The organism is Magnetococcus marinus MC-1, assembly GCF_000014865.1.
In the GTDB taxonomy this organism is placed as follows: Bacteria; Pseudomonadota; Magnetococcia; order Magnetococcales; family Magnetococcaceae; genus Magnetococcus; species Magnetococcus marinus.
In genome coordinates this window covers 1,715,374-1,830,716 of sequence record NC_008576.1, presented here as the reverse complement: position 1 = coordinate 1,830,716, position 115,343 = coordinate 1,715,374, and the positions used below count along the sequence as shown (strand labels likewise).

Below are 115,343 nucleotides of genomic sequence, written 5' to 3'. Positions count from 1 at the left end.
GCGGCAGTCTGAGCAGGGGCGGCACATACTCGGCCACCCCCATCATTTTTAAGAGTGCCGGTCGCACCACCAACAAAAACACCGCCAGCGCCGAGACAGGATTACCCGGCAGACCAAAAAAACGGGCTTGCCCCAGGGTACCGTAAGCCTGGGGTTTACCCGGTTTCATATTGACCTTCCAAAAGTCGATCTGCCCCAGCTCTTGCAGCACCGCCTTGACCAGATCATAATCCCCCACCGATACGCCGCCCGAGCTAATCACCGCATCGGCTTGGCTCGCGCCACGCTCCAGGGCCTCACGGATGGCCGCCCGGTCATCTCGGACCAAGCCCAAATCCACCACCTCCACCCCTAACGCCTGAAGCGCGGTAAGCAGGGTGGTCCGGTTGCTATCGTAGACCTGTCCCGGTCGTAGAGGGTTCCCCACACGAACCACCTCATTACCGGTGCTCAACACCGCCACGCGGGGCCGTTTGAACACCGCCACGCTGGTCTGTCCCATTGAGGTCAACAAACCGAGTTGGGCAGGGGTTAGGCGCACCCCCTTGTTTAAATAGAGAGCGCCCTTGGCAATATCCTCACCCGCAGGACGAATATTCTGGCCCAGAGCCTGCCCAGCGGGGATCGTTACCTGATCGCCAACCCGCTGCACCACCTCTTGCATGACCACACAATCCACCCCCGCCGGGATCGGGGCACCGGTCATAATGCGCACCGCTTGGCCCGCGCCGATGGCTTGGCTCAAGCGATCGCCTGCGGGCAGATCGGCACACACATGCAGTGTTACCGCATCTTGCGGGTGCAAATCGGCATGGCGAATACCGTAACCATCCATGGCGGAGTTATCATGGTTGGGCACGGCAAATTCAGCCACCGCCCCTTGCCCCAATACCCGCCCCAGCGCCTCATGCACCGGCACCATCTCGCTTTGCAGCATGGGGGTAACACTCTGTAAAACCCGGGCACGGGCCTCTTCAAAGGCAATCATTGGCTCTCCTTGTGGGCTTAGTGGCCTGCCCCAGCGGCCATTCTTAGGGCATGGGGAATAAGATCCGCAACCGCTTGCAAACTGTGCAGTGCGCCACGGGTGCTGCCGGGCAAGTTCACCACCAAGGTCTGCCCACGCAGCGCCGTTACCCCCCGGGTAAACACTGCATTGCGGGTCTGCTGCATACCCGCTGCACGTATGAGTTCCGCAAATCCAGGGAGTTCCCGATTGCACACCTGACGGGTGGCTTCTGGGGTAATATCCCGAGGGCTGGGACCGGTGCCCCCGGTGGTCAAAATCACATCCACCCCCTGCTCATCGGCCCATGTACAGAGACAAGCCGCCAGCACCGCCTGATCATCGGCCAACAGGGTGCGTTGCACCACCCGCCCCCCATAGCTCAACACCGCGCCCTCAAGGGCATCACCGCTTTTATCCGTTGCCAGGGTACGGCTATCCGACAGGGTAACGATCCCCACCCGCAATCCAGGCCAACTGGCCACCGCCGCCCCATGATCCCGATGCTCAGCATGGCCATGTTGCGGGCCGCCGCCGTGCTGATGGTCGCCGTGCTGATGGTCGCCGTGGTGGTGATGGTCTGCCTCAACCGCGCTTACGGCGTGGGTATGTTTGGCCCCTTGTTTAAGATCGGCCCATTGGCTGGCTGCGGCCTCGCAACCGGGGCAGCTCTCTACCCAGCGCGAACCACTGGGGGAGATCTCTTTTTTCCACAAGGTTGCACGTACCTTTAAATGGTCGATCACATAGCGGCAGGCTTCAAACGATTCGGCCCGGTGACGCCCAGCGGCAATCACCAGAACAATATTTTGTCCCACCTCCAGATAACCAACCCGGTGAATCACCCGAATCGCCTCGACAGGAAACTGGGCGTGGGCGGCTGCCACAATGCGCTCAAGCTCCCGTTCGGTCATACCTGGGTAGTGTTCCAGCTCCAGCGCGGTCACAGCGTCGGATGAGGTAAAATCGCGCACGGTACCCAAAAAAGTGACCACCCCACCAATTTTAGGATTGGCTTTGAGCAGGGCATCCACTTCATCCTGCGCCGAAAAATCCTCTGTCTGTATGCGTATGCTATCCATGGCCAAGATCTCGCTAGAGTATGCGGTCAACCTCACTACATTACCCATAATGGTGGGGTTTGCACCTGATCCGGATCAAGCGTAAAGGAAGTAAGCAGGCCGGGAAAGGCTTGTTCACCCCATCCCATAAGAAAAAGGGGCCCGGCATTGCCCCAGGCCCCTCTCGTTTCACCTATCCCAGCGTAGGGCTCAAAAGCCACTGTGGGCACAGATACCGCGAATACGGCGCATCCAGTTAAGCACCTCCACCGCCTCTGGCACACTAGACTCAGGCTGCTCCCCTCGGTGTATGGAGGAGAGCATGTGGTCTAAAGCCCGCTGCAACGGGGTGGGGGTTGAAGGGGGATCAATGCAGAGAGGCTCTTTATCCAACGTCACCGTCAGCGCCTCACCGTAATCATGGCGCTCCACCTTATGGCGATAGAGGCGCACCTCGGAGTTGGGGGAATCCTCCCACACCAACGCGCCCTTTTCCCCCATGATGCTCATGCTGCGGGCTTTTTCTGGATGGGTGAGGCTGGCCATCATATCCACCATCACCCCATTGGCCAGCATCACCGAGCAGTTGACCGTATCCCACTGTCCATGGATCATTAAATCGCTGCCGGAGCTAGAGAGGCGCAGCAGCTCCACTTGCGGAAAAAGCGCCTGCACCAGATAGATATCATGGTAGAGCAACTGCCCCAGTACATCGCTATCCTTGGCAAAGCGGCCAAAGTTGGCCCGCCAGGTACGCACCTGTCGAATACGCCCCAGTTCCCCCCCCCGCACCATCTGCCGAATGCGATCAAAAGCGGGGCAGTAGAGCTGAGTATGGTCCACAAACAGCACACGCTGCTCTTTTTTGGCCAGTTTGCGCATGGCATTGGCTTCGTCACGATGCTCACAAATGGGCTTTTCAACCCAAACATGGCGACCCGCCTGTAACGATTTAAAGACCAAATTGGCATGTTCCGTGACCTGCGTTGCCACCATCACCATATCTACTTTACGATGGCTAATCAAAGCGTCGGCACTTTCCGTGAGCATGTGCCCTAAACCCTGCTCCTGCAACTTGAGCTGGTGCTCCCGATTACGGTCATAAATGGCCGCAATCGAAAAGGCAGGATGGTTCCCTACCTCCTTATAAAGAACCTCACCCCAGGGACCAAAGCCGATAAGCCCAATACCAACTGTCATAATCGTGCCACTCCTTGCAAGCACTCATGGTCATCCACGCCTAATTTGTTAGGCACCCACCCTTTTACCCCACCCCTATAACAGCGTGATGGTGTTCCCATTACATTTGTGGGAAAAACTGCTTTCCTACTGGTACAGAACGGCTTGGAACCTGCATAGTATGCCTTTCCTGTCGCACGTTTTTTAACTTAACTGTCGCGCGATGGGCACCCTGCCACGGCAGGGCGTGATGATAATGACCCATTATTAGACGAAAAGCAGGTGCCATGTGAATAAAAATCCCAAAATTGCCATCATCGGCCTCGGTTATGTGGGTTTGCCCCTAGCTGTTGCCTTTGGGAAAAAATATCCCACAGTGGGCTTTGATATCCGCAGCCAACGCATTACCCAACTGCAACAGGGTCAAGACACCACCCTAGAGTGTAGCAGCGTCGAGCTAGCGCAAGCCAGCCAGCTTAGTTTTACCGCTGATTTACAAGAAATTGCCCACTGCAACACCTACATTGTCACCGTACCCACCCCCATTGACAACTACCGCCGCCCGGATCTGAGCCCGCTGATAAGTGCCTCAGAAACCGTCGGCAAGGTTCTTAAAGCGGGGGACGTGGTGATTTATGAATCCACGGTCTACCCCGGTGCCACCGAAGAGGTGTGCGTACCTATTTTGGCCAAGCACTCCGGTTTGGTCTTTAACGAGACCTTTTTCGCAGGCTATAGCCCTGAGCGCATCAACCCAGGGGATAAGGTGCATCGCCTGGAGACCATCACCAAAGTCACCTCTGGCTCAACAGCCGAGGCTGCTCAGTGGGTTGATCAACTCTATCAATCCATCATTCAGGCGGGCACCCACCTAACCTCTTGCATCCGGGTGGCCGAGGCCGCCAAGGTGATTGAAAACACCCAACGGGATGTCAACATTGGCTTGATTAACGAGTTGGCCCTGCTCTTTAACCGCTTGGAGATCGACACCTTAGAGGTGTTGCAGGCGGCAGGTACCAAGTGGAATTTTCTGCCCTTTAGGCCCGGCTTGGTGGGGGGGCACTGTATTGGGGTTGATCCCTACTATCTGACCCATAAAGCCCAAGAGATTGGCTACCACCCGGATATGATTCTTGCTGGCCGCCGCGTCAATGACAGCATGGGCACCTATGTCGCCAGTGAAGTGATTAAGCTGATGACCCGCAAACATTTGTGTGTCGCCAGTTCGACCATTTTAATCTTGGGCCTAACCTTTAAGGAGAACTGCCCCGATCTGCGCAACACTCGGGTGGTGGATATTGCTCAAGAGCTTCTGGAATATGGGGCCGAAGTGGCCATTTACGACCCCTGGGTGGATGCCCAAGAGGCGCACCATGAGTATGGCCTAAATTTGCTGACCGAGGTTCCCCATGCCCACTATGACGCGGTAATTTTGGCGGTACCCCATCGCCAATTTATCGAGGCGGGCATTGAGTGGGTCCAAGCCCTGCGCAAAGAGATTTCGGTTTTCTACGACCTAAAATCGCTGTTTGCCAAAGAGCAGAGCGACCAACGCCTGTAATACATTGACAAGCGGCCCCACGCATAACACGGGGGGCCGCTCTGGGTCCAACCTCGTTGTTAGGGGCTAGGGGTGGCGACCCACTTCATGTCCTTTAAGATCCAACGGCGCATCGTCCGGCAAAATCGCAGGATGGCCGGTTGCGGGGCGGGTAACACGTTGTCCTTCCATCTTTTTAGGTAGCGTAAACCAAAAACGGCAACCATGGGGATTGACCGACTCCACCCCCACATCCCCGCCCATCTTACGCACCATCTGCTTAACAATCGAGAGCCCCAACCCTGTGCCGCCCATATCCCGAGAACGCCCCTTATCCACCCGGTAAAAACGTTCAAATACGCGGCTATGGTGGCTGGCATCAATCCCTGCACCGGTATCGCTTACCTCAATCCGGTTAAACCCTTGCAACTCGCTACAGGTAATGGAGATCTGCTCCCCCGCCGGTATATACTTCACCGCGTTGGAAACCAGATTGCTAAGCACCTCCTCGACCGCCTCACGATCCCCCATACAGACCACTTCGGGCTTAATCATAGACCAGCAGGTAATATTTTTTTCCTGGGCCAGCGGGGTAATATGCTCCTGCACACTGTTGACAATGGAGCTTATATTCAGCGGTTCATTCTTAAAGATAAGCTCGTTGGACTCCAGACGGGCCAGATCCAGTAGTTTGGAGATAATTTGCGACAGCCGAATAGCATGCCGCTCAATGGCATTGACCAGCTGCACCCCATAGGCTTTATCATTAAGGGCACCATTGAGCAGTGTTTCCGCATTCGCCTGAAGAATGCTAATGGGGGTACGTAATTCGTGGGAGACATTGGCCACAAAATCCCGCCGAATCTGCTCCTGCCTACGCAGTATGGTATTATCATGAAACACAATAATATAGCCGCGCTCGCCCTCCATCGGCGTCCACTGCGCCTGCACAAAACGGCTTTCGTCACCAAAAGTCAGCGTGAGTTCCACACTACCCGGCAGATTGTTTTCCACCTGCAACACCTGACTAAGCTGCTGGTAACATTGTGAGCTCAGCACACTTTGCAGGGTCTCACCCACATGCTCTTCGCCCACCCCCAGCAGTGTCTCCGCCGGAGGGTTACTCAAGACTACCCGGCTGTGATCATCCACCACCAACAGGCCATCGGCCATCCCCTGAAGCACCCCTTGCAACAGACGTCGCTCCCGTGTAACCGACGAGACATTGCGCCGCAGCTCCATCGCCATACTTCGGAAAGAGGCCCCCAATAGACCCAACTCATCACCCGGCTGCATCTCTACCGGAGCGACCGAACTGCTCAGGGCTTCACTGGAAATGGCGTGAACCTGGGCCATCAATTTACGGAAACGGCGGGTACTAAAATGGGCCGCTAGGGAACTGACCCCCATAGCCGCCAACACCGCCAAAATGCCCGCCAAGACCAACATTAAGCGCAGACGCTCACGAATGGGAGCCAACTGCGACATCGGCTTGGCAACCCGCAACACACCCATCTGCCCATCTTTGAGATGATAAGTCCGGGCTACATAGAACATATCGGTCTTTAGGGTTGCCGAGTAGCGAATGGAAGCCCCGCTCCCCTCTTTATAGGCTTGCACAATTTCGGGACGTTTGGCGTGATTGTCAACACTCGGTAAAGCTGCCAGAGCCACCCGTCCATCCCCCAGCACGCGACCATCCACATCCACAATGGTGACACGCGACTGGGTAATCTCCCCCAAATGATCGGCCAGCGCATCCAACCCGGTCATGGTATAGTCGAGCCGTTGATCCATCAGGCTCGCCACCCCCAACCGCGCATAGCTCTCTAATTCACCGCGAATTTGCGCTTGCAACCAGTTGCCCAGCGCAAGTTCCAGCAGCATGCCCACCGAGGCACCCACCAGCAAAATCAGGATAAAGGAGAGCAGGAACAGCTTGCCACGAATACCTAAATTCACGACATATCTTCCCCATCCGGGCGATCACGAAAACGGTAACCTACCCCGCGGATGGTCTCCATATATTTACCCGCTGGGCCAAGTTTTTCCCGCAATCGTTTAACGTGGGCATCCACCGTGCGGGTCTGCACAAAGGCATTTACCCCCCATACATCGTTGAGCAGGGTATCCCGGTTTTGCACCCGCCCCTTGCGCGATAAAAAGGTGGTCAGTAACTTAAACTCCATCGCGGTCAAGCTGCTCTCTTCACCGTCAACCCACACCCGGTGCCCCTCTAGATCCACCTTTAAACGACCAAAGGTGACCAGGGCGGCACTCTCGGCCTGCTCTGGTTGTACCCGCCGTAAAATGGCGCGTATACGCAAGACCAACTCCCTAACCTTAAACGGTTTAACCACATAGTCATCGGCTCCGGCCTCAAAGCCCATCACTTTGTCAATCTCCTCCCCCCGCGCCGTGAGCATGATCACCGGCATGGTACGGGTACCATCCTCCTCACGCATACGTCGACACACCTCAATGCCCGACACACCGGGCAACATAAGATCCAGCAGCACCAGATCGGGCCAGCGTTCCACCGTTGCAATTCGCATCCCCTCTTCACCGGTTAGGGCGACACGAGCATTAAAGCCCTCTTGTTTCAAGCTATACTCCAGGGTATTAGCCAGATCCCGTTCGTCTTCGACAATGAGGATGTTGACAGACATAGCCGCTCCGTTAACAGACGATGGCTGACGCAGTAACAGATTGCGCCAATAGGTTATTGTGGATATTACGCAGGTTCCAAAGACAAGAACAAGTAGGGATTAAATCCCCTTTAATGATCCTATGGATATTGGACGCAGAGAAAAAAGAGTCGGTGGTACCCATGGGGAGAAGGGTTTGCTCAGCATGTTTAGACTGAGTGGAACAGTGCTGGTCTACGCCTGTAAGTCCCATACTCCATGCCTCTCATCCTCACCAGACCGAAGGTTGGCGAAGATCTCAAGAGATAAGCGATTCCAAAAGCCGCGCGGCGCTTACCCCGGGGGGTGCCGCATTTTAAAAACAGACCTTGAACGATCTTTGCGGACGTTTGACATAACACCAACCCGCCGCGCCCCTTGGTTGCAGCGCATTCTTACCCACTCCCCGCTCTGGTGCAAGCTTACAATCATGCTTTTGACCGTTTTTTTGGGTTTTAGCCCTTCCCCCCGCCCCGCACAGGCAAACCCATGTTGCCTAACAAGCCACCTTCACGCTAAACACCCCCACCCCAAGCAGGCTATCCTTGGCTCCACCGAGACGATGCCCCTACCCCCCTGCTCTACCTCAACCTACCGCGCCCCTCCAACACGGCAATGCTTACGCGACCCTCCCCACACACCGACACTGAACGCACATGACCCGCTACGCCTTTAGGGCTGCACCAACACCCTTTCACAGGGCCAACAGATCTCAAAGCGTACCCCTTCACCTGTGCCACTTTGGCAAAGCACTCGGCCCTGTAGCTGCCCTTGCACCAGGGTTTGTAAAAAATAGAGGCCCAAACCGTAGCGCCCCTCAGGATGGGCCGTGGTAAAAAAAGGCTCGAACATCTGCTGTTGCACGACCTCATCCATGCCGATCCCGTCATCCTGATAGTTGAGTAAAACCTCCCCCTCGACATAGCTTATGACAATCTTCACCTCCCCCCCGCCCGGCTGGGGAAAAGCATGGACCAGGGTATTATTAAGCAGGTCTGAAAAGATCTCCTGCACCAGATCTTTCCGACTCATCACCTGCAAGGCTTGCTCAACCTTAATCTGCAACACCACATGTTGCTGGTCAAACATTGGACGCAACGGATCGACAATCTCCAGCAAGGCACTTTCCATATCCAATGGCTCCAACTGCCAATCGGTCGAGATATGGGTAAAACGCCGCATAACCCGAATAAGTTTGGCCGCTTTCTCCATGCTATTGCTGATTAAATGGGCCAGTTTATCCAAGCTCTTGAGCTCTTCGACCAACGACTCTTCATCCACCTCTTCCTGCTCTAGCATCGCCAGAATACGGTTGGTGGTTTCACGATTTTGCGAAGCCGCCCCCACCGCAATGCCAATGGGTGTGTTGATCTCATGGGCCACCCCCGCCGCCAACCGACCAATAGAGGCCATCTTTTCACTACTGACCAACTGGTCACGGGTACGGTTAAGCTCATCCATCCGGCTTTGCAACTCCGAGGTACGCTCCGCCACCTTGGCATCCAACGAGTTCAGAGTGGCGTGCAGGCGATCTTCCATCGCCTTACGTTCAGTAATATCCCGGATAACCAGCGTAAAAAATCGCTTTCCGCCGGTTTTCCAACTGGCTAATGAAGCCTCTACGGGAAAAATCGTACCATCGGCTCGCTGGGCCTCCAAGGTTTGCACCTCGCGGGGCTTGAGCAAGGCATCCGCCTTTAACGACGCTTGCAAAATATGTTGGTAAAAGCTCTGTTGATGCTCTGGCACCAACATCTCCAGACTGCGCCCTTTTACCTGGGCATACTCATAACCAAAAATGGTGGTTGCACTGCGGTTCCAAAAACTAATACGACCATGACGGTCCACCGCTAGAATGGCATCCCCCGCCGATTCCGCCACCGAGCGAAACCGCTCTTCGGCCTTACGACGCTCCAACAGCTCCCGTCGTAACTCAGTCGTCCGCTGTGCCACCAAGGCCTCCTGCTGGGCATGGGCCAAACGCAACAGCATCACCTTGCGCGCTACCAACATCCCCACACCGATCAGCACCAGAGTCAACAGGTACATCCACAAGCGCAATTGATCAGCCCGTCGCAAATCCCCCTCAAATGCAGCATAGTAGCTCTCAGCCAAGCGATCCAATTGCCGCTCGGTGGGTTGCGCAACCGCGTCTTGGCTCCAACGGTTCACCTTCATTTGAAATTTATGGATCAACGCGCCATGCTCCATCAGGTTACGCACCTGCTGAACCAGTGTTCCCTGATGCTGTTCCAATAGAGTTAGGATGAGCTCTTGGGACTGCCCCAATGCCCACAAATCCTGCTCCGGACCCCGGTTGTTACTGACCAAGGTCAAACGCAGCAATAAGGTTAGCTGCCGGCTCATAACGCGCGCTTGGTTGGCATCGAAGCCAGTCAATTCCGGCTTATTGTGGTCAAGCTGCTCGGTAATCTCCATCAGAGCCTGCGGAAAATAGCGCAATGAGTTGCGCAAAACCGCTTGGTCCGATTTAAACCGCTCCACCAACCAAAGCTTCTCTTGCCAACTTTTTAGTAGCCCTTGATAGAGTGACACCATCTCATCGCTACGGCTTAACCCACTGCGTGCTTGAGCAGGATCTAGCGCTTTAAGAATTTGATTTATTTCTAAACTATATTGAACAAAGCTATCATAATGGGTGAGCATGCCGTGCTGCACCAAGCCAAGGGATTGATCCATCGCCGCATCCAAGCGATAGAGCTGTTGTAAATGGCCCTGCACCTGCCGATGCTGGGATTGGTCAATTTGGCGGGTAAAAGTCAACAGGGTCACAAGGGAGACAACCCCCATCGCCACAACAGCAATAAACACCCATATATTATTTGAGGTTAATCGCATCATGGGGCCTCCGGCTGGGTACCGGTTAGGCTATGCAAAAAAGCGACAATTTTTTCTATATGTTCTGCACTTAGCTGGCGGCCTAGCTGATAGTGGGCCATTAATTGCACCGCCTGCGACAGGCTCTTAACACGCCCATCGTGAAAATAGGGCGCGGTTAGGGCCACATTGCGCAGCGAAGGTACTTTAAAGGCAAAACGGTCCTCCTCCTGCGCGGTTACATTAAAGCGGCCATAATCACTCTTGGTGATTGGTATCTGGCGGTCTTTAAAATAGTTACCAAACAGGCCAAAGGTTTGGTACATATTACCGCCCACATTGACCCCCTGGTGACACGCCACACAGCCGTAAGATTTAAAGAGCTCATAACCCTCGACCACCTCCCGCTCCACCGCCTTTAGATCCCCTCTTAAATAGCGATCAAAGGGGGCGTTAGGGGTGGTCAAGCTACGCTCATAGGTGGCAATAGCAAGACTAATGCTCTCCTTGGTGATACCTAAATGGGGAAACAGCTCACTAAAACGACGGCGCATCTTTTTATCTCGATTAAGCCGCTCCAACACCCCCTCCCAACGTGCCCCCATCTCAATAGGGTTGGTCACAGGTCCCAACGCCTGACTCTCTAAAGAGTCGGCCCGGCCATCCCAAAACTGCGCCAAATTATAGCGCGCATTAAGCACCGTTGGGGCATTGATGCCCCCCTTTTGCTGCCGTATGCCTACAGAAACCGGCAGACCATCCATCCCCCCCGCATTAACGGGGTGGCAGCTCGCACAGCTTAACGTGCCGTCACCCGAAAGGCGGGTATCGTGGTAGAGCAGCTCCCCCAATGCCACCTGTTGCTTATTCAACTCAGCCTGGGTCAACGGTATGGGTTGAATAGGCTCATTAATCAACGGCACCCCCCATACGGGGGGCGAGAGCAACAGTGCCAAGCCTACCATCTTTACGGTCAACCAACGTCCCATGCAATCCCCATCATCTGAGTGCTCTTCAACCAACCCCACAGACCCCTAGGCGCAACCTGTACGCGCCTAACGAGCGATCCCCAACCCCCATTCGTCTGTAACCACACAAACACCACGGCCTAGGGGGCGCTCATCCAATCACACGAGCGCTCTGCCACGTAGCGCATAAAAGCGATTTTGTGCAGAGGGTAGCCTTCGAGCAGAGCTTTACTTAACAAGGCACAGCGATAGGCGATGGCCTGTTTACCCTGCTCGGCCATCACCAAAGCGGTCATGCCCACTTTTTCGGCCCACCATGCCCGTTGCGGCTCGACAAAATCCTTTAACACCCGGTCAACCAAGCGCTCCTGCTTGCGAATGCGGGTGTGGTTTAAAAAATCCATGAGGGCCTGCCCCTCCACAAACCAGCTATCGGTCACCCCTTTCACCGGGCGAAAATAGTTGGCATTCATCAGCAGATCTAGATCGATCTCCTCATCAAACAGCTGATCACTCGGGGTCTCTGCCGAGGTTAAAATCTCATCCATGCGGGCCGCGAGATCAAGGGGCACCGGCACCCATTTTTGGGCCCCCAATAGCTCCGCTACCTCCAGCAATTGGAGGGGGGGTGGGGTATTTTGCTGCAAACCAACCTCAATCGCATAACTCACCAAACGGTTTAAAAAGGCTTCTGAAACCTTACCCACCAAAGAGACCTGGGCATTTTCACGGATTAACCGATCCACCTCACTCTGGGGCATCGGCTCACTATGCCAGACATCGGCAACCCCTTTGCCTTGCTTAATCAACAGCGAAACCGCCCGGAACCATTTTTTCTCATACTGGGTGATCACCAAAAAGGCCTGCGCTCCTGCCCCATCCACGGTGGTGGCAATGCGCTGAGTGACGGGATTTCCCGCTGACCACTGCGCACACTGCACCCCTTTTCTACGAGCCTTGCGCGTCACCTCATCCACCTGCTTACGCTCATCCTTGGGTAGCCAATTGCGTACCACAATCAACCGACGTAAAGCCGTGGGGGTCAGGTTTTCGGCATTGCTGTGCAGCCACAACAGCACACTGCGGCGGGTATGCACATTGGGACTAAGCACCAACAGCGAGACCGCATCCCTTACCTCCGGCAGGGTGCTGTTGATAAAGGTACCAATCGCCATATCCTGCGACTCCATATCCATGGAGCGGGTGGTGTGAATCAGGGTTTCACACACACCAAACGGATTCCCCTCATGGTGCTCCAACAGCTCCTCGATCAACCCCTGCACGCTCTCTTCTGAGGGATCCATCTCTGCCACATAGGCCGCCAACAGTTGATCATGCACCTTAATCAACTCTGGCATGGGGTCGATGCCGGCGTCTTCCAACACATGCAGCAGGGACTCTAATACGCTGGGGGAGATCAGCTCTAAGGAGACCGCTTCAATCACCGCCTCTTGGAACTCCGCAACCACACTCACCGCCCAGTCATAACCCGCCTCTAAATAGGCCCGTATCTGTTGCAGTTGGGTACTTACTAAAATCAAATAAGCCATCGCCAAGCTCGGCGGGAGGCTGCCCCCATCGTCGCGCTCTTCGCTTAATTCATCCAGCATATCAAACAGCAGATAGGGGTGTTCATCCAGCATCTGGATAAGTTTATCGTCCAACGGTAGTTTTTTATTGGACTCCACCGCTTTGGCGATGCGCTTGGCTTGACGGTTCAGATATTGGACCACCTTCGGGTCATTATCTGGGATGGTTGAATCGTCATCCATCGCCTCAAACAAGGATAACCCCTCATCCAGTTCTTCCGGTTTGACCCGTGGCACCCACTCGCTGCTGCGTGGTTTCATCGACGCTGTTGAAGCAACCGTGTGCTCCGCATTGGAGGCGGGAGCCTGTTTGGCAATGTCCCAGTGGCTTCTATTTTCTACTTGAGCGACCATTTTTTTGGCAAGTTTATCCATGGTGCGCGCCAATACGCGAGCGTTTTTAATCGCGCCTTGCTCTTCTAAAAAGACAAAAAAGGCTTTTAACACAGGATTAACCGACAAAAAAAAGCCCTCCCCTGCCATCGCTTTATGGGGAATCGTCTCAATACAACACTGCTCGACACTGGCCGCGCTCCACTTGGCGGGCAGACGCTCATGGTAGGTGTACATAAGATCCACAAACAGCGAGATTACCAAGGAGCTATCAGGCTTAATGGCCTCATCCAAAGCGGCAAAAGCGTCGCTCTCATTAAAATCCCTCAGCCAACCTTGCATGGTGGCATGGAGTTCATCATAGGCTTCGTCTGAATAACTGCTCACCTGCACCATCCCAAATCAAAAGTGGATCTAAAAAAAAAGAGTCCCTCTGAGGGTGGACCCTTATTCGTCTATGAAAACTTAATTGACACGCTTTGTATAGCATAATTTAGCAGAGCAATCTGCCCTTTCAAGGCGCCCACAACCGCCAAATCGCTCATGTACCTGGGTAGGCGAGGTTAAGGCACGCGCAAACCGCTCCTGCGGCGGATCTTTGCGCCGCCCAAAAGCAAGCAGACCATGCTGATCAAGGAAAACGCGAGGGGGACACACCAAGGTAACCATCTCAGCAGGGTCTGTGCGGTGTCAGCCAATAGATCGACAATGCAGGAGAGGATCGAGCATGGTAGAAGCCCCTTGTAAGGTGGCCAAACCCATGTCGAAGCACAGGCAACCGATGGGTTCAAACCATAATAGGGCATGCGATCGGGGCTTTTAGTCGGCCATGAGGGGCACCAATCCATGGGGGCTTATAATGGCGCGTAGCCCCGGCCCATCCACCATCAAGCCACGCAGAGCCAACAGATCTCGGTGAAGCGCCAACAAAGGGGGCAATGGTTTAATGTGCTGGGCAGCCACCCTCTGGATATGGATCGGTTCCCGCACCGCCAGCAACGTACATCCCGCCACCGCCTGCTGCAAAACCAGATAGTGGGGGGGCGTGTTCTCTTGGGGTAAACCCAAGAGCCGCTCCAGATCCAACACACCTGCGGCCGGGCTGCTCTGCGCCCCCCGAATATGCAAGGACTCCATCGCAAATTTTTGCCCACCGGCACTAAACAGCACCATGTTCACATGGCGGGGCAGTGTGGCGGCTGCTTTAAACGATTGAGCTTCCATACTGATCCGCTCTTTCTAATGGGCGACACTGCGGGCTAAACGCACCTGTCTGGCCACTTTGCCAGCTGTGGATTTAGCCCGGATATTTCATGGTGTGCCGGTAGTGGGCAAACAGCGGCACCAAACTCAACACCATCACCGGCTGTTGCCGATAGTGCAGAATACCCGTCACAAAGGGGCGTATCTGCTCTGAAACCGTCTCTAACGGGGGTTGAATGCCGCTTATGGGCTGATCCAGCACATCCAACACCTGATCAACCCGCAACCCGCTGCGCAAACCATCCCCTTCGCCAATCAGCAGTGTGAGACGCGGCGGCGGCTCCCGCTGAATGCCCAACAGATGGTCCAAGTTAAGAACCGACTCAATATTGCCCCGAATATTGACCACGCCGGCCATGGAACGGGGGCAACCCGGTACATAAAAAATCTCAAGATCGGTAACGATTTCCCGAATTTGCTCACCCGGAAAGGCAAAGATCTGATCATGCAGGGCAAAAATCACCAATTTTACTTGGGGATCCTCCACATTTACAATCTCTGTGTGGTCATGCCCTTTGCTTTCCAATAGCTGTTCTAAATCGCTCATCCCGCACCACCCACCTGCTGCATTGAATCCTTAAGATTGAAAAGCAACCACCTGATTCCGCCCTTCACGTTTGGCTTGATAGAGCGCTTTATCCGCAGCCTCCCCAATTTCCAAAGCCGTCTCTAAGCGTGGGAAAGCGGCAACACCACAGCTAAAGCTGCATGTAAACTCAATTCCATTCGCAAAAAACTTAACCCGCGCAAAATCCTCCCGCAGCTGATCCAGAATGGCCTTAGCACGCTCCAGATCAATATCCGTCAGGACCACCGCAAACTCCTCACCACCGTAGCGTCCCACCACATCCGATTGACGTACCCGCTGCTGCAACAGCCTAGAGAGAGCCACCAACACTTGATCCCCCATGGCATGGCCATAGGTATCGTTCACTTTTTTGAAATAGTCTAAATCAATCATGGCAAAACAGGTGGTACTGTTCCGCCGTGAGGCGCTGGCAATTTCCGAATCCAAAAAATGCTTGGTGGTGGTGTGGTTATACAAGCCGGTCAAGCTGTCGCGGATCATCAGCGAACGTAAAGTGCGCATCCGCTCGGCCCGCATAGACACCTCGGCAATCAGAGTATCTGCCTGAATTGGCTTGTTTAAAAAACCATCTACTCCGACCTTCATCGCTTGGTACTGGCGGCCCGTATTGGTCTCGCTCGATAGAAACACAATGGGCAAACTTAAATAACCTGGGGTCTGCCGCAACAAAGTCGCCAACTCGGCCCCGCTACACTGGGGCAGATACATATCCATCAGCACCAGATCGGCATTAAAGCCCGTCAGCGCCTCCAGCACATGGGCCGGATCAGAGACGATTCGCGTCAACATGCCCGCCTCTTGCAACACCAAGGCGTGATAGTTGGCCGTATCGGGTTCATCATCCACCACCAAAATATGAAAGGGTTCCGGAGGGTGGGTCATGGTTAACCCATCCAGTACATCCAACAGCTCGGTGGAGCGAATCGGTTTGTGACAGTAGGCACGCCCCCCCGCCTGAACCGCCCGCATGCGTGACTCAAAATCATTGCGCGATGAGATAAACACAATGGGCACATGCCCATTCAGATAGGTTTTAAGGCTCTCCACCCGCTCCAAGCCGGCCTCTTTCCCCTCGGGAAACACCACATCCATCACCAATGCGCTGGGTAGCCGCTGACGCACCGCCTGCTCCAGATCATCCAGGGTGTGGAACGCGCTGGCATGGTAGCCAAAACAGGCCAATTGCGAAACCAATTGCGCCAGTAAAATCGGGTCATCATCACAAATATAGATCTCACTCTCACTGGCAATATTGGCGACATTGCTTGCATCGGGCGCCTGTTTGGGGAGCTCAAAACAGGGGGGGGTGCTATAAGCCAACGTGGTTGCATCCGCCATATTTACAATGTTCTCCAACTGTTGCGTGAGCAGCTCCAGTTGGGCAGACTCGGGTAGCTTCTTATGCTCCAGCGCGATCATCAACATCGCTTCGGCCGCTTTGGCCGAAAGATTGATCTCATACAGTTGAAACGATGCACTGGTGCCCTTGATGGAGTGAAACAGCAAGTGCAGCTCTTTGACCGCCGATAATCCTTCGCCACTGTGTACCCCTTGCAACAAAACACGCCCCCGTTCCAAACGTTCAGGCAGCCCGCGTAAAAAGGAGCTGCGCAAATGGGCCATTTTTTTGTGAAAGGCAAGCTGTTTATCATGCATTTTTTTCACCCCATGGGTAGACCGCTTAAGCGATTTAGGCCAACGCCCGCTGTAGTGCGGCGACAAGCTGTTGCTCTAAATCGGCATCTTTCATAACACAACCACTTAATCCCGGATTTTCTGCTATCAAGCGTGTCGAATCATCCCCACTTAACAGGATAAATGGCAATGTAACATTTTGTTCTTGCAATGTTTTATAGAGCTCAAGCCCGGTAATCAAGGGCATATTTTGGTCAGAAATCACCGCCATCAAATCCTCATGCTGGCTGATCAACTCCAGTGCCTCGACGCCATTTTCGGCCAACAGGCATACATACCCCGCCATCTCCAACACCGCCGAGGTCATCTCACCCGCCAAGGCATCATCATCCACCACCAAAACTTTCATGGGTTCTCCACTCTTGTTTGACCACAATTGGCACTATTATTCATCTGTTTAATCCAACAAATTATCCAAAATCTCAATTAAATTGCTCTGGTCAAAATCACCTTTGACAATATAGGCACTGGCCCCAACCTGAATACCCCGCCGCTTGTCCTGCTCCTTCTGCCGGGAGGTGATGATAATAATCGGTACCCCCTGATAATCGGCACTCTGACGCAGCTGCTCGGTCAAAGAGAAACCATCCATGCGTGGCATCTCCACATCGGTTAACACCGCATCAAAGCGTTGCGCCCGCGCTTTTTGCAGGCCATCCAAACCATCATCGGCCAAGGTGACACGGTAGCCATAGGCTTCCAGCACCTCTTTTTCAATCTCACGCGTATTAAGCGAGTCATCCACCACCAACACATGGCGATTATGCCGCTCCGGTGCCCCACTACGCTCAACCGCCACCAACCGTTCACCCCGCCCACTGCGCACCAGGTCCATCAATGCAGGGGCTTGCAGCACGCTGACCAATCGGTTTTTACCGGTCATCACCATGCCACTCACCAAAGCCAACCGCCGCATATGCTCCGGCATGGGCTTAACCACCATATCTCGCTCATCCAGCAACTGATCCACAATCAGACCCAGCTTCTCCTGACGCCCCCGCACAATCACCACCAGCACATCGGCTTGGCTGTTGGGCAAAGCCCGCGCCTCACGCCCCTCCACCGCAGGCAGGTTGAGCAGTTGCGCCAAACCAACCAAGGGTATAAACATATTGCGCAGGACAAACACCTTACGCTCGGCCATGGTCAAAATGGCACTCTGGGGAATACGTACCAGCTCATGAATATGCTGGGCACTAAAGGCAAACGGGTGCCCCGCCACCTCGCACAACAAAATCCGCATCAAGGCCAAAGAGAGTGGCAAGCGTATGGAAAATTTTGTGCCTTTACCCGCGCTGGCCTGCACGTTGATCTCACCATGCAGCCCCTCCACAATGGTCTTTCGCACCACATCCATACCCACACCGCGCCCGGAGAGATCGGTCACAATGGCGCTGGTACTAAAACCCGGCATAAAAATGAGATCCAAAATTTGCGCCGGCTCCAGCGATTCTGCTTGGTGCGGTTCCAGCAACCCCTTTTGCAGGGCCTTCTGACGGATTTTCTCCACCTGCAAGCCTTGCCCATCATCCTCAACCTCAATCACCACCGAACCGCTATCCTGACGCGCCTTGAGGGTGATGCGCCCATGGGCCGACTTGCCCGCTGCCAGCCGCTGCTCTGGCGATTCAATACCGTGGTCAATGGCGTTGCGCAGCATATGCACCAACGGGTCGCCCAGCTGGTCGATGATCTGTCGATCCAGCTCAACCTCACCCCCACTGACCACACACTGCACCTGTTTACCCAGATCCCGCCCCAGCTCTCGCACCATGCGCGCGGTAGGATCCAACACCATGGAGAGCGGCAACATACGCATGACCAGCGCCTTATCCTTGAGCGCCTGCATCAGCAACTCCTGGTTGGCCATATCATCGCGAAACGCCAGATAAAGCTGGTGTAACGCTTGACTGTGGGCAACCGTTTCGCCATGGCTTTGGGCCAGCTCGCGGGCTTGCAGATCCAGCAGACGGCTCTCGGCCAAACGCTGCCGCAAATAGGCTTGGCTAGAAACCATCTCCCCCATGAGTTTAATCAACTCATCCAACTTGGCGATGCGCACCCGCACGCTATCTGGACTCTTTAGAGGCGTGGAGGTCGTGGCATCGCTGACGGGGGGGGTGGTATCAGCCACAACCGCTGTTTCAGGGGGCGACAGCGCAACGGGAGGGGCTGCCGCCGATTCCGTTACTCCAGGCGCCGCTGTCTCTGCGGGAGCAACCGTAGCCGCCTTGCTCAGCGCCGCACAAAGTGCCGTATCGGGTGGGGGCAAAGGTTGTCCCGCCGCCACCAGATCCACCAGCACAGCCAGGGTATCCACACAACGATCCATCAAGCGGCCCATCTCGGCGGTGTGGCTCACCTGCCCTTCGCGCAGCACACCAAGCAGATCTTCTAATTTATGGGCGGTATCACTGATGGTGGTGAGTTTTAACATGCGGGACGACCCTTTAATGGTATGGGCCGAACGAAAAATTGCTGCGATGTTTTGCGCATCCCCCGGGTGGCTCTCCAGCCGTGCCAACCCCTCTTCCAAACTTTGCAAATGCTCCCGCGCCTCATCCACAAAGCGGGTTAAAAAACGGCTCATATCCAAGGCCATAAAAGGGTTCCTTTCAGGAATGAACCGCTAACTTTGCCAGCTTCTGCTGACAGAGAAAGCTAATCTGCTTAGGTGGAACCGCAAGGGCCAACAGCGCCAGCAGCGTACCCTCGACTGGACGCCTTTCATCCAGTTGTCGCAACACCAGACGGTACTCCCGTTGCGCTAAACTCGACTGTTGCTCGATTGCGTACAGCTCCGCCAAAAAATAGTGCGCCAACCAGTGACTGGGATCCAGATAGACCGCCTTCTGAAACCAAGCAATGGCCTGCTTTGTCTGCCCCTGCCAACGCGCGGTTTGTCCCAATAGCAGCAGGGCATCCAAAGACCACTCATCTTGCTGCAAGGCCCCTTTAAGGGCGAGCTCAGCCTGCACAAACTGACGCTGATTAAGCAAAACAGCCCCTTTTAGACGCAGCAGCTCCGCCTGGATCTGCCCCCCGCCCTGGGCGCAGGCCAGCTCTACCCCAGCGAGGGCTTCGCCATAGCGTTTTTCCTTGAGTAAGGCCACGAGCTGATCCATGCTGGGAACGGCTATCCGCTCAGGTTCCCCGTTACCCTCCGGTAACAAGGTTTCTTCCCTCAGCAAGAGTTCATCATCCAAGCTAAAAAGGGGGGGCAAGGGCTCATCTTCCTCTGCAATTTCTGTCAAACCACGCCAACTGAGCGCTTCATCCTGCGGCCTCCACGAGTGACTGGGAGAAGAGAGCGACAGCCCGTGCCATAACTCAACGGCCTCTTCGGCAGCTTGGCTTTTACCCTTACGGAAAAAGAAACACCCTCCCCACTGCTCCAGGGTCAACAAGCCAAAATCGTTGGGCAAGGTCTCCGCCGAGCCAGCTACCAAAGCACCGCCAAAATTTAACAGATCCCGTAATTTTGACTGAATTTCACGGCGATGCTGTTGATCAAAGTAGATGGAAACGTTTCTAAAAAAGATAATATCCTGCCCATGCAACATGCTAGGATAGTTCGCATCCATAAGATTAAGCAGGCTAAAGTTCACTTGTTGGGCAATGACCGGTTTTATTTGAAATTGCTGCTCAGGCAGTGGCTCAAAATAGCGCGCTTTAAGCTGTGGATCTAATAACCGAAACGAAAAACTGCCGTATTGCCCTTGCCGAGCTCGCTGCAAAACCGTTGTATCAATATCACAACCCTGTAACCGAAACAGGTGTGCCTGATCCGGCCCAAAGCGTTCCGTCAAGGCCATCGCAATGGAGTAAGGCTCTTCACCGCTGGAGCAGCCCACGCTTAAAATACGAATAGGCTCGGATCTCTGCTGGTTGAGCAACGGCGGCAAAAGATGCTCTATAAGAAGCTGTAAATGTTCAGATTCACGATAAAAATAGGTTTCATTAATGGTCAAACGATTGATCAATTCATAAAAAATTTCACGATCCTGCTCTAGCCGTAGCAGAAACGCTGGTACCGTACAACGGTGCGCCAAACAGCCTTGCTGAACGAGCTTAAACAGCAGGCTGTCATTGTCCAACTGTAGGCCGGTACGTTGTTTAATCAACGCCATAAGCGGATGCAATACAGCGTGATCCATTATAACGCCTCCGCAGAGCTCTGCTGGGCGTGTTTGAGCATGGCTGGCAGCATGTTATCCAGCGACACCACCTCCTGGGCAACACCGGCCTCAATCGCCAGTTTATTCATACCAAAAATGACAGAACTGGCCTCATCCTGGGCCAATGTTTTACCACCAGCCTGACAAACAGCCGCCAAACCCTGTACCCCATCGCGCCCCATGCCGGTGAGGATAACCCCAACCACCCGGCTGCCATAAACGGCGGCAGCTGACCTTAACAACGCATCACAACTGGGATGGTAAATGTCACCTTCCGCTGGCGTCAGCATGGCAATGCGTCCATCTGCCGTAACCGTCATGTGAAATTCCGAGGGGGCGATATAAACCACGCCGGGCAAGATCGGCTCACCATGCTTACCCAAACGCACAGGGACCGCACTAAGCTGCCCCAACCACTCCACCATGCCAGCGGCAAAACCATCGGAGATATGCTGGGCAATGAGCACGGTATAGGGAAAACCCTGGGGCAATGCGGCAATAAGCAACGCCAAAGCATTTGGCCCACCGGTGGATGAGGCAATAACATAAACCGGCTGCGGGACTTCACTCTCATGGTGCTCTGCCACGGGCAGCCACGTCGGGGCCGGGAGATCCTCTTGGGGCAGCAAGAGCTTATCCACGCTGCTCGGGAGCTGTTGCCCTATGCCAATATGGCGGATCACCGGCACACCCGCCAATAAACGCAGCTTTTCCGCCAGCTCTTCTCCATCATGCAGGGTTGGTTTACCCGTTACCTCCAAGGCACCGTGCCGCACCGCTTGATAGGCAATCTCAGCATCACTTACACTGCTCACCACCAAAATAGGCACCGCCCGGGTACGCATGATTTCACCAATCGCCTGAATGCCTGTCATGACCGGCATTTCCAGATCCATGGTAATAATATCGGGTAATAAAGTTGCATTCAGCTCTACAGCCTGCTGACCATTGCAAGCTTCAGCCACCACTTCGACACCTACCTCGTCTGCCAGCAGCGCCTTAATCAATGCCCGTATTGAGGGACTATCATCTACGACAAGTACGCGGACTGTTTCCATAGGTTATGAATGCCCCCTGGCAAAATAGCCATGCCATTTTAATGGCTATGTTGATCCTCATGTAAAATGAAACGACCGACTTGTGCTTTAAGTTCACTAGAAACATCGGTCATCTGGTTAGCGATCTGGGCGATATGCTCCACCGCATCTGCCGTGTTGCTACTGGCGGTCACTATTTCCCGCAAGGCCACCACCACCTGACTGCTGGCGGTCTTCTGCTGCTGGGTCGAAAGAGAGATCTGCTTGGCCGATTTGGTTGAACGGCTGGCAGCATCCACCAATTCATTGAGTCGTGTGGCGGTCTGAAAAGATTCACGCATGCCCTCAGTAATACCCAATGCACCCTTTTCTGAGGTAATCACCAAACGGCTGATGGAGTCCTGGATCTCACGGGTTTTTCGCTCAATTTCGCTGGTGGACTCGGTCACGCTATCGGCCAGACGGCGGATCTCAGCAGCCACCACGCCAAAGCGTTGCCCCGATTCACCGGCACTGGAGGCCTCCAGCGCGGCATTAAAGGCGATTAATTTGGTCTGATCGGCAATGTTATTGATAATTTCCATAACCTTGCTGATCTCTTTGGATTTACTTCCCAGATCAACAATTTCGGCCAAACTTTTCTCGTTATCGCTCTTAATATCCTCCATCTTGGTGACGATGGACTGCATCGCAAGGGAGCCCTCTTTACTACTTTCCCAGGTTTGGTTGGCAATAACCACCACCTTTTCAGAATACTCAGCGATTTGTGAGGATGACGCCGACAACTCTTCCATGGTGGAGGTAATTTCCGCGACCGAGGCCGACATACCGCTAGAGGTTGCCGCTTGGCGCTCCACGGAGGTGGCGATCTCACGGCTGGCATGGTTTACAGCCGATGCATTATGCTCAACTTTTGATACCAGATCATGCAGATAGCTGCGCATCTCTTCGGTGGCGCGGCCCAGCTCGGCAATCTCATTTTGGCCATCGCTGGGCAGTGAAACGGTGAGGTTGCCTTCGGCCAACAGGTTGACGCCCTGCACCAACGCCCGGATACGCCGCCCCAACGCCCGCGCCGTCAACAACGCCAGCAAGAGCCCCACCAGCAGCGCCAAACCCCCAATGATCCAGGCTTGATTGCGCGCTTTGGCAAAGGCGGCCACATGTGCCGAACGGTTCATCGCGATTTCGACCACCCCCAGTGGCGTGCCCGAGTAATCCTTCACCATGGTGCCATAAATGGCATAGGGGGTAGCATTGAAGGCTCGGCGGGTATAGACCCGTTTGCCTGCGTAGGCTTGTTTAAGCTCCTGCGGCTGCAACAGCGCCTCGGGCATGGTTGAGGCGAAGGTAATAAATTTTCCCTCTTTAAACAGATAAAGGGCGGCATCGGCCCCATGTTTTTGCTTAAATGCGGTGAAAAAAGCTGGGCCAAAGGACATGCCAAACTCTACCGAACCCAGATGTTTTTCCCCATGGAAAACTGGCACAATGCCCCGCGCCCCTAAACCGGCCACACCGCTCTCTAACCCTTGGCTAGCGCTCTTTTTTTCATTGGTATTTACCACCATATGACGAAATGATGAGAGGTCATCGCCAAATTTCTCTGGCTTATGCAGCCGCAAGAAGGAGAACGCTGGGGGGGTATGGAATTGAAACTGTTTTGCGCCAAAATCTCGGGCGATCACTTGATAAGCGGGTTCCAACTGCTGAGCCAACCAAGCGCGATCTCCCTGTTCAAATTTTTCCTGCACCAAAGGGATATGGGCAACCAAGGCGCTGAGCGCCTGAGCCAAGCGGGTTTCACTTTGGACTTGAGTAATGACAGATTCGGCACGTTCCCGCAGTTGAGCCTCTTCTGAACGCAAAATCACCCCTTCCAGGTTGTTTAGACCGGTCACGATCAGCCCAATCACCACAAAGGCGATGGCGAACCCCATGCCAATCATAATGTTGGCCCACAGTCGTAAATTGTTAAACATGGTCCGACCTTCTCTTTAGCACCTGAAAGTGTGAAATTGTACGGGCAAACCGTGCCCGAATATAGCAAAACGTTAAGGCATTTACTAGATAGCGCTACCACAATCCTACATGTGTTATACGCCCAGCCGTTCTTAAAAGCGATTGGGCATCGGTACAAAAGATGCCCTATCCTACAGGAGCTAAGCGTCGTACAGGGCTATTTCTTAAACATAAACTGGTCGTTACTACGTAAATTTAGTGAAAACAACCCGACCAAGCGTCTTCTCCCAGTTAAGCAGGATAACAGTGGTTTTGGTCGCTGTCCTGTGTAAAAGACATCTTTAAAGTAAGACGAGCATTTATCACCAATAATCACCCCTGCTCTTTTACATTTGATTTTGGGACTAGGGAGTGTTGGCTCGGACAACATGCGACCTCCTCACTCTTTTGCTTGATCACAATTTTGCTGGGTATGTATGACATTAAGATCAACATGCAACGCGCGACCTCCACGACCCGTTGCTCGCGACACCTCTTTATGCCAAGACAACCCTTTGAAACATCCATGGTTTATGAGAAGAGGTCCGACGTGGGAAAGTGGCGCCCGCAGCTCCTTCATCGAAGGTTCTGGGGCAATAGAGTGAGAAAGGTACGCCCATCCTGCAACAGGGTATAACGCTGGTCAACATGCTAACGATTGCTTATGTCCCACATTGGCACGCCACAAAGCAGAGATGGTGTGTGTAAAATAGATTAAATAAAAACGCGGTTTTTCTCTTCATATTTTGATTTTAAAGCAGCTACCCTGCTTAAGGCGGACGCTTTTGGCCCAACCTTGACAATAAAACAGGCGGGGCATTCGCCAACAGAATACCTTTTTCGCATCGTGGATATGCTGCGTGGATTGAAGCGGACTCTCCCCCTGTCCTTTAGGAGATGAGCCGTTACAGATGCGCTTGGTTTTGCGGGCCATAACCCGCACTCACCCATTATCTGCCGATTTCACGTAACAACTTACCGCTGACAAAGGGCTTACACCCCCCCCTTTTTCATAAAAAAAGGGGCCAGCCTGAAAGGCCAACCCCTTGTTTTTATTTGGTAGCGAGAGGGAGACTTGAACTCCCGACCCCAGGATTATGAATCCTGTGCTCTAACCAGCTGAGCTACCTCGCCATCGTTGAGAAGATGCTATTTTACAAATGGGTGGCGGGAAGTCAACGTTTTTGTGTAAAAAAAAACGCCATACCGCTATGTGAATGTTTTTTAAGCATTATGCGAATTCACGATTTGGGCTGCGTGGCTCGCCAACCCTCTTTTAAATCCGTACCACCATACCAAATTTTAATCAAAGGAGAGGTCATTCCTAGATCAGCCAAGCGCGAGGCCACACCCTTTGCCTCGGCCTCGTCCTTGTAAGGCCCCATCACCACTTTATAAAGCTTTTGAGTGGATTCTATCTTAACCACCCGCAAAGGTCGCACATAGAGCTGTTCCGCCTTATCCATAATACTAATGGCATCGCCCAATTGCATCGACTCACCAACGGGAATAATTAAGCCCTGCCAGTTTTTTTCAATCGTTACCCGAAAACCACCCGCCATGAGCTTTACCTCACTCTCCTTGGCCGCTTCCAGGTCGTCATAAGGTCCCGCTTGTACTTGATTAAGCGTAACCATCTCCACCGCTTCGAGCACTGTGGATTCATAACCACGGCTTTGCAAGCGCTCAAGCAACTGCCCAGCACCAAATTCATAGACAAAGCTGCCCACCTGCACAATATATTGGCTACCCGCCACCGGCACCAACGGTTTCGGTGGCGTCTTGGGCATGCTATTAACCATGCTTGGCGGAGGCATCCGTGGCTCAACGGGTTTTGACTCAACCACTGGCGGTTTAGCCTCCACAGGCTTATCAGCCCGCTTAGGACGCTCCCCCATACCCTCAAGTTCCACCAGCATACGTTCAGGTAGTGCCATGGCACGCGCCACAACCGGGTTTGGACCTTTCCACACGGCATCTGGCCCATCATCCTGGCGAGCATGCATGCCATTCCATAAGAAGGCCACCGCCGTCACCGCTAAGATGGCTGCCACAAACCAAGGTAGAACCCGGCCTAGCATGTTAGAAAGATTGTCCATCGGTAGAGTGATACCCATTTCGCTTACCGGTTTCGTTGATACAGCAGCCGCAGACCCGTCAAGGTCAACATATCATCCACATCATCAATGCAACGACTATCCCGGGCAATTAACTTAGCCAATCCGCCCGTGGCGGTAACATGGATATTGGCAAAGCCCGACTCGACTCTCATGCGCTCAATAATACCATCGACCAGCCCAACATAACCCCAATAAAGACCCGAACGCATGGCCTCTTCAGTGGTTTTACCGATCACCCGCTCTGGATGAAACAGCTCAATGCGGGGTAACTTGGCCGTCTTTTCAAACAGCGCATCCAACGATGAATTTAATCCCGGCGCAATGGCCCCGCCCAGATAAATACCCTGTTCGCCAATTAAATCAAAGGTGGTGGCCGTGCCAAAATCCACCACAATGGCCGCATGAGCAACCTTGTCAAACACCGCCACCGCATTGACCAGCCGGTCCGCACCAACCCCGCTAGGGCTCTCCTCGGACAAGGGCAAACCATATTTCATACTTGCCCCCACCACCAACGTCTCCAACCCTAAATAGCGCCGCACTGCGCGCACCAAGGCTGAACCGATGGGAGGCACCACACTGGCCAAGATCACCCCGTTAATGCCGTGTGCATCCACCTGCTTTAATTGAAGCAGGTTCGCAAGAAGTATTCCATACTCATCACCGGTACGCTCTATGCGGCTGGCAATGCGCCACGAGTGGGCCAGTTGATCCCCTTCATACAGCCCTAAGACAATATTGGTATTACCAACATCCATCACCAATAGCATGGCGTCCTCCCCAACCGGGCATGATCCCCACCCACATGAGCAAAACCCTATAATAGATTGACATCACCCGCCACCACCGTGGTTAGGGCACCCGTATCATCCCGCGTCACCAGCAGGCAACCGTTTTGATCCATGCTCTCTGCAACGCCCGTAAAGGATTCCGCGTAAAAATTCACCCTCACCCGTCGGCCCTGGATATCACCATACTGCAACCATGACTCCCGCAGGGGGGCAAAACCTCCCTGCAAAAACTGCCGATACCAATAACCTAAGCGGTCTAAAAAGCGTGCCAGCAATTGACTGCGGTCAAAACTTCTACCACTGCTCTCCCGCAGCGTGGTGGCGATGCACTGTAAATCAGCCGGCATATCCCCCACGCGACCATTAACATTAACACCAACCCCCACCACGATATAGCGCACCCGCTCGGGTTCGGCCATCATCTCGGTCAGGATGCCCGCCACCTTACGCCCACCAATCAAAATATCGTTGGGCCATTTCAGATAGAGATCCTCAATGTGGAGATCATCCCGCAGGGTTTGTGCCAAAGCTAGCCCCGCTAGAAGGGTAATTTGCGCGGCATCGTTGGGCGCAATGGCCGGTTTAAGCACCACAGAAAAATAGAGATTTTCACCCGCTGGCGAAACCCACACCCGCTGCATACGACCCCGCCCACCGCTCTGGGCATCGGCACAGCAGAGGGTTCCTTCTGGGGCGCCATCCCGCGCCAACTGTGACGCACGGGCATTGGTGGAGTCCGTCTCAGCAAAAAAATAGGCCTGTTTAGGGTGCAGCAGGGAGAGCGCCGTTAAATAGGGCTGCATGCGCTCCAGCGATGGAAAATCTGGCTCACCCAACAACCGATAACCCCGACGATGCAGCGCCTCAATGCGATATCCTCTCTGCCGCAAACCTTGAATATGCTTCCACACCGCAGCCCGTGAGATACCCAGCCCCGCACCGATGGCCGCACCACTACAGGGAATTTCGCCATGGGCCACCAATAAAGCCACCAGTTTTTCATCCAACGACGAAAGGGCTCCCTTAGCCATTTTTTCCACCATGTGCTCAGCCCCCAACCCCTAAAAACCCAAGCGGCGCATTACTCTACCATCCCCTCACGCAACAGGTCCAACCTTTCCACCCTTGCACAAAAAAGCCCCACAGGTCAAACCGGTGGGGCTTGGTAAACGACCTACGCGGCCCGTTTAGAAACGCACCAAAAGCGAGACATCCTTATTGCCCGCACTGTGGGTCAGAGCACCGGATGAGATCATATCCACCCCGGTTTCGGCAATGTCACGCACGGTCTCTAGGGTTACATTACCACTGGCCTCTAGCATGGTACGCCCAGCATTTATCTTAACCGCTTCGCGCATCTGTTCCAGGGTCATATTGTCCAGCAGTAGAATATGGGCACCGGCTTCCAACGCCTCGACCACCTGATCCAAGGTTTCACACTCGACCTCAATACGGTGCAAATGGGTCAAGGAGGAGTGCATGGCTGCCACCGCTTCACGAATGCTGCCTGCCATGGCAATATGGTTCTCCTTGATCAACACACCATCATCCAACCCCATGCGATGGTTGTGCCCACCCCCTACCCTAACCGCGTATTTTTGCAGCAACCGCATACCCGGAACCGTTTTACGGGTATCCACAATGCGGCATCCCGTGCCCGCCACCTTCTCCACAAACTGCGAGGTAAGGCTGGCCACTGCCGAGAGATTCTGAAAAAAGTTCAGTGCCACTCGCTCCCCGGTTAAAATGCCTCGGGCCGGACCACGCAGAGTAAAAATGGTATTACCTGCCATCACCCCCGCACCATCCGAGGCCTCCGGCAGAATACCAATGCGGGAGTCAACCTGCTTAAACACCTCAGAGACCACCGGTAGACCACAAACCACCAGCTCTTCACGGGCAATAAGCACCGCCTCGGCCTCTTTACCCGCTGGGATTAAAGTGTTGGTGGTAATGTCACCACGGCCAATATCCTCGGCCAAGGCACTGCGTACAATATCGGACCAGATAGGGGTCATATTTCCAAACTCTTAAGACCTGGGTTGGTTGATAAAAGCCACGCACCAATTGTGACACAAGCCCTAGCCCCTGGGCAATTGCTTTAAACAGCACGCCCTATGCCATGGCCTGAATGCGTGTTAGAGCCTCCTGCACGGCACGCTTTTTTTCCATCAGTTCATTGGCTTTATCCCGCTCTTTGGCAACCACTTCGGGATTGGCCTTGGCAATAAAATTTTCGTTGCTCAGTTTTCTTGTGACTTGCTGCCAATCGGCATCCAGCTTATCCAAGCTTTTTTGCAAACGGGCGCTCTCGGCGGCCACATCAATGAGGCCCTTCATGGGGATATACAGCTGCATATCCTCCAACACCCCCGTGGCGCAGCCTTGCGGAGCCTCATCCTGCAACACCGCCCACCCCTCCAATTTGGCCAGGGCGGTAACGGTACTCACATGGCGCCGCAGACGGGCCACCGCACTGTCGTCACCACGCACCAAGACCTGGATCTTTTTGCTGGGAGGGATATCCATTTCACTACGGATACCACGAATGGTGCTGGTAAAGCGCTGCACCCAGTCAATTTCGCTCTCAATTTGGTCTAAAATACGGCCTTCATCGGCCTCGGGCCAAGGGGCCAGCATAATGCTACCTGCGGGCTTGCCCGCCAGAGGGGCCAGCTTTTGCCACAACTCTTCGGTAATAAAGGGCATCAACGGATGGAGCAGCCGCAAGGAGGCCTCCAACACCCCAACCATGGTGTGCCGTACCGCCGCTTTGGCCGCCTCTGCGGCGTTCTCATCATAGAGCGTGGTTTTCACCATCTCTAAGTACCAGTCGCAATAACTGCCCCACAAAAATTGATAGAGCGTATTGGCCGCATCGCTAAAGCGATAATTTTCAATATCCTGTGTAACATCCCGGGCGGTGCGCTGAAATTTGCTCACAATCCACTGATCGGTCACCGATAGGGGCAGATCCACCCGTTCCAGCCCGCAATCCTGGCCCTCTGCATTCATGAGCACAAAGCGCGAGGCATTCCATAACTTATTGCAAAAATTACGGTAGCCCTCCATCCGTCCCAGGTCAAACTTGATATCCCGCCCCTGGGTCGCCAACGATGCCAAGGTAAAGCGCAAGGCATCCGTACCTGCGGCGGCGATGCCATCGGGGAACTCTTTACGGGTCTGTTTTTCAATCTTTTTGGCCAGATGGGGCTGCATCATATCCCGCGTACGCTTGGCCACCAGATCCTCCAAGCTAATACCGTCGATCAGATCCAACGGGTCCAAGACATTACCCTTGGATTTGCTCATTTTATGCCCCTCGCCATCGCGCACCAGACCATGCACATAGACGGTATGAAAGGGCACTTCATCGGTAAATTTCAGCCCCATCATAATCATGCGGGCTACCCAAAAAAAGATAATGTCAAAACCTGTAACCAGCACGTTTGTGGGGTGAAAAGAGGCCAATTCTTGGCTTTTTTCTGGCCAACCCAGGGTCGAAAAGGTCCATAGTGCCGATGAGAACCAGGTATCCAGCACATCATTATCTTGGGTTAGCGCCACCGGCTTACCGTAGTGCTGGCTGGCTTTTTGGGACGCTTCCTCTTGGGTGCGGCAGACAAACACCTGACCATCGGGACCATACCAAGCGGGAATGCGGTGGCCCCACCATATCTGGCGACTGATGCACCAATCTTGAATATTCCGCATCCATTCAAAATAGGTTTTGGACCAGTTTTCCGGTACAAATTTAATGCGCCCCTCTTCCACCACCTTAATCGCCTCAGCGGCCAAGGGGGCGGTGGTCACAAACCATTGATCGGTCAACAACGGCTCAATGACTGCCTTGGTACGGTCACCACGGGGCACCATGAGTTTGTGGTCGACTATTTTTTCCAGCAAACCTGCCTCTTGCAGATCCTCCACAATGCGTTTACGCGCCTCGTAGCGATCCATTCCCCGGTAGCGGGCTGGGGCATCCTCATTGATGCAGGCATCCACGGTAAAGATGCTCATTTGGGGCAGATTGTGCCGTTTGCCTACCTCATAGTCATTAAAATCGTGGGCTGGTGTGATCTTGACACAGCCAGAACCAAACTCAGGATCAACATAGTCATCCCCGATCACAGGAATGGTGCGACCCGTCAAGGGCAACACCACCTGCTTGCCGATCAGATGCTGGTAGCGCGCGTCTTCGGGATGCACCGCCACGGCGCTATCCCCCAGCATGGTTTCTGGTCGAGTGGTTGCCACCACCAAAAAGCCATCGCCCTCGACCATGGGGTAGCGCATGTGCCACATGTGGCCCTGCTCTTCCTCGCTGATTACTTCCAGATCCGAAACCGCCGTGTGCAACACCGGGTCCCAGTTGACCAAGCGCTTACCACGGTAGATTAAATCTTCTTCATAGAGGCGAACAAACACCTCTTTGACCGCCTCGGAGAGTCCGTCATCCATGGTAAAGCGTTCACGGCTCCAATCGCAGGAAGCCCCCATTCGGCGGAGCTGTTTGGTAATGGTGTTACCACTGCTGGCTTTCCACTCCCAAACCCGTTCAATAAAGGCATCGCGGCCAAGATCGTGGCGGCTTTTACCCTCGGCTTCGAGTTGCCGTTCCACCACCATTTGGGTGGCGATGCCGGCATGATCGGTCCCACACTGCCACAGGGTATTATGCCCCTGCATGCGGTTGTAGCGGATCAGGGCATCCATGATGGTATCTTGAAAAGCGTGCCCCATATGCAGGCTGCCGGTCACATTGGGGGGGGGGATCATGATGCAGTAGGCGTTGGCCGCACTTAGACCACTGGGTTTAAAACACCCCTGCTCTTCCCAGGTTTGATACCAGCGCTGTTCCACACCGGTGGGGTCATAGGATTTTGGCAACGATGTTTCCTGCATGGGATCTTCTCTTCTCTGGCAAGGGCATAGGCCCTGTAGGTGATACCTAGTTCGACAACAAAGGGCGCTGTGGCATCAGCGCCCTTTGCCTTAATTTACCGGTGGTTTGGACTATTGACCGCGACGCACGCGCTCCACCTCTTCCCGGATAATTTTCTCCAGAAGTTCCGGAAGCTGCTCGCGAATCATCTGCTCGGCAATCTCCCGGGCAAGCGCCAAAATAGCCTCGGCGTTGACTGAATCCGGCACCGTCCCTTTTTCATCCGCTTGCTCAGCCTCTTCTTCGGCGGCTTGCTCAGCCTCTTCTTCGGCGGCTTGCTCAGCCTCTTCTTCGGCGGCTTGCTCAGCCTCTTCTTCGGCGGCTTCCTCAGCCTCTTCTTCGGCGGCTTCCTCAGCCTCTTCTTCGGCGGCTTCCTCAGCCTCTTCTTCGGCGGCTTCCTCAGCCTCTTCTTCGGCGACTTCCTCGGCCTCTTCTTCGGCGACTTCCTCGGCCTCTTCTTCGGCGACTTCCTCGGCCTCTTCTTCGGCGACTTCCTCGGCCTCTTCTTCGGCGACTTCCTCGGCCTCTTCTTCGGCGACTTCCTCGGCCTCTTCTTCGGCGACTTCCTCGGCCTCTTCTTCGACGACTTCCTCAGCCTCTTCTTCGGCGACTTCCTCGGCCTCTTCTTCGGCGACTTCCTCGGCCTCTTCTTCGGCGACTTCCTCGGCATCTTCTTCGGCGACTTCCTCGGCCTCTTCTTCGGCGACTTCCTCGGCATCTTCTTCGGCGACTTCCTCTGCCTCCTCTTCGGCGGCTTGCTCAGCCTCTTCTTCGGCGGCTTCCTCGGCCTCTTCTTCGGCGACTTCCTCGGCCTCTTCTTCGGCGACTTGCTCAGCCTCTTCTTCGGCGACTTGCTCAGCCTCTTCTTCGGCGACTTCCTCGGCCTCTTCTTCGGCGGCTTGCTCAGCCTCTTCTTCGGCGGCTTGCTCAGCCTCTTCTTCGGCGGCTTCCTCAGCCTCTTCTTCGGCGGCTTCCTCAGCCTCTTCTTCGGCGGCTTCCTCAGCCTCTTCTTCGGCGACTTCCTCAGCCTCTTCTTCGGCGATTTCCTCAGCCTCTTCTTCGGCGATTTCCTCAGCCTCTTCTTCGGCGATTTCCTCAGCCTCTTCTTCGGCGGCTTGCTCAGCCTCTTCTTCGGCGACTTCCTCAGCCTCTTCTTCGGCGGCTTGCTCAGCCTCTTCTTCGGCGGCTTGCTCAGCCTCTTCTTCGGCGACTTCCTCGGCGACTTCCTCGGCCTCTTCTTCGGCCTCTTCTTCGGCCTCTTCTTCGGCCTCTTCTTCGGCCTCTTCTTCGGCGACTTCCTCGCCCTCTTCTTCGGCGACTTCCTCGGCCTCTTCTTCGGCGACTTCCTCGGCCTCTTCTTCGGCGACTTCCTCGGCCTCTTCTTCGGCGACTTCCTCAGCCTCTTCTTCGGCGACTTCCTCAGCCTCTTCTTCGGCGACTTCCTCAGCCTCTTCTTCGGCGACTTCCTCGGCCTCTTCTTCGGCGACTTCCTCGGCCTCTTCTTCGGCGACTTCCTCGGCCTCTTCTTCGGCGACTTCCTCGGCCTCTTCTTCGGCGACTTCCTCGGCCTCTTCTTCGGCGACTTCCTCGGCCTCTTCTTCGGCGACTTCCTCGGCCTCTTTTTCGGCGACTTCCTCGGCCTCTTCTTCGGCGACTTCCTCGGCCTCTTCTTCGGCCTCTTCCTCAGCCTCTTCTTCGGCGACTTCCTCAGCCTCTTCCTCGACGGCTTGCTCAGCCTCTTCTTCGGCGACTTCCTCGGCCTCTTCTTCGGCGACTTCCTCGGCCTCTTCTTCGGCGACTTCCTCGGCCTCTTCTTCGGCGACTTCTTCGGCGGCTTCCTCGACGGCTTCCTCGACAACAGCAACGGTCTCCATACCCGAGAGATCGACAATCTCATCCTCAGACGCTACCGCCCCATCTCCCGCTTCTTCAGCCTGGTCGGGGGCAAACGGATCGGCCATATAAAGCCTATTTTGTTCGCTGGTATCGTCTTCATCGGCCCACTCAAAACGGGGAGTAGGCTCCCCACCCACCGCCATACTCGGGTAAGGCTTGGCACGCAGAGCCTCCAAGCCGTGTTGATCATCCTCTGCCTCGTCAAGAATCTCTTCCAGAGAAGCGAGGATCTCCTCCATCGATGGACCTTTTCCTTCAGACACCGCGCCACCCTTTCTTACCAAAGCAAACCCAACCGACCCGCACCTGTGATCCGTTTTTTAAACCACACTCACCCCAGCGCTGCCAAGACTTTCTGGGCATGCTCTTTAACCTGCACTTTTTTGTAAACGTGACTTACCACCCCGTCACCATCCACCACAAAGGTCGAACGCACAATACCCATGTAGGTTTTGCCATAGTTTTTCTTCTCTTGCCACACCCCAAACGCCTCGCACCCCTTTACCTCAACATCGGCCAGCAGGGTGAAGCTTAGATCATACTTACTAATGAAATTGGTGTGGGATTTGACCGAATCCTTAGAGATGCCAATAATAGTATATCCCTTAGCGGCGAATTCACCCTTGAGAGCCTCAAAATCCTGTGCCTCGGTGGTGCAGCCAGGGGTGTTATCTTTGGGGTAAAAATAGATCACGGCCCCCTTTTCCCCCAGCAATTCTTTTAACGACCGCTCTTCGCCGCTTTGATCAGGTAGGCTTAGACTCGGTATGCTCGCTCCAATTTCCAACACCATTCACTCTCCTAAACCCAGTTCTCGCCGTCTGACCAACAGAAAATGTTAAGGATAACCCAAGCATGCCTCTCCCCCTTAACAAAAAAACCATTTGGCCCGTGAAAATAAGATCTCGCTCTACCAGCCCAACTGCAAACGGATCGCGTCCAACAAAACCACCATAAGATTACCCTCTGGCACCTCATTCTTGGCCACAACCGGCTGCCGCATGACCTCTTGCCCCTCTAACTTAACCACCAAAGAACCCAGCGCTTGACCCTGCCGCACCGGAGCAACCAGCGGCTCATTAAACACAATGCCGGCCTCCAAGGCACCCCGCTGACGCTTAGGCACGGTAATACGCATGGGGTTATAGATCACCCCATCCACCTCTTTCTGGCTGCCCTTCCATACCCGCAGGGTGCGTACTGTGGCGCCAGCTTCAAACAGGTTAACCGTTTCAAACGAGCGATTACCATAGTGCAGCAAACGCATAGACTCCTCTTCCCGTACCTCGGTACTGCTGGATCCCATCACCACCGAGCAGAGCCGCTGGCCATCTTTTTCCCGCACGGCGATCAAACAATAGCCCGCCTCGCTGGTATGACCCGTCTTCAGGCCAGTAATGTATTTATCCTTCCACAGCAAATGGTTGCGGTTTACTTGGCGGATACCATTAAAGGTATACTCCTTCTGCTGCACATAGTGGGCATACTCGGGGAAATGCTTCATCAAGGCCGCTGTTAAGATAAAAAAATCCCGTGCGCTACTCTGATGACCCGGCGCGGGCAAGCCCGATGCATTGGCAAAGTGAGAGGCCTCCATACCCAATGCGGCGGCTTTGGCGTTCATCATATCAGCAAAACCCTTTTCAGAGCCCCCCAGATACTCCGCTACCACCACACAGGCATCATTACCGCTCTGCACGGCGATGCCACGAATAAGATCCTCAACCCGGATCTTATCCCCCACTTTGACGAAGGTTTTAGAGCCTTCCCGCTGCCAAGCGTTGCGGCTGACCGGCATGGAGGTCTCCAAGGTAATATCCCCTTTTTGCAGCGCTTCATAGAGCAAATAGAGGGTCATTACCTTGGTCAAAGAGGCCGGTGGCAACGGCATATCACTGTTTTGATCAAACAGGATGGCACCACTGTCAATATCCCCCATGATCGCCGCTTTGGCGCGCACGTGAAAAGGTAGCCCTTCGGCCCAGGCCTGACTTCCAGCCAGAATAGTGACCATTAGAGCCAACATCGTGTTACGCAACAACTTAAAAGACATAGTTTTCATCCATTCCATCTGATGAAAGATCGGTTTTTACTCTAGCCATCTGACCCCACCCTAGGGGTCAATAAGACGACTACTCGGAAAGCCCAAAGCCACCAATTTTTTTAACAACTCATCCAGCGACCCATCCGCATTCAACGGACCCAGCCTGACACGATACAACGGCGGCTGCTGATTGGGAACCGGTTCTATGCGGGCGGCCCCAAGATGATCAATGCGCTTAACAACCCGATGGGCATTTCCTTGATTAGAAAACGCCCCAACTTGCACCAGTACCTGACGGGTAGGCAGTGCCTGGGTGCGCCGTCTATTTTCAGCCACCGAGATGGGGGGCTCCTCATTGCGTTGCACTATGGGTGCCTTCACCTCTCGTGTAGCGGGATGGGCGGCCTCTGTCGGTACCTGCATATCCTGCGGCTCATGCTGTAGCTTGGGCTCGCCACTCAAGGCTTGAATGCGTACCTTAGTGGTACCCTGCACCGCAAAACCCAAACGCCGCGCCGCTTCGTAGGACATGTCAATCAACCGATCCCCGACAAAGGGCCCCCGATCATTAATGCGCACAATAACCCGCCGCCCATTGCTTAAGTTGGTCACTTGCGCAATCGAGGGCAACGGCAAGGTTTTATGTGCCGCCGTCATGGCATGCATATCAAAAATTTCACCGTTGGCAGTGGGTTTACCATGAAATTGCGAACCATACCAAGAGGCGACCCCCACCGCATCATAACCCCTAGCCGTGGGCACGGGGCGGTAGGTAATGCCCTCAATACTATAGGGCTCCCCAACCTTAACGTGAGGAACAGGTAACGAAGGTTGGCTTACGGGGGGGGGCGGGGGCGGCGTCACACTACAACCCGCCAGCACCAACAAAAACACCCCCACTAACAGCGTTCTTAACATCCGGCTAAACTCCCTCATTCGTGGGCTGGCCGCGCTTGGGCTCACAGCACAAATCCTTCCGCCAACTCACCCACCACTTTGGCAAAGCGGGTGGAGCGGTTCCAATCCAATATCACCCGAAAATTATTAAAAACCCCATAATAACGCAGGCCATCCTGCTCCTCTAGGGCGATCAAGGCCATTGCTCGTTCCGCTGGCGGTGGCTCACCACGGGTGCGCACACCAAGCGCATACCAGCTTGACCAAGGTTGCATCTCTTTGACCTTTGCTGACTTGATGGCACTTAGATCGGTGATGCCGTACACCGGGATAAGGTAAGGCCCCCCTAATTCCCAGCCATGTTTACCCAGATAATGGGCAATGGATGCGGTGGCGTCCATGGGGTTATTAAATACATCCAAGCGACCATCGCCATCACCATCCACTGCATAATAACGTAGGGAACTGGGGATCATCTGCACATGCCCCATGGCACCAGCATAAGAGCCTTTCAACAGCATCGGGTCCCAGCCCTGTTGCCGACAGAGGATAAGAAAATGGCGCAGCTCTTGGCGAAAGAAGGTTTGTCGGCGGGGATAGTCCACGGCCAAGGTAAACAGGGTGCGCAACACCGGATGCTCCCCTTGGTTACGACCAAAACGGCTCTCCATCCCCCACAACGCTAGGACAAAGGGGGCATCCACCCCATAACGTGCCCCTGCGGCTTCCAGCATAGCGCGGTGCTGCTGCCACGCTTCCCGCCCCTTTTTGTAGAGCCAAGGCGAGGTAACGTGCTCTCGATAAAGATAAAAGGGTTTGGCTTCAGCTTGATGATTCATGGCCCGGATCACCCGGGGATACTTCTTCAGATTTTGAAACACCCCTCGCAACCAAGGGGCGTCTAGCCCATCGGCCCCGGCCCACTGTGCCAGCCAGGGATAACGCAGCAAGGGATCCTCGGCTACCTGCCCTGCATGGGCGGAGGTTAGGATGCCCGGCAGCAACAGCGTAGCCGCTGTACCCCGTAGCATTTCGCGTCGATTGAGTATACCAAACATGCCTGCCCCACAGAGTCCACCGGTTGACCCACTCGCCCATCATGCCGGTAGGCACGTTAGGTTTCAACGGCTGGCATCAAACCACCCCCGCCTTTTTTTGCCTTCCATTTACCTATCTGCCGCTCTCTGCCTATACTCAGGGAACCTGTCGCCCTACGCGAGGTCCTAAAGCGTCATGAATCTTATACTAACGCCCATTGGGCGATTTTTACATCGGATACGCCATTTACTGCCCCACTATCAGCGCTACCGACGCGCCTTTGTATGGGGCTTTCTGCTGCTTATTGCCACCAATGCCAGTGCCGCGCTGATCCCCTATTTAATGAAGCTTGCCATCGACACCCTTCAGCGCGGCGAGGGGATGACGGATGTCAAAACCTATGCCCTGTTGCTGGCTCTGCTGGCGGTGCTCACGGCGCTGTTGCGGATACGCGCCCGCACCCATGTGTTTCGCATTGGCCGTGAAGTCGAGCGGGATATGCGCAACCTCTACCATGCTCAGTTGCAAGATCTAGAGGCCCCCCTCTTCGACCATGCCCGTACCGGTGATCTGGTCTCCCGGGGCATCGGCGATATTACGGCCCTGCGCATGTTTATGGGTCCGGGTTTTCTACAGCTTACCAACGCCTCGCTGGTCTATATTTTGGTGCTGCCTGCCATGCTTTGGCTCAACCCCTGGTTGACCCTTATGGCGCTACTCCCCCTGCCCTTTGTGGTCATAGCCGCCCGTCAATTGACCAAGCGACTCTACCGTTATAGCCGTATGGTTGCAGACCGCTTTGGTGGGTTAACCGCCTTTGTGCAAGAGTCGGTGGCGGGCATGGGGGTTATTCGCACCTATGCCCGTGAGGATGCTTGGAACCAACGCTTTTACGAAGAGACCGATAAACTTTATGCCACCCAACAGGATCACGCCAGACTGCAAGGCATGTTTCAACCGCTCATGCTCTTTAGCGGCGGTTTGGGTGCCTGGATAATCTTAGCCGTGGGTGGTCCTGGCGTGGTACAGGGCAACTTGACGGTGGGGGATTTTGTGGCCTTTACCGGCTATCTGACCCTGATGATTCAACCCACCGTAGCGCTGGGGTGGATCCTTACCGTCATGCAGCGGGGCTTGGCCGCCATCGACCGCCTGAGCGAGGTGCTGGATATCACCCCCAGCAACGCCGATCACCCCCAGCAGGCACTGCACCCAGAGCCCACCACCCCCTATGCCATTGAGATCCGCCATCTCAATTTTTTCTACCAGCAGGATCGACGCATTGCCCCCCGCAGTAAAGAGGCCGCACCCTCCCACGCGGTGACCACCGCTGCGGGGGATGGCACAGAACCCGCCGCCGTACAGACCCTGCATGATATTACCCTAACGGTCCCCCATGGTCACTTTGTGGGCTTGGCCGGGCGCATTGGCAGTGGTAAATCCACCCTACTGCGCTGCTTGAGCCGCACCTATCCCATTCCACAAGGCAGCCTGTTTTTGGATGGTGTGGATCTGGCCCATGTACCCGAAGCCCAACTGCGCCAACACCTTACCATGACCCCGCAGGAGAGCCTGCTGTTCTCCCGGCCACTGCTGGAAAACCTGCTCTATGGTCAGCCCGACGAAGATGAAGCGTGCGCCTGGGAAGCTGCCCGCAATGCTGCTTTTGATGAAGAGGTCGAGGGCATGCCCCAAGGTATGGAGACCTTAATCGGTGAACGGGGCATCACCCTTTCGGGCGGCCAGCGCCAGCGGGCCGCACTGGCCCGCGCCTTGGTGGTTAACCCGCGCATTTTACTGCTGGATGATATTTTTAGTTCGGTGGATGCCCGTACTGAAGCACACATTCTTAATGCCCTGCTGGACCGCCCCGACCGTCCCACCATGGTCATGGTGTGTCAGCGGGTAGCCGCCCTGCACCGGGCCGACACCATCTACCTGATGGATCAAGGGCGCATCTGCGAAACAGGCAACCACCAGTCGCTTATGCAGAGCAGCAGCCTCTATCAAGCGTTGCATACGGAGATGCAACGCAAAGAGCAGTTGGAAGAGATGGAGCAACCCGAGGTGCAACCATGAGTCCCCCGCCCATCGAAGCCGTTACCGAAGAGACCCGTTATGGTGCCTTTTTGGATCTGCATCTGTTACGGCGTTTTTTCCGTTACGCCAAACCCCATACACGCTGGGTCTTGTTGGCCCTCGCCATTTTGCCCTTGAACACCCTTATTCAGTTAGGGCAACCCCTACTGTTAAGGCAAGCGGTGGATGAACACCTCATCCCCGGCACGCTGGATGGCTTTGCTGGATTGCTGGTTGCATTGGGCGTTTTGTTGTTGCTACAAGCCTTGGCGGGCTATGGCATGTCGGTGGTTAATGCCACCCTGGGGCAGCGGGTGGTGCGAGATCTGCGGCGCGACCTGTTTGGCCATTTATTACGCTTGGATGCCAGCTATTTTAATAAACACGCCTCGGGTCGTACCACCAATCGCGTTACCAATGATGTGGAGGCGGTTAGCCAGATGGTCTCCGCGGGTTTAATCCACCTTATTGGCGATGTGGTGCTGCTGACGGGCATTCTCATCAGCATGGCGCTGTTAGCCCCAACCCTTTCTCTCACGCTGGTTGTGGCACTGCCCCTGATTGTGGGGGGAACCCTGCTGGCCGCCAAAAAAAGCCGCCTCGCGCAACGGGAAAACCGCTTGATGCTGGCCCGCATGGCCAGCCGCCTGACAGAAGAGATTGAAGGACAGCAAGAGGTACGACTGTTTCATCGGCAGCAGCGCAACCATGCGGAATTTGAGCAGCAAAATCAGGTTTATTTTACCTCATCACTGGTGAGCAACACTTGGGAAGCCTTCCAATTTAGCTTTATTGATGCACTCTCTACCGTGGTTATCGCAGCGCTATTTTGGATTGGCGCCAGCATGAGCAGCGCCGACGGCGTGACCATTGGCACCCTGGTGGCTTTTATTGATTATGTGCGCCGGGTTTTTCAACCGGTACGGGATCTATCGGGGAAATTTACCACCATGCAGGCAGCCATGACCGCGTTGGAACGTATTTTTGGCCTTTTGGACAGCAAACCACAGATCACGGACGCCCAAGTTAACCATGCCTTCACCCTGCCCGCCCGCCCCCGCTTGGTGATGCAGGAGGTCGGCTTTGCCTATGGCGAGCAGCCCATATTAAAAAATCTCTCGCTGACCGTGGAACCCGGTGAACAGGTCGCAGTGGTTGGCCCCACCGGGGCCGGTAAAAGCACCCTCATTAAACTGCTCAACCGTACCTACGAACCCCAACAGGGGATCATTCAACTGGGCGGTCAAGATCTGCAAAATATTCCCATGGCTACTCTGCGTCGTACGGTGGGGGTGGTCCCTCAAGAGACCTTTTTATTTAGCGGTACCATTGCTGAGAACATTCACTTGCGCGACCCTTCTATCCCACAAGCGGCGGTGGAGGAGGCCGCCCACAAAACCGGCGCCATGGCTTTTATCGCCGACCTGCCTGAAGGCCTGAATACCCGATTGACCGAACGGGGGGGCAATCTTTCTAGTGGGCAGCGGCAGTTGTTGGGCATTACCCGTGCGTTTGTGTTTAACCCTGCCTTGCTGATCTTGGATGAAGCCACCAGCTCGGTGGATACCATCAGCGAACGCTTGATCCAAAACGCCTTACAGGAGCTGATGGTCGGGCGTACCGCCATTGTGATTGCACACCGGCTGAACACCATTATTGGAGCAGATCGTGTCATTGTGATGCATGGGGGAGAGATCATCCAGGGGGGCTCACACCAAACACTGGTCACTCAGCCTGGGCTCTATCGTAAGTTGTGTGAACTGCAATTTGGTTTAGACGGCAGCCTACCGACGCTCCAGCAGGGTTAATGCAGACGCTGACGCAGGGTTTGAAGAATGGGGGCGTAGGCATCGGCCAGCCGCTGATAACGGCTCCAGGCCCGTTCTGCGTCCTCAGCCCGAATCGCCTCGTGCATGCTCAGCGCCAGACCGGCCAATGAGGGAAACAGCACGTTGACCATACTCCCTTTAAGAATATGCGACAGCTCGCGGGCCTGTTCAAAGTGCCCCTGCTGAATCGCTCGCGCCAGCGGTGATAAAAGTTCTGGTACCTGCTCTAAAATGACCAGAGCCACCTCGGCAAAGGCCTCTTCAGGCAAGCCCATTTGACGCATAGCATCGTCCACATCAATCTGGGCAGGCTGTATGGGGGTTAATGGCGTGATACGCTCCTGGGGGCGTATCGCCACACCCCAAGGGTGTTGGGGCAGGTGAATACGCAGAACCGCTAGCATGGCATGCAGATCCACCGGTTTGTGCAGCACATCATCCAGCTCAGCCTGATCGCAGGTGCTTTGGGCTTGATCTTGCGCCTCAGCCGTTAAGGCGATCACCGGCACCCGCTGGTAATGGTTGCTCTGTTCAGCGGCACGGATGCGCCGAGTTGCCTCACCACCATCCACACCTGGCATGCGACAGTCCATAAAAATAAGATCATAGCGCTGTTGGCTGGCCATGAGCACCCCCTGCTCGCCCCCCTCTGCGGTATCAATTTGCACACCCTCACCACAGATATTGGCCAGTAGGCCACGGGCCACCTTTAAGTTGGATGGCTGATCGTCAACAATCAGGATGTGCAGTTGCTGGGGCATCAACAAAGACCTGTAAAAGAGGGCAAATAGATGCCTTTAGAGCATCCTTTTTTGTTACTTTTACAAATATAAGATACGCAAGGGATGCGGGTCCACCGCTCACGTCGGGTTGACCCGGTTTTTTTTACCAGCCAAGGTGCGGCTTTAAGGCAGCGTGGGGGCTAAAATTTTAATCAATCGCTCAATTTCGGCCTCTGTTAGTACTGTATCCATCGACAGCACCTTCAACGGCTTATCGTAGTTGGATGAAGCATGATTGTCCGAAAACCCTTTACCGTGGGCGTGGGCAGGCGCACACTCTGCACCTTGCATTGAGCGGGTGTTTTGTTTTAGATCCATGGTTGAACTCCAACGCAAAGCGCGTCATTGTGGGCGGACTGGTCTTCTTAGCGAGACACTTAACGGCCCCAATACGCGCGGCTGCACGGCTCTTTTGCTCTCCGAGCCAGAGACCACCCTGGCAGCCCCGTGCAGGGTTTAAATTGCAAGCTACGGGCCAGCGCTCGCGCGGTGCGGTACCCTTGCGGATATTTTTTTAACCGTTTGTTTTATCTTGTTCCATACCCTCTGCAATACCATTCCAGGAGCGGGTCTAACGATGGGTTTTTGGCACCCAACCCCCTACACACGTCAACGCTGGCTGCGCTTTAAACAGCATCGCCGGGGCTATTGGTCCCTGTGGATTTTTAGCCTGTTGTTTGCGCTAAGCCTGGGTGCGGAGTTGATCTCCAACGACAAACCGCTGTTGCTCTTCTATGAGGGGCGCTACTACACGCCGGTCTTTGTCACCTATGCCGAGACCAGCTTCGGCGGGGATTTTGAGACCGAGGCAGACTATAAAGACCCTTTTATTCTGGAAAAATTGACCGCACCGGGCAATTGGGTGCTCTTTCCCCCCAATCCCCACAGTTACCAATCCATCAATCTACAGCTTAGCCACCCTGCCCCATCACCGCCAGACGCGGTCAACCGACTGGGCACCGATGACCGGGCGCGGGATGTGCTGGCCCGTCTGATCTATGGGTTTCGTGTTTCGGTACTGTTTGCCTTGGCACTCACCCTGGTGGGGGTGGTGCTGGGGATTTTGGCTGGGGCGATCCAGGGCTATTTTGTGGGGAAGGTTGACCTAATTGCCCAGCGCTTTATCGAAATCTGGGGGGGCATGCCAGAGCTCTATTTGCTGATCATTTTTGCTAGTATTTTTGATCCCAGCATTTTGCTGCTGCTGCTGCTGCTCTCTCTGTTTGGTTGGATGGGTCTCTCGGACTATGTGCGTGCCGAATTTTTGCGGGGACGCGGCATGACCTATGTTAAAGCAGCCCGCGCCATGGGGGCCAGCAACCGCACCATCATGTTTCGCCATCTGCTGCCCAACGCCATGACCCCGGTGATCACGTTTCTGCCCTTTCGCATTACGGCGGCCATTCTCTCCCTTACCAGCCTCGATTTTTTGGGTCTGGGTGTGCCCCCCACCACCCCTAGCTTGGGGGAGCTGTTACGTCAAGGCAAGGGCAATATTGAGGCGTGGTGGCTCTCCCTGACCACCTTTTTGGTGCTGGTGGTCATGTTGATGCTGCTCAATTTTATTGGCGAAGCGTTGCGCGACGCCATGGACCCACGCAAGGAGTGATGCCCATGGCTACGCCAACACCACTGCTGGAAGTCAAAGGTTTGCAGATTGATTTTCCCAACCATGGCACCACGGCGGTCAAGGGGGTGGATTTTTATTGCCACCGTAGTGAGGTGGTGGCGCTGGTGGGGGAATCGGGCAGTGGCAAAACCCTCTCCGCCCTCTCCGCCTTGGGTCTATTGCCCCCAGGGGCACGCCGCCACGTTGAGCATATTCGCTTTGATAACCAAGATCTAACCCACTGGGGCGAGTCGCAACTGCGCACCATTCGGGGCCGCGACATCGGTATGGTGTTTCAGGAGCCCATGACCTCCCTTAATCCGGTCCAGACGGTTGAGGCACAGCTCACCGAGCCCTTGCGCATTCATGGCAGACCTACCGCCAAGGCGCAACTAAGCCGCGCCCTGGCGTTGCTGGAGCTGTGCGGCCTGCCCGAACCCAGGCGTATCATGGCGGGCTACCCCCACCAGCTCTCTGGCGGGCAGCGCCAGCGGGTGATGATCGCTATGGCGCTTATGTGTGACCCAAAATTGTTGGTGGCCGACGAACCGACCACCGCCCTGGATGTCACCATTCAAGCCCAAATTCTGGATCTATTGCGACAACTGCAACGAGATCTGGGCATGGCGCTCTTGATGATCTCCCACGATCTGCCGATGGTAGAACGCATGGCCCAGCGCATTTATGTGATGCGCCATGGGCAGGTGGTGGAGAGCGGCCCCACCGCCCCCCTGTTTGCGAACCCTCAGCACCCTTACACCCGCATGCTCATTGATAGCCTACCCAATCAGGCGGCCCCATGCCTACCCCAGCCCCGCATAGCCCCGCTTTACACCGCCAACCGGGTGCAGTGCCATTTTCCCATCAAAAAGGGGCTGTTTAAACGCACCGTCGGCTACGTTAAGGCGGTGGATGGCATTGATTTGGCCTTGCGTCCCGGAGAGACCATCGGCGTGGTTGGGGAGTCAGGCAGTGGCAAGACCACTTTGGGGGAGACCCTGTTGCGCCTTAACCGTGGCCAAGGTGAGCTTATCTTTGCTCAGCACCCCCTTAAGGATAACCAGCTTGGCCCTTTCCGTCGCCAGGTGCAGGTGGTGTTTCAGGACCCCTACGCCTCGCTCTCCCCGCGCATGACCATTGGCGAAACGCTGGTGGAGGGGCTGGCCCTGCACGCCCCCCAATTAAGCAAGCAGACCCACCTACAACAGGCCCAAGAGGCGTTGCAGGAGGTGGGTTTAGAGGCCGCCGTCATGTCGCGCTATCCCCATCAATTTTCTGGGGGGCAACGGCAACGCATCGCCATTGCCAGGGCCATGGTACTCAAGCCCAAAGTGCTGATTTTGGATGAACCCACCAGCGCCCTGGATCTTTCTGTACAGGCGCAAATATTGGCGCTGCTCCAGCGCTTGCAACAACAGTATCAGTTGGCCTATCTCTTTATCTCCCACGATCTGCGGGTGGTAAGAATGTTGGCCCACGAGGTGATGGTAATGCACCACGGGGTGTGTGTGGAACGGGGGCCCACCGAACGCCTGTTTAACCACCCTGAGCACCCCTATACCCAGGAGCTGCTCAGGGCGGCCCTGGAGATGACACGGGCCGGGGCCGCCGCATGATGGCCTTCGATCCCCTGCCCTGCGCCCAAGCTTGCCCCTAGAGGCAACCTTTTACGGCAGAGCGGGGACAAAGGGTGAGGGACGTTTTTTAACAGGACAACCCACTGAGGCGGTTTATATGAACGCCCACAGTGCGATGATGCGTGGAGTCGGATATGGATATGCTGCTGGTTAATCCCAAGCATGGCGGCGGTCATGAGGGCATCTTTCCCTGGGGGGTGCTCAGTGTGGGCAGCTACCTAAAGCAGGCGGGCTATGATGTGCAGATTATTGACGCCTCCATCCATGGTATTGAGGCGACCCTACAACAGATCGAGCAGCATCTTCACGGGGGGCTCAATCTGATTGGCCTGGCCAGCATGTCCCTAGATGCCCCCTTTATTAAAAGGGCCACCGACCGCATTAAGACCCTGGCCCCCCACTGCACGGTGGTGGTGGGCGGCCCCCACGCGGCACTCTGCCCCGAAAGTACGGTGCGCTATAAACACATTGATTATGTGGTGCCCAATGAAGGGGAGATCACCGCCCAACGGCTGATTGAGGCACTGCGCCATGCAGGGCGCATTGACCCGGCTCAAATCCCGGGGCTCGCCTGGATTGACGAGCAGGACCACTACCGCTGCAACCCAACGGAGTATGTGGGTTTTTACGATATTGATTATGAGCTGCTGGACCCCAAGGTTAAAGCCACCTATGGGCAGGAGGTGCAGGTGCTCTCTGGGCGGGGTTGCTCCTTTAAGTGTACCTTTTGCTACAACGTGGTATCGGGGCAGAAGTGGAAAGGACGCTCAGCCAAAGATATTCTCGATGAGATTCAAAGAATTATTGAACGTTACCAAACACGCCGCATTTTTTTTCGCGATGAGCTGTTTTTTCACAGCAAGGGGCGTGTCTTAGAATTTTTGGATCTTTATACCTCCCGCAACTGTAACTTTGAATGGATTGCCAGCGTCCGGGCCACCGACTTTCGCGATACCTTTGTGGACGAAGCCCTCATGTCCCGCATGGAGCAGTGCGGCTGCCGCTTTTTGCGCATTGGGGCCGAGTCGGGCTCTGATGAGATCCTCAAGGATATTAAAAAGGGCATTAAGGTGGAAAATGTACGGCGCACCACTGAAATTATCGCCAAACATCCCAAGGTCAAGCTGTTAGCTGGCTTTATGATTGGCCTGCCCACCGAACAGCGTAAAGATTATTACGCCACCCTAGATCTTATTGCCTGGATGAGCCGACAGGGAGAGAACATTCAGGCCAAAGGCCCCTATGCCTACCGCATCTATCCCGGTGGGGAACTGTTCGATGAAATCGTGCATGAAAATCCCCAATTTGCCCTACCCGTTAACTTTGAGGGGTGGGTTGAGCGCTATGATGTCAAGCGGGGCATCTCTGCTGGAGAGTATGACAAAGACGCGCCGCAACCCTGGTTAAGGGATCAAGATCGCTTTTTGGTGCAGAACGCCTTTCGCTTACGCCAACTCGCTTTTGAAAAGCTGGACCCCCAGATTACCGGCCTGCGCCGTTTGCTGTTGCTGGGGTTGATCTTGCTGTTTCGCCTGCGCTTTCGGTTGGGCTGGTACCGTGCCCTGTGGGATCTACAGTTGGCTGAATGGATCTACCGTTTTGACTTTAACCATCTGCTCACCAACTCTAGCCTGTTCCGTGGCTTAGAGCGGCTACCCCTCTACCACCAATTTAAACGCACCGCACTGTTTGGCTGGTTAAAGCGTCAACGCCACGCCTAAGCGCCATGGTGCAGGCGATGCGGTCGTCGTTAGCCCCTTGCTGGACATTGGCAACCCACGGTTGGGAGCATTTTTGGCATGACCAAGCTGGAAAAACAACTGCACCTTTGGGTCAGCCAAGGGTTATTGCAACCCCAACAAGCACACGCGATTAGCCTTTTTGAAGAGGCGCATGGTCAAACCCATAGCAGCCCTATCTTGCAAGGGTTTATGGGGCTCGGGGCGCTGGCGGTGGGCATTGGCACCCTCTCCATCGTCGCTGCCAACTGGTGGCAGATTGCCGATGGCATTAAACTCGCTGTCGATCTCTTGCTGCTGCTAGGGTTGGCTCTGGGGGTTTTTGCGCAGCGCCTGCGCGGCGGTTTGCTCTACGAGGTGCTGCTGTTGCTGTTTGCCCTGCTCTGCATGGCCAGCATTGGTTTAATTGCGCAAATTTTTCACAGTGATGGGTCATTAGATGAGGCCCTGCTGCTGTGGGGTGGCCTGACCCTTGGTGTGACCCTGCTCTCGCAAAGAAGCCTATTACCCTGGCTGTGGCTTACCCTAACCGGCGGTGCGGGCTTGGTTAAACTGCTCAGCTCCGTTGCCCCCTTTATGCATTGGAATTTTGAGCAGCAACTGCTACTGAGCATGCTACTGCTCCCCGCTGTTACCAGCCTGTTTATCCTACTCTTGCGTCAGCGCTGGCCCGGCATGACCGCAGCCCTGCATTTTTGGTTGCTGTTAAGCTGGATCACAGGGGTTATCTGGGTGGATCTACTCGCCACCATGGGGGAACGCCCCACCTTCCAGGCCGCTCCACCCCTTATCTACGGTGGTGTGACTCTGCTGCCCGCGCTGTTGCTGCTGTTGTTCTACCAGCCGCTCAGCGGCTTGCGCAAAAGCTTGCTGCTGATCCTGGGCGTGGGATACCTGCTGCTCTACCCCCTCTGCTTGGTTTGGCTACCCTGGGAACCCATGGGGGCGATCTGCACCCTGCTACTGGGCAGCACGGCGGCCCTTTATGCCGGCTTGCATGAGTCGTGGCGCACCCTGTTTAACCTGCTCTTATGGCTTATTGGCGTACGCCTGCTGCTGGTCTATTTTGTGGCTTTTGGGGGGCTGGCCCAGACCGGGGTGGGGTTAATCCTAGGTGGCCTGTTGCTGCTGGGGTTAATCGGCGCATGGCACCGCTTGGCCGCCCCTCTGAAACGCTGGATTGGGGGGCTTGAAGGGTGAAAATTTTAAATTTTAGAGTGGGCATCGCCCTTGCCCTACCGATTTTAGTGCTCATTGGCATGGTGTTGCAACAAGGGGCCTACTTCTCCCAAAGCCCTGTTGTCACCCTACCCATTGAGGGTTTTGACCCCCGCGATCTGCTTGCTGGGCACTATTTGACCTACCGCATTCGCTATCCGGTCAAAAATCTGTGTCAATCCCCTCCCGGCCAAGCTCAACCGCGCCGTGGTGCGCCCCCCCTAACCGCGCCCAAACCGGCAGCAGCTGTGCAGGGGTTTGTCTGCCTGGATCCCCCGGGCTTTAGCTTTCAGCAACCTACCCCCAACCAGTGCGGTGTCTGGCTAACGGGTCTCTGTGAACGGGGGCAACTCATCGCTGGGGTTGAGAAATTTTACATCCCCCAGGAGATGGCCCCTGACCTAGAGCAGGCGGTGCGCACCCAGCGGGGGGAGATTACCCTACGCATTCACCCCCATGGCCGTGCCCAGGTTAAGATGCTCTTTATTGACGGGCAACCTTGGGACCATTGGATCAAAGCATCCCACTAGCGACCCATAGCCCATGCCGTGGGAATGGTCTATCATAGCGCATCGCCCCTTTTGCTCCCGTTTAGGATGACCATGAAAAGCATTGCTCAACGTATTGCCTTAAGCCTCGATGTTCGTGAAAATCAGGTTGTAGCGGCCATCAACCTACTGGATGAGGGGGCCACGGTGCCCTTTATTGCCCGCTACCGCAAAGAGGTAACGGGTGGCTTGAGTGATATCCACTTGCGGGATCTGTTGGGCCTGCTCACCCAGCTCCGAGAGCTTGAAGCCCGCCGCGAGGTGGTCTTAAAGTCGATCCAGGAGCAGGAGAAGCTTACCCCGCAGTTGGAGCGCGCCATTCAAGAGGCCGAGAGCAAAACCGTGCTGGAAGATCTCTATCTACCCTATCGCCCCAAGCGCCGCACCAAAGCACAGATTGCCCGTGAAGCAGGCTTAGCACCGCTGGCCGAAACACTGTTCAAGCAGCCCGAGCACCACCCTGCCCGGTTGGCGGCCAACTACCTTAACCCTGAACAGGGCATTACCGATGTAGAGGCTGCTCTGGAGGGTGCCCAACAAATTTTGATTGAGCAATTCACCGAAGAGGCCTCCCTGGTTGGACAAGCCCGCGAAAGTCTATGGGAGAGTGGGCTGCTGCACGCCAAAGTGGTAAAGGGCAAGGAGCTAGAGGGGGAGAAATTTGCGGACTATTTTGAGTTTGAACAACCGGTTAACCGGCTTCCTTCGCACCGCATTTTGGCCCTGCTACGGGGCAAAGAGGCGGGCATATTACGCCTAAGTCTAAGCCATCGTCAGGATGCCCAGGCGCAAAAGGGGGCCATGCCCTTTGGTGCTTTATTGATCTGCCGCCATTTTAAGCTGGAAAATCATAACCGTCCGGCGGACCTTTGGCGGCAGAGCTGTGGGGTGGAAGCGTGGAAAAAACGCCTGAAACCCAGCCTGGATAGCGACCTGCTGAAACGCCTGACGGAGCTGGCTCAGGCAGAGGCGGTACGGGTTTTTGCGGCCAATCTCAAGGATTTGCTGCTCTCGGCACCGGCGGGTATGGTGCCGGTTATGGGGTTGGATCCGGGTCTGCGCACCGGGGTTAAAGTGGCGGTGGTGGATGCCACTGGTCAGGTACAGACCACCGCCACGATCTACCCCCACCAACCCCGCAATGACTGGGAGGGGTCTATTAAGGCCCTTAGCCTGCTCATTAAAAAGTACAAAGTGCCACTGATTGCCATTGGTAATGGCACCGCCTCCCGCGAGACCGACCGACTGGTGGCGGAGTTAAACCGACGCCACCCCGATTTAAAAGTCACGGCGGTGGTGGTGAGCGAAGCGGGGGCCTCGGTCTATTCGGCCTCGGCCTATGCCTCCCAGGAGCTCCCGGAGATGGATGTCTCCTTACGTGGTGCGGTCTCGATTGCGCGGCGCTTGCAAGATCCCTTGGCGGAGTTGGTTAAGATTGATCCCAAATCCATTGGCGTGGGACAATATCAGCATGATGTGGATCCCAAACAGTTGGATCAAGCCCTGGATGGAGTGGTGGAAGATGCGGTGAACAGTGTGGGGGTGGATGTCAATACCGCCTCGATCCCCTTGCTCCAGCGGGTTTCGGGGCTCAACAGCACGCTGGCCCAAAACATTGTGGCCTTTCGTGATAAAAACGGCCCTTTTGCCAACCGTAAAGGACTTAACAAGGTGCCCCGTTTTGGGGCCAAAACCTTTGAGCTGGCCGCAGGCTTTTTACGCATCCAAAATGGCGACACCCCCTTGGATGGCTCGGCGGTACACCCCGAGGCCTACCCTTTGGTGGAGCGCATTGTACGGCAGACCCGCACCACCCTGCCCCAGCTCATGGGCCATCCAGAGGTGCTCAAGCAGTTAACCCCCAAGGATTTTGTGGATACTCAATTTGGGGAACCCACCATTCGGGATATTCTCAAAGAGTTGGAAAAGCCGGGGCGCGACCCCCGCCCTAGTTTTAAAACCGCCACCTTCCAAGAGGGGGTGGAGGATATTAAGGATCTTCAACCGGGCATGGTGCTGGAAGGGGTGGTGAGTAACGTCACCAATTTTGGGGCCTTTGTGGATATTGGTGTGCATCAGGATGGTTTGGTGCATATCTCGGCCATGTCCAACCAATTTGTCAAAGATCCCCACCAAGTGACCCGCGCCGGGGCGGTGGTGCAGGTCAAGGTGATGGAGATTGACCTTAATCGACGGCGCATCGCCCTAAGCATGCGGTTAGAGGATCAACCCGGCGCGGAGGCCAGCCAAGCCACGGCCCAGAGCGCCACCCCACACAAGGGCGGCGCTCCCACTAAACGCCCCACTGCCCCACCGCAGGCGCCCCCCGATAACGCCATGGCAGCCGCTTTTGCCAAGTTAAAACAAGGAGGCTAACGCCACGCTATGGAGATCCCCTATCAACAGCTTAGCCCGGAGGCGCTTCAGGGCATTATTGAAGCCTATGTCACCCTAGAGGGTACCGAATATGGGGAGCAAGAGGTTGAACTGACCCACAAGGTCGCCCAGGTTATGCAGCAGTTGCGGCGCGGTGAGGTGGTCATACGCTACGACAGCGAACAACAAAGCTGTGGCTTATTTGCTCAAGAGTAACAGCTGCAAGGGGGGGCATCTCTTTTGGCACGCTTGACGGTCTGGCAGGTTATGCGACTAGCCAATTGGAGCCTGCCTCGTCGCGCCAAGCGTCTGAATGAGGGGGATTAGCCCCGCGTTCAAAGCCGCTCATGGTGAGACGGCTCTGCTGTTGGCGTAGCTGGCTCACCCGCTTGGCCGCGCATTTCATCAATAATGGCTTGCACTTGTTCGCGGCTAAGGCAACGATAGCGAATCAACTTACCCCTTTGTTTGACCAGCGGTTCAATCCATTTAATGCGGCGTAAGGCGGTGGTTTCGTTCACCCCAAGCCAGTTGCCGATCAAATAGTAGGTCACTCTGGCCCGATAGTAGAGCATGAGCGCCAACAGATGGTTCTCCAGATCGGGCAGCGCATGGGGCCGACCGGTGACCTTTTTATTTTTCATGCTGCGGTTCCACGCAGGGCGCAGCGCTTCAACCTCCTTCTGCATCACCTCCACCGAGCAACCCAGTAGCGTTTCAAATAATAGAGGATGCTCCATAAGTCTTTGGTAACTGAAATCTTTGCTCGAACGCACCGACGACATATACCCTCTCCATTAATCCCCATTGAACAGCGAGCTGTTTTCCCAGCCTGAGTTAAGCCGTGTGGCTGGCCAAGGCTTGACCGGTCGGGAGACACCAACCTTGTTTATTGGGCCACCAGAACAACGCCCATATCTTTGCCCAGTCGACCCGTATCATTCTATAATTTTCATAAGCTTGATGCAATGTATCAGCTTATCCTAATTTTAGGATAAAAGGTTTACAACATCCCCATAGCGATGTTTTTACTGCCCATTCCAACCAAGTGTCACACGCTCATGAATACCCTCTTATTGACTTCTCCGAATAATCGTCATAACCCTCTATTCTGTCGGGCCTCATGGCACAGATTCCCCCCAAGCATGCCTTTTATACCCACCTACCCACCGTAATTATTCTCCATCTATGGGGAAAATCTCTTGATGGGCTCACGCCGCCCCGGTATCATCTATAAGTGTCATTATGGACAGCAAGATAACAAGACCCCACCGCCATCCCACCGCCCTATACGGTCGCGGGGGTAAAGTCGCGAGGGGCGCTTTTTGCGTGGCATCGCCCACGGCACAGGCCCAGATAGGACCATCCGACCTACTGGTTTTTCATCAGCCTACGCATTGTTGCTATGGGGGTCACCTGTCTACCCAAACACAACACGGGCTTGCATGCATGGCGGGTTATTTGTTAAATCAAACCCTATGCATAGGGTTTTGGGGTGCCGCACCATACGTTTGTGCATCGCACTGCTAAACATACGCATTTTTTCGTTTCGACCCCCTCGGCACCGGGTGGGTCGCTAACACTCTGCCAACCGGGAGGTTCCCATGTTTGAAGATCAGTTGCAGGCGGTAAACGAGTTGATCACCACCAACAGCGAGTTTAAAGTCTTGCACGACAGACATTATGAACTGGACGAAAAAGTCTCGGAGCTGAGCACAGGCCCCATTGATGATTTCACCTTGGAAAAGATGAAAAAAGAGAAGTTGCTGATTAAAGACCAAATGGCCGCGATTTTAGCCAACCACACCAAATAGTGGCGAAGATAAAAAAAGGGGAGCGCAGAGCGCTCCCCTTTTTTTATCTTCTCAAACCCGCCCCGCTATGATAGAGCTCAATTGTCTATCCAAACACAAATTTATTCCATTGGCCTATTGGCAGGCTCTATCACATGAAGGGATGACACCCTCGCTTGCGTGTATAGAACCCCTATAGCCCAGGAAATATCGTACCAATCCACCTTGTAGGTGACGGAGGCGCAACCCGATGTCTGAAGGCAAATCTTCCGGTTTTAATCCCGAATCCTGGGTCGAGGCCTCCGTGCTGCCGCTGCTGGCCAAAGAGGATCACCCTTTAGCCAAAACCTTTTTGGTCCAGGTACTCAACGAGCTACTGGTCAGCCATGCGCTCAACCGGGCCGCTTGGTGCGATGTGACCGCCATGGCCCATCTATTTGGGCTGTTTCAAGCCCATCTATTGGCCAAATCCGACGCTGTTAAGCTGCACGTCAGCCACCAGCAGCACGATACCTGTAGCATTGAGGAGGTCACCTGCATCCAAGAGGGCACGCGCATCTATATTCACCTGCACGACACCCCCTTTATGTTGGATACGGTCCGCAACTACCTCAAACAGAGCAAGCTGACCATCTATGCCCAAGCCCATACCACGGTACATGTTAAACGTAGCCGCACCGGTGAACCCGTGGCCCTGGCCCAGACCGATACCAAAGGCTACCTGCGGGAGATGGTCATTCTCATCCTCAGCGAGACGGTGGATGACAAACACCTGGAGCAGATTCGTGACGAACTTCAGGCGGTTTTAACCTCGGTCAAACGCTCGGTGGATGATTTTGCAGCCATGCAGCAACAGGTGCTTGCCCAAGCGCTGCTGCTAGATGGCGAAAAACTCACCGAAGAGGCCAGTTTTTTCCGCTGGATGGCCGATGAAAACTTTGTCTTTATGGGCACCCGTTCCATCATCGCCAGCGGTGAGCAGCTGGTTGTGGATCAAGCGGTGCCTTCGTTTGGGGTCCTGCGCGGCCACGACTCCACCGCGCTATTGGATCGCATCATGCCCGGCATGCGTCAGGAGATTGAAAAGATTTTAAATCTGTTGGTCAAACGGCATGGACAGGATCCCCACCCCAAACTGGCCATTGAGTATTGTGAACATGGCCGCTCCATCATCTACGCCGCTGAAGGGGTGGATTTTGTGGTGCTGCTGCGCCCTGCAAACCCGAACCAAGCCACGCTTGTATTAACCTTAATCTTGGGGCGTTTCTCCCGTACCGGTTTGGCAAGCCGTGCTTCTAATGTGCCTATTTTATCCCGACGCCTTGAGAAAACCCTTCAACTGTCTGGCTTTACCGAAGGCAGCTATCTCCACCATGAATTCCGCAGCCTGTATGACCGCATGCCCTTACGGGAGCTGCTCTACTCCAACAGTCCGGTCATTACCGAGCAGATCAAAGAGATTTTGCTAATGGAGGGGGATAATGATGTGCGCGTATTGGCCCGCTTGGGCCACTATGGCAACTATGTCGCGGTACTCACCACCCTGGCCCGCAGCCGTTACCACCCACGGCTACAAACACAGATTGCCGAGCTCTACTCCAAGCAGCTAGATTTTCCCATCTCTTCGATCAACAGCACCGATAATGGTACGGTCCATACCGTGGTCTGTTACGCCAACCATGAGCCAGACAAACCCTTTGGCTTTAACCGCACCGCCATAGAGGCCCAGGTGCGCCGCCTTGTCATGACCTGGGAGGACCATCTGCGGGAGGAGCTCTTAACCAAATATGCCCCACGCCTCGCTTTTCAGCTCTGTACCCGCTACAGCTCGACCTTTAACATTCTCTACAAGGAAGCCACCCCCGCCGATCAGGCAGTGCTGGATATTGAAATGTTGGAAAAATTGGTGGAGGGGAGCTCCTTTACCAGCCGCATTGCCCACTATCCCAAGGGTCAAGTCTATATCAAGCTCTATGCCCACAAACCGGCCATGCTCACCAAGATTGTACAAACTTTTGACAATTTTGGCATTAGCTGTCTGCATGAGTTCTCTACCGAGGTCATGCTGGAAGCCAACAAACCATTGACCATCCAACGATTTGAGGTGGGGGGTAGCAGCGCCCAGATTAGTGCCTTGCTTAACCGGGCAGAGCTCTTTTGTGAGGCACTGAATGCGGTGCAAGAAGATGCCATTCTTGATGATAAACTCAACAAGTTGGTACTTATCCAGGGCTTTCACCCCAAAGAAGTGATGTTGATGGAGGCCCTGCGCCAATATTTATTGCAGATCCGCCCGGAGCTCTCCACCAAAAAGCTCAACCGGGTACTGCTGGAGCATCACCCCCTGACCAAGCGCATTCTTAACCTCTTTATCGCCCGTTTTGATCCCGTTGGGGAGCGTGGCCGTAAAAAGCGTATCAAAGAGATTTTAGATGGCCTTGAAGAGGGCTTGCAAGGGGTTGCCAACCTACAGGATGACCAGGTTATCCGCGCCTTGACCAATGTTGTGACCAGCGCCCTACGTACCAATTTTTATCAGCAACGGGGCTGCCATGGCATCAGCTTTAAGGTGGATTGCAGCGCCATCGATCAAATGCCCTCACCCCGCCCCTGGCGCGAGATTTTTGTGCTCAGCCCGCATATGGAGGGGGTCCATCTACGGGGCGGACGGGTTGCTCGGGGTGGACTGCGATTCTCGGATCGGTTAGAGGATTTCCGTACCGAGATTTTGGGTTTGATGAAGACTCAGATGGTCAAAAACAGCATCATTGTGCCCATCGGTGCCAAGGGCGGTTTTATTGTGCCCCGCATTGCCGATATCCCCGCCAACCAGCGTAAGGAGTGGGTAGAAAACCAGTACAAAACCTTGATCCGGGGTTTGCTGGATATTACCGACAACCGTGTCGAGGGTGAGCTGGTCTACCCGGAGCAGGTGGTGCGTTATGATGAGGCCGACCCCTATCTGGTGGTCGCCGCCGATAAAGGTACCGCTACTTTTTCGGATATTGCCAACGGTGTGGCCGAGCAGGAGTATCATTTTTGGTTGGGGGATGCCTTTGCCTCTGGTGGTTCTTATGGGTATGACCATAAGAAAGTGGGCATCACAGCCCGTGGCGCATGGACCTGCATTCGTCAACACTTTGCTGAATTGGGTCACGATATCGACAGCCAACCCTTTACCGTGGTGGGCATCGGCGATATGAGCGGAGATGTGTTTGGCAATGGCCTGCTGGCCAGCCGCCAGATCAAGATGGTCGGGGCCTTTAACCACCTGCACATCTTTCTGGATCCCGATCCTGACCCGGCCAGCAGTTTTGAGGAGCGGCAACGGCTGTTTAACCTGGGGCGCTCCGGTTGGAACGACTACAATGGGGCGCTCATCTCCACAGGTGGGGGGATTTTTAACCGCTCGGCCAAGGCCATTCCCCTCAATGATACCCTGCGTAACCTGCTGGACACCAAATCCGAGACCCTCTCCGGGGAACAGGTGATCCAAAAACTGCTGCTCGCCAAAGTTGATCTTATCTACAATGGCGGCATTGGTACCTATGTTAAATCCCGCTATGAGACCCACCTTGATGTCTCGGACAAAGCCAACGATTCGGTACGGGTAGATGCCCACCAGATGCGTTGCCGCATCATCGGCGAGGGGGGCAACCTGGGCGTTACCCAAAAGGGTCGTTTAGAGTTTGCCATGAATAAGGGGCGCATCAACACCGATGCGGTGGATAACTCCGGTGGTGTTGACCTGAGTGACCATGAAGTTAACCTGAAAATTTTGTTTGCCCACCTAGAGCAGATTGGTGAACTGCCCTCCCGTCAGGCGCGTAATGAGCTGTTGGCCCACTTGACCGAGCAGGTGGCTGAGAAGGTGCTTGAAGACAACCATTTGCAGCATATGGCCATGAGCCGCGATGAGCTGCTGAGCGGGCAAAGCCCCGAGATCTATCTTGAAGGGCTGGATATTTTGGAGGAGGTCGCCGGGCTGGACGCCGACGAAGAGGATGTGCCCCAACGCGAGCAGCTGGTGGAGTATTTGGAGAACCACCCCATGCCACGCCCTTTATTGGCCATTATGCTGGGTTATACCAAGCTTTTTGCCTATCGTGAGCTGCTCAAAAGTGATGTGGTGGATCTGTTTTTCTTTGAGCGCTATCTGGTGGACTATTTCCCGGATCTGGTGGCTAGGGATTATGCCCAAGAGCTCACCAAGCACTTTTTGAAGCGGGAGGTGATCGCTACCAGCGTCACCAATCGGGTGGTGAACCAAACCGGGGTGGGGCCGCTGCTCGCCACCTATAACAAGGTGCGTCGCAGTCGGTTGGATGTGCCGCCTCTGCCTATTTTGTTCAAAGCCTATGTGATTGCTGAAAACATGGTGGATGCACCTGCCTTTCGTGCCCAAGTACACGGGTTGGGCGGCAGATTATCGGCATCGGTTAAGTACCAGGTTTTAGCCGATATGGAGGGGGTGTTGCTGCATCTGGCCGCATGGATGTTAACCCACCTGTCCAGCGACCGTATTACGGTGGATGTCATCAACCTGTATGGCAAAGTGATTGGGGCTTTTCAGGGACGCTTGTGGGACTCCCTACCCGAACTGCTCGCAGGGGAGCAGGTCAATGAATTGATCAAACGCCGCAAACAGTTGGTCAAGATGGGGCTGCCCGAGTCTTTGGCGACAGACACGGTTCTGCTCCCCTACATGAAGGATGCCATGACCATTTTGCACATCAAAGAGGCCCTGCATGTGCCCTTTGAACCGGTTGGGCACCTCTACATCCGGGTGGATGATTTCTTTGGCATTTCATGGATTGAAGAAAATCTTCAGCAGATTCGCCACCGGGATATTTGGGGCCGCATGAACCTGGAGAATGTGCGCAAAGAACTGTGGGAAACCCGTACCCGCTTGGTCAAAAAGATTATCTCTTTTAAACGCCAAAATGAGTCGGTTGGGGATGCCTTTCAGAGTTATATCAATGAGGTAAGCGGGGCAAATAAAGAGTATATGGCGCTCTTTAGCGAGTTAAAGGCCCAGAGCAAGCACGATCTACTCCCCCTTTCGGTGTTGGTGCGCAAACTGCGGGAGATGCTGCTCCACGAACAGGAAGAGGAGTATTAAACCCAACTCTTGAGAGGCCCAAACCAACGCGGGCACCCATATGCCCTCGTTGGTTGTGCCTCGCCATTTGGCGACGCCTCCCTTTCAAGGGGTCATCCCCGCGCCTTGGGCAGCCAAGCCGCCCAGTAAGGGCTCATTCATGCCCAAACAGCACGAAAACAACAGCCCTTGACCACCCCACGGGCTCAGGGGTAGACCACATTACCCTTGTTGGGCCTGCTGTGCCAGATAGGCGTTATAGCGGTTAAGGGCATCCATCCCCATCTCCTTAAAGGAGGCAGTCGCCGCCCCACGGCTGAGCAAGGCATACACCGTATTAATAAAATGGGGATAGTGTTGCACAGGCAACCGCTCATGATAGCTGCGATCATGCAGGATCCGTATGGGGTTAACCACAGTGGTTTCAGGGCGCACATTATATTCGGGAGAGAGAATCAAGGTATGGATTTTACCCAGATATTTGGCATAACTAAGCTGAAAGTAGGTTTGATCCACACTACCATAAAGCCCATATTTTAGTTCCCGAAACCCCTGTTCCCAATCCTCCATGATTGGTACGGCCCCCCGGCTATAGACGATCATGCCGGTATTCATCTCCATAACGGGGGCCACCGCCGATACATTGACGAAGTGCAAAACCTGGTGGGCAATGGCCAGATCGACTTTATCCAAGACACCGAACAGCGAATCCAGACAAGGATCCACCACATAGGTATCGGTGTCCATAAAGAGGGTTCGATCAAATGGCGAACGGTTTACCCCACGAATTTTAAATAGATAGCCAGAGATATTATAGACACAAGCGGGATCTTTGCCATAACAGGTACTCTCTAGCGACTCGTAGGGCATATGGATCACATCATCAAACATCGCGGCCAGCGGAAAATCCCGAAAACCGGGTTGTTGGTGGTCTGTAATAAAAACAATGGGCAACTCAGGGTAGAGCATGCGGATACGCTGCGCGGCAAACAGCACCTCCCCCATATAATGTTTACCATAGGCACAGAACAACACACCCCTGGTCTGGTTTGCCAAATTTGTTTGTGATGTCATGCCGTTAGGCTCCTGAAATTTAGGGTATACCATTCACGAAACCATGGCTGCGCTTGATCGTTGCTCATACGCGCGAAAAGTGTTCAAGCCTTGGCGTTTGGTTAAACAACGCCTGTCGCCTCTTTGCCCATCGCCTTGTTAGAACCGCCATGGGCACGGCTCGTACTGGCTAAGCCTTGTTCGGCCTCGCAGACGCTTTATTCTCTTCATGAGCCACGCGCCTTGGCGCAAGCAAGTCTCACCGATCTTCTTTGACCACCTGCCAAAGAATTTCCATCTCTTTAATAACGTTCACATACTGTTCTGAGGCCTGCTGCACCTGCTGGGCGCTCAAGACCCCTGAACGCAGCTTTGCATCCCACTCTGGGCTGTAATAGTTAACCACACGAATGATTTCAAAATCCACATCCAGGATATGCGCCAAGGGGGTGTTACCATACCCTTGTGCCTGCCACGCATTAATCTGTTTTTTAGAAAACAGTGCCAGCCCTTCGGGCAAAATGGGACGCACATGGGTTGGATCCCCTAAATAGTCTTTATGCCAGGGGTGGGGAACCCGAATCACAATTTGAGCTTGGTGACGGCAGACCCGATAGAGCTCACGGATAATATTAAAAAACAGCTCGGAATCTCTCCCCAAATGTTCCAACACGTGGGATAGAGTGACCGCTGTAACGCTGTTATCCGGCCAGGGCCAGGGTGTTTTTTCCAGATCATGGCGCACATCGGGTGAACCATGTAAATCCACGTTAATGTAACCGGCCAACTTGCGTTCACCACAGCCCAAATTTAATTGAATCGGTTGTTCAAGCACACCCTTTTCCTCCATCATGGTGGCGCCCTGCCCACCCTTTAAAGACCGAACCCTAACGCCCTGCTTAAACACCGTTTACCAAGGTTACGCGCACCCACGCTAGAGCGACAAAATGGGCCGACCTTTGAACAGCAAAAACCCGCTTGCAGGATCGTCCTTTCACCCAAACCATGCTTAGGCGGCATGCCCATAACACCGCTTAGATGTGAATGGGCTTTTGGGTCGCCACCAGCCACGCTTCATGCAGGGCTTCACCAAATGAGGGGTGGGGCATGACCAACCGCTCCAGCAACTGGCCACGATCCTGAGTGAGCATGGCGGCCATGGCGAGCTGTAGGTGTTCCGCACCCGCGCCGCCCACCACATGTGCCCCAAGTAACTGACCGGTTGTTTGATCCATCACCAATTTAATCAAGCCTTCGGTCTGCTCTTGGGCACGGGCGCGGCCACTGGCCATAAAAGGAAATTGACCACATTTGACCGCATACCCGGCAACCTTGGCCTGCTGTTCCGTCAAGCCCACCATGGCCAACTCAGGATCGGTGTAGACCACCGAGGGTATGGGTCCCATAGGCGATAGAGGCCGACCCGCCAAATAATCGGCCACCCTTAATCCTTCGGCGGTGGCGCGGTGGGCCAGTTGCGGTCCGGCAATCAGGTCCCCCACCGCATAGAGCCCCGCCAGTGAGGTGGCATAATGCGCATCGACCCACAGCCGTCCTTGCTCGTCCTGTTGTAACTCCAAATTTTGAATGCCTGCCACACAAAGTTGGGCCTGCCGCCCCACTGCCACCAACACCTGATCACCGTCCAGCATCAGGGTCTCCCCCTTACTGTTAAGGCAGGTCACCGCAGCGCGGCTACCACTGCGTACCACGGTCTCAACCCGATGATCGGTTAAAAAGGTGATCCCCTGTTGGCGCAAACTGCGCTTGGCGGTACGGGCCACGGTGGCATCCCAACCGGGCAAAATTTCTGGCTGGGCCTCGATCACCGATACCTGGGCGCCTAAGCGCACCCAGATCGAGGCCAACTCCAACCCCACCGCCCCGGAACCAATCACAATAAGATGTTCGGGCACCCGGGTCAAAGCGATGGCTTGTTCCGAGGTGATCACCACCTGACCATCCACCGGCATGCTGGCAGGGCGGCGCGGCTGACCCCCGGTCGCTAAGAGAATGGCTTTCGCCTGTAGGGTTTCACCACTGGCGGCGAGGGTAATCTGCCCAGGGCCGCTCACGATGGCCTCGTCATGCAACAAGGTGACACCATATTTTTTAAACAGCCCCAAAATACCGCTGCGCAACTGGCTGACGACCCGCTCTTTACGGCCCTGCATGCGGGCTAGGTTAACCTGCATGGTGGTTATCTCAATACCGTGCAGATCCGCTTGGTCACGTATTTGGGTGTAGAGATGGGTCGAAGCCAACAGCGCTTTGGTGGGGATGCAACCGGCATTAAGACAGGTACCACCGGGATGGGGGCTTTTTTCTATACACAATACCGATAAGCCTAGCTGGGCTGCTCGAATGGCCGCAGGATACCCCCCCGGACCGGCACCAATGACAATGAGATCCCAGATTGTTGCCATCATCTCTTCCACTCCCACCCTTGACGGGTCGCAACGACCCTCTGCACATACCTCTTTTAGGCCCCATTCATCGGTTCTCTACATTGACCACTTCGCGCCAATAATGCAATATAGTAGAGATCTGTTGGTTAGGGTTCAACAAGCGCCAGCGAAAAAGCCTTATCTATTTTTTGAACAATTCCGATGAACCACAGTAGAACAACCCAATTTTTCGAAAATGTCCGTTGCAATTTCTGCCATTGCATCGTAAATTTTCGATAAGCGGCTCCCCTCTTAGAAAAATGTAAAGGTGTCACCATGAGCGTTCAAGGCGCAGGACAAATTCTGGATAACGCTGTTAGTCGTGGCGAACAAAAGTTGCACGCATCCTCCAAACAGGCTTCTTCTGAAGTGCAGAGTGAGCGGATTCGCACCTCAGGTCAAGAGACCGGGCAGCAACTGGCCAAAACGACTCAAGCCGAATCAGCCTCTTACCGGATTACCATATCGGAGCAGGGACGTGACTTGCAACGGGGTAAGATGTTGCATCCCACGCCGCGATTGATCGGTTAAGCAGGCAGCGATCAACACTTATCGTGGACTTTTCCCATGGTCGCCACCCCTTATTGGGTGGCGCTCTGGTATCAAACAGCTTGGGCAGACGTTGGCCTACCCCGTGGCCAGCATGGTACCCAACTTTGTCCGCATATCCGCTATGTTGTACCCTTGACAGCGCTCTGCCTCTATCGCTTATTTTAGCGGTGAATGATCTCCTTTTTGACAGTGCCGCGAAAAGGTTAACGCAATTTTAGAAAGGTTTCCCCTTTCTTTACTGGAATAAACGCATGCAACGAAATGGGTTTTGGAATTCCTGGCTCAACCGATCACTTCGGTGGATGATCCTATTCGGTGGGGTGCTGGGCATCTGGGGCGAATTACACGCCTCCATGGATCTCCAGCCGGCGGAGATCAGCGCCTTGGTAGAAGAGGCCAGGATTGATCTTGCCAATCAACGCATTTCTAGCCCCACGGGCAACAACGCCTTATACAAATTGCGTCGTGTTTTGGCTTTTCAATCCGACCATCATGAAGCCCTGGAGCTTCTGCGTGGCTGTGCCCTCACTTATGCTGAAATGGCCAAATCGTACATGGCCCAGGGGGATCCAGACGGGGCGGCGCGTTATCTCTTTTACGCCCAGACACTGTTCCCCGAAGATCGCTCTATTCGTGCCCTGGGGGCGGGTCTGTCCCCCTCTTATCAAGAGATGCTCAACCAGTTCCGGCACAGTTGGATTGCCGAAACCCTCTCCAATGCGGACCTTAATCTGGCCGAAGACCGGCTGACCCGTCCGGCTGAGCGAAATGCGCTATACCGTTACCGCCAAGTGTTGGAGGCAGACCCGGAAAACAATCGGGCACTTAAAGGCTTGCGTCAGGTTGCTGATCGCTTAACCCTGCTTAGCCAAGAACAAGGGATCGATAATCGGTCCGCAGCCACACTGGAGCAACTGGCCCGTTGGATTGAGCATACGCACCCCAACATCCCGCCATCCAGTTTCACGCAACCGCGTACCTCAGATAGCCAGCCCCGCCCGCGCATGGCCGCAGCCCCGGTGCCATCGGAGGTAATTTCTACCACAACGCCTGTTGAAGTGGCCGAACCTGAGGCATCCTTGGCTGGTCAGCTACCAGCCCCCCAACCCCTCAAAAAAAGCCCCGTGGCGCAAGCGCCTAGCATGACAGACGCTGTCACACCTCAGCCACTCCTTGCCGAGGCAGAGGAACCGTCACCAAGCGAGGGCCAAGATCGCGAGATGGTCAGCGCCCCGTTGAAGGTAGATAAAGATTTCATAACCAGTTTGCTCAACCGTGCCGAAGCGGCCATGCAGAGAGAGCGCATGACGGTACCGTATCCTTTAAGCGCCCTCTATTTTTACCGCCAAGTTCTTCAAGTCGATCCCCAACAGCCTGTTGCTAAACAGGGACTTGAGCGCATAGTGGCGCATCTTGTCAAATTGGCTAAAGAGAGCACGGATCAGCACACAGCAGAGATCTATCTGCGCCGCGCTGCGGCCATTTTACCGCAAAATGCAGTGGTGCAGCAGGCGCTTAACCCTGAACCATCCGCACAAAATCGCCATGACTCCAGCCGCGCTACGGTGGGGGAAAAAAACAAAGCCCATCAATGGATACCCAAACTACTTGAAGAGGCTGAAAGCCTGTTGGCAGAGGACCGTCTAACTCGCCCTCAGGGTAGAAATGCCCTGTTCCGTTTCCGCCAAGTATTGGAGTTGGAACCGCAAAATCCAGCCGCGCAGGAGGGCATTCAGAAGGTTGCCGCGCGCCTGCTTAAATTGGCTGAAGCAGAGGTATTGACCAATCCCCAACGGGCCTTGGAGCATTTACGTAATGCCCACCAGTTGGACCCCAACAATCCAGCCATTGTGGCCTTTTACCAACGCATCGCACAGCTCCCTGAACTGTCGGGAGAGGCTCCCTTAGAGGGCATGCCTACCCCAGCCGCACAGGTAGAGGCCGCCCCGCTATCCACATCAACCGCTTTGATGGCGGAACCGCTGGATGAGATTGGACGCCTGCTTAATGATGGGCGAGAAGCGCTGGTCAATGATCGTTTGACCATGCCACCCCGGCGTAATGCCCAATACTATTTTGCGCGCCTTTTGCAGTTGGATCCCACCAACCCAGACGGGGTAGATGGTTTGCGTGGTGTGGCGGATCGCTTGGTAGAATTAGCCTCCAGCCCCAGCACCAACACCGTAACCCGTGGATTGATGTTGGATAAGGCAAAATCCATCTACACCGTCATTGGTGAAAAAGAGGTGGTTCACAAAGGGATGTCGCCGCTCCCCCCTGCCAAGCAAGCGCTTTCGCCAGCACCGGTAAACACGCAACGTGTCGCACCATCCTCCCCCACGCCAGAGCCACACGTTCTGGTAGAGCCTGCGCGCCCTGCGCCAGAGCCCGTGACGACCCCTGCCAAGGCGCTGGAGAGTTGGACAGAGAAAAACACCAATATGCGTTTTATTCGCATTCCTGGTGGATGCTTTAATATGGGCAGTAATCAAGGGGATGATGATGAAAAACCGATTCACCGGGCCTGTGTCGATGGCTTTTGGCTGGGCCAGTTTGAGATAACCCAGGCCCAATGGAAATTGGTCATGGGCAGCATGAGCAACCCATCCAAACAAAAAGTGAGCAATGAAAACCCGGTGAACAATATCTCCTGGTTTGACACCCGTGAATTTATTGAAAGGCTTAGCCAACTGTCGGGTGAGAAGTTCCGTCTTCCCTCGGAGACCGAGTGGGAGTATGCCTGTCGCAGCGGCGGCAAGGATGAGCAGTGGTCAGGTAGCAGTGTACCCCATAGTGTCGCTTGGGTTAGTCGCCCGGGGGAAAAGCTCACCGGCACCCAACCTGTGGGGCGTAAGGCACCCAATGGTTTTGGGTTGTTTGATATGTCAGGTAATGTTTATGAGTGGGTCAATGATTGGTATGACCCCAACTTTTATGCCAATGCCCCCGAGCGTAATCCGGTGAGTCAGAACAGTGATACGGAACTCCGCATTTTACGCGGCGGTGCTTGGCTAACCGGTGCTAAGCAGTCTCGCTGTGCCGACCGCGAGTGGCTGACACCTGACCAATGGTTTGACGTAACAGGCTTTCGTTTGGTGCGGGAACCCTAGGTTGGGCACACTTTTACGGTTCTATTTGCGGGCAACGGTGCCCGGCCTGTCGGCCTTAAACCTTTGCAAGGGTGCTGGCAGACAACGTTTGCGGGAGAAAGTTGGCATGGCTTCACCTGCCTATGCGGGCGACCCAACGTTTGGGGTTGCGGCCCAAATTTCTTATTTTGTTATGCCCTAGAGGGGAAATCCCCCAAGCACCGAGGGAACCCTTAGGTGCCAAGGGCAATCATAGAGTATACTGAGTTTGAAGGGCATCTGCCCTTATCAACGTTTGAAACACAGATGAGCATATCGCCCGTCGAGATGGATTAAATCGCCATGAAACTTAGTCATCTACTGATGATTTTAGCCGCCGTCTTTATGATCTCTCCCCTGCTGCAAAATATGCAGGGGGGGGCTATTCTGCATCTTGCGTTTATGGGCTTCCTTTTTTGGGTGGGATGGAAGTTGATCAAAAACAACCCCTTCAACCCCAAGGACGGGCAGGAAGATCGCAACAATCCCTTCCGTATGGGAGCGGATGAAGAAGATGCCCGCAATGACCGTGAACAAGCCACCCCCTATCTTAATTGGCATCGTGAAGATCCCACCACCGCCGAGCATGGCAACATCAACCAAGGCGTTGGAGAAGAGGGAAGACCCCGAGACCTACGCGCCCAGCTTATGGCACAGTTGCAAATGGACCGCCTAAAAGGGCAGCAATCCACCATATGGCACGTAACGCCCGATTTTATTCGCCGTATGGGTACCCAGGTTGGACGCTTTAAAGAGGTACCCATTCCAGAGTGGATCGAGACTTCCGACGGTAAAATGGCACAATTTACCGGTGTCACCGAGATACGTTTACCTAAGGAGTGCGCCTGTTTGGAGCTCACCGACCGTAAAGAGTTGATCATCCCCCCCGGCTTGGTCTACACGGTCAACTAGGTGGGTTAGTCGACGCTTTTTTATCCCTACGGGCCTCGACAAACATGGTCCAGGGGTAACCTGCACCGCCTGCACGCTAGACAGACCACCGGCACATGAACCTGCCGAGCAAAGCGGCCTCACAGGAGTGTTTTACACCCCTTTGGGGCCCTTTTTTTTGGAGAAAAACAGCGCGGGCAGATCTGTAGGCTAGGCGCATTTGGTTAAATGGGCTATGATGAATTCTTTAAGCTCTTATACTCTGAGATATGATTTGTCTAGCCTATGAGCAGCCCCAAACAGACCCCCATGATCGCCCAGTATCTGAGCATCAAGGCCGCCCATCCGGAGACCTTGCTGTTTTTTCGTATGGGGGATTTTTACGAGCTGTTTTTTGACGATGCCAAACAAGCAGCTGAGGCATTGAACATTGCGCTTACCTCTCGCGGCAAGTCAGAGGGAGAGCCTATCCCCATGGCAGGAATCCCTGTCCATGCGCGCCAAACCTATTTAAACAAGCTGATTGAAGCCGGTTTTAAAGTTGCCATTTGTGAGCAGATGGAGCCACCGGGCGCCTCTAAAGGGCCGGTACGCCGCGAGGTGGTGCGCACTGTCACCCCTGGCACCCTAACCGAAGAGAGCCTGCTTAGCCCCCGCGAAAACAACTATCTGGTCAGTTATCTCCCCGCAGCCAAGCGTCACCCCCACGCTTTGGCTGCCCTGGATCTTTCCACCGGTGAGTTTTTTGCTCTGACCTTGGAAAGAGAAGATCAAGTCGCCGCTGAGCTGTCCCGCCTAGAGCCCGCCGAACTGCTGATCCCCGACAACTGGGAGCCAGAGCCATGGCTCAAGGGGTGGAAACGCTGTCTGTCGCGTCGAGGTTCCTGGTCTTTTGATGGCAAAGAGGGGGCCCGGGTCCTTTTAGAACATTTTCAGGTCACCAGTTTAGAAAGTTTTGGCGTGGCAGATAGTCCCCCCTGTTTAGGGGTGTGTGGTGCCCTCCTCCACTATTGCCGCGAAACCCAAAAAGAGGCGCTTTCCCATATCACTGGCTTGTCCCGCCTGCATCAGCAAGAGGGCATGGTGCTGGATGAAACCTGCCGTCGTAACCTAGAGCTTAACTATAACCTTAAGGATGGCAGCCGCAAAAGCAGCCTGCTTGGGGTGATGGATCGCTGTATTACCCCCATGGGTAGCCGTCTGCTGGCGCAGTGGATCAACCGTCCATTGCAATCTCTGGACGCCATTGCCACCCGTCAAGAGAGCGTCTCCTGGTTGCGGGAAAATTTGGTTGCTTACCAGGATCTGCGTGAACGGCTGCGCATGGTCCACGATCTGGAACGCTTTTTAAGCCGTATTGCGCTACGCCGGGCCAGCCCTCGGGATCTGGGAGGACTCCGCCAAACGCTGCAATGTCTGCCCCAGCTCTACGCCATCCTTACCCCAGCTGACGGGCACAGCCTCGCGGTACCCAGCCTACTACGCATCTTGGCCGACCATTTTAATGGCCACGAGGCGCTTACCAAGCAGCTTGAGCAGCAGTTGGCCGATGAGCTACCGTTAAACCTTAAAGAGGGAGAGACCATTCGTCTGGGGTTTGATCAAACCTTAGACACCCTGCGCAGCCTCAGCCGCGATGGCAAAAGCTATCTTACCAAGCTGGAGGTAGAAGAGCGGGAGAAAACCGGCATCCCCTCGCTTAAAATCAAATACCATCGCAGCTTCGGTTACAGCATGGAGGTGACAAAAACCCATTTGGACAAGGTTCCCCCGCGCTATATCCAGCGTCAGACCATGACCAATGGTGTTCGTTATGTCACCGAAGAGCTTAAAGAGTATGAAGAGCAGCTGCTTACCGCCGAAGAGCGCATGTTAGAGCGAGAGCAGCTTCTGTTTGAAGCACTGGCCGAACAGGTTGCTCGCCAAGCCGAAACACTGCAAGCCAGCGCCCGTGCCATTGCCACCCTGGATGTCTTAGCCAATTTTGCGCACATTGCCGAGGAGCGCAACTATTGTCGCCCGCTGTTGCATGAGGGGGCGGTGATTGAAATTAACCAGGGCCGGCATCCGGTGGTTGAACAGTTTTCCGACACCCCTTTTGTTGCCAACGATATACGCTTGGATAACCGCCAGCGTACCGGCTTGATTACCGGTCCCAATATGGCGGGTAAATCCACCCTCATGCGTCAGGTTGCGCTCATTGTCCTGCTGGCCCACACCGGGGCGTGTGTACCGGCGGGTTCGGCTAAAATTGGGCGGGTGGATCGCATCTTCACCCGTGTTGGGGCGTCGGACGATCTGGCGGGGGGGCGCTCCACCTTTATGGTGGAGATGACCGAAACCGCCCACATTTTACACCATGCCAGCGAGCGATCTTTGGTGATATTGGATGAAATTGGCCGAGGCACATCCACCTACGATGGGCTCTCCATCGCCTGGGCGGTTGCGGAACACATCCACACCCAGTGCCAAGCCAGAACCCTATTTGCCACCCACTATCATGAGCTTACTCAGTTGGAGTCGCAATTGGATGGGGTGTTTAATCTCACGGTGGAGGTTAAGGAGTGGAAAGATCAAATTCTCTTTTTGCACACCATTGTGCGGGGAGCGGCGGATCGTAGTTATGGTATTCATGTCGCCCAGTTGGCGGGACTACCCCGTGCCGTCACCCGCCGTGCGCGGGAGGTCTTGGCGGATTTAGAGGAACATGCCGTGCACCATCCAGATTCCATGGGGCAAGGCCACGCCCCTGCCTCCCAGCCCTATCAGCTCACGCTTTTTGAGGATGCCCCACCCTCGCCAGCCTTATTGGAACTCAAGCGTGTCGATCCCGACGAATTGACGCCCAAAGAGGCGTTGGAAGCCCTTTATAGGCTCAAGGAGTTATTGTAATCATGCAACCAAACCGCCGCCGTTTTACGTTCGTTTGGGCTCTGTTGGCCATGTTGTTGGCTGGCTGCTCCACCACCCCCACGCCACCCATTGCCGCGCAGCCGGAGATCGCCCCCCCCGCCAACCGGGTGGTGCTGAACTGGTACACCCGAGACGAGGCCAACCTGCAACGCCCGGCGCATGTCCAGGTATGGCTACAAGAGAGAGAGCCCGCTGGGGAGGATATGTTCCCCTGGCAAGCCTCGTGGCAGCAGGCCATCGAGCAACATCGCGCGGCGGAACCTCTTACGGTAAACGATCAAGTGGTCCAATATCGACTTACCAGCCTGCTTAATCATGATGGCACGCTGTTGACCATGATTTTAAGAGTCTCCGACAGTGGCAAAACGGTGTGGGTGGGCAATATGCCCGCCAACCTGCAACAGGCCCCACAAACCACCCAACAGGCGTTAAATTGGATCCAGCTATTCTTAAGTGAACAGGCCCACCCCATTACCCGCTTTGCTTGGCGCGACACCCCCTTTATAGGAGAAGCCCACCTGGAGCAGGCTGCGTTTACCCCCAATGGCCTGGATAAGGGTCGCCCACAATCTTTGGAAGAAGAGGCCAATCGACGCTTAGGCAAACGCCCCAGTACCCCAAGCACGGCGGCCACGGGGGAAACCGTTGAGCCAGAGACCGCGCCAATCCGCACCCCAGCTGTGGAAGTGAAGCGACGCTGGGCGATTCAGGTGGAATCTGACCGTAGCCCCAGCCAGGCAGAGAGCAGTCGGGCAGCATTAATGGCGGTGGGGTTGCCCGCCTATGTGACCCCCACCGCCGATGGGGATTGGTTTTTGGTGCGAGTTGGTCCTTTTTATGATGAAGGCGCAGCCCAGCAAGCCTATGATACCTTGCAACAGGATGCGTTTTGGCAAAAGCGTCAGCTCTATCCGGTTGTGGATGGTCGCACCCGCTTTGAGTATAATCGCCAAGCCCTTTGGCAGTAGGAGCCTTTGAGATGCCCCTTTACCCCTTTGCGGGCCGCTGGCCCAGCGTTGACCCAAGCGCCTTTGTGCATCCCGATGCGGTGATTATTGGGGATGTGGCGATCGGCCCTGAGAGCTCGATCTGGCCGGGGGTTGTGATCCGTGGTGATGTCAACCACATTCGCATTGGTGCCCGCACCAATATTCAGGATGGCTCTGTTTTGCACGTGACCCGTGGCAAGCCCGACAAACCCGCCGGTTTGCCACTCATTTTAGGGGATGATATTACCATCGGCCACCGGGTCACGCTGCACGCCTGCACCCTGAAAAGCGGCTGCATGGTGGGCATGGGGGCCACGGTCATGGATGGGGTGGTGATTGAGAGCGGTGCCATGGTGGCAGCGGGGGCCATGGTCACGCCGGGCAAACAGATTGCCACCGGTGAGCTATGGATGGGGTCGCCGGCAAAACTGGCACGTCCCATACGGGCGACAGAGGCTCAGGAGATCACCGCCACCACCCAAAACTATATCAAACTGGGGCAGCACTACCTACAGGAGTTAGCCGCGCTGAACCACGGTTGAGCCCAGCGCAACACGCCCCCCACCCTTTATAAACATTTTATGCTTTTTGGTCATGGAGAGAGAGATGATTGGCGGATTTTCCCTTTTTAGTCTGGTTTTATTAATGGTCATTGTGCTGTTGATTTTCATGGGGGTAAAGACCGTGCCCCAAGGGTATCACTATACGGTGGAACGGTTTGGTAAGTTTACCAAAATTTTACGTCCGGGGCTTAATTTTATCACACCGTTTTTGGATGCCGTAACCCACAAGATCAACATGCGTGAGCAGGTGTTGGATATTGATGCACAGAGTGTCATCTCCAGCGACAATGCGGTGGTACAGGCTGATGGTGTGGTCTTTTATCAAATTGTGGATGCCGCCCGTTCCAGCTACGAGATCAGCGATCTCCACTTGGCCATGCGCAACCTTTGCATGACCAATATTCGTTCGGTGTTGGGGGCCATGTCTTTGGACCAGATGCTCTCGAACCGGGATGAGATCAACAGTAAACTGCTTGGGGTGATTGACCAAGCCACCGATCCCTGGGGGGTCAAAGTGACCCGTGTGGAGATTAAGGATCTTGAACCACCCATGGATTTGGTGGAGGCCATGAGTATGCAGATGAAGGCTGAACGGACCAAGCGTGCCCAGATTTTGGAGGCAGAAGGCTACCGTCAAGCGGCCATTTTGCAAGCAGAAGGGGAGAAACAGGGGGCGATTTTAAAAGCCGAGGGCGACCGCGAAGCAGCCTTTCGCCAAGCCGAGGCCCGTGAGCGCTTGGCCGAGGCCGAGGCCAACGCCACCCGCATGGTTTCGGATGCGGTAAAGGATGGCAATGTGCAGGCACTGAACTATTTTGTCGCCACCAAATATACCGATGCTTTGCAGAACATGGCCAGTGCGCAAAACAGCAAGGTCATTATGATGCCATTGGAGGCCTCTTCTATTCTGGGTTCTTTGGCGGGCATTAGCGAGTTGGCTCGACTTACCAAGGGAGAGTAAAGCATGACACTGTTTGCTGATATTGCCCCCCATTGGGCGTGGGCGATTGTGGGGTTGGTGCTGATTGGGCTGGAGATGTTTGTCTGGAGCACTTTTTTGCTGTGGATGGGTCTTTCGGCTTTTGTAGTGGGGGCCATTTTTTACGTTGCTCCAGATTTTCCTTGGGCGTGGTCGGTGGTGCTCTATGGGGTTTTATCCCTGGTCGCCATCTATTTGGGGCGCAAACTGTTTAAGCCTGCCCAAGCGGATGACCCAGACGCCTTAAATGAGCGTGGTCAGCGCATGGTGGGGCAGAGCTATGTGGTGGCTGAAGCGATTGTGCATGGCCGTGGCAAGGTGCGGGTGGGGGATTCCCTCTGGCTGGCCCAGGGGGCGGATTGTCCAGCGGGTACGGTGGTCACGGTGACGTCGGTTAAAAGCACCACCCTTATGGTAACGTTAGCGGAGTAGCAGCAATGCCTGGGGGGGATAGGGGGATAAGGTTTGGAATAGACCAACCTCCCCGTGGTTGTCTTTACAAAGGGGAGACCAGGGGTTTTAGCATAGCCAACAGGTCACCGCGTCTAAACGTGGCGGAAAGTTGCTGCAATGAAACCTCCCGATCCCCATAACAGAAGACCAACGCCCTATGAATTTCCTCCACAGCGCTTTGGTAATAGCTCCCCCGGTTTTCATTAAAATCGACTACCAGCTGCTCCAGCGTGAGGTGGTTGACCTCTTTTAAGCCCTTTCCTTGATTTTTCAACAGCTGCTCGCCCATAAGCATCGCAATGTAGTAGGAGCCGTAGGCAATCCAACCAGGAAGTTCTATGGTCAACAACTCGGATACACCGGTGCGCCCGGTGCGCCGTTTTGCCTGTTCCACAAAACGAAATATGAGCACCGCCAAGAGCGCCTGGGCAGGGTTTAATTCATGAAAAATCATGGAATAGAGTTTACCGAAATGTTCTTTTTTTAAAAATTTTGCCTGATGTGGCCGCCTTCTCCAGATCGCCAGTACCGACTCAGCCAACTGCTGACTGGTAATATTTTTTGCTCCACCACGCACCCCCTCTTCGCGCTGAGGTTTATAGCTGTAACCCAAGGCGTCCAACCCCAAGGCTAACTGTTTTTGGGCGGTATCATTGGAACGTAGATCTCTTAAATCAACCGGGTTTTGGCTGTTGGTCGCATAGGTAATCTCTTGAACAAACGCATTATCCTCTTGAGCCAATTCATAAATTTTTACCATAACAAAAACATCGCGTAGATTTTCGTATAGGTCTGGCCGCGTCATTAGGGTTTGTTGTAATGTCTTGCAGGTTTGCCCACCATTAATAATATGCATATTCTCTAAACGAACCTGAAGGCTCTCCCGCTGCAATGCATTATACTTAAACCCATTGCATATAATGGTTATACCATTATTAAAAAAATAGAAATCCTTCTGTTTATCGCCTGCAAGCACTGTGTGAGAAATGGCTTGATTGACCCGATTGGCCGACAGTCCAAGGTAGCGGCGAATATTTCGTTCCAAGAGCAGGTCGCCATGTCGATCGAACAACTCAGCAATTTGGGTAACGGCTACTTTGCCGATCAGCACGCGGCGAAAATCATAATTTTCAACAATCGCCGCGCCCGTCAGTTGCAGCGTTTCATCCACCGACTGTTTACGGCGCAACACCTGAACAATATTCTCATGATTGAAATGCACCCACGAAACTTGGTTTTCGGGGAAACCCGCATGATCCATCCGTTGTTGGGTCTCTGCATTCCACTTTTTGCCATTGTTGCACAACACAACCCGCACATTGGGCACATAGCCATCTCGGATCAAAGAGCGCACCTCTTCAATACGGCTGGTTAGGCGCGGATTTAGGGCAATAGGCACCCCAGGATCAAAGAGCATGGATAAAGTACCCAGCAATTTTTGAATTTCTGCCCCAGGAAATCCCTTTTCGCCCGTTAGTGTCGTTCTATATTTTGCTTAAAAGAGCGTAATCTGAAATTCGTTTTCTTCAATCTCTCCTACGGCCAGCCCGTCTACCCCCATATCTTGACCACCATCGGTAAACATTTCGGCGGCCTTTTCTATAGAGACATCAAGACAGGTGGCAATGGACAACAGCACAAAGGCCGATGCCTTTAGCTTTAGCTCATCCTGACTGGCTGGTAGCAGATGGGCGTAGGTTTCGACAATTCCCAAAACCCGTTGATCAACGATGCCCGCATTGATGTCCACACATTCCTCCACACAACGACACGATGGTAAAGCATGGGTACTGGGGTCATCATGCTAAGGCCAAACGCCCAAGCGAATTACCTAACCGACCAACCCTAAAGTAACTTTAACCCATCTCTTAGAGCGCTTCATTATTTTTTTATGCGGCGTATTCGGCCACCAGTTCCAGCAGCTCTTCGCCGTAGAGCTCCATTTTATGGGTGCCAATGCCCGGTAGTTGGTGTAACTGGCTGCGACTGCGGGGGCGGCTCTCCACCACCGCTTCCAGGGTGGCATTGCCAAAAATAATATAGGGAGGAACCCCCTGAGCACTGGCTGTCTCGCGCCGCCACCGTACCAGGGCATCCCATAGCTGCTGGTCGTTATGGGTGGTAAAGGCGGTCTCATAACGGCGCTTGAAGACCTTTTTAACCTTACGGCTCTTGGTCCGCAAACGCACCTCCACCTCACCCCGCAACACCGGACGACACGACTGCGCCAGCTTTAGGGTGCGATACTCCCCAACCACTCGCAAATATCCTTTAAAAATAAGCTGCTTATAAATATCCATCCACTCATTTTTGGCATGCTTTTTTCCAATACCAAAGGTACTGATGCGGTGGTGTCCATTACGCTCAATGCGCTCGTCTGCCTCCCCCACCAAGATCTGACTCAAATAGCTCATGGCGTAATCTTGACCGGTGCGAAACACACACGAGAGCGCCATCTGCGCCGCCTCTCTGCCGTCCCAGGTTTTTACCGGGTCCAGGCAGATGTCGCAGTTGCCGCAGCGCGTCTCCCGCGCCTCACCAAAATAGTTGAGCAGCGTCTTACGGCGGCACTCCGTGGTCTCGCAAAAGGCCAGCAGACTATCAAGCTTTTGCCGCTCAATCTCTTTGAAGGCGGGTTCTGCCTCGGACTGATCCATAAACCAGTGCAGCTTCGCCACATCCTCATAACCAAACACCATAAAGGCGTTGGCGGGCAGGCCATCCCGCCCGGCCCGGCCCGTCTCCTGATAGTAGGACTCAATGCTCTTGGGCAGGTCCAAGTGTGCCACAAAACGCACATCCGGCTTGTCGATCCCCATACCAAAGGCGATGGTGGCGCAGATGATCAAATTATCTTCTAACAAAAAGCGCTGCTGGTTCCGCTCCCGCTGCTCATGGGGCAAGCCCGCATGGTAGGGCACGGCGGTAAAACCCTCCCCATTCAACCACGCCGCCACCTCCTCGGTGCGCTTGCGCGATAGGCAGTAGATAATGCCACTGTCCCCCTTATGCTCCTGCTCTAAAAAACGCTTAATCTGCTGTTTGCCATTCTCTTTGGGCAGTACCCGGTAACGAATATTGGGGCGGTCAAAACTGGCCACAAACAGCCGCGCACTTTGCAAATTGAGCCGTTTGATAATCTCTTGGCGGGTCCGTTCATCGGCGGTGGCGGTCAGGGCAATGCGGGGCACACGGGGAAAGCGCTCTGCCAGTTGTGAGAGCCCTAAATAGTGGGGACGAAAATCGTGCCCCCATTGGGAGACACAGTGGGCTTCATCAATGGCAAACAGCGCGATGGGCAGTTGATCCAGCATGGCGAGGGTGCCCGGCAATAACAACCGCTCGGGGGCCATATAGAGCAGATCCAATTCACCCTGGTAGATCTGCCGAAAAATCTCGGTGGCCTCGGGGGCCTCCACCGTACTGTTGAGACAGGCCGCCCTTACCCCAGCCTGTTTGAGCGCCGCCACCTGATCCTGCATCAAAGCAATCAGCGGCGAAACCACCACGCCAATGCCCTGGCGCAACATGGCGGGGATCTGAAAGGTAAGGGATTTTCCTCCCCCGGTGGGCATAAGCACCAGGGCATCACCGCCCCCCGTAACCAGATCAATCACCTCACGCTGAAAACCGCGAAATTCGGGATAACCAAAGATCTCTTGCAGCAGCGTCAAAGCGGGGTCGGAGCTGGTGGCGTAAGGGGACATAGAGGCTTGCAGGTGCCTTACAAAAGGGGGTCTCGCTCCCTGCTACAGACCCAATAACACGGCTCGGCATCCTGCCAAGCAATGGACCAACCCCCAGACGGCAGAGATTGGTAAAACACGAAGGGCCAAACCTTATCTTTAAGCCGGTAGGTCCAGCCGCCACGACAGCGTGTCGCGACGGGGCCGCCCTTTGGCGGCCCCGTCACACGACCCACTATTTTTCAGCCACCACCAAGCACGAGACATCCGCCACCTGCCGGAACAGCCCCAACACCGTGGCAAGCAGGCGTAGCCGGTTATGCCGCACTGCGTCATCTTCGTCCATCACCATCACCTCATCAAAAAAGGTGTCAATCACGCCGCGCAGCGCCGCCAACTCCCCCAGCGCTTCGGCATAACGCCCATTGCTGCTGTGGGTTTTAACCCGATCTTCCACCGCCGCCACCGCCGCCGCCAACCCCTGCTCCGCAGAGGCTTTGAGCACCGCTTCATCTACGCCCAGCGTTAAATCCAGGGCACTATCTTCAACCTTAGAGAGGATATTGGCCATGCGCTTGTTGGCCGCCACCAACGCTTCATAGGCGGCATCCTGCTTAAAAGCAACCAGCGCCTTAACCCGACTAACCGCATCCCACAGATCATCCAGGTTCAGCCCCTGCACCGCATCAATAAGGTCATAATCCACCCCTTCCGCCTTTAAATGGGCTTGCAGACGCCCATAGAAAAACGCCAGCACCCCCTGCACCGTCTGCGCTTCGCCCATCTCCAGGCCAATCTCACCATATTGACGGTAAGCCTCTTCACAGAGCTGACGCAGCGGCAGCCGCAGGCCTTGCTCTTGCAGCAACAGACGAATCACCCCCAACGCCGCCCGCCGTAGGCCAAAAGGATCTTTAGTACCGGTGGGGGTAATGCCCATGCCAAAACAGCCTACCAAGGTATCCAGCTTGTCCGCCAACGAGACGATGCGCCCGCACAGGCTCTGGGGTAAGGCATCCCCTGCCCCGGCAGGCATATAGTGCTCACGAATGGCCAACGCCACCACCTCATCCTGCGCGCGCTCGCGGGGGAGATAGTAGCCACCCATAATGCCCTGCAACTCAGGGAACTCCCCCACCATGCCCGTCACCAGATCGCACTTACTGTACAATCCCGCCTTCTCGGCCAAAGCCGCCTGTTGCGGGGCCACCCGTGCGGCGATGGCGCTGGCTAGATGCGCCATGCGTTGGGATTTTTGAAACAGCGAACCCAGCTTGGCCTGCCACACCACCGCTTGGAGATCGGGTAGGCGATCGGTCAGCCGTATCTTGCGATCTTCTGCCCAGAAAAAGGCTGCATCTTCAAGCCGCGCCTTGAGCACCCGCTGATAGCCCCGCACCAACACCGTTTGATCCTCGGTCTCCATGTTGGCGATCACCACAAAATGGGGTTTCAAGCCACCCTGGGCATCCAACACCGGGAAATATTTTTGGTGATAGCGCATGGAGGTGGTCAACACCTCGGGGGGAATCTCCAGATAGCGCTCATCAAAGCGCCCCAGCAGCGCCACCGGCCACTCGGTCAACGAGGCATTTTCTGCAACCAGCCCCTCATCGCTTGCCACCACACCACCCACACTGGCCGCCTGGGCCAACACACCCGCCCGGATGGTCGCCATGCGATCTTCGGACTTGAGCATCACCTTGCCATCGGCCATGGCCTGCTGGTAGCTGGCATAATCCTGCACCACCACCGCACCCTTGCCCATAAAACGGTGGCCGCTGACGGCATCGGTATAACGCACATTCTCGGCCAGCTCCACCGCCACCTGTTGACCGTTTAACAGGGCGGTCACACTCTGCACAGGGCGCACAAAGCGGCTCTCACCATCACTCCAGCGCATGGTTTTTGGCCACGGCAAGGCTTTAAACACCTGCTGCATAATCCCCGGCAGCACCTCGCTAGCCCCCTTGCCCGCTTGCTTGAGGGTATAGCTCAGATAGGTTCCCTTTGGGGTCTCAACCCGGCTTAGTTGATCCACATCCACCCCACAGCCCCGGGCAAAGCCCTGCGCCGCCTTGGTGGGGTTGCCGTCGCTATCAAAGGCGGCTTGTAGGGCGGGACCACGCCGCTCTTCCTGCACATCAGCCTGTTTGTCGTGTAGACCATGCACCACCACCAGCAGCCGCCGGGGGGTGCCTTGGCTCTCTACTTGGGCAAAACCCAAACCAGCCTCTTGCAAGGCGGTGCGGGTCAACTCGCCCATGGCGGTAATGGCCCCCGGTAACATACGGGCCGGGATCTCTTCGGTGCCGATTTCCCACATAAACTCTGCCATGATCAGCCCTCCTGCCCCTTCAAAAGCGGGAAGCCAAGCTTCTCACGCTGCAACACATAGCCCTCGGCCACATTTTTAGCCAGATTGCGCACCCGCCCAATATAACGCGCCCGCTCCGTCACACTAATGGCACCCCGCGCATCCAACAGGTTAAAATAGTGGGAGCTTTTAATGACATGATCATAGGCTGGCACCGGCAACTCTTCCTGCACCAAGCGCAGCGCTTCTTGCTCATGGGTGGTAAACAGGGTAAACAGCATCTGCGTATCGGCCTGGGTAAAGTTATAGGTGCTGTAATCTACTTCGTTTTGCTGGTAGACATCCCCATAACTGAGCTTGCCGTTATAGTCCAGTTGATAGACATTCTCCACCCCCTGAATATACATGCAGAGCCGCTCTAAGCCGTAGGTCAACTCCCCCGCCACCGGTTTCAGGTCAATGCCACCGACCTGTTGAAAATAGGTGAACTGGGTCACTTCCATACCATCCAACCACACCTCCCAGCCCAGCCCCCAGGCACCTAAGGTGGGGCTCTCCCAGTCATCCTCAACAAAGCGGATATCGTGTTGGCGGGCATCAATACCAATGCGCGTGAGCGAGTCCAGATAGAGCTGCTGAATGTTAGGCGGGGATGGCTTTAAAATCACCTGAAACTGGAAATAGTGTTGCAAACGGTTGGGGTTCTCGCCATAACGGCCATCGGTGGGCCGCCGCGAAGGCTGCACATAGGCGGTATTCCACGGCTCTGGCCCCAACACCCGTAAAAAGGTGGCTGGGTGAAAAGTGCCCGCCCCCATCTCCATGTCGTAGGGCTGATGCAATACACAGCCTTGGTTGGCCCAATAGTTTTGTAGCGAGAGGATGAGGTCCTGGAAAGTCACGGACGCCTCCGATGGCAGGTGAATGCGGTCGTCAATCATACATCTTGGACGAAAACCCCGGATTCTAGCACACTTCGCCCCATTCACAAAGGATGCATCACCCTTTACGCGCCGCCCAGTTGGCCACCCCAAACAGTAGCAGCAGAGCTGCCCAAAAGAGCCCTTCCCAATCCCCCCAGCGGCGGTAAAAGCTCCCCCCCGCCGGTGCGTGAGGGATTGGATGCACAGCCACCCCAGGCTGCTCCACTGGCAACTGCCCCACGGCCCGCCCATAGGCGTCAAAGGAGGCGCTAATGCCTGTATTGGCCACCCGCACCAAGGGTAGACGGTTTTCGATGGTGCGCAGCCGCGCCATTTGCAGATGCTGGGGTTTGGCCGTCTCCCCAAACCAGGCATCGTTGGTGGCATTCACCAGCAATGCTGCCCCTTGGTTGGCCAGTTGGCGCACCTCAGCCGGAAAGATCACCTCATAGCAGAGCAGCGGCCCCAGCACCCCCGCCGGACTGGGCAATACCAGCGGACCGGCACCCTGGGCGAAATCCTGTTTCCCCGGGGTTATTTTATCCATCCAGGCAGGCAACCAAGCCCGCAACGGCAGATACTCGCCAAACGGCACCAGATGGTGTTTATGGTAAGTCGCCACCCATCTGCCCTGCCCATCCATCAAACCCAAGCCATTATAATAGCGGTAAACCCCTGGCTGTTGACGCACCGCATGGGGCACCCCAAACAGCAAGGGCACCGCCATACTGCGCACCACCCCGGCGATCCGCGCCTGCCGGGCGGGCTCTGCCTGTAAAAAATAGGCAAGCGCCGTCTCTGGCCACACCAGCAGATCCAATTTTTCCCCGCTGGCGTCCAGACTCAACCCCAGATAGCGGTCCAGATGTTCGTCATGCAGCGGTTTTTGCCACTTTTCCAACTGGGGCACCCCGCCCTGCACCAAGGCCACCCGGTAAGTGGTTTGCGGCACGGGTTGAAGAAGCTTAAATTGCCCATAGAGATGCCCGCCGCACAGCAGCAGCGCCACCCCCATAAGCCAGCCGATACGCAGTCGCGCCGAGAGCGTCGGATCAAACAGCAGCCGCACCACAGCCGCCGTCAGCAGCAGCAAAAACGAGAGCAGATAGATCCCGCCCAGATCTGCCACCTGAATCAGGCTCTGCCAAGGCATCCAGGCCATGCCACTCTGCCCCCACGGAAAACCGCTGAACAGATGGCCCCGCAACCACTCACTACAGACCCACAGCGTTGCCGCCAGGGGCGGCACCAGCAGCGGTCTGGGTCGCAGCAACGCCAACCCTCCGGCCACCAACATGGGGTAGAGCGCCACCACCGCCGCCAGCCCCACCACCCCCAGCACCCCCACAACCCATGGGGCATCGTTGTTACGGGAGAGCGCCGGCACCAACCAGGTAAAATTCAGGGCAAAATGGCACACACCAAACAGATAACCCAGCCACAAGGCGCGTTTAAACGTACTGCGTTGCAGCAAGGCCAGCCACAAGGCGAATCCTGCAATGGTGGCCCAATACCAACCTTGGGGCTGAAAACCAAGACGGCTAAGCGCCGCAGCCGCCATCACCAACAGCGCGTCGACTTGGCCAAAGCGGGCCAAACAGATCGCCCACAGCAGGCGCACAGATCTATGCAATATGCGGGTAATTGACATTAAAGGTAGGGGTTGGGTAGACCCAACTGGGCGAGGATAGCGATCTCCCGCGCCTCTTGCTGCTGGGCTTCGTCCTCGGAACGCTCATGGTCGTAGCCCAGCAGATGCAGGGTGCCATGCACCAAAAGATGGGTGAGATGCTGGTCAAAGGGTTTGTCTTGTTCAGCGGCCTCACGCTGGACCGTTTGATACGCGAGGATAAGATCCCCCAACAGCCGTGGCTCCCCCGCCATAATCGGCATGGGCATCGCGTCGTCGGCCTCCTCCTCCATGGCAAAGGAGAGAATATTGGTGGGTTTATCCTTACCCCGATATTGAGCATTTAGGGCTTGCACCGCCTCATCATCGCTAAGCAGTACACTGACCTCCAGCGGCGCCAACGCCCAACCAAAGGCGGGGGAAGCGGGCCACTGCGACTCTAAGCGCAGGGTGGCTTGCACCACCCGCTCAATGGACTCATCCGTTTTTGGCCATGCTGGATACGACGATTGCACCAAGACTTGGCACATTAGAGGCCCCCTCTCGCGATGGTTTGCGAATCTCTGGATAAGCGATGCGACGGTGGTAGAAGCCCAGCGTCAACACCCGCAAGAAGGCCTCTTCAATCAACGACAGCTCACGCATGGTCAACTTGCAATCATCCAACTGACCATCACGAATTTTATTATTAATAATGCGCCGCACCATCGCCTGAATTTGCGCCGGGGCGGGGTCTTTTAAGGAGCGCGTCGCGGCCTCCACCGAGTCAGCCAGCATCAAGATGCCCGCCTCACGGGTCTGGGGGATGGGACCCGGATAGCGATAGTCAGCCGCATCCACCACCTCACCCCGGCGGGCCGACTCATTGAGGGCCTTATTGTAGAAAAACTGCAACAGCGAGGTACCCTGGTGGGTCAAGATGGCCTCTTCAATGGGCTCACCCAGCTTATACTGGCGAGCCATGGCAATGCCCGCCTTAACATGAGACATGATGATCTTGGCCGACATGCTGGGGGAGAGCTGATCGTGCCGGTTAGCCCCAGACTGGTTTTCGACAAAGTAGGCGGGTTTGGCCATTTTACCAATGTCGTGATAGAGCGCCATCACCCGCGCCAACAGCGGGTTGGCACCAATCTTTTCTGCGGCCTCTTCGGCCAAGTTGCCCATCATGACCGAGTGGTGATAGGTACCCGGTGAACGCATGGAGAGCTCTCGCAACAGGGGATGATCCCCCGCCGCCAATTCCATCAAGCGGGAATCGGTGGTGATATTAAACAGCGACTCCATCAGCGGGATTAACGCCAGCGCAAACAGTCCCGCCAGTAAACCGCTCATCAAGCCCATGGACATCGAGTAGACCCAATCTATGCCGGGGGTGTTGCCATTGAGCAGCTCCACCGCAGGGATCACTGCAATCTGCACCAAACCGATAGCCAGACCACTACGCAGCACATCAAAGCGCCGCCGGCAGGTGCGCAGAGAGAGCCCCCCCATCAACGAACCAATCATGTAGAAAATAAACAGCGGCAATCCACCACCGGCCAATTGAGAGGTCAAAAACGACAGCGCCGTACCCACCACCATGGTGCCACCGGGCAACGACACCCGTGCCCCGATGATCAAGGAGGCCATGGCCGAGCCCATCGCCACCGGCGGTAGATAGATGACACTTTGCGCGGGCCATTGGAACACCCCCGCCATACCTTGCCCCAGGGCCAGCGTAACCGCGCTCAATGAGGCACTGATAACCAACAGTGTGCCCAAGATCTCCACCGTTAGGCGATCACGGGGAAAAGCCGCCGCCGTGCGCAGCAAAAAGAGCCGACCAATATAGAGGAACAAGGCCACCGTGATGCTTAAACCCAGTACCCGCAGCCATTTAGCATCACTCATATCCCCTTTGTTCAGGGCAGAGAGTTTAAGCTGGGTGTTTTCACTTACCACCTCCCCTTCCAGCACCACCATCTGCCCACGCCGCACCCGCAGATAGACCTGATCCACATCCTCTTCCGCTTGGATCTGACGCAGACGGGTTTCGGCACTGTTATAGGTCAGGTTGGGGTGCAAATACTCCAGTACTTGATCCACCACCCATAAGCGCAGGTCGGGATTAAGATCCCCCATCTGCCGACGGGCACTATCGCGTAGCAATACCGTTAACTGCTCCAGGGTGACAACCCGGTCGGGAATGGTCAGACGAAACTCTTTGGGGTTATCCAGGGGATTAAGATTGATGGGGCGACGTTGAATGCGGGTTTGGGTGGCTGAATCCGCCACCACCCAATGGTGGGCGTGGGTTTTAAGCCAGTTTTGAATGCGTGCCAGCAGATGCTCAAAGCCTGGATTAAGCCCCTTGGGCTCTAAAAAAAGCGCCATGGGCGAGGGTTTGGTCGCCTGGACCAAGGCATGCGCGGCGGCCTCTTGGGCACCGTCCAGCTTCGCGCCTTCCGGCAAAGGTACCGCTTGCAGCGGGGTCTCTTGAGCCTGTTTGCGGGCGGCATCCAGGGCCTGCATCAGACCGCTCACTTCAAACAAGGCTTTTAAAATCGACGACGGCAGGGTGTAGCGCTCGCCCCACGCCTGTTCCAACGTTTTCTGTTCCGGCCACTGACCCGACTTAGCCAGGGTGTGCATCGCCTCATGCAGTTCGACCAACCGGTCGGAGATGCCGCTGCTCAACGAGGCAACCATATGAGGGTCCCAATCGAACACCGGCGGTACCGCTGCCACCGCCTTTTCGCGGCGCAACTCGGTCGCTGCACGATCCTCCACCAGCACATCCCGCTCGGCCTTAATGTTGCGGGTGGCCACCTCGCCAACCTCCAACACATGGGGCATGCGCAGCGCCAGCGGTGAGTAAATCAGGGTGAGCAGCCCAACCAGCAGGGCAAAGCCCCCCCAGCTCCAGCCGTGACTCTCTCTTATTTGGATCACCAGACGCTTGTAAAGCGGCTTTTGATCAAGCGGCTCCGTACGCAGGCTGAGCGAGATGTTCAAACGATCATCAGGTGCCAGATCTGTAGCGTGTGGTTTATGCGTCTCTTCAGCCATAAGGCTCTATAGTCCCTACCCCCAGTTCGAAAAATCACTTTCGGAAAGGGGGATCAACAGCCGTTTAATGCGGGTTTTTTCAACCCGCCATCGAAAGGGGCGTACGCCAAACTGTTTACTCCCATTCCCGCTTATGGGCAAGCGAATTCTCTGCTCAGGGGGCGACAGTGGCTTGGTCTCTCACCAATTTCCCATGTTTTGGGGGCGTGGAGTGGCGCTGTCATAGGCTCGGACAATGCGCTCCACCAGGGTGTGCCGCACCACATCATCCGCAGTAAACCGAGAAAAATGAATGCCCTCTACCCCACCGAGTACTTTGAGTGCTTGCACAAAGCCAGAGTTCTGCCCACGGGGTAAATCAATTTGTGTTTCGTCACCGGCGACCACCATGCGGCCATTTTCTCCTAGGCGGGTCAAAAACATCTTCATCTGTTCATGGGTGGTATTTTGCGCCTCATCCAAAATAATAAAAGCGTCCCCCAGAGTCCGACCACGCATATAGGCCAAGGGGGCAATTTCCAACTCTCCCGCAGCCACCATCTTTTCCACCCGCTCAGCGCCCACCATCGCATATAACGCATCATACAACGGGCGCAGGTAGGGGTCGATCTTGGCTTGCAGATCCCCCGGCAAAAAGCCTAGGTTTTCACCGGCCTCCACCGCCGGGCGGGTTAAGATAATGCGCTTAACCAGCTTCTCTTGCCACGCTTCAACCGCTGCCGCGACCGCCAAAAAGGTTTTACCGGTACCCGCCGGCCCCACGGCAAAGGTCATCTCGTGGCGCCGCATCGCCTCCACATAAAGCGCCTGCCGCGTGGTGCGAGGATAGACGCTTATACGCGGGGTTTTTATGGCCAGATCCCCACTATAAAGCGGCTCCACCGGCTCATCATGGCGCACCGCCCGCAGACCATCAGAAACCCGGCTTAGGGGAACCTCCTCCCCCGCCAACAGCTTTTCATACAGCGCATTAAGCAGCCCCGTGGCCTTTTTTAGATCCCGCTTGCGCCCTTTGAGCAGCAGCTCATTACCCCGGGGTAAAATGGCAATCTCCAGCTCTTTTTCAAGCAGCCGCAAATGAGAATCACCATCCCCAAACAGCGCCATCGCGTGCCCATTATCGGGAAAGGTCAGACGATCCTCACAGATAGTTTTGGACATGAACACCTCGCAGAGTGCCTTAGAGCGTTGCTACGGCTGAACAAAGCCTGCACCCCTCAATAAAATTAAACCAAACGCCCTCGCAGGCTATTAGGTAGCCCCTCAACAATCTCCACATCCACAAACTGACCGATCAGCGCCACAGGCCCCGCAAAGTTCACCGTGCGCAGTGTGCCCGAGCGTCCCGACAGCTCCCCATCCCGCTTTTTCGACACCCCTTCCACCAGTACCGACTCGCGACGCCCAACACGCGCCTTATTGCGCTGTAACTGCTGGGTATTTAACAGCTGTTGCAGACGCTCTAGGCGGCGGCTTTTTTCCGCCTCATCCACCTGCTCGGGCATATCCGCCGCCGGTGTACCGGGGCGGGACGAGTATTTAAACGAATAGGCGTGGTCAAAACCCAACCGGCTAATAAGATCCAGAGTGGCTTGAAAATCCTGTTCCGTCTCTCCCGGAAAACCGACAATAAAATCCGATGCCAGCGCTACATCCGGGCAAACGGCCCGCACCTTCTCAACCCAGGTGCAATACTCCTCGACCGTGTGACCACGCTGCATGGCCGCCAAAATGGCATCGGAGCCACTCTGGATCGGTAAATGGAGATAGGGCGCCAGCTGCTCGATCTCCCCAAACACCTCCACCAAATCCTCATTCATATCCACCGGGTGTGAGGTAACAAAGCGAATGCGTTCAATACCTTCGATCAGCGCCACCCGTCGAATCAGCAGAGCCAGATCATAGCTTACACCCTCTTCATCCACCCCGGCATAGGCATTGACATTCTGTCCCAACAGCAGCACCTCGCGCACCCCTTGTTGGGCCAGTGCCTCGGTCTCGGCCAAGATCGCCGCCACGGGGCGGCTCCACTCCCGACCACGGGTATAGGGCACCACACAAAAGGCGCAAAATTTATCGCACCCCTCCTGCACCGTCACCTGCCCCACCACCCCTTGCGCACGCACCTGGGGCAGATTGTCAAACTTATCCACCGAGGGAATATCCTCTGCTATCACCCGGGTTTCGCCATCCAAGGCACGTTGGATCATCTGTGGCAATTTGTGGTAATTTTGCGGACCAAATACCATGCGCACATAGGGGGCGCGGCTGAAAATGGTGCGCCCTTCGGCCTGTCCCACGCAGCCACCCACCGCCAGAATCACCCCACGTTCCGCCAAGGGACGCAGTCGCCCCAGCTCAGAAAAAAGCTTATCCTCTGCCTTTTCCCGAATATGACAGGTATTAAGAATGATTAAATCCGCTTTTTCAGGATCATCGGTGCTTTGAAAAGCATGGCTTTCGCCCAGCAAATCCGCCATGCGGGTCGAATCGTAGCTGTTCATCTGGCAGCCAAAGGTTTTGATATAGAGATGCTTCAACGGTTATCCTCAACAATGTTCGGCACCCCACTCATGGGTGCTAGGCACGCTGCAACAGGGCTTGCCGCAACGGTTCAGCCACCACAGCAGGCACAAAGGGGGTAATATCTCCCCCCATAATGGCGACCTCCTTAACCATGCTGGATGAGAGAAAAGTATTGATATCGTCCGCCATTAAAAACACCGTCTCAATATCAGGTGCCAGTTTGCGGTTCATGGTACCCATCTGAAATTCATAATCAAAATCGGTCACAACCCGCAATCCCCGCACGATGGCACACGCCCCCACCTGACGGGCCGAGCGCACCAACAGGCCATCCATAGGCAGTACCGTCACATTATGAAGATCGGCCAAGCTCTGTTCCAACAGCCTCACCCGCTCTTCCACCGCAAACAGCGGCTGTTTGCGCATATTCACCGCCACCCCCACCACCAGCCGATCAAACAGCTTACTGGCACGGCGAATAATATCCACATGGCCCAAAGTAACGGGGTCAAAGGTACCAGGATAGATGGCGGTGCGTCTTTGGGTCATCAGTTTACCTTACGCTTTACAGATTAGGACGGCCCACCCAAAAAGGTGAGCACCGACTGCCCATAACGGCGCTGCTGCACGATATGCCATGGGCTGCCCTGCCAAGCAATCTCGGCTTCTGGCTCATGCTCAGCCACAATCAAAGGGGTATGCCCTTGCAGTGCTTCCCATTGAGCAAGCCGCTCCAGGGTGATACTCACCAACCCTTTCCCATACGGGGGGTCCATAAAGATCATATCGGCACGCCACCCTTCAGGAAAGCGTTTCTCTAATTTTTTCTGAAGTATGCTAAAACTGCTGGCACGGTCAGCCTCGCCCCGTAACAGGTAGCACTGGTTTTCTGCCCCTACTTTATCAATATTGCGTTGGATTAAAGCCAATGCCGCCGGGGCCCGCTCCATCAATACCGCCGAGTGCGCCCCTCGCGAAAGCGCCTCAAGCGCCATAATGCCACTACCGGCATAGAGCTCCAACCAACGACAGCCCACCACCTCTTGCTGCAAGATATTAAACAGCGCCTCACGGGCCATCACCGTGGTAGGCCGCACCTGTTGATCTTTAGGGGTCTCTAAGGCACGCCCCCGCCACTGACCACCGGTGAGTTTGAGCATGACCGCCCTCCTATCATGGTACCCATAGCACCCGCAAACTCCTGCGCAACACAGGAAAAAAAACGCGCCGAAGATAGCACTCTTCGGCGCGTTTTCCAATCATGAAGCGCTCAATACCTTTTACAATTCCTCTTTCTCCACCCATTCATGCATATCTTTGGCATCGGTAATGGTAATGGCGTGGCTGGAACAGACCCGCACACACTCCTGATCCAAACTACAATTGTCCACCTGATCGCGGTTAAAGCTGACGCTACGGGTATTACTGGCCGCCGCCACCCAGATACCATAGGGGCAGATATTGACGCAGTTGCCACACGCCACACAACGGGCGGCATCCAGGGTGATAATGCCTTTACCCGCCACGGACTCCTGGGTGATTTGGCTGACGCCTTCATCAATATTGCGGGTATCGCGCACCAGATCTACACGGATCGAGCTGGATGTGCTGTGATTGCTCAGCAGCCCACCTCCTTTGACCACCACAATTTTCTCGCCCACCTGCAACATGCTCTGTTCACGCATCCACTGGATCACCTCGGGCTCAATATCCTCCCGCTCTTCAATGGAGTAGTTGAACAGCCGGGGGGTAATGCCCCAATAGAGATTCATACGCCGCACCCCACCCTGGGTACGGGCCGCCCCCAACACCGGCACCTCCGGTCGAAAACGGGCCAATGATAAGGCCGAACTACCGGTCACCGTCAGGGCAATAATCCAGCGGGCCGACACCTGCTCCGCCACCCGCGCCGCCGCCATCATGGAGGCGCTGCTAATGCTGTGGGATTCCGCATCCAAGCGGGGGCCACGGGGATTGCGCTCCGCCTCCTCCACAATGCGCCCCATGGTGAGCACCGTATTGATCGGGTCTACCCCCACCGAAGTCTCGGCGGATAACATAACCGCATCGGTACCATCCCAAATGGCGTTGGCCACGTCAGAAGCCTCGGCCCGGGTGGGGGATGGATTTTGAATCATCGACTCCAGCATTTGGGTTGCGGTAATCACCGGCTTACCCTTGGCCCGGCACTTTTGAATGATCTGACGCTGCACCGAGGGCACCCGATGGTTGCCAATCTCCACCGCCATATCGCCACGGGCGATCATAATGCCATCCACCACCTTGATGATCTCATCAATATTGCGGATAGCCTCTGGCCGCTCAATTTTGGCGATAATGGGTTTGTAAATTTTACGCCGATGCAGCATAAACTTGACGTTTTGCACACACTTAGCACTGCGCACAAAGGAGAGTGCCACATAATCCACATCATGTTTAACCCCAAAAAAGAGATCCTGCTGATCTTTGGTGGTCAAACTCGGGGCCGAGATGCTGGCATCGGGCATGTTGATGCCCTTGTGGGATTTAAGCAGCCCCCCATGTTCAATATTGACCAGCAAGGCCCCCTCTTCGGTACCAATAGCGCGGGCTTGCAAATAGCCATCATCAAACAGAATGCGGCAGCCCGGCACCGCATCCTTTGCCAAACCTGCATAGGTACAAGGGATAATCCCATCACACTTGAGCTTGGGGGGATGACTGCCCTCGGGAATAATCGCCCACTGCTGCCCCTTTTCCAATCTAAGGGGTTCATCCAGATGGCCCACACGAATTTTTGGCCCTTGCAGATCACACAGCAGCGCCACCTCGCGCTTGGCAATCCGCGAGGCCTCCCGCACATTATGAATCAGCTCCAAATGGGCTTTATGATCCCCATGGCTCATATTCAAACGGGCCACATCCAGCCCGGCTTCGATCAAACGGGTAATCTGTTCCACACTGGAACAGGCGGGTCCCAAGGTTGCTACAATCTTTGCACGACGCGCCACAGCGGCCCCCTACCGAATTAGAAAACAACAATTTCAGACCGGCCCAAGCCAATCCATACGAATCCAGTTTGCCAGCATACATCCTTTATATGAAAAGCGCTTAGCGTTTCGGTAACATTTGTCCATCTTTCTTTCGTCAGCATAATGAAAGCCATCCCCGCAGCTTAAAGGTGCCATAGGCAAAAGAGCCCCACCAAAGGGTAAATTGGTTCAGCGACCCACCAGCTCCCCTGTTTTTCGTGTCAATTTCACACATCTAAGCCACTGTAGACTTGTGCGCACCCCAGAACCTCCCTTAAAGTGTCTTACGCATTAGTGGTTCGATAGTGACTTTTATAGGGACGGTATGACCATGGCACTTTTCAGGTCAATTTCTATGGTGTTGGGCCTGCTAAGCTTGCTCTGCATAAACACGGTTGCGCACGCATCCCCTAGCCTAGAAGCCCTTTATGAAAAGGGGTTCGCCTACCAAAAGGGACGCGGTGTAGAGATCGACCCCCTTACCGCCCGCGACTATTATATGGATGCCGCCAACCAGGGCCACTGGAAAGCCCAATATGCTTTGGGCTGGATGTACCTAAATGGCGATGGTCTAACCCAGGACAGTGCCGAGGCCAAAAAATGGCTGAGCATGGCGGCCAAGCAGGGGGATGGACGAGCCCAATATGCCTTGGGCCAGTTGCTACGCACCGCCCCCCCGCCACTGGGGGATCAAAAACAAGGGTTAGATTGGGTGCAACGCGCGGCCAAAAGCGGCTTTGCCCAAGCGCAGTATCAGCTTGGCATGATCTATCTACAAGGAAATGGTGTAACCGTAGACACCAGCCAGGCTTGGCATTGGCTGACCCAGGCCGAAAAGGGCGGCGTACACAAAGCAGGTGAGGTATTAAGCCATTTTAGCCGGTTTACCATCGCCCGTGCCCAACAACAACAGGCTCAAGCCAGCCCCCCCCAAACAACCGCTCCAGCAAGCCCCAGCCCTGCTGACCAGCAAGCTGTGACAGCAAGCGCTCTCCACGCCAATCCGGCACCCATCCGCTTAGGGGAAAACCCCACAACCCTGAGCTATAGGGTCATCCCTGGCCCAGGGGGTGATCTAACCCGTAGTGTGCGCCTTATCTATGACGCGGCCACCGGCGAAGCAATCCCTCTCTACGAAGCACCAAAAGCCCGTAGTCAAGGGGCGCTTGTGGCGTGGAACCGACACTTTACCCACCTGCAAAGCACTTATGATTCGGTTTTGCAAGACCCCGCTGCGGATCCCCGCGCCGACCAATATGTTCGGCGTATCCAGGCCAACTTGCTCGCCCCTGATACCCTTGACAAGATTAAAGAAGCGGTGGAGTTGGCGGTATTAACGCTGGAGAGCGGCGGCATTTTTGATCCCGGCTGGCTCGCCACCCTCACCCCCGCATTACAACCGGACGATGCCCGGCAGGATGTGGATCAAGCGTTGCTCAGCCTAACCGAGTTGGAGAGCCCCGCTGCCCACTATATCTACGGCATGCGTTTACTGGCCCGCCATGCGCTAACCCAGGCCCAACACCACCTGCAACAGTCCGCTGAGTTGGGTTTTGTCCATGCCCAGCACGCCCTGTTTGAGTATTACATGAACCCCACCCCCAACCAGAGCAACCGTTTTCAGGCCCGCTACTGGGGGGAACAAGCAGCCTCGCTTGGTTTGGTTAAAAGCCAGATTATGCTGGGTTTTTCACTGCTTAGCGGCTCTGTACTCAACCAAGATTTAGAGGGCGCGTTGCACTGGCTGCATCAAGCCAGCAAGCGCTTTCCTGCCATCACCGTGTGGGATTGGACCCTCAATCCAGCGGGCCGCACCTTTACTGAATCGGAACCCCTGCTCAAACAGACCATCCACTGGTTTCAGCACAATCGTTATGAACAGGTTACCCCGGCCAACCTGTTACTGGCACAGTTCCTTAACCGGGCCTACACCAAAGATTTAGAAGACACCTTGGCCACTGTGGTGGATGGGGCGCAGGGAACGTTTAAGCCCATCACCTCGCGCTTTACCTTTGAGCGTAAGCTGGATGATTTTATCAAAGCCATCTGGCGTGCCCACCATGATGATCCCGTCGCCACGCAGGAGGCCCAACAGCTTTACAAGCAAGTCATCAGCTACCCCCTACCCGAAAGCTATCTTGAACAGTTGCAGCAGGCGGCGAGCCAAGAGAATGCCCTGGCACAGACACGCTGGGCCTTTATGCACCTTATGGGCCTGGGCGTCACCCCAAACCGCCCTATGGCGCTCTACTGGTTCTATCGGGCAGCCCGTCAGGGGCGTCACGTCGAATTTGCCACCGCCCAGGCTTACCTCTCATTTCTGGCCTTGCAGCAACCCAAAAATGAGACCCGCTGGTTCCGCGCCCTACAATGGATGAACCGCGCCAAGGATTGGGACTATATTGCCGCCATGCAATACCTTGCCCGCTTTGGTTTTGGCAAACAAGTACGCACCATTAAGCTACCCAGCGCCACCTCTGAACCGCGCCAAGGCCCCTACCCCAACGCGCATGCCACCCTCTTGGCTGGGCTCATGCGCTTGCCACCCTTGGCACAGGGGGACGAGGCGCTAAAGGGGATTGAACTTATCCAACTGGCCGCTCAAGCTGAAGAGCCCGCCGCACTCTTTTTCCTGGGGCAGTTGTATCTGGAAGGCGCCCATTTGGCCAAAAATCTTGACCGTGCCACACACCTGCAACTTAGGGCGTTGGAGCTTGGCTATCACGCCGCTCCGCTCTCCTACACTGAACTCTCACTTGAGCTACTTGGAAACCCATGATGCGTACCCCCCTAAGCTTGGCCATCGCAGCCTGTATCTTCAGCCCTCTGCTGTTGACCTTGGTATGGTTGCAGCCCCTGCATGCCGAAGAGCTTTCGGCGGAGGCACTTTATCGACAGGGATACCGCTATTTTTATGGTCAAGGCGGTGTGGCTGTGGATCAAAAGCAGGCCTTTCAATATTACCAGCACGCAGGTAATTTGGGGCACCCTGCCGCCCAGTATGCCACCGGATGGATGCTGATGACCGGTCGGGGGATTGCCAAAAATCATGTCGAAGCGCTGCCCTGGCTAGAAAAAGCAGCTTCAAGTGGCGATGCCAAAGCCCAATATTTTACAGGCATGCTCAAACTACAGGGTGAAGGCATTACCCCTGAGCCAAGCCAAGCCGTAGATTGGATTACCCAAGCCGCCAACCAAAACTATGCCATTGCCCAGCGCCGTTTGGGTCTTCTGTACCAGCAGGGCAAGCATGTCGCGCTCGATCCTAAACGCTCCCATGATTGGCTCGAAAAAGCGGCCGCACAGGGGGATGCTCAAGCCAAGCAGTTGCTCTACGCCACCAAGGTTGCCCGCTATCACCCCCCCGTAGCCGCTCCTGCTGCGGGGGGTAACGCGGCGAGTACCAGCACTCCGCCCCCTGCCGTGGCCGCCAAGAGACCCGGCAACAAAGCCGCTGCGGCTACCCAACCCTCAACGCCCCATAGCCCCGTGCAGGCAAGCACGCCTGCCCGCCAACCCGTGGTCACCGCCCCCACCACCCGTCAACCCGCAGCAAACTCCACAGCTGCGGTTACTACCCCAACAGCCCCCACACCCGCGGTTACCACCCCGGCGGCCAGCCAACCAGCGGCATTAAACTTTACTGAGCAACGCTATCCAGGTCCTACCCCATCTGCGGCAACGCCCGCGCCAAGCTCAACCGCGTTGGCCCCAGTGCAATCCCGCATCAACCAACCTACCCCCATGGCTGCGGTGGCACCACACGTTGCAGCGGCACCACCATCCCCCATGGCTGCGATGGCACCATACGTTGCAGCGGCACCACCATCCCCCATGGCTGCGATGGCACCATACGTTGCAGCGGCACCACCATCCCCCATGGCGACGCTTGCCACAGACGAGATACCCGTCCAGGCAGATCTTGCGATGGCACCGGACTCAGCCCGTTTACCAGAGCCTATCAACCTAAAACAACTTACCGTGGCACAGACCGTCTCGTCACCGCCCCCTCTCCTGAGTAACCTTCCAGCCAGTTGGCTGCAACGTAAGCAGATGTTGCGCTATAAATTTAGGCAGTGGGTACCCGAAGAGAGCAACTACCCGGCCTCCTTTCACTATTTTTTGGCGGTTAAGCAGCATTTAACACGCGCTAAAGCGGAACCCCAACAGCTTAATGATGCCGTTGCCCTAACCCTGCTCTACACCGAGGAGGGCGGCCCGCAACCGGCCGACTGGTTGTTTACCCTACCCCCGCAAATGTTTGATGCCCAACAGCAGGAGCGCGTGGTCGAAGAGCTACAGATGCGCGCCGACGAGGGTAGCCCTGCGGCCAACTATTTTTTAGGCATGCGCCAACTGCATCATGATGGGGATCTCAAGCAGGGTGTGGCACGCATTGAACAGAGCGCTACCCACGGTTTTCCCCTGGCACAACACCGCATGTTCCTGCTCCACCTTCAGGGTCCAGACGCCTATCGCGATCCCGCTAAGGCCCTAGCTTGGGGCGAAAAAGCGGCGGCACACCAGCAGCTAGAGACCCAAGCCCGCTTAGGGCTAGAACAGCTTACCGGCAACTGGTTGCACAAAGATCAACACGCGGGGCTCACGCATTTGCGTCAGGTGGCCCAGGCCGATGATGGGGCCGCGCTACGCGCTCTACAAGAGGCCCTTAATCCCAAGGGGGTCAACTATCCAGATGCCCCGGCTCTGCTCACCCACACCCTGCAATGGTTACGCAACTATGGCGCCCATCAAGGGCGCGACTATGACCTGGTCATGCAGCTCTTTTTGCGCCAGGAACCGCCCCTCAACCTCATTCAACGACTAGAGCGCCTGCCTGCCCCCGCCCCAGTGGCGCAAGGGCAAGCCCTTGAGCCCTTGGTTGAGGAAGATTTTGATCAACTAAGCCAGCACATTGATCGGCTGTGGCGTCGCCATTATGGGGATCAACAGGCCCTGCAAGCCCAGCAGACGGCATTACCTGCCCGTGCACTCTCGCCCAAATTGCTCGAAACCTTGGAACAGGCGGCCTTTAACAACATCCCCCAAGCGCAACAGCGTTTGGCGCATCTCTATTTGACAGGGATTTGGGTAAAGCGTGACCTGGATAAAGCGCGTTACTGGCTGTTTCGCCATGCCCGTAGTGGGAATGAACCCGATCAAGCCCGTAGTCAGGGCCTGCTGGCCCTGTTGATGGATGCCCAACTGGGCCAACGCAGCGTCACCGCCCAGGGGTGGATGAATCGTGCGCAAAAGTGGAATTTTCTCGCTCTGCTCGATGGTGTGCTGTTAAGCAAGCCCGATCTTGCCATTCTACCAAGCACCCCCTATAAATCCTCTAGCCGCACCTTAGATGGTCTCTACCGCAAGAGCGCCCTGGGGCTTTATCAACTCAAAAAGGGCGGTAACCCTGCCCCGCTCTTACAGGGCATACACCAAGCAGCCAAGCAGGGGCATGCTCAGGCACAGTTTGTATTAGGGCTGCTCTATCTGGATGGTATCGGGCTTGAGGCCTCCCCCAGCAAGGCCACCCACTGGCACCAACTGGCCCTGGCCCAGGGCTACCAGCGTAGCCCTCTACAGGTTGCCGATGCCATGCGCTGACCCTGCTGCCTTGTACACAGATCAAAAAAGGCCCCGTAAGGGGCCTTTTTTATGAATCATGCTGCATGAATGGGGGATCATTCAAAATCGGGATAGACCTCATAACCACCCTGCTGCACCAGTTGGTCCCGCTGGGCCAATTTAAGATCCTCGGCCACCATCTCTTCCACCAACTCTTGAAAGGTGATGCGGGGCTGCCAGCCCAATTCACGGCGGGCTTTGCTGGGGTCTCCCAACAGGGTTTCAACCTCGGTGGGGCGGAAATAACGGGGATTAACCCGTACCACGGTTTTGCCACTGGTTTCGTCAATGCCCACTTCGTCAATGCCCTCACCCTGCCAGCGTATGGACATCTCCAACTCTTTGCCCACCGCTTCGACAAAGGCCCGCACCGAATATTGCTCCCCGGTGGCAATGACATAATCCACCGGCTCATCCTGTTGCAGCATCAACCACTGCATCTCCACATAATCTTTAGCGTGGCCCCAATCCCGTTTGGCGTTCATGTTGCCAAGGTAGAGGCAATCTTGCATACCCAGCTTAATACGGCACATGGCACGGGTAATTTTACGGGTCACAAAGGTGCCCCCACGCTTGGGGGATTCATGGTTAAACAAAATGCCGTTACAACCAAAAATACCGTAGGCTTCACGATAGTTAACGGTGATCCAATAGGCATATAGTTTAGCCACGGCATAGGGCGAGCGCGGATAGAAGGGGGTGGTCTCCTTTTGGGGGATCTCCTGCACCTTACCAAACAGCTCTGAGGTCGAGGCTTGGTAAAAACGGCTCTTTTTCTCCAACCCCAAGATACGGATAGCCTCCAGGATACGCAGGGTGCCCAGGGCATCCACATTGGCGGTATATTCGGGGGTCTCAAACGAGACCGCCACATGGCTCTGGGCGGCCAGATTGTAAATTTCGTCGGGTTGGGTGGTTTGGATGATACGGATGAGATTGGTTGAGTCGGAGAGATCCCCATAGTGCAGCACAAAATCCCGCGAGGCCACTTGTGGATCTTGGTAAAGGTGATCCACCCGCTCGGTATTGTAGAGGGAGGCGCGCCGTTTAATGCCATGCACCTCATACCCCTTTTGCAGCAGAAATTCGGCGAGATAGGCCCCATCCTGTCCGGTAACACCGGTGATTAATGCACGTTTTTTCAAGATTTCCCTCTCCCACTTCATACCACTTATTGTATGGATGAACAGGCTGTCTGGCCCTTGGCCAAATAACCGCCCAAAATCAACCGGGCTCTATGCCCTATGTGGGCACACCCACACTGCACCGTGCCGTTGTTGTTTAATCTCGAATAAGATTATAGCGCAGTATGCAGTAGATGGCCCGGAACCCATCTTTCCAACCGATTTTTTTGCCCTCTTCATAGGTACGCCCCGAGTAGCTGATGCTCACTTCAAAAATGCGTGGACGGGGCTGTAAATGGGCCAATTTTGCGGTCATTTCAGGTTCCACGCCAAAGCGTTTTTCCCGCAATTGAATTTTTTCCAACAGGGGGCGGCGAAATACCTTATAACAGGTTTCCATGTCGGTTAAATTTATATCAGTCATCACATTGGAACAGAAGGTCAAAAAGCGATTCCCCATACTGTGCCAAAAATAGAGAACCCGCCCATAACCATGCCCACCACGAAAGCGTGAACCATACACCACATCGGCCCGCTGTTCAAAAAAGGGTTGCAAAAGGGAGGGGTACTCATTGGGGGAATACTCCAGATCGGCATCTTGTATCAACACCAGATCCCCTGTTGCCGCCTTAAACCCGGTGCTCAATGCAGCCCCTTTACCTTGGTTTACATCATGGTGCAACGCCCGAATGGCTGGATGTTGCGCGGCCAACTGATCCATGATCTGTCGAGAACCATCCACCGAGCCATCGTTGACGATGATAAGCTCCAACTGCAACCCTAAAATATTGGCTTGCAAGACCTGACTGACCACCTCTTCCAGGGTATTCTCTTCATTATAACAGGGCATGATTACGGTTAATGAAGTTAGCTCACGCATGTTGCCAGCCATGGTTTATCCTTTTATCCCTCGTTCGGCATGGTTATTGTGCAGAGGGGTTGCCACCAACACCAAATTTTTGCCAACCGGTGGTGGCAGCCACCGCTCTAACGGGCCCTGCCAAGACATCACCCAGCGGTCGTAAATTTTACTCATCCGCGCATCCATCACGCGGCTACCTTTAAGGGTATAGAGCAGGTACCATGGCACCATACCCACCAGATCAAACCAGCGTACCCTGTTAACCTGAAAACCGGCCCCCGTTACCACCTCGCTAAGTTGGCGGCGTCCATAGCGACACACGTGACCCAGCTTGCGGTCCATGGCACTATAGAGGGCTGGCAGCGCGGGAACAAAGATTAAGAGGGCCCCGGTAGGGGTCATCTGCTGGCGCAGCCTGCTCAATACTTCACCATCTTGGGCCAAATGCTCCAGCAGGTTAATCATAACCACCGCATCATAAGGGGCCTCGGGGGTGGCATTCAACAGGGTTTCTATGGCGGTTTGCTGCACCCTGACCCCCGCTTTATCCCCCATCGTTTGCGCTAAAAAGGCGGCATTCTGTGCATCGGGCTCAACCAGGGTCAAGTGTTGGCACATGGGCTGGATAAGACGACTAAAGGCCCCTAAACCGGCACCGACCTCCAATACATTGCCCCGCAGATAGGGTTTAAATTCGTGCAGAATGGCCGCTTGATAAAAGGGCATATCCTGCATCCCTTCCAACTCGTCACCACTATAAGTAAAACCCGGCTTATGCTCATGCTGCATGCTCAAGAGTGCCCTCCCATGGTTCGATCCCGCCAAGCATCTCAGCGCCATTTGGCTCAATCATTCGTGTTTACAACCCTTTAGATCAAACAGTACAAAACCTTTTTCCGGGTTGACCCGCAGCGGGCAATAGCCTTGCGCTCGGAACTGTTGCGGATGATCATAGAGGGGTTGCAGATTGGGATAGCGGCCCAAATAGCCCGCATCAATCACCAACCAACGGTAGCCTTGTGCCCATAATTCATCGCGCAACACTGCGGCAGGGGTGTGGGTAGGCAGCGCTTCGGGGTTCCACATATCCCGCCCGGCATTGGCATAAAATTGAAAGACCATGCCCTTTCTGGGGATCGCCACCTGTCTGGGGTTAAGCTGCAACGCCTGCACCGCCAAGCCAGCATATTTCATCCCTTGGTGGAGATCACGGTTATCCTGCTGCGACAGCTGCCAGCCGCTCGCCGCCACCCCCAGCCCAAGCGCGAGCACCCCCCCCCGCACAGCCCACCGGTTGCGCCCCGCTGGGGGCCAATGGGCATGAAAAAACTTGGCCATTGCCGCCGCCAATACGACACTTAGCAGCACACTGTATGGCACAACAAATCGCGGGTATACATAGATAAACAACAAGATCAGCAACGGCAGGTGAAAGAGCATCCCCCACAGGGCAATGCTCCCGTAGCTGGGTGCTGGCACCACCCCTGGCACCACCTCCACCGGCCTACCGCGACGATGCCCAAGCGGTAGCAGCAGCAGCGGCACAAAACCCACCACATAGAGCATGTTTTGCATAAGGGTGTGGCGATAACGCCAGCCATTCAGCATAAGCCGGTGTGCCCTCACCTTGGCATGCTGTACCTTTAAAATATAGTGGGGCAACGTAATACCCGGCAAATCCCAAGGAGCCAACCCCATCTTCTCTTCCATGCGGCCCGTCGCTTGATCCGCATAGGCCAACGCTGGAGCCGTTTTGCCCGAGAGTGAGAGTTTGCCGGTGTGGTGGTAGATCCAGCCACCCCACAGCAGCGGACCACTGAACATAAGCAGCGTGGCCAGCAGCAAGGCTTTGCCCGCTAACCAAGGGGGCTGCCCAAGCCTACCCCACTTACTTACCACAAAGCGCAGCCAAAATAATCCCGCAATCCCCCCAGAAATTACCAAAAACTCTTCCCGCACCAAGTAGCTAAACGCGCAGACAAGGCCAAGCATAACCAAGTTAAAACGGTTGGGGGCCAGCCACACCTGTACCACCAAAAACCACGCTGCAACCATTAAAAAGGTGTAGAGTGGCTCGGTAAGGTTAATCCCCGAATGGGCGATAAGCAGTGGGTTGAGCGCCACCACTGCGGCAGCCATTAGCCCCCATTTAGGCGAGCTCCAGCGCCCCACTTGCCACCCCACCAACACCACGCAACCCGCTACGGCTAAAATGCCCACCAACGCAGCGGCAGAATCCAGGGGCAGACCCAAGCTTGCCATCAGGTGTACTGAGACACCGTAACCCGGCACATAAAAGGTCTCGGGCTCACCCCACATGGTGTAGCCCTGACCGTTCAGCAGATTATGCAAGGGCCACGCATAGCGCAAACCATCGGCCCCCATGGTGGGATCCAACAACCGCCCAAGCCCCACCCACAGCGCTGAAACAGCCGCTAACACAACGAATGCAACAGGTGACATATGAGAGGTTTGTCGGAGCAATTGCACAGTCACGCTCGCATCCTATCCAAGGAAAAAAGGTTACCGCAGAGGCGTTAGCCGTAGGCTTTTAGGCCATACCGCCCACTCGATCTGGCCCGTGTTTACCCAACCCACAATCATCCCAAAGAGACTCAATGTGCTTGCCAAGGCACCCCAGACCACCACACAGCAGAGCTTGACCAAACCTTTAACGGGCACGTAAAGTATGGAACTTTGCGAAAACACGAAGGGTTGCCCAAGCTTGCGCTTGGCAAGGCAAAATGCCGCCATGAGCTGCCCATAGGTCAACTTTGCATCAGGCCATGACGCACAGGATATGCCAACACCTACCCTAGCTTGACCGGGTAAAGATAGAGAGCAGGCCGTGGATTTACTATGTATTGTGCTGGCCCTGATGTTGGATCTATGGCTTAAAGAGCCCCGCCGTTTTCACCCCTTAGTGGGCTTTGGTAACATGGCCATTAAGCTGGAACAGCGCCTCAATGGCCCGCGCCACCCTTGGCTCAAAGGCACCCTTGCCACCCTTTTGCTCACCCTGCCCCTACCCTTAACGATGTTTTGGCTACCCATGTTACCCCCCTGGTTGGCCGTTATGGTGCAGGCCGTCATACTCTATTTAACCATTGGTTATCAAAGCCTGCGACAGCATGCCCAGGCCATTACAACCCCACTCAGTCAAGGGGATCTCCCCCGCGCGCGGGAAGCGGTCAGTCGCATTGTCAGCCGCCAGACCCAACAGATGGATGAACAGCAGGTTGCCACGGCCACCACCGAATCCATCTTAGAAAATGGGCATGACGCACTGTTTGGCAGCCTTTTTTGGTATCTGTTGTGGGGTCTACCCGGGGCCGTGCTGTTTCGTCTGGTCAACACCCTGGATGCCATGTGGGGCTACCGCACTCCACGCTATGAGATGTTTGGCAAAACGGCGGCCCGTCTGGATGACCTAATGGGCATGATCCCCGCCCGCCTTACCGCCCTTAGTTATCTGCTGGCCGCTCGCCCCGCGCTACATGCCGCCAGCTATGCGCACACCTTAACCCAAGCCCGCCGCTGGAAGGGCATCAATCCAGGTGTGGTGATGGCAGCCGGTGCCCAGGCCATCCGGGTGACACTGGGGGGCAAGGCCCGCTACCATGACCACACCGTCGAGCGCCCTACCCTGGGCGACGGTGCCAAAGCCAGCACCGCCACCATCGACCAAGCACTGGCCTTGCTCCAGCGGGCGCTATGGCTTTGGCTGCTGGCTATCGCCCTGTCCACGCTGCTGCAAAAGCTGGCTTAAAGCTGGGTTGGAGAAGCAGACCAGCCCCCGCATCATGCGACTTCCGGAAGGTCGCAATAGGGCCTGCCACGCGCCCCATTGCCACCCCCCCTTGCCTCTTTACCACAGGGACAAGCGCAGCCGTTAATAGCGGATCAATTTTACCTCGCGCACATTCGCGGTTTCATGCAACTGCTGCATGAGCGGTGCGGGTACTTCAGAATCCACATTAATAAAGGCGATGGCCCGCCCTCCAGCCTGCTCTCGCCCTAGGTGAAAGCTGGAGATATTCACCCCGGCCTCGCCCAATAGGGTACCCACTCGCCCAATTAAACCCGGCGTATCATCATTGGCAACAAACAGCAGCAGCCCCTCGGGTTGCGCCTCAATAGGGATCTCATCCATCGAGATCAAGCGGGGTTCGGTACCATTAAACAGGGTTCCGGTCACACAGCGGCTACGGCGTTCCGTGGTCACCACCACCCGCACCAGCGAAGTAAACGAGCCGGTGCCACTGGTGCTGGACTCCACCACTTGAATCCCCCGTTGCTCCGCTACCAAATTGGCATTCACCATATTCACCACCCCATCCATCATGGGGCTTAAAAAGCTCTTGAGCAGCGCCGTGGTGATGGGAGCCCGCTTAATCCTAGCCACCTCCCCTTGATAGATCACCTCCAGCTTGAGCACACCGGTCTCCACAATCTGCCCCAGGGTGGTGCCCAGCTTTTCCACCAACGCCAGATAGGGGCGTAAGGTTGGCAGTTCGGCCTCAGTGACCGAGGGGATATTCAGGGCATTTTTAACCACCCCAGAGACCAGATAATCACTGATCTGCTCGGCAATCTGGATCGCCACCCGGGTCTGCGCCTCCTTGGTAGAGCCCCCCAGGTGCGGCGTTGCCACCACATTATCCAGCTCAAACAGTTTGTGGGAATAGGCAGGCTCCTGCACATAGACATCCAGCCCTGCCGCATAGATTTTGCCGGAAACCAGCCCGTCATACAGGGCATCTTCATTATAGATGCCACCACGGGCACAGTTGACCAGGATCACCCCCTCTTTCATCTGGGCGACTACCTTGGCATCCACCAAATTACGGGTATGATCGTTCAGGGGGGTGTGCACCGTCAGCAGGTCCACCCGAGGCCACAGATCCTCCAACTTATCCACCATCTCCAAACCCAATGAGATGGCCCGATCCTTGTTGATAAAGGGGTCATACGCCACCACCTTCATATCCAAACCCGCCAAACGCTGGGCCACCAAGCGCCCCACATTGCCCAGCCCGATCACCCCTGCGGTTTTACCCGCCAACTCCCGCCCCATAAAGCGGCTTTTCTCCCACTTACCCGCCTTGGTCGAAGCGGTAGCCGCCGGAATGTGCCGGGCTGCGGCCATGGCCAAGGTAACCCCCAACTCCGCCGTGGTAATGGCGTTCCCAAAAGGGGTGTTCATGACAATAATACCCTTTTGCGAGGCCGCCGGGGTGTCCACATTATCCACCCCAATGCCCGCCCGCCCGATCACCTTTAAACGCGATGCTGCGGCAATCGCCTGGGCGGGCAAACGGGTGGCCGAACGAATGGCAATGCCATCGTACTGGTCTATGCAGGCCAACAGTTCATCGGGGCTCATGCCCACCTTAACATCGACCTCCAACCCACGCGCACGAAACACCTCCTCCGCCATGGGGGACATCTTATCGGCGATCAATACTTTAGCCATGGGCACTCTCCCTACCAAAATGGTCGTCATCAATGATAATAAAAAAAAGGGGGAGATGTTGTGTATCTCCCCCTTTTAAACCTACGTTAGCCGCTCTTTTCCACCCTCCGCATCCGCCAACCCCTAACCATGACGCTTGGCAAAATCGCCCATAAAGGCCACCAGCGCCTCGACCCCCGCAAGAGGCATGGCATTGTAGAGCGATGCGCGCATTCCACCCACCGAACGGTGCCCCTTGAGTGTCACCAAATCGGCCTTTTTGGCCTCACTCAAAAAGCTCTCATTCAGGCGGTCATCCGACAGAATAAAGGGCACATTCATGCGAGAACGGCTCTCAACCTGAGTGGGACAGCTATAGAACGCCATCTCATCAATAGCCTTATAGAGCAGCGCAGCCTTGGCGATATTCTGCGCTTCCATACCAGCCACCCCGCCCTGGGCTTTAACCCACTTGAGCACCAGACCCAAAATATAGATGGCATAGGTGGGCGGCGTATTGTGCATGGATTCAGACTCAGCCTGCACCTTATAATCCAACATCACCGGCAGGTTGCTGCGACGCCCCAACAGATCCTCCCGCACAATCACCAGAGTCACCCCCGATGGCCCCAGGTTTTTCTGCGCACCCGCGTAAATAATGCCATATTTAGAGACATCCACAGGCCGCGACAGAATGTTGGAAGACATATCCCCCACCAAGGGTACATCGCCACTCTCTGGGGTCCAATGGTATTCGGTACCAAAAATGGTGTTATTATTGGTCACGTGCAGATAGGCGGCGTCAGCAAATGGCTGCCAATCCCCTTGATCGGGAATATAGTTAAAATTACTGGCTTCACTGCTGGCGACCATCACCACATTGTCACACTGCTTTTTCGCCTCGCTCATGGCCTTTTTGGACCAGCTACCGGTATGCACATAGGCCGCTTTTTGCGAACGGTCTGTCAGCAGGTTCATGGGCACCATGGTAAATTGCCCCGTAGCCCCCCCTTGCTGAAACAGTACCTTATAGTTTGTCGGCACCCCCATCAACTCACGCACCAAGGCTTCGGCCTCGGCGATAATCGCCATATAAGCGGCTGAGCGGTGACTCATCTCCATCACCGACATGCCGGTACCCTGATAATCCAGCATTTCCGCTTGGGCCTGTTCCAGAACCGACAGTGGTAATACGGCAGGACCAGCGCTGAAATTATAGACTCGGGACATGCTTGGCTCCTTCAACCAGGGTTTAAAAAATCTTCGCGGGCCTCTCTTCAAGGCACCCTTAAGTACGCCTAAACGCTGTTGCTCCACCCAAAAAGCGCTTAGACCTTAGGGTTTGGACCCAACAACGCCTCTCCATCGTTGCCCATCACTTGCATCAAACAGCCCGACACACAGCATCTGCTCAACCTTAACGTATGCCGGCTTTAAACGCGCCACCTAACGGCAATAAGTCCACGCTCGATCATACCCGCAGGCTGACAATCAGCCTTTGGATTTTAACGCGCCTTTAACCGCCGACAGCAACTCTTTACGTAAACGCCCCATGGTGGGGTTGGTTTTGGCGTCAAAGGGGATGGGACGGCAGTAGCGCATGGTATGGATTCCCACCCGTGCGGTAAAGACCCCACCCAACAACCCCTGCCCCGCCCGAGCGGCCACCACCGATGTCAGAGAATCCCCCATGGCCTCCCCCGTGCCATCCACCAACAGTTCCGAGGTACCCGCCCCAACCAAACCTTGCGCCACATAGTTCATTAAGGCCAAAGTACCGCTAAAACCGGGACGAAACCCATAACACTGGGCGACTTCACGCATCATTTTGGTGTTGCGCCAGATAAAAATTGCGGCATCCAACAGCGCGATGGGGCTAATGGCGGTCATCAATGCCGCTGTGGCTGAGTGTCGCACCACAATGCTACTCGCCTGTTGGTCCAGCACGGTTAGCGCCTCATGGGCATAGACCGTCAGCATCTCACCATCGGTCAAACAGGTGGTACTGCTCTCCTGAAAACGCTCCAGGCCATAGCGCATTTCAACACGGTTGTTGTAGAGCTGCGAAATTTTATCCAACAGGGGCTGCGCCTCGCCCGAACTGCTGCGTTGCATCAGCGCCAAGGCCTTTTCGCGAATGCGGGTAACGTCCCGCTGCTTGGCATAGAGCCGCCACTCCCGAAAACCCCACCAGCTTAACGCGGCCACCATAAACCCCACCAAGGTGGCGAAAAAGAGACCCAATACCGAGCTATAGGCAAACTGCTTTTGCAAAAATAGCAGGGCGTTTTCCACCATCAACGCCACAAAAAACAGGGTCAAAGCTGCCGCAAAACTGCGCCAAGAGAGCAGCCCCCCCCGAGGAGCCCGCACCGTAGCAGCATACTGCATCATGCGACGGGTGATCTCGACCGGTTTATTGGCCGCTTCGCGCATGCGCTCAGGGAAGCTATCCTCCCAACTGCCCTGCACCACACTCTGCACCACCGATGCAGAACCCCAAGCCCCAACCCCCTCATCGCTGGAAGAGAGCGGCATCTCACCCCCATGGGGCAGCGCGGCCACTGGGGCCTCACGATCATGAGCGCCCATAACACGCTCCGCCACATAGGGTAACGTGGTCGGCGCGGGTGTCTCTTGTCTGAGAGCCTCTGCCTCCTGTGCGGAGAGCTCTACCATCACGGGTCGTGCCCAGGTTTCCGTAGCCATTATAAAAATTTATCCCCCACCAGGAATTGCAGTGTTTGGTCCAACCGCATATGGGGCAACACGCCCCCCTGTACCCCACCCAATCGTGGCGGCTCAAACGCCATAAACTGAAACCGCTCCCCGGGCCATTCGTCTGCGCTGGGGATCGAACTGGGTATGGCTCCAGGATAAAGTAGCACGTCGCGTGCCTGATCTTTAAGTCTACCCTGCACAAAAGCCAGCTTTTGCCCCTCATGCTCCCGCATCACCGTACGGGTACAAACCACCGAGGCCAACGCAATGGTTTTAATATCCACCCCTAAAAAGGCCGCCTCATTGGCCGGACGCGCCACCATTTTACCGATCAAACGGGCCAACTGCTCGTGTTGATCCGCAGCCACTTGATCACATTTGGTGGCCGCAAACAGCAACTTGTCAATACTCGGGTTCAGCATACGCCCTAGCGGACTGGATTTACCATACCGGAAGGTCTCCAAAATCGCCAACAGTGCTTGCTGCATATCGGCAAACCGCGCAGGGCCTCGGCTCAGCCCCTCCAACAGATCCACCAGCACGATCTGGCGATCAAACCGGGCGAAATGCTCCTGCTGAAACCCCATCACCATGTGGGCTTTGTAAGCCTCAAAATGGGCCTGCATCGCCTGCCCCAGCGGCCCAGCCAACAGATGCTCCGGCAAGGGGCAAAAGTGCATCCAGGGGGCATGCTTCCACTTACCGGGCACCAAAAACCCTCCCGGCTGCAAAAAGCTTAAACCACCCTGGCGGGATTTACACAACACCAAAAATTCGCGATAGGCATGGTGCAACCCGGCCAAACTTGCATGGTCTGCGGGCTGTTGCGGGCTAAGCTCCGCCACCCTATCTAACCAGGGCTTTGCCATGCTGGCCCTGGGTTCATCCTGACACAGCCGATGAATCTGCGCCGACCACTGGGCAAAGCTTTGCTCCAACAAGGGCAGATCCAACAACCACTCGCCCGGATAATCCACCAAATCCAGTTGCAGCACCGCGTCCTTTTGAATACGCCGCCGCAGCAGACCACCGGGTTGATAGCGTATGGCCAGCCTGACCTCACTTAAGCCATCGGTCGCACGGGGCCAACAGGGTTGCTCGGCGGTCAGTTGCTTGATCTGTTGTTCGTAGGGAAAACGAGGGGCATCCCCCAGATGGAGCGGCAGTGAGGTCGAGCCCTTAAAGCGCCCTTGGGTAAGCACATCCAAATGTGCCGCCCCAGCACCATGAAAACCGTGCAAGATCTGGTGGGTCAGGGCATTAATAAAGACCGTCTTTCCGCTCTGGCTCAGGCCGGTAACAGCCAAGCGTACCGAGCGATCCATGGCGGCATTGACCAGTTCGTCAAACTGGGCCTTTTTTTGGGCAATCCATTGATTCAAAGCGAGATCCGTTGCGAAGGGCCATAAAAAAATCAAACCATGCCAGCACAAACGTTAATCATAGCCATAATTGACCGACAGCAACAGTAGAAACTGGCATAATGCCTGAAATCAATCCCCCCTCAGCCGCACGCAGCGCCACCCCTTAGTCCGCCCTATACCTCCTACGCCCTATCGCCATTTATCCACCCTGCCTTAACCGCTGGTCATCCGCAAAAACCGCAGCCAATCTTCCCGCGTATCCACATCCCACTGCACGGCACTCTGCCACAGGGTCAGCCCCGCTTCTGACGCCGCTTGGCGGGTCTGCTGGGCCACCCGTGGCGAGCCCCAATCTATGCCCTGAAACAGGATACTGTGCACCTGTTTCATGCCCAGCAGAATATAACCCCCATCCTCTGCCGGAGCCATCACCACATCCACCTCAGCCAAGGCCTGCGCCGCCTGATGCAGCAGTTCAGGCGTGACCGAGGCCCCATCGGCACCCAACAGCAACACCCCATCCCCCTGCTGCACCCCCCATGCCGCCACATGGGCCAACCGCACCCCTAAATCGCCTTGGGGTTGCAGCCGACGGCCACAGCTTGGAAAAAACTGATCAAACAGGGGATGTTCCAGACAAGGGGTGCTCCACAGCGTAACCGCACCGGGCCAATGGCGAAGCTGCTGGGCAACATGGGCAAGCAGTTGGCCGTAGGCCTCTAAGGCGGCTTGCTGGCCCAACTCTGCCGCTAGCCGGGTTTTAACCCGGCCCAACTGGGGCACCCGCGCCAGCACAGCCAAATTCACCCTCAACAACAGCCCCCACCGGGCTTGCAACTACCGCCCGCTTCTCCGCCAAGATGGGTCGTGCCACCCCGCATGAATTCAACAGGACGCGCCGTGCCAGGGGGCAGCGTAAAAGGGGTTGGCAACAGCGCGTGCTGCGGGGCCAAACGGACAAAGTGCGCCGCATAGGGCGCCTGCCCCAACAGTTCGTATGTCTGCTTGTTGACGGCAATACGCTGACCACAGGGGTAGATATTCTCCCACTCATCGGTGGCATGGGTGAATGGCCCCTTATAGATGACCCCATGGCCTTGATCCGAGGGATCCACCACCGGTGGTTTATAGGCCAGCACCGTCACCGAACGGAACTCAATGCCGCCCTCCACCCGCCACGGTTTTTCATCCCACTTATCATAAGTGACGCCCACAAAACCCACCGCTCGAAAGGCATCCCCAAAGGCCGACTCTTCGAACGCCCCAGAGATGCAGCCAGACCACAGCTCAGCATCGGCCTTCATAGAGGGTGGGATCGGCGCATCACTGACAATATCCGAGATCGCCGCACGGCCACCGGGCTTGAGCACTCGAAAAATTTCCGCCATCAATTGCTGCTTCTGCCCATCATCCACCAAATTTAAGACACAGTTCGAGACCACCAGATCCACCGAATTGCTGGCAATCATGGGTTGTTCGGCCCGCTGCTGTTGCTGCCACGCCTCAAACCTCTGCAAGCTCTCCAGGTCGCCGATGGGGTGCTCGGCCAGATAGGCTGCCACTTTGTCCAGATCCAAAGCCAGATCCTGAATCTGCCCCTTCACAAAACGAACCCGATCCTCCCCCAACTTTTCGGCCATATACGGCTGAAAGTGACGCGCCAGGGCCAGCATATCATCGGTCATATCCACCCCGATCACCCGCCCCCCCGGCCCCACCAACTGAGCCGCCATGTAGCAGATTTTACCGCCTCCAGAGCCCAAATCCAGCACCGTCTCCCCCTGCCGCACATAGCGGGAGGGATCACCACAACCATAATCCCGCTCAATGATCTCCTGGGGCAGCAGCGTCAACAGGTTTTGGTCATAGGGGATCGGGCAACACAATTGGGGTTCAACAGCTTGGGCACCCGCCGCATAGCGGGCTTGTACGTGGCTGGTCATGTTCATGCATCGGACTCCATTTTTTTCATAAAAGCTTTAACTTGCTTCATAAAGGCGGGCAATTTACGCATGGCGCTCAATTGCAACATGCTGTCACGATGGGGTTGCCCCCACCAACCGCTCCAGGTCTCCCCTGCCGGCACCCTGCCCCCAGCCAGTCCCGTGCTGGCGGCAATACGCGCCCCACGCCCAACCTCCACATGGGGGGCCAAGCCCGCCTGACCGGCAATCACCACATAGTCCCCAATCACACAGGAGCCTGCGATCCCTACCTGCGAAACGATGACACAGTGTTTACCCACCTGCACATTGTGACCAATTTGTACCTGATTATCGATGCGTGTACCTGCCCCGATACGGGTTTCGCCAAAACGGGCGCGGTCGATGGTGGTATTGGCCCCAATCTCCACCCCCTCTTCAATCACCACACACCCAAAATGGGGAATGCGTTGATGACTGCCCTCTACAAATTGATAACCAAAGCCATCCGCTCCAATCACCGCGCCACTATGGATAATGCTACCCGCCCCAACCTGACAGCGTTGATGCACCACCACCCCAGGGTGCAATACCACACCATCCCCCAAGATCGCTTCGGCCTCCACCACCACATAGGGCCCCAAGCTAACCCCCGCCCCAATCCGCGCACTGGGATCCACCACCGCCGTAGGATGAACACCCGTCACCGCAGAACTAAACGGCTGCATGCCCAGCAGCACCCCTGCACGCCCGGCATCCAATGCCGGAGCAGGACTAATGAGATAGGGTTGGCCCTCTACCCCTGCCTCGGCCACCTCGGCGGTCACCAGCAAGGCCGCCGCAGCCCTACCCTTTTCTAAAAAACTCCGCTCCCCAACAAAGGAGAGGTCCCCTTGCGCCGCCCACTCCACGGGGGCTACAGCCTTGATCGGCACATCCTCCCCATACATAGGAAGCTGTAGTTGACTGGCCAGATCCGATAATTTCATTACGCTCTCCCGGTGGTGCATAGGCCCTACCCTTTACACCGTTCGGCTCATCGATTTTGAATGGATGCTCACATGGGCCAACAGTCCCATCGCCACCATGGTGGTCAACAGCGAACTTCCCCCATAGCTTACCAGCGGCAAGGGGATACCCACCACCGGCAGCATCCCTACCACCATGCCAACATTAATCACCACCTGCAACCCCAGCATGGTGACCATGCCCACCGCCAGCAACATACCAAACCGGTTACGCGCTGTAATACAGATGGAGAGCCCCCTTGCCACCACAATGGCATAGAGCCCCAGCAACACCATTGCCCCTACAAAACCCCACTCCTCGGCCAACACCGAAAAGATAAAGTCCGTGTGTCGTTCGGGCAAAAAATTGAGCAAATTTTGGCTACCGGCCAGATACCCTTTACCCAAAACACCGCCAGAACCCACCGCGATTTTGGATTGAATAATATGGTACCCCGCCCCCAGCGGGTCACTCTCTGGTGAGAGCAGCGTCTCGACCCGCCGACGCTGGTAATCATGCAGACTGTTCCACACCATGGGCATCGCCGCCCCTAGCATCACCACCGCCCCCAGCAGCACCTTCCAGGATAGTCCTGCCACAAAAACCACCGCCATGCCCACCACAGCCACCGCCACCGCGGTTCCCAAATCGGGTTGTTTAAGGATAAACACCAGGGGCAAACTAATTAAGACCACCGGACCCAGCAGATCTTTTAAGCCTATGCTTTTGGCCACACTGCGATCATGAAACCAGCGCGCCAAGGCGATGGCCAGCGCCACTTTCATCAACTCCGAGGGTTGCAGACGCACCACCCCCAGATCAATCCAGCGCCGCGCCCCCATGCCAATGTGACCCATGGCAAACACCGCCACCAACAGCAGCAGCACCCCAAAATAGATCACATAGGCATTATGCCGAAACAGCTTATCCCCAGACAGGGCCAAGGCAAAAAACAGCGCCAACATCACCCCAACCCGCAGGCCCTGTTTAAACAACACCTCACCATCCCCTCCAGTGGCCGAGTAGAGCACCCCAAGCCCCATGCCTAAAATCGCCAACAGCGCCAGTAGCAACCCCCACGGAAAGCGATAAATGCGTTCGTCCAAGGTTAACCGCTGGGGCGACGCGCTGAGCACCCCCTCGCGTTTAATACGGGTTTCGCTACTCATACGGGGCGGCGCTCACAGCGCTGTTGGCGGCGGGTAAAATAGGCATCCATAATGCGCTGTCCCACCGGTGCTGCCGCACTGCCCCCATGCCCACCATGCTCCACCACCGTAGCAATGGCCAACTCTGGGTCCACAGCCGGGGCATAACAGACAAACAAGGCATGATCCTGATGACGCTCGTTCTGACTGGGGATAGGCTTGCCGCCCACGGTATCCACCTTGTGGGCAATAACCTGAGAAGTACCCGTCTTACCAGCCGCCTTGACCGTTACCGGTTGCGCGTTACGGGCCGTGCCCAAGTAGCCATAATAGACCTGCTCCATTGCTGCCCGCACCAGTTGCAGATGCTCTGGATCCAACCGGGCATGGTTTAACACGCGGGGTTCGTAGCCACCGCGCGGTCGAACCAACGAGGGCTGGTAAAGGGTCCCTCCATTGGCAAGCGCCGCGGTCATATTGGCCAACTGTAATGGTGTTGCCGTCAGATAGCCTTGGCCGATGGCGGTTATCAATGTCTCCCCTGGGAACCAGGATTTGCGAAAACGCTGGCGTTTCCACTGGCGCGAAGGGTTAACCCCTCGCAACTCCCCCGCCAACTCGATACCGCAGGGTTGCCCAAAACCCAAACGTGCCGCCATGTCATGAATGCGGTCAATCCCCACCTTTTCGGCAATCCGGTAAAAATAGACATCACACGATTGGGCCATGGCCTGATTAAGATCCACCCGCCCATGTCCACCCCGATGCCAGCAATTAAAGCGGTGCCCCTTATATTCCCAATACCCCGCGCAGTGGAGTTTTTGCGTGGCTTCCAAAACCCCGCTATCCAGTGCGGCCAGTGCCACCACCATTTTAAAGGTCGAACCAGGGGGATACTGCCCCTGAAGCACCTTATTGGCCAACGGACGCTGCGGATCGTTGATGAGTTGACCCCAGGCTTCGCTGCTAAAACCTTGAATAAAATGGTTAGGGTCATAAGCGGGTGAGCTTACCATCGCCAACACTTCACCACTACGGGGATCCAGCACCACCACACCACCCGCGCGATCACCCAGTGCCTTTTCGGCATCTTGCTGCAAGGCAAGATCAATGGTAAGCACCAGATCTTCACCCGATTTAGGTTGGCTGGCACGCAGTTGGCGCACCTGTCGCCCCACGGCATTGACCTCGATTTCTGCAATACCCTCACTACCGCGTAGTTTTTTTTCCAGCGCCCGCTCCATGCCACTTTTACCCACCAGATCCCCCGAGCGAAACGCCACTCGGCGAAAGCGCTCTCGATCCCGTGGGGTTACTTCACCCAGATAGCCCAGCAGATGCGCCGCGCTGGCGCCATGAGGATAGTTGCGGCGGCTTTGCGCCTGGATCATCATGCCGGGAAAAGCGTGTTGACGCCCCTCCAATCGACTCACCTCTTCCCAGCTCAGGTTATCGCGCACCTGCACTGGCAAAAAGGCCCGTTGACTTTTAATCTGCTTTAACAAACCTTTGATCTGTTTTTCATTGAGATCCACCAACTTACGCAGACGCGCCACCAAGGGCATAATCGGTCCGGCCCGCTCGGGCACGATCAGCAACCGATAGTCGGGCACATTGTCCACCAAAACCTGCCCAAAGCGATCCAAAATACGCCCCCGTGGTGCAGGTATGGGGTTCCAACTGATCCGGTTATCCTCGGCCAAATCTTTATAGTCCCCACCTTTGAGCACCTGCAACTGGAACAGACGCCCCGCCAGCAGCAGCATCAACCCACCTTGCAGGCCCCCCAACAGCAAGACCCGTTTACGGGCATCAAAGCGAAAACGTTCATACTCATCTTCCAGCACGAGGTGTCTCTCCTAGCCAGATACGGTGAATATGGATCAGCGCCCCGACCACCAGCGGCGCCACCAGCGCGGTGGAGACCACCCGCCCCAGCAGCAGCGGCCACCGCACCCCCCACCCCTGCACCAGGGTGGCTAGACCCAACTGTATCATTTGGTCCAACAGCGACAACAGCGCCAGGATTGGCACCAAAAAGATGGCATCGGTCGCCCGCAAACGTGGCCCAAAACGGCGGATCAGCAGGGTAATCAAAATTTTACTCAAAGCGTTGATCCCCATGGGACCACCGCTGAGCAGGTCCACCGCCACCCCTGCCCCAAAGGCAGAACCCGGTCCACAGCGGTCAGGCCGGTAGAGACGCCAATAAAAGAGCGCCACCAACAACAGGTCTGGACGAAACACCGACCAAGCCTGATAAGGCAACGCCACCTCCTGCACCGCCACCGCCAGCATGAGACTTAACAGCGGCAACCAAGGTGCCAGCAGGCTCCCTGCTAGCGTCATGGTGTGTTTGTCCCCTCGGGCAGCAATCCCAAGGGGCGCAAATCGGTGCGATCCGTAATGGTGGCCTCCTCACCCTCACTAAGGGGTTCGGCATCCACCACCGGCAGCATGAGACGCAACTCCTCCAAGCGGTCAAGATCCACCAATGCCCGGGCGGTAGCCTGCATAAACAACCCATCCGCATTGGGATTAAGCGAGGTCACCCGAGCAACCCCAACCCCTTTGGGAAAAACCCCACCGGTACCCGAGGTAATGAGCAGATCCCCCACCAAAATATCCCCCCCCTTGACCACAAAACGTAGCTCCAGAGTACTGCTGTTGGTCCCAGCCACCATGGCACGCAAGCGCGAACGCTGCACCTGCACCGGCACCCGCGAGTTGATGTCATGCAGGGTTAGCACCGTGCTGCGACGGGTACCCACCGCCACCACCCGCCCCACCACACCGGCCGGGCTAACCGCCGGGGTGTCGGGTCGCACCTTCTCCTGAGCACCGGCATTGACCAACAATACCCGTGAAAAAGCCGACGAGCTGTCACCCACCACCCGCGCCACCGTGTAGGTGTAGTGAGGATCCACCGACATACGTAAAATCTGACGCAGGCGACGATTCTCTTTAAGCGCCTCGTCCAGTTGCAACTGCATAGGTCCCACATTGGCCAGCAGCCGTTTGAGGCGTAGGTTTTCTTCATCCAGGTGCCCCAACTCTTGCAGCCGTTGGCCAGCGGCACGGGTTGCCTCCACCGGGGAGAGCACCAACCGTTGCATCCCACCCAACAGGTTGGCCAGCACCCCCTTAAACGCCAACACCCCTGGCGAATCAGCACGCAAGACAAACAATAGAAAAACGGCCAGCAACAAAAAGGTTGCGGCCGTTAGTCTTTGTCGGTGTAGACGTATTAAGCTCCACAAGGGCAGCATCGTAGCCTAGCCTAAACTACTGGTCGGTGAGAATATCGGACATGGCGTCCAGCTCCTCCAGAGCCTTACCGGACCCCATAACCACGCACGAGAGGGGATCTTCCGCCACAATCACCGGCAAGCCGGTCTCTTCGGAGATAAGACGATCCAGACCACGCAGCAGGCCGCCACCACCCGTTAAGACGATACCCCGATCCACAATGTCGGCAGCCAGCTCCGGCGGGCAGCACTCCAGGGCGGTACGCACCCCTTCGGTAATGGCGTTAATGGGCTCTTGCAATGCCTCCAGAATCTCCGGGTCAGAGATCATTTGGTGTTTTGGCACCCCATTAATCAGGTCACGCCCTTTAACTTCAACCTCAATACGCTCCTCCAGGGGGTAAGCGGAACCGACCTTGATTTTGATCATCTCGGCGGTGCTCTCGCCAATCAGCAGAGAGTATTTGCGGCGCACATGGGCCATGATGGCCTCATCCATCTTATCCCCACCCACACGGATGGAACGGGAAAACACGATACCCGCCAGCGAAATGATGGCTACCTCACTGGTTCCCCCTCCAATATCCACCACCATAGAGCCCGAAGCATCGGTAACCGGTAGCCCGGCCCCGATGGCCGCCGCCATGGGCTCTTCAATCAAAAACACCTCACGGGCACCGGCGGTCTCGGCAGAATCCCGGATCGCCTTACGTTCCACCGGGGTAGCCCCATTGGGCACGCAAACAATAATCCGGGGGGAGTGGAAAAAGCGGCGTTTATGTACCCGCCGTATAAAATGTTTGAGCATCGCTTCGGTTACGGTAAAATCCGCAATCACACCATCCCGCATGGGGCGGGTTGCGACAATATTACCGGGGGTGCGGCCCAGCATACGCTTGGCTTCATTACCAACCGCTAATACTTTACGTCCATGGCGGGGGCTTTCATGAATCGCCACCACGGAAGGTTCTGATAGTACAATACCCTTGCCGCGCACATAGACCAGCGTGTTCGCGGTACCCAGGTCGATGGCCATATCAGTGGAAAAAAGCCCCAACAGTTTACTCAACATTACCTTGAAACCTCAGGAAACGGGGGTCAAACCATCTCTAAAACGGCCACGCAGCCCATATCGCCGCAGTTAACCGTACCGAATCACCCCCCGGTGGGCGTAGCCGAACCGGGAGATCCCAAAAAAACACAACGAAAAGCGGTCTAAAAACGGTGCTTCCTTGGCGGCGCGCGCATTTAGACATAAACTCTAGGAATGTACACCTTACCCACCAGCGCTTCAAGCACCCTTTATGGTCGCCTTGCGCATTACCTTCCTTAATGGCTCTATTATGCA

At 55.4% G+C, this 115,343-nt stretch carries 85 protein-coding genes and 1 tRNA gene (2 of these 86 only partly in view); 24 read left to right on the top strand and 62 right to left on the bottom strand.

Annotation, left to right across the window (positions count from 1 at the left end; translation table 11 throughout):
* From moeA to MMC1_RS07635, 3 genes are all read right to left on the bottom strand, one after another.
* On the bottom strand, positions 1–988 hold the 5' portion of the coding sequence (gene moeA / locus MMC1_RS07645) for a molybdopterin molybdotransferase MoeA (RefSeq protein WP_011713158.1). Its footprint begins 218 nt before the window's first position; only the first 988 of its 1,206 coding nucleotides appear in the window; its start codon is at positions 986–988; the stop codon falls past the left edge of the window.
* A gap of 17 nt (positions 989–1,005) precedes the next feature.
* A complete protein-coding gene (locus tag MMC1_RS22075) occupies positions 1,006–2,124 on the bottom strand; it encodes a molybdenum cofactor biosynthesis protein MoaE (RefSeq protein ID WP_011713157.1) in 1,119 nt (372 codons plus the stop codon).
* A gap of 153 nt (positions 2,125–2,277) precedes the next feature.
* A complete protein-coding gene (locus MMC1_RS07635) occupies positions 2,278–3,267 on the bottom strand; it encodes a Gfo/Idh/MocA family protein (RefSeq protein WP_011713156.1) in 990 nt (329 codons plus the stop codon).
* Between the two features lie 268 nt (positions 3,268–3,535).
* Here MMC1_RS07635 and tviB point away from each other — a divergent pair, with 268 nt between their 5' ends.
* On the top strand, positions 3,536–4,807 hold the full coding sequence (tviB, locus tag MMC1_RS07630; RefSeq protein WP_011713155.1) for a Vi polysaccharide biosynthesis UDP-N-acetylglucosamine C-6 dehydrogenase TviB: 1,272 nt from the start codon (positions 3,536–3,538) through the stop codon (positions 4,805–4,807).
* 66 nt (positions 4,808–4,873) lie between these two features.
* Here the strand turns inward: tviB and MMC1_RS07625 are convergent, their stop codons facing one another.
* From MMC1_RS07625 to MMC1_RS07505, 24 genes are all read right to left on the bottom strand, one after another.
* The gene (locus tag MMC1_RS07625; RefSeq protein WP_011713154.1) at positions 4,874–6,748 is read right to left on the bottom strand and encodes a sensor histidine kinase; all 1,875 of its coding nucleotides are present in this window, start codon (positions 6,746–6,748) and stop codon (positions 4,874–4,876) included.
* Positions 6,745–7,455, bottom strand: coding sequence for a response regulator (locus tag MMC1_RS07620; RefSeq protein ID WP_011713153.1), 711 nt, complete (start codon positions 7,453–7,455; stop codon positions 6,745–6,747). The genes MMC1_RS07625 and MMC1_RS07620 overlap by 4 nt, the downstream gene beginning before the upstream one ends.
* 690 nt (positions 7,456–8,145) lie before the next feature.
* Positions 8,146–10,335 carry a DAHL domain-containing protein gene (locus MMC1_RS07615; protein ID WP_011713151.1) on the bottom strand — a complete coding sequence of 730 codons (2,190 nt, stop codon included), beginning with the start codon at positions 10,333–10,335 and terminating at the stop codon, positions 8,146–8,148.
* Complete coding sequence (locus MMC1_RS07610; RefSeq protein WP_011713150.1) at positions 10,332–11,300, bottom strand: cytochrome-c peroxidase; 969 nt, start codon at positions 11,298–11,300, stop codon at positions 10,332–10,334. The genes MMC1_RS07615 and MMC1_RS07610 overlap by 4 nt, the downstream gene beginning before the upstream one ends.
* Positions 11,301–11,419: 119 nt before the next feature.
* A complete protein-coding gene (locus MMC1_RS07605) occupies positions 11,420–13,588 on the bottom strand; it encodes a hypothetical protein (RefSeq protein ID WP_011713149.1) in 2,169 nt (722 codons plus the stop codon).
* 432 nt (positions 13,589–14,020) lie between these two features.
* Entirely contained in the window at positions 14,021–14,425 is a 405-nt protein-coding gene (locus MMC1_RS07600) for a hypothetical protein (RefSeq protein WP_011713148.1), read from the bottom strand.
* A gap of 73 nt (positions 14,426–14,498) precedes the next feature.
* On the bottom strand, positions 14,499–15,011 hold the full coding sequence (locus MMC1_RS07595) for a chemotaxis protein CheW (RefSeq protein ID WP_011713147.1): 513 nt from the start codon (positions 15,009–15,011) through the stop codon (positions 14,499–14,501).
* A 30-nt stretch (positions 15,012–15,041) separates the two neighbouring features.
* Positions 15,042–16,709: a diguanylate cyclase gene (locus tag MMC1_RS07590; RefSeq protein ID WP_011713146.1), complete on the bottom strand. Its 1,668-nt coding sequence runs from the start codon at positions 16,707–16,709 to the stop codon at positions 15,042–15,044.
* A gap of 34 nt (positions 16,710–16,743) precedes the next feature.
* Positions 16,744–17,097 carry a response regulator gene (locus MMC1_RS07585; RefSeq protein ID WP_011713145.1) on the bottom strand — a complete coding sequence of 118 codons (354 nt, stop codon included), beginning with the start codon at positions 17,095–17,097 and terminating at the stop codon, positions 16,744–16,746.
* A 48-nt stretch (positions 17,098–17,145) separates the two neighbouring features.
* The gene (locus tag MMC1_RS07580; RefSeq protein ID WP_011713144.1) at positions 17,146–19,350 is read right to left on the bottom strand and encodes a hybrid sensor histidine kinase/response regulator; all 2,205 of its coding nucleotides are present in this window, start codon (positions 19,348–19,350) and stop codon (positions 17,146–17,148) included.
* 13 nt (positions 19,351–19,363) lie between these two features.
* A complete protein-coding gene (locus MMC1_RS19825; RefSeq protein ID WP_011713143.1) occupies positions 19,364–20,905 on the bottom strand; it encodes a CheR family methyltransferase in 1,542 nt (513 codons plus the stop codon).
* A complete protein-coding gene (gene cheB / locus MMC1_RS07570; protein WP_011713142.1) occupies positions 20,905–21,984 on the bottom strand; it encodes a chemotaxis-specific protein-glutamate methyltransferase CheB in 1,080 nt (359 codons plus the stop codon). Before cheB ends, MMC1_RS19825 begins: the two co-directional genes overlap by 1 nt.
* 38 nt (positions 21,985–22,022) lie before the next feature.
* On the bottom strand, positions 22,023–23,945 hold the full coding sequence (locus tag MMC1_RS07565; RefSeq protein WP_011713141.1) for a methyl-accepting chemotaxis protein: 1,923 nt from the start codon (positions 23,943–23,945) through the stop codon (positions 22,023–22,025).
* 1,076 nt (positions 23,946–25,021) lie between these two features.
* Positions 25,022–25,098, bottom strand: a tRNA-Met gene (locus MMC1_RS07560).
* 107 nt (positions 25,099–25,205) lie between these two features.
* On the bottom strand, positions 25,206–26,081 hold the full coding sequence (locus MMC1_RS07555; RefSeq protein ID WP_081436232.1) for an SPOR domain-containing protein: 876 nt from the start codon (positions 26,079–26,081) through the stop codon (positions 25,206–25,208).
* A gap of 5 nt (positions 26,082–26,086) precedes the next feature.
* Positions 26,087–26,854, bottom strand: a complete 768-nt coding sequence (locus tag MMC1_RS07550; RefSeq protein ID WP_011713139.1) for a type III pantothenate kinase — start codon at positions 26,852–26,854, stop codon at positions 26,087–26,089.
* Between the two features lie 47 nt (positions 26,855–26,901).
* Positions 26,902–27,906: a biotin--[acetyl-CoA-carboxylase] ligase gene (locus MMC1_RS07545; protein WP_041642150.1), complete on the bottom strand. Its 1,005-nt coding sequence runs from the start codon at positions 27,904–27,906 to the stop codon at positions 26,902–26,904.
* Positions 27,907–28,062: 156 nt separating this feature from the next.
* Positions 28,063–28,893, bottom strand: coding sequence for a carboxylating nicotinate-nucleotide diphosphorylase (gene nadC / locus MMC1_RS07540; protein ID WP_011713137.1), 831 nt, complete (start codon positions 28,891–28,893; stop codon positions 28,063–28,065).
* Between the two features lie 97 nt (positions 28,894–28,990).
* A complete protein-coding gene (locus MMC1_RS07535; protein ID WP_041642147.1) occupies positions 28,991–31,765 on the bottom strand; it encodes a valine--tRNA ligase in 2,775 nt (924 codons plus the stop codon).
* A gap of 126 nt (positions 31,766–31,891) precedes the next feature.
* Positions 31,892–33,955, bottom strand: a complete 2,064-nt coding sequence (locus MMC1_RS22355; RefSeq protein WP_011713135.1) for a hypothetical protein — start codon at positions 33,953–33,955, stop codon at positions 31,892–31,894.
* A 92-nt stretch (positions 33,956–34,047) separates the two neighbouring features.
* Positions 34,048–34,509, bottom strand: a complete 462-nt coding sequence (gene bcp, locus MMC1_RS07520; protein WP_011713134.1) for a thioredoxin-dependent thiol peroxidase — start codon at positions 34,507–34,509, stop codon at positions 34,048–34,050.
* Positions 34,510–34,626: 117 nt separating this feature from the next.
* Positions 34,627–35,769 carry a D-alanyl-D-alanine carboxypeptidase family protein gene (locus MMC1_RS07515; protein ID WP_041640974.1) on the bottom strand — a complete coding sequence of 381 codons (1,143 nt, stop codon included), beginning with the start codon at positions 35,767–35,769 and terminating at the stop codon, positions 34,627–34,629.
* Positions 35,770–35,829: 60 nt separating this feature from the next.
* Positions 35,830–36,678, bottom strand: coding sequence for a septal ring lytic transglycosylase RlpA family protein (locus MMC1_RS07510; RefSeq protein WP_011713132.1), 849 nt, complete (start codon positions 36,676–36,678; stop codon positions 35,830–35,832).
* Between the two features lie 41 nt (positions 36,679–36,719).
* The gene (locus MMC1_RS07505; RefSeq protein WP_011713131.1) at positions 36,720–37,715 is read right to left on the bottom strand and encodes a lytic murein transglycosylase; all 996 of its coding nucleotides are present in this window, start codon (positions 37,713–37,715) and stop codon (positions 36,720–36,722) included.
* A 175-nt stretch (positions 37,716–37,890) separates the two neighbouring features.
* Between MMC1_RS07505 and MMC1_RS07500 the strand changes: the two genes are divergently transcribed.
* Positions 37,891–39,774 carry an ABC transporter ATP-binding protein gene (locus tag MMC1_RS07500; RefSeq protein WP_011713130.1) on the top strand — a complete coding sequence of 628 codons (1,884 nt, stop codon included), beginning with the start codon at positions 37,891–37,893 and terminating at the stop codon, positions 39,772–39,774.
* Positions 39,771–41,582, top strand: a complete 1,812-nt coding sequence (locus MMC1_RS07495; RefSeq protein ID WP_011713129.1) for an ABC transporter ATP-binding protein — start codon at positions 39,771–39,773, stop codon at positions 41,580–41,582. Before MMC1_RS07500 ends, MMC1_RS07495 begins: the two co-directional genes overlap by 4 nt.
* On the opposite strand, the gene MMC1_RS07490 is transcribed toward MMC1_RS07495, so the two are convergent.
* Complete coding sequence (locus MMC1_RS07490; RefSeq protein ID WP_011713128.1) at positions 41,579–42,364, bottom strand: response regulator; 786 nt, start codon at positions 42,362–42,364, stop codon at positions 41,579–41,581. The two genes, MMC1_RS07495 and MMC1_RS07490, sit on opposite strands and share 4 nt — an antisense overlap.
* Before the next feature lie 144 nt (positions 42,365–42,508).
* Positions 42,509–42,703 carry a hypothetical protein gene (locus tag MMC1_RS07485; protein ID WP_041640972.1) on the bottom strand — a complete coding sequence of 65 codons (195 nt, stop codon included), beginning with the start codon at positions 42,701–42,703 and terminating at the stop codon, positions 42,509–42,511.
* A 259-nt stretch (positions 42,704–42,962) separates the two neighbouring features.
* Here MMC1_RS07485 and MMC1_RS07480 point away from each other — a divergent pair, with 259 nt between their 5' ends.
* The 7 genes from MMC1_RS07480 to MMC1_RS07450 all read left to right on the top strand — a co-directional run bounded on the left by MMC1_RS07480 (position 42,963) and on the right by MMC1_RS07450 (position 51,728).
* Complete coding sequence (locus MMC1_RS07480; protein ID WP_011713127.1) at positions 42,963–43,994, top strand: ABC transporter permease; 1,032 nt, start codon at positions 42,963–42,965, stop codon at positions 43,992–43,994.
* Between the two features lie 5 nt (positions 43,995–43,999).
* A complete protein-coding gene (locus tag MMC1_RS07475) occupies positions 44,000–45,610 on the top strand; it encodes an ABC transporter ATP-binding protein (protein ID WP_011713126.1) in 1,611 nt (536 codons plus the stop codon).
* A gap of 155 nt (positions 45,611–45,765) precedes the next feature.
* On the top strand, positions 45,766–47,352 hold the full coding sequence (locus tag MMC1_RS07470) for a B12-binding domain-containing radical SAM protein (protein WP_011713125.1): 1,587 nt from the start codon (positions 45,766–45,768) through the stop codon (positions 47,350–47,352).
* Between the two features lie 78 nt (positions 47,353–47,430).
* On the top strand, positions 47,431–48,570 hold the full coding sequence (locus MMC1_RS07465; protein WP_011713124.1) for a DUF2157 domain-containing protein: 1,140 nt from the start codon (positions 47,431–47,433) through the stop codon (positions 48,568–48,570).
* The gene (locus MMC1_RS07460) at positions 48,567–49,118 is read left to right on the top strand and encodes a GDYXXLXY domain-containing protein (protein ID WP_011713123.1); all 552 of its coding nucleotides are present in this window, start codon (positions 48,567–48,569) and stop codon (positions 49,116–49,118) included. Before MMC1_RS07465 ends, MMC1_RS07460 begins: the two co-directional genes overlap by 4 nt.
* Before the next feature lie 72 nt (positions 49,119–49,190).
* Positions 49,191–51,512, top strand: a complete 2,322-nt coding sequence (locus MMC1_RS07455) for a Tex family protein (RefSeq protein WP_011713122.1) — start codon at positions 49,191–49,193, stop codon at positions 51,510–51,512.
* A gap of 9 nt (positions 51,513–51,521) precedes the next feature.
* Positions 51,522–51,728, top strand: coding sequence for a YheU family protein (locus MMC1_RS07450; protein ID WP_011713121.1), 207 nt, complete (start codon positions 51,522–51,524; stop codon positions 51,726–51,728).
* A 119-nt stretch (positions 51,729–51,847) separates the two neighbouring features.
* On the opposite strand, the gene MMC1_RS07445 is transcribed toward MMC1_RS07450, so the two are convergent.
* The gene (locus MMC1_RS07445; RefSeq protein ID WP_011713120.1) at positions 51,848–52,297 is read right to left on the bottom strand and encodes a helix-turn-helix domain-containing protein; all 450 of its coding nucleotides are present in this window, start codon (positions 52,295–52,297) and stop codon (positions 51,848–51,850) included.
* 819 nt (positions 52,298–53,116) lie between these two features.
* Between MMC1_RS07445 and MMC1_RS07440 the strand changes: the two genes are divergently transcribed.
* Positions 53,117–53,326 carry an HP1242/YdcH family protein gene (locus tag MMC1_RS07440; protein WP_011713119.1) on the top strand — a complete coding sequence of 70 codons (210 nt, stop codon included), beginning with the start codon at positions 53,117–53,119 and terminating at the stop codon, positions 53,324–53,326.
* A 229-nt stretch (positions 53,327–53,555) separates the two neighbouring features.
* Positions 53,556–58,427, top strand: a complete 4,872-nt coding sequence (locus MMC1_RS07435) for an NAD-glutamate dehydrogenase (RefSeq protein ID WP_011713118.1) — start codon at positions 53,556–53,558, stop codon at positions 58,425–58,427.
* A 201-nt stretch (positions 58,428–58,628) separates the two neighbouring features.
* On the opposite strand, the gene MMC1_RS07430 is transcribed toward MMC1_RS07435, so the two are convergent.
* From MMC1_RS07430 to lpdA, 3 genes are all read right to left on the bottom strand, one after another.
* On the bottom strand, positions 58,629–59,480 hold the full coding sequence (locus MMC1_RS07430; RefSeq protein WP_011713117.1) for a response regulator: 852 nt from the start codon (positions 59,478–59,480) through the stop codon (positions 58,629–58,631).
* A 238-nt stretch (positions 59,481–59,718) separates the two neighbouring features.
* On the bottom strand, positions 59,719–60,312 hold the full coding sequence (locus MMC1_RS07425) for a class I SAM-dependent methyltransferase (RefSeq protein WP_011713116.1): 594 nt from the start codon (positions 60,310–60,312) through the stop codon (positions 59,719–59,721).
* A gap of 181 nt (positions 60,313–60,493) precedes the next feature.
* Entirely contained in the window at positions 60,494–61,888 is a 1,395-nt protein-coding gene (gene lpdA, locus MMC1_RS07420; RefSeq protein WP_011713115.1) for a dihydrolipoyl dehydrogenase, read from the bottom strand.
* 294 nt (positions 61,889–62,182) lie between these two features.
* Between lpdA and MMC1_RS07415 the strand changes: the two genes are divergently transcribed.
* The 8 genes from MMC1_RS07415 to MMC1_RS07375 all read left to right on the top strand — a co-directional run bounded on the left by MMC1_RS07415 (position 62,183) and on the right by MMC1_RS07375 (position 72,353).
* Positions 62,183–62,437 (top strand): hypothetical protein, encoded by a 255-nt coding sequence (locus MMC1_RS07415; RefSeq protein ID WP_011713114.1) that lies wholly within the window; start codon positions 62,183–62,185, stop codon positions 62,435–62,437.
* A 272-nt stretch (positions 62,438–62,709) separates the two neighbouring features.
* The gene (locus MMC1_RS19815) at positions 62,710–65,568 is read left to right on the top strand and encodes an SUMF1/EgtB/PvdO family nonheme iron enzyme (RefSeq protein WP_011713113.1); all 2,859 of its coding nucleotides are present in this window, start codon (positions 62,710–62,712) and stop codon (positions 65,566–65,568) included.
* Between the two features lie 321 nt (positions 65,569–65,889).
* Positions 65,890–66,498, top strand: coding sequence for a hypothetical protein (locus MMC1_RS07400; protein WP_011713112.1), 609 nt, complete (start codon positions 65,890–65,892; stop codon positions 66,496–66,498).
* Between the two features lie 264 nt (positions 66,499–66,762).
* Entirely contained in the window at positions 66,763–69,369 is a 2,607-nt protein-coding gene (gene mutS, locus MMC1_RS07395; RefSeq protein WP_011713111.1) for a DNA mismatch repair protein MutS, read from the top strand.
* A gap of 2 nt (positions 69,370–69,371) precedes the next feature.
* Entirely contained in the window at positions 69,372–70,358 is a 987-nt protein-coding gene (locus tag MMC1_RS07390; RefSeq protein WP_011713110.1) for an SPOR domain-containing protein, read from the top strand.
* Between the two features lie 11 nt (positions 70,359–70,369).
* On the top strand, positions 70,370–70,921 hold the full coding sequence (locus MMC1_RS07385) for a gamma carbonic anhydrase family protein (RefSeq protein ID WP_011713109.1): 552 nt from the start codon (positions 70,370–70,372) through the stop codon (positions 70,919–70,921).
* 64 nt (positions 70,922–70,985) lie between these two features.
* Positions 70,986–71,903, top strand: a complete 918-nt coding sequence (locus tag MMC1_RS07380; RefSeq protein WP_011713108.1) for an SPFH domain-containing protein — start codon at positions 70,986–70,988, stop codon at positions 71,901–71,903.
* Positions 71,904–71,906: 3 nt separating this feature from the next.
* A complete protein-coding gene (locus MMC1_RS07375) occupies positions 71,907–72,353 on the top strand; it encodes an NfeD family protein (RefSeq protein ID WP_011713107.1) in 447 nt (148 codons plus the stop codon).
* 64 nt (positions 72,354–72,417) lie between these two features.
* Here MMC1_RS07375 and MMC1_RS07370 read toward each other — a convergent pair whose 3' ends face one another.
* The 13 genes from MMC1_RS07370 to pyk form a co-directional block, all read right to left on the bottom strand.
* Positions 72,418–73,791 carry an AIPR family protein gene (locus MMC1_RS07370; protein ID WP_227665307.1) on the bottom strand — a complete coding sequence of 458 codons (1,374 nt, stop codon included), beginning with the start codon at positions 73,789–73,791 and terminating at the stop codon, positions 72,418–72,420.
* 78 nt (positions 73,792–73,869) lie between these two features.
* A complete protein-coding gene (locus MMC1_RS22140) occupies positions 73,870–74,124 on the bottom strand; it encodes a hypothetical protein (protein ID WP_227665306.1) in 255 nt (84 codons plus the stop codon).
* 139 nt (positions 74,125–74,263) lie between these two features.
* Positions 74,264–76,081 (bottom strand): DNA helicase RecQ, encoded by a 1,818-nt coding sequence (recQ, locus tag MMC1_RS07365; protein WP_011713106.1) that lies wholly within the window; start codon positions 76,079–76,081, stop codon positions 74,264–74,266.
* A 214-nt stretch (positions 76,082–76,295) separates the two neighbouring features.
* On the bottom strand, positions 76,296–78,398 hold the full coding sequence (gene glyS, locus MMC1_RS07360; RefSeq protein WP_011713105.1) for a glycine--tRNA ligase subunit beta: 2,103 nt from the start codon (positions 78,396–78,398) through the stop codon (positions 76,296–76,298).
* A gap of 2 nt (positions 78,399–78,400) precedes the next feature.
* Positions 78,401–79,279, bottom strand: a complete 879-nt coding sequence (gene glyQ / locus MMC1_RS07355; protein WP_041642128.1) for a glycine--tRNA ligase subunit alpha — start codon at positions 79,277–79,279, stop codon at positions 78,401–78,403.
* Between the two features lie 97 nt (positions 79,280–79,376).
* Positions 79,377–80,921 carry an apolipoprotein N-acyltransferase gene (gene lnt, locus MMC1_RS19810; RefSeq protein WP_160162679.1) on the bottom strand — a complete coding sequence of 515 codons (1,545 nt, stop codon included), beginning with the start codon at positions 80,919–80,921 and terminating at the stop codon, positions 79,377–79,379.
* A gap of 29 nt (positions 80,922–80,950) precedes the next feature.
* A complete protein-coding gene (gene ybeY / locus MMC1_RS07345; protein ID WP_011713102.1) occupies positions 80,951–81,394 on the bottom strand; it encodes an rRNA maturation RNase YbeY in 444 nt (147 codons plus the stop codon).
* Between the two features lie 13 nt (positions 81,395–81,407).
* Positions 81,408–83,981 carry an HD family phosphohydrolase gene (locus tag MMC1_RS19805; RefSeq protein ID WP_011713101.1) on the bottom strand — a complete coding sequence of 858 codons (2,574 nt, stop codon included), beginning with the start codon at positions 83,979–83,981 and terminating at the stop codon, positions 81,408–81,410.
* Positions 83,982–84,161: 180 nt separating this feature from the next.
* Positions 84,162–85,142 (bottom strand): PhoH family protein, encoded by a 981-nt coding sequence (locus MMC1_RS07335; RefSeq protein WP_011713100.1) that lies wholly within the window; start codon positions 85,140–85,142, stop codon positions 84,162–84,164.
* Positions 85,143–85,207: 65 nt separating this feature from the next.
* The gene (gene miaB / locus MMC1_RS07330; RefSeq protein WP_011713099.1) at positions 85,208–86,521 is read right to left on the bottom strand and encodes a tRNA (N6-isopentenyl adenosine(37)-C2)-methylthiotransferase MiaB; all 1,314 of its coding nucleotides are present in this window, start codon (positions 86,519–86,521) and stop codon (positions 85,208–85,210) included.
* A gap of 40 nt (positions 86,522–86,561) precedes the next feature.
* Positions 86,562–87,056, bottom strand: coding sequence for a pantetheine-phosphate adenylyltransferase (coaD, locus tag MMC1_RS07325; protein WP_011713098.1), 495 nt, complete (start codon positions 87,054–87,056; stop codon positions 86,562–86,564).
* 23 nt (positions 87,057–87,079) lie between these two features.
* Entirely contained in the window at positions 87,080–87,667 is a 588-nt protein-coding gene (rsmD, locus tag MMC1_RS07320) for a 16S rRNA (guanine(966)-N(2))-methyltransferase RsmD (RefSeq protein ID WP_011713097.1), read from the bottom strand.
* A gap of 120 nt (positions 87,668–87,787) precedes the next feature.
* The gene (gene pyk, locus MMC1_RS07315; protein WP_011713096.1) at positions 87,788–89,497 is read right to left on the bottom strand and encodes a pyruvate kinase; all 1,710 of its coding nucleotides are present in this window, start codon (positions 89,495–89,497) and stop codon (positions 87,788–87,790) included.
* A 346-nt stretch (positions 89,498–89,843) separates the two neighbouring features.
* Here pyk and MMC1_RS19800 point away from each other — a divergent pair, with 346 nt between their 5' ends.
* Both MMC1_RS19800 and MMC1_RS19795 read left to right on the top strand, forming a co-directional pair.
* Positions 89,844–92,297: a tetratricopeptide repeat protein gene (locus MMC1_RS19800; RefSeq protein WP_011713095.1), complete on the top strand. Its 2,454-nt coding sequence runs from the start codon at positions 89,844–89,846 to the stop codon at positions 92,295–92,297.
* Positions 92,294–95,122, top strand: a complete 2,829-nt coding sequence (locus tag MMC1_RS19795; protein WP_011713094.1) for a tetratricopeptide repeat protein — start codon at positions 92,294–92,296, stop codon at positions 95,120–95,122. The genes MMC1_RS19800 and MMC1_RS19795 overlap by 4 nt, the downstream gene beginning before the upstream one ends.
* A 77-nt stretch (positions 95,123–95,199) precedes the next feature.
* Here MMC1_RS19795 and gmd read toward each other — a convergent pair whose 3' ends face one another.
* The 4 genes from gmd to MMC1_RS07285 form a co-directional block, all read right to left on the bottom strand.
* Complete coding sequence (gene gmd, locus MMC1_RS07300; RefSeq protein ID WP_011713093.1) at positions 95,200–96,309, bottom strand: GDP-mannose 4,6-dehydratase; 1,110 nt, start codon at positions 96,307–96,309, stop codon at positions 95,200–95,202.
* Between the two features lie 115 nt (positions 96,310–96,424).
* Positions 96,425–97,159, bottom strand: coding sequence for a glycosyltransferase family 2 protein (locus MMC1_RS07295; RefSeq protein ID WP_011713092.1), 735 nt, complete (start codon positions 97,157–97,159; stop codon positions 96,425–96,427).
* A 3-nt stretch (positions 97,160–97,162) separates the two neighbouring features.
* A complete protein-coding gene (locus MMC1_RS07290; protein ID WP_011713091.1) occupies positions 97,163–97,918 on the bottom strand; it encodes a class I SAM-dependent methyltransferase in 756 nt (251 codons plus the stop codon).
* Positions 97,919–97,978: 60 nt separating this feature from the next.
* Positions 97,979–99,592: a hypothetical protein gene (locus MMC1_RS07285; protein WP_143711381.1), complete on the bottom strand. Its 1,614-nt coding sequence runs from the start codon at positions 99,590–99,592 to the stop codon at positions 97,979–97,981.
* Positions 99,593–99,977: 385 nt separating this feature from the next.
* Here MMC1_RS07285 and cbiB point away from each other — a divergent pair, with 385 nt between their 5' ends.
* Complete coding sequence (gene cbiB / locus MMC1_RS07275) at positions 99,978–100,898, top strand: adenosylcobinamide-phosphate synthase CbiB (RefSeq protein ID WP_011713088.1); 921 nt, start codon at positions 99,978–99,980, stop codon at positions 100,896–100,898.
* A gap of 123 nt (positions 100,899–101,021) precedes the next feature.
* On the opposite strand, the gene serA is transcribed toward cbiB, so the two are convergent.
* The 12 genes from serA to MMC1_RS07215 form a co-directional block, all read right to left on the bottom strand.
* Positions 101,022–102,605 carry a phosphoglycerate dehydrogenase gene (gene serA / locus MMC1_RS07270; protein WP_011713087.1) on the bottom strand — a complete coding sequence of 528 codons (1,584 nt, stop codon included), beginning with the start codon at positions 102,603–102,605 and terminating at the stop codon, positions 101,022–101,024.
* 123 nt (positions 102,606–102,728) lie between these two features.
* Complete coding sequence (gene serC / locus MMC1_RS07265; RefSeq protein WP_011713086.1) at positions 102,729–103,814, bottom strand: 3-phosphoserine/phosphohydroxythreonine transaminase; 1,086 nt, start codon at positions 103,812–103,814, stop codon at positions 102,729–102,731.
* 261 nt (positions 103,815–104,075) lie between these two features.
* On the bottom strand, positions 104,076–105,293 hold the full coding sequence (locus tag MMC1_RS07260; protein ID WP_011713085.1) for a YcjF family protein: 1,218 nt from the start codon (positions 105,291–105,293) through the stop codon (positions 104,076–104,078).
* Complete coding sequence (locus MMC1_RS07255) at positions 105,293–106,687, bottom strand: YcjX family GTP-binding protein (RefSeq protein WP_143711380.1); 1,395 nt, start codon at positions 106,685–106,687, stop codon at positions 105,293–105,295. Before MMC1_RS07255 ends, MMC1_RS07260 begins: the two co-directional genes overlap by 1 nt.
* A 195-nt stretch (positions 106,688–106,882) precedes the next feature.
* Positions 106,883–107,476: a TIGR04282 family arsenosugar biosynthesis glycosyltransferase gene (locus MMC1_RS07250; protein WP_011713083.1), complete on the bottom strand. Its 594-nt coding sequence runs from the start codon at positions 107,474–107,476 to the stop codon at positions 106,883–106,885.
* A gap of 2 nt (positions 107,477–107,478) precedes the next feature.
* A complete protein-coding gene (locus MMC1_RS07245) occupies positions 107,479–108,618 on the bottom strand; it encodes a methyltransferase domain-containing protein (RefSeq protein WP_011713082.1) in 1,140 nt (379 codons plus the stop codon).
* The gene (gene lpxD / locus MMC1_RS07240) at positions 108,615–109,580 is read right to left on the bottom strand and encodes a UDP-3-O-(3-hydroxymyristoyl)glucosamine N-acyltransferase (protein ID WP_011713081.1); all 966 of its coding nucleotides are present in this window, start codon (positions 109,578–109,580) and stop codon (positions 108,615–108,617) included. The genes MMC1_RS07245 and lpxD overlap by 4 nt, the downstream gene beginning before the upstream one ends.
* A 33-nt stretch (positions 109,581–109,613) precedes the next feature.
* Positions 109,614–110,768, bottom strand: a complete 1,155-nt coding sequence (gene rodA, locus MMC1_RS07235; protein WP_011713080.1) for a rod shape-determining protein RodA — start codon at positions 110,766–110,768, stop codon at positions 109,614–109,616.
* Entirely contained in the window at positions 110,765–112,594 is a 1,830-nt protein-coding gene (gene mrdA, locus MMC1_RS07230) for a penicillin-binding protein 2 (protein ID WP_011713079.1), read from the bottom strand. Before mrdA ends, rodA begins: the two co-directional genes overlap by 4 nt.
* On the bottom strand, positions 112,581–113,096 hold the full coding sequence (gene mreD, locus MMC1_RS19790) for a rod shape-determining protein MreD (RefSeq protein ID WP_011713078.1): 516 nt from the start codon (positions 113,094–113,096) through the stop codon (positions 112,581–112,583). Before mreD ends, mrdA begins: the two co-directional genes overlap by 14 nt.
* Positions 113,093–114,016: a rod shape-determining protein MreC gene (mreC, locus tag MMC1_RS19785; RefSeq protein ID WP_011713077.1), complete on the bottom strand. Its 924-nt coding sequence runs from the start codon at positions 114,014–114,016 to the stop codon at positions 113,093–113,095. Before mreC ends, mreD begins: the two co-directional genes overlap by 4 nt.
* A gap of 16 nt (positions 114,017–114,032) precedes the next feature.
* A complete protein-coding gene (locus MMC1_RS07215; RefSeq protein WP_011713076.1) occupies positions 114,033–115,067 on the bottom strand; it encodes a rod shape-determining protein in 1,035 nt (344 codons plus the stop codon).
* A gap of 271 nt (positions 115,068–115,338) precedes the next feature.
* On the opposite strand from MMC1_RS07215, the gene glnD reads away from it, so the two are divergent.
* Positions 115,339–115,343: the start of a [protein-PII] uridylyltransferase gene (gene glnD / locus MMC1_RS07210; protein WP_160162676.1), read on the top strand. The gene runs 2,731 nt beyond the window's last position; the window shows 5 of its 2,736 coding nt (coding positions 1–5); it begins with the start codon at positions 115,339–115,341; the stop codon falls past the right edge of the window.

What these genes read in the sequence shown, in the direction of transcription:
- MMC1_RS19795 (WP_011713094.1), top strand. Translation starts at nt 92,294, where the DNA reads ATGATGCGTACCCCCCTAAGCTTGGCCATCGCAGCCTGTATCTTCAGC.
- MMC1_RS07510 (WP_011713132.1), bottom strand. Translation starts at nt 36,678, where the DNA reads ATGTTAAGAACGCTGTTAGTGGGGGTGTTTTTGTTGGTGCTGGCGGGT.
- MMC1_RS19805 (WP_011713101.1), bottom strand. Translation starts at nt 83,981, where the DNA reads ATGGCTGAAGAGACGCATAAACCACACGCTACAGATCTGGCACCTGAT.
- mreC (WP_011713077.1), bottom strand. Translation starts at nt 114,016, where the DNA reads ATGCTGCCCTTGTGGAGCTTAATACGTCTACACCGACAAAGACTAACG.
- gmd (WP_011713093.1), bottom strand. Translation starts at nt 96,309, where the DNA reads ATGAAGTGGGAGAGGGAAATCTTGAAAAAACGTGCATTAATCACCGGT.
- MMC1_RS07430 (WP_011713117.1), bottom strand. Translation starts at nt 59,480, where the DNA reads ATGACATCACAAACAAATTTGGCAAACCAGACCAGGGGTGTGTTGTTC.
- MMC1_RS07615 (WP_011713151.1), bottom strand. Translation starts at nt 10,335, where the DNA reads ATGATGCGATTAACCTCAAATAATATATGGGTGTTTATTGCTGTTGTG.
- MMC1_RS07245 (WP_011713082.1), bottom strand. Translation starts at nt 108,618, where the DNA reads ATGAACATGACCAGCCACGTACAAGCCCGCTATGCGGCGGGTGCCCAA.
- serC (WP_011713086.1), bottom strand. Translation starts at nt 103,814, where the DNA reads ATGTCCCGAGTCTATAATTTCAGCGCTGGTCCTGCCGTATTACCACTG.
- MMC1_RS07470 (WP_011713125.1), top strand. Translation starts at nt 45,766, where the DNA reads ATGGATATGCTGCTGGTTAATCCCAAGCATGGCGGCGGTCATGAGGGC.
- MMC1_RS07475 (WP_011713126.1), top strand. Translation starts at nt 44,000, where the DNA reads ATGGCTACGCCAACACCACTGCTGGAAGTCAAAGGTTTGCAGATTGAT.
- MMC1_RS07400 (WP_011713112.1), top strand. Translation starts at nt 65,890, where the DNA reads ATGAAACTTAGTCATCTACTGATGATTTTAGCCGCCGTCTTTATGATC.
- mreD (WP_011713078.1), bottom strand. Translation starts at nt 113,096, where the DNA reads ATGACGCTAGCAGGGAGCCTGCTGGCACCTTGGTTGCCGCTGTTAAGT.
- MMC1_RS07500 (WP_011713130.1), top strand. Translation starts at nt 37,891, where the DNA reads ATGAATCTTATACTAACGCCCATTGGGCGATTTTTACATCGGATACGC.
- MMC1_RS07290 (WP_011713091.1), bottom strand. Translation starts at nt 97,918, where the DNA reads ATGCAGCATGAGCATAAGCCGGGTTTTACTTATAGTGGTGACGAGTTG.
- MMC1_RS07595 (WP_011713147.1), bottom strand. Translation starts at nt 15,011, where the DNA reads ATGAGCGATTTAGAACAGCTATTGGAAAGCAAAGGGCATGACCACACA.
- MMC1_RS07285 (WP_143711381.1), bottom strand. Translation starts at nt 99,592, where the DNA reads ATGTCACCTGTTGCATTCGTTGTGTTAGCGGCTGTTTCAGCGCTGTGG.
- MMC1_RS19825 (WP_011713143.1), bottom strand. Translation starts at nt 20,905, where the DNA reads ATGGATCACGCTGTATTGCATCCGCTTATGGCGTTGATTAAACAACGT.
- MMC1_RS07555 (WP_081436232.1), bottom strand. Translation starts at nt 26,081, where the DNA reads ATGGGTATCACTCTACCGATGGACAATCTTTCTAACATGCTAGGCCGG.
- bcp (WP_011713134.1), bottom strand. Translation starts at nt 34,509, where the DNA reads ATGGTGTTGGAAATTGGAGCGAGCATACCGAGTCTAAGCCTACCTGAT.
- MMC1_RS07515 (WP_041640974.1), bottom strand. Translation starts at nt 35,769, where the DNA reads ATGTCTTTTAAGTTGTTGCGTAACACGATGTTGGCTCTAATGGTCACT.
- MMC1_RS07385 (WP_011713109.1), top strand. Translation starts at nt 70,370, where the DNA reads ATGCCCCTTTACCCCTTTGCGGGCCGCTGGCCCAGCGTTGACCCAAGC.
- MMC1_RS07335 (WP_011713100.1), bottom strand. Translation starts at nt 85,142, where the DNA reads ATGTCCAAAACTATCTGTGAGGATCGTCTGACCTTTCCCGATAATGGG.
- cheB (WP_011713142.1), bottom strand. Translation starts at nt 21,984, where the DNA reads ATGGAAACAGTCCGCGTACTTGTCGTAGATGATAGTCCCTCAATACGG.
- glyS (WP_011713105.1), bottom strand. Translation starts at nt 78,398, where the DNA reads ATGGCAGAGTTTATGTGGGAAATCGGCACCGAAGAGATCCCGGCCCGT.
- MMC1_RS07425 (WP_011713116.1), bottom strand. Translation starts at nt 60,312, where the DNA reads ATGATGGAGGAAAAGGGTGTGCTTGAACAACCGATTCAATTAAATTTG.
- serA (WP_011713087.1), bottom strand. Translation starts at nt 102,605, where the DNA reads ATGGCTAAAGTATTGATCGCCGATAAGATGTCCCCCATGGCGGAGGAG.
- coaD (WP_011713098.1), bottom strand. Translation starts at nt 87,056, where the DNA reads ATGACCCAAAGACGCACCGCCATCTATCCTGGTACCTTTGACCCCGTT.
- MMC1_RS07450 (WP_011713121.1), top strand. Translation starts at nt 51,522, where the DNA reads ATGGAGATCCCCTATCAACAGCTTAGCCCGGAGGCGCTTCAGGGCATT.
- MMC1_RS07445 (WP_011713120.1), bottom strand. Translation starts at nt 52,297, where the DNA reads ATGTCGTCGGTGCGTTCGAGCAAAGATTTCAGTTACCAAAGACTTATG.
- MMC1_RS07495 (WP_011713129.1), top strand. Translation starts at nt 39,771, where the DNA reads ATGAGTCCCCCGCCCATCGAAGCCGTTACCGAAGAGACCCGTTATGGT.
- MMC1_RS07505 (WP_011713131.1), bottom strand. Translation starts at nt 37,715, where the DNA reads ATGTTTGGTATACTCAATCGACGCGAAATGCTACGGGGTACAGCGGCT.
- MMC1_RS07485 (WP_041640972.1), bottom strand. Translation starts at nt 42,703, where the DNA reads ATGGATCTAAAACAAAACACCCGCTCAATGCAAGGTGCAGAGTGTGCG.
- MMC1_RS07375 (WP_011713107.1), top strand. Translation starts at nt 71,907, where the DNA reads ATGACACTGTTTGCTGATATTGCCCCCCATTGGGCGTGGGCGATTGTG.
- MMC1_RS07600 (WP_011713148.1), bottom strand. Translation starts at nt 14,425, where the DNA reads ATGGAAGCTCAATCGTTTAAAGCAGCCGCCACACTGCCCCGCCATGTG.
- MMC1_RS07415 (WP_011713114.1), top strand. Translation starts at nt 62,183, where the DNA reads ATGAGCGTTCAAGGCGCAGGACAAATTCTGGATAACGCTGTTAGTCGT.
- MMC1_RS07565 (WP_011713141.1), bottom strand. Translation starts at nt 23,945, where the DNA reads ATGTTTAACAATTTACGACTGTGGGCCAACATTATGATTGGCATGGGG.
- MMC1_RS07635 (WP_011713156.1), bottom strand. Translation starts at nt 3,267, where the DNA reads ATGACAGTTGGTATTGGGCTTATCGGCTTTGGTCCCTGGGGTGAGGTT.
- MMC1_RS07610 (WP_011713150.1), bottom strand. Translation starts at nt 11,300, where the DNA reads ATGGGACGTTGGTTGACCGTAAAGATGGTAGGCTTGGCACTGTTGCTC.
- MMC1_RS07380 (WP_011713108.1), top strand. Translation starts at nt 70,986, where the DNA reads ATGATTGGCGGATTTTCCCTTTTTAGTCTGGTTTTATTAATGGTCATT.
- rsmD (WP_011713097.1), bottom strand. Translation starts at nt 87,667, where the DNA reads ATGCTCAAACTCACCGGTGGTCAGTGGCGGGGGCGTGCCTTAGAGACC.
- MMC1_RS07455 (WP_011713122.1), top strand. Translation starts at nt 49,191, where the DNA reads ATGAAAAGCATTGCTCAACGTATTGCCTTAAGCCTCGATGTTCGTGAA.
- rodA (WP_011713080.1), bottom strand. Translation starts at nt 110,768, where the DNA reads ATGAGTAGCGAAACCCGTATTAAACGCGAGGGGGTGCTCAGCGCGTCG.
- MMC1_RS07440 (WP_011713119.1), top strand. Translation starts at nt 53,117, where the DNA reads ATGTTTGAAGATCAGTTGCAGGCGGTAAACGAGTTGATCACCACCAAC.
- nadC (WP_011713137.1), bottom strand. Translation starts at nt 28,893, where the DNA reads ATGACCCCTATCTGGTCCGATATTGTACGCAGTGCCTTGGCCGAGGAT.
- MMC1_RS07370 (WP_227665307.1), bottom strand. Translation starts at nt 73,791, where the DNA reads ATGCTCTTTGATCCTGGGGTGCCTATTGCCCTAAATCCGCGCCTAACC.
- MMC1_RS19800 (WP_011713095.1), top strand. Translation starts at nt 89,844, where the DNA reads ATGACCATGGCACTTTTCAGGTCAATTTCTATGGTGTTGGGCCTGCTA.
- MMC1_RS07260 (WP_011713085.1), bottom strand. Translation starts at nt 105,293, where the DNA reads ATGGCTACGGAAACCTGGGCACGACCCGTGATGGTAGAGCTCTCCGCA.
- MMC1_RS07215 (WP_011713076.1), bottom strand. Translation starts at nt 115,067, where the DNA reads ATGTTGAGTAAACTGTTGGGGCTTTTTTCCACTGATATGGCCATCGAC.
- MMC1_RS07545 (WP_041642150.1), bottom strand. Translation starts at nt 27,906, where the DNA reads ATGGCTAAGGGAGCCCTTTCGTCGTTGGATGAAAAACTGGTGGCTTTA.
- lpdA (WP_011713115.1), bottom strand. Translation starts at nt 61,888, where the DNA reads ATGATGGCAACAATCTGGGATCTCATTGTCATTGGTGCCGGTCCGGGG.
- MMC1_RS07480 (WP_011713127.1), top strand. Translation starts at nt 42,963, where the DNA reads ATGGGTTTTTGGCACCCAACCCCCTACACACGTCAACGCTGGCTGCGC.
- mutS (WP_011713111.1), top strand. Translation starts at nt 66,763, where the DNA reads ATGAGCAGCCCCAAACAGACCCCCATGATCGCCCAGTATCTGAGCATC.
- MMC1_RS07620 (WP_011713153.1), bottom strand. Translation starts at nt 7,455, where the DNA reads ATGTCTGTCAACATCCTCATTGTCGAAGACGAACGGGATCTGGCTAAT.
- MMC1_RS07585 (WP_011713145.1), bottom strand. Translation starts at nt 17,097, where the DNA reads ATGAAAGTTTTGGTGGTGGATGATGATGCCTTGGCGGGTGAGATGACC.
- MMC1_RS07435 (WP_011713118.1), top strand. Translation starts at nt 53,556, where the DNA reads ATGTCTGAAGGCAAATCTTCCGGTTTTAATCCCGAATCCTGGGTCGAG.
- MMC1_RS07490 (WP_011713128.1), bottom strand. Translation starts at nt 42,364, where the DNA reads ATGCCCCAGCAACTGCACATCCTGATTGTTGACGATCAGCCATCCAAC.
- lpxD (WP_011713081.1), bottom strand. Translation starts at nt 109,580, where the DNA reads ATGAAATTATCGGATCTGGCCAGTCAACTACAGCTTCCTATGTATGGG.
- MMC1_RS07295 (WP_011713092.1), bottom strand. Translation starts at nt 97,159, where the DNA reads ATGGCTGGCAACATGCGTGAGCTAACTTCATTAACCGTAATCATGCCC.
- MMC1_RS07390 (WP_011713110.1), top strand. Translation starts at nt 69,372, where the DNA reads ATGCAACCAAACCGCCGCCGTTTTACGTTCGTTTGGGCTCTGTTGGCC.
- recQ (WP_011713106.1), bottom strand. Translation starts at nt 76,081, where the DNA reads ATGTCCCCTTACGCCACCAGCTCCGACCCCGCTTTGACGCTGCTGCAA.
- MMC1_RS07550 (WP_011713139.1), bottom strand. Translation starts at nt 26,854, where the DNA reads ATGCTATTGGTGATGGATGTTGGTAATACCAATATTGTCTTAGGGCTG.
- MMC1_RS07590 (WP_011713146.1), bottom strand. Translation starts at nt 16,709, where the DNA reads ATGCATGATAAACAGCTTGCCTTTCACAAAAAAATGGCCCATTTGCGC.
- MMC1_RS07580 (WP_011713144.1), bottom strand. Translation starts at nt 19,350, where the DNA reads ATGGCCTTGGATATGAGCCGTTTTTTAACCCGCTTTGTGGATGAGGCG.
- MMC1_RS07465 (WP_011713124.1), top strand. Translation starts at nt 47,431, where the DNA reads ATGACCAAGCTGGAAAAACAACTGCACCTTTGGGTCAGCCAAGGGTTA.
- MMC1_RS19815 (WP_011713113.1), top strand. Translation starts at nt 62,710, where the DNA reads ATGCAACGAAATGGGTTTTGGAATTCCTGGCTCAACCGATCACTTCGG.
- MMC1_RS22355 (WP_011713135.1), bottom strand. Translation starts at nt 33,955, where the DNA reads ATGGAGGAGATCCTCGCTTCTCTGGAAGAGATTCTTGACGAGGCAGAG.